Annotated in this window: 109 protein-coding genes, 1 pseudogene and 2 riboswitches; of the genes and pseudogenes, 50 read left to right on the top strand and 60 right to left on the bottom strand. The window is 67.2% G+C overall.

Features of this window, described 5'->3' with window-relative positions; genetic code table 11:
* From RT97_RS01855 to RT97_RS01885, 7 genes and pseudogenes are all read right to left on the bottom strand, one after another.
* Positions 1-251: pseudogene (locus RT97_RS01855) on the bottom strand (alpha/beta hydrolase); the annotation flags it as partial.
* Positions 252-535: 284 nt separating this feature from the next.
* The gene (locus RT97_RS01860; RefSeq protein WP_042577219.1) at positions 536-1,000 is read right to left on the bottom strand and encodes a cytochrome P460 family protein; all 465 of its coding nucleotides are present in this window, start codon (positions 998-1,000) and stop codon (positions 536-538) included.
* Positions 1,001-1,304: 304 nt separating this feature from the next.
* Positions 1,305-2,072, bottom strand: coding sequence for a hypothetical protein (locus RT97_RS01865; RefSeq protein ID WP_042577094.1), 768 nt, complete (start codon positions 2,070-2,072; stop codon positions 1,305-1,307).
* A gap of 107 nt (positions 2,073-2,179) precedes the next feature.
* Positions 2,180-2,725, bottom strand: coding sequence for a Csu type fimbrial protein (locus tag RT97_RS01870; RefSeq protein ID WP_080898137.1), 546 nt, complete (start codon positions 2,723-2,725; stop codon positions 2,180-2,182).
* Positions 2,695-4,992 carry a fimbria/pilus outer membrane usher protein gene (locus RT97_RS01875; RefSeq protein WP_052810525.1) on the bottom strand — a complete coding sequence of 766 codons (2,298 nt, stop codon included), beginning with the start codon at positions 4,990-4,992 and terminating at the stop codon, positions 2,695-2,697. The genes RT97_RS01870 and RT97_RS01875 overlap by 31 nt, the downstream gene beginning before the upstream one ends.
* Before the next feature lie 28 nt (positions 4,993-5,020).
* On the bottom strand, positions 5,021-5,818 hold the full coding sequence (locus RT97_RS31985) for a fimbrial biogenesis chaperone (protein WP_052810526.1): 798 nt from the start codon (positions 5,816-5,818) through the stop codon (positions 5,021-5,023).
* A 19-nt stretch (positions 5,819-5,837) separates the two neighbouring features.
* Positions 5,838-6,380 (bottom strand): Csu type fimbrial protein, encoded by a 543-nt coding sequence (locus RT97_RS01885; RefSeq protein WP_042577095.1) that lies wholly within the window; start codon positions 6,378-6,380, stop codon positions 5,838-5,840.
* A 436-nt stretch (positions 6,381-6,816) separates the two neighbouring features.
* Between RT97_RS01885 and RT97_RS01890 the strand changes: the two genes are divergently transcribed.
* Positions 6,817-8,214, top strand: a complete 1,398-nt coding sequence (locus tag RT97_RS01890; protein ID WP_155403705.1) for an NHL repeat-containing protein — start codon at positions 6,817-6,819, stop codon at positions 8,212-8,214.
* Between the two features lie 156 nt (positions 8,215-8,370).
* Here RT97_RS01890 and RT97_RS01895 read toward each other — a convergent pair whose 3' ends face one another.
* The 3 genes from RT97_RS01895 to RT97_RS01905 all read right to left on the bottom strand — a co-directional run bounded on the left by RT97_RS01895 (position 8,371) and on the right by RT97_RS01905 (position 11,388).
* Positions 8,371-8,694, bottom strand: coding sequence for a hypothetical protein (locus RT97_RS01895; RefSeq protein ID WP_042577096.1), 324 nt, complete (start codon positions 8,692-8,694; stop codon positions 8,371-8,373).
* Positions 8,695-8,797: 103 nt separating this feature from the next.
* Entirely contained in the window at positions 8,798-10,636 is a 1,839-nt protein-coding gene (locus RT97_RS01900) for a sensor histidine kinase (protein ID WP_155403706.1), read from the bottom strand.
* Positions 10,637-10,701: 65 nt separating this feature from the next.
* Entirely contained in the window at positions 10,702-11,388 is a 687-nt protein-coding gene (locus RT97_RS01905; RefSeq protein ID WP_042577098.1) for a response regulator, read from the bottom strand.
* A 263-nt stretch (positions 11,389-11,651) separates the two neighbouring features.
* On the opposite strand from RT97_RS01905, the gene RT97_RS01910 reads away from it, so the two are divergent.
* On the top strand, positions 11,652-13,061 hold the full coding sequence (locus RT97_RS01910; protein ID WP_042577099.1) for a DUF2130 domain-containing protein: 1,410 nt from the start codon (positions 11,652-11,654) through the stop codon (positions 13,059-13,061).
* A 68-nt stretch (positions 13,062-13,129) separates the two neighbouring features.
* Here RT97_RS01910 and RT97_RS01915 read toward each other — a convergent pair whose 3' ends face one another.
* The gene (locus tag RT97_RS01915; protein WP_042577100.1) at positions 13,130-13,489 is read right to left on the bottom strand and encodes a hypothetical protein; all 360 of its coding nucleotides are present in this window, start codon (positions 13,487-13,489) and stop codon (positions 13,130-13,132) included.
* Positions 13,490-13,675: 186 nt separating this feature from the next.
* Here RT97_RS01915 and RT97_RS01920 point away from each other — a divergent pair, with 186 nt between their 5' ends.
* On the top strand, positions 13,676-14,437 hold the full coding sequence (locus tag RT97_RS01920; RefSeq protein WP_042577101.1) for a tRNA-uridine aminocarboxypropyltransferase: 762 nt from the start codon (positions 13,676-13,678) through the stop codon (positions 14,435-14,437).
* Here the strand turns inward: RT97_RS01920 and RT97_RS01925 are convergent.
* From RT97_RS01925 to RT97_RS01950, 6 genes are all read right to left on the bottom strand, one after another.
* Positions 14,415-15,122, bottom strand: a complete 708-nt coding sequence (locus tag RT97_RS01925) for an alpha/beta hydrolase (protein WP_042577102.1) — start codon at positions 15,120-15,122, stop codon at positions 14,415-14,417. The genes RT97_RS01920 and RT97_RS01925 overlap by 23 nt on opposite strands.
* Positions 15,119-16,780, bottom strand: a complete 1,662-nt coding sequence (locus RT97_RS01930) for an ATP-binding protein (RefSeq protein ID WP_042577103.1) — start codon at positions 16,778-16,780, stop codon at positions 15,119-15,121. Before RT97_RS01930 ends, RT97_RS01925 begins: the two co-directional genes overlap by 4 nt.
* A 115-nt stretch (positions 16,781-16,895) precedes the next feature.
* Positions 16,896-17,579: a class I SAM-dependent methyltransferase gene (locus RT97_RS01935; RefSeq protein ID WP_042577104.1), complete on the bottom strand. Its 684-nt coding sequence runs from the start codon at positions 17,577-17,579 to the stop codon at positions 16,896-16,898.
* Between the two features lie 27 nt (positions 17,580-17,606).
* Entirely contained in the window at positions 17,607-18,287 is a 681-nt protein-coding gene (locus tag RT97_RS01940) for a response regulator transcription factor (protein WP_042577105.1), read from the bottom strand.
* 27 nt (positions 18,288-18,314) lie between these two features.
* On the bottom strand, positions 18,315-18,872 hold the full coding sequence (locus tag RT97_RS01945; RefSeq protein WP_042577106.1) for a TetR/AcrR family transcriptional regulator: 558 nt from the start codon (positions 18,870-18,872) through the stop codon (positions 18,315-18,317).
* A 4-nt stretch (positions 18,873-18,876) separates the two neighbouring features.
* The gene (locus RT97_RS01950) at positions 18,877-19,512 is read right to left on the bottom strand and encodes a hypothetical protein (protein ID WP_042577107.1); all 636 of its coding nucleotides are present in this window, start codon (positions 19,510-19,512) and stop codon (positions 18,877-18,879) included.
* A gap of 211 nt (positions 19,513-19,723) precedes the next feature.
* Between RT97_RS01950 and RT97_RS01955 the strand changes: the two genes are divergently transcribed.
* Positions 19,724-20,632 (top strand): LysR family transcriptional regulator, encoded by a 909-nt coding sequence (locus RT97_RS01955; protein WP_042577108.1) that lies wholly within the window; start codon positions 19,724-19,726, stop codon positions 20,630-20,632.
* Here RT97_RS01955 and RT97_RS01960 read toward each other — a convergent pair.
* Complete coding sequence (locus tag RT97_RS01960; protein ID WP_042577109.1) at positions 20,622-21,023, bottom strand: RidA family protein; 402 nt, start codon at positions 21,021-21,023, stop codon at positions 20,622-20,624. The genes RT97_RS01955 and RT97_RS01960 overlap by 11 nt on opposite strands.
* Before the next feature lie 140 nt (positions 21,024-21,163).
* Entirely contained in the window at positions 21,164-21,409 is a 246-nt protein-coding gene (locus tag RT97_RS01965) for a hypothetical protein (protein WP_042577110.1), read from the bottom strand.
* A 174-nt stretch (positions 21,410-21,583) separates the two neighbouring features.
* Here RT97_RS01965 and RT97_RS01970 point away from each other — a divergent pair, with 174 nt between their 5' ends.
* Positions 21,584-21,868, top strand: coding sequence for a hypothetical protein (locus tag RT97_RS01970; protein WP_216595152.1), 285 nt, complete (start codon positions 21,584-21,586; stop codon positions 21,866-21,868).
* Between the two features lie 81 nt (positions 21,869-21,949).
* On the opposite strand, the gene RT97_RS01975 is transcribed toward RT97_RS01970, so the two are convergent.
* Together RT97_RS01975 and RT97_RS01980 are read right to left on the bottom strand one after the other, a co-directional pair.
* Positions 21,950-25,156, bottom strand: a complete 3,207-nt coding sequence (locus tag RT97_RS01975; RefSeq protein WP_042577111.1) for an autotransporter family protein — start codon at positions 25,154-25,156, stop codon at positions 21,950-21,952.
* Between the two features lie 216 nt (positions 25,157-25,372).
* Entirely contained in the window at positions 25,373-28,492 is a 3,120-nt protein-coding gene (locus RT97_RS01980; RefSeq protein ID WP_042577112.1) for an autotransporter family protein, read from the bottom strand.
* Between the two features lie 268 nt (positions 28,493-28,760).
* On the opposite strand from RT97_RS01980, the gene RT97_RS01985 reads away from it, so the two are divergent.
* The 6 genes from RT97_RS01985 to RT97_RS02010 all read left to right on the top strand — a co-directional run bounded on the left by RT97_RS01985 (position 28,761) and on the right by RT97_RS02010 (position 33,779).
* Complete coding sequence (locus RT97_RS01985) at positions 28,761-30,062, top strand: UDP-N-acetylglucosamine 1-carboxyvinyltransferase (RefSeq protein WP_042577113.1); 1,302 nt, start codon at positions 28,761-28,763, stop codon at positions 30,060-30,062.
* Between the two features lie 257 nt (positions 30,063-30,319).
* Complete coding sequence (locus RT97_RS01990) at positions 30,320-30,532, top strand: DUF2945 domain-containing protein (RefSeq protein WP_042577114.1); 213 nt, start codon at positions 30,320-30,322, stop codon at positions 30,530-30,532.
* 115 nt (positions 30,533-30,647) lie between these two features.
* Positions 30,648-31,700 (top strand): NAD(P)H-dependent flavin oxidoreductase, encoded by a 1,053-nt coding sequence (locus tag RT97_RS01995; protein WP_042577115.1) that lies wholly within the window; start codon positions 30,648-30,650, stop codon positions 31,698-31,700.
* A 9-nt stretch (positions 31,701-31,709) separates the two neighbouring features.
* Positions 31,710-32,378 (top strand): alpha/beta hydrolase, encoded by a 669-nt coding sequence (locus tag RT97_RS02000; protein ID WP_042577116.1) that lies wholly within the window; start codon positions 31,710-31,712, stop codon positions 32,376-32,378.
* A gap of 127 nt (positions 32,379-32,505) precedes the next feature.
* Positions 32,506-33,420: a DUF3014 domain-containing protein gene (locus RT97_RS02005; RefSeq protein ID WP_042577117.1), complete on the top strand. Its 915-nt coding sequence runs from the start codon at positions 32,506-32,508 to the stop codon at positions 33,418-33,420.
* A gap of 110 nt (positions 33,421-33,530) precedes the next feature.
* Complete coding sequence (locus RT97_RS02010; protein WP_042577118.1) at positions 33,531-33,779, top strand: hypothetical protein; 249 nt, start codon at positions 33,531-33,533, stop codon at positions 33,777-33,779.
* Between the two features lie 27 nt (positions 33,780-33,806).
* On the opposite strand, the gene gcvP is transcribed toward RT97_RS02010, so the two are convergent.
* The 9 genes from gcvP to RT97_RS02055 all read right to left on the bottom strand — a co-directional run bounded on the left by gcvP (position 33,807) and on the right by RT97_RS02055 (position 44,864).
* Entirely contained in the window at positions 33,807-36,722 is a 2,916-nt protein-coding gene (gcvP, locus tag RT97_RS02015) for an aminomethyl-transferring glycine dehydrogenase (protein WP_042577119.1), read from the bottom strand.
* A 129-nt stretch (positions 36,723-36,851) separates the two neighbouring features.
* Complete coding sequence (gene gcvH, locus RT97_RS02020) at positions 36,852-37,223, bottom strand: glycine cleavage system protein GcvH (RefSeq protein WP_042577120.1); 372 nt, start codon at positions 37,221-37,223, stop codon at positions 36,852-36,854.
* A 53-nt stretch (positions 37,224-37,276) separates the two neighbouring features.
* Positions 37,277-38,458, bottom strand: a complete 1,182-nt coding sequence (gcvT, locus tag RT97_RS02025; RefSeq protein WP_042577121.1) for a glycine cleavage system aminomethyltransferase GcvT — start codon at positions 38,456-38,458, stop codon at positions 37,277-37,279.
* A 47-nt stretch (positions 38,459-38,505) separates the two neighbouring features.
* A riboswitch (glycine riboswitch) is annotated at positions 38,506-38,617 on the bottom strand.
* Between the two features lie 20 nt (positions 38,618-38,637).
* A riboswitch (glycine riboswitch) is annotated at positions 38,638-38,712 on the bottom strand.
* Positions 38,713-38,754: 42 nt separating this feature from the next.
* Complete coding sequence (locus RT97_RS02030; protein WP_042577122.1) at positions 38,755-39,330, bottom strand: hypothetical protein; 576 nt, start codon at positions 39,328-39,330, stop codon at positions 38,755-38,757.
* Between the two features lie 119 nt (positions 39,331-39,449).
* Complete coding sequence (locus RT97_RS32960) at positions 39,450-39,953, bottom strand: L,D-transpeptidase Cds6 family protein (protein ID WP_155403707.1); 504 nt, start codon at positions 39,951-39,953, stop codon at positions 39,450-39,452.
* Positions 39,954-40,034: 81 nt separating this feature from the next.
* Positions 40,035-41,327, bottom strand: a complete 1,293-nt coding sequence (locus RT97_RS02040; protein ID WP_042577123.1) for a TRAP transporter large permease — start codon at positions 41,325-41,327, stop codon at positions 40,035-40,037.
* 11 nt (positions 41,328-41,338) lie between these two features.
* The gene (locus RT97_RS02045; RefSeq protein WP_042577124.1) at positions 41,339-41,851 is read right to left on the bottom strand and encodes a TRAP transporter small permease; all 513 of its coding nucleotides are present in this window, start codon (positions 41,849-41,851) and stop codon (positions 41,339-41,341) included.
* A 121-nt stretch (positions 41,852-41,972) separates the two neighbouring features.
* Positions 41,973-42,947, bottom strand: coding sequence for a TRAP transporter substrate-binding protein (locus RT97_RS02050; protein WP_042577125.1), 975 nt, complete (start codon positions 42,945-42,947; stop codon positions 41,973-41,975).
* A 219-nt stretch (positions 42,948-43,166) separates the two neighbouring features.
* Positions 43,167-44,864, bottom strand: coding sequence for an electron transfer flavoprotein-ubiquinone oxidoreductase (locus tag RT97_RS02055; protein ID WP_042577126.1), 1,698 nt, complete (start codon positions 44,862-44,864; stop codon positions 43,167-43,169).
* Positions 44,865-44,982: 118 nt separating this feature from the next.
* Here RT97_RS02055 and RT97_RS02060 point away from each other — a divergent pair, with 118 nt between their 5' ends.
* From RT97_RS02060 to RT97_RS02070, 3 genes are all read left to right on the top strand, one after another.
* Positions 44,983-45,765, top strand: a complete 783-nt coding sequence (locus RT97_RS02060) for an SDR family oxidoreductase (RefSeq protein ID WP_042577127.1) — start codon at positions 44,983-44,985, stop codon at positions 45,763-45,765.
* Positions 45,766-45,842: 77 nt separating this feature from the next.
* Positions 45,843-46,673: a DMT family transporter gene (locus RT97_RS02065; RefSeq protein ID WP_253278105.1), complete on the top strand. Its 831-nt coding sequence runs from the start codon at positions 45,843-45,845 to the stop codon at positions 46,671-46,673.
* Positions 46,670-47,092 carry an acyl-CoA thioesterase gene (locus RT97_RS02070; protein WP_042577129.1) on the top strand — a complete coding sequence of 141 codons (423 nt, stop codon included), beginning with the start codon at positions 46,670-46,672 and terminating at the stop codon, positions 47,090-47,092. Before RT97_RS02065 ends, RT97_RS02070 begins: the two co-directional genes overlap by 4 nt.
* 27 nt (positions 47,093-47,119) lie before the next feature.
* On the opposite strand, the gene RT97_RS02075 is transcribed toward RT97_RS02070, so the two are convergent.
* The 3 genes from RT97_RS02075 to RT97_RS02085 all read right to left on the bottom strand — a co-directional run bounded on the left by RT97_RS02075 (position 47,120) and on the right by RT97_RS02085 (position 49,996).
* Positions 47,120-47,665, bottom strand: a complete 546-nt coding sequence (locus tag RT97_RS02075) for a GNAT family N-acetyltransferase (RefSeq protein ID WP_042577130.1) — start codon at positions 47,663-47,665, stop codon at positions 47,120-47,122.
* Between the two features lie 295 nt (positions 47,666-47,960).
* Positions 47,961-49,325: a sensor histidine kinase gene (locus RT97_RS02080; RefSeq protein ID WP_042577131.1), complete on the bottom strand. Its 1,365-nt coding sequence runs from the start codon at positions 49,323-49,325 to the stop codon at positions 47,961-47,963.
* Complete coding sequence (locus RT97_RS02085) at positions 49,322-49,996, bottom strand: winged helix-turn-helix domain-containing protein (RefSeq protein WP_042577132.1); 675 nt, start codon at positions 49,994-49,996, stop codon at positions 49,322-49,324. The genes RT97_RS02080 and RT97_RS02085 overlap by 4 nt, the downstream gene beginning before the upstream one ends.
* 180 nt (positions 49,997-50,176) lie before the next feature.
* Between RT97_RS02085 and RT97_RS02090 the strand changes: the two genes are divergently transcribed.
* The 3 genes from RT97_RS02090 to RT97_RS02100 are packed head-to-tail and all read left to right on the top strand — an operon-like array spanning position 50,177 to position 53,210.
* Positions 50,177-50,845 (top strand): phosphatase PAP2 family protein, encoded by a 669-nt coding sequence (locus RT97_RS02090; protein WP_253278106.1) that lies wholly within the window; start codon positions 50,177-50,179, stop codon positions 50,843-50,845.
* Entirely contained in the window at positions 50,832-51,401 is a 570-nt protein-coding gene (locus RT97_RS02095) for a phosphatase PAP2 family protein (RefSeq protein ID WP_042577134.1), read from the top strand. Before RT97_RS02090 ends, RT97_RS02095 begins: the two co-directional genes overlap by 14 nt.
* Before the next feature lie 57 nt (positions 51,402-51,458).
* Positions 51,459-53,210, top strand: a complete 1,752-nt coding sequence (locus RT97_RS02100; protein ID WP_042577135.1) for a phosphoethanolamine transferase — start codon at positions 51,459-51,461, stop codon at positions 53,208-53,210.
* A 123-nt stretch (positions 53,211-53,333) separates the two neighbouring features.
* Here RT97_RS02100 and RT97_RS02105 read toward each other — a convergent pair whose 3' ends face one another.
* Positions 53,334-53,912, bottom strand: a complete 579-nt coding sequence (locus tag RT97_RS02105; protein WP_042577136.1) for a peroxidase-related enzyme — start codon at positions 53,910-53,912, stop codon at positions 53,334-53,336.
* Between the two features lie 64 nt (positions 53,913-53,976).
* On the bottom strand, positions 53,977-54,903 hold the full coding sequence (locus RT97_RS02110; protein ID WP_042577137.1) for a LysR family transcriptional regulator: 927 nt from the start codon (positions 54,901-54,903) through the stop codon (positions 53,977-53,979).
* Positions 54,904-55,043: 140 nt separating this feature from the next.
* Here RT97_RS02110 and RT97_RS02115 point away from each other — a divergent pair, with 140 nt between their 5' ends.
* Complete coding sequence (locus tag RT97_RS02115; RefSeq protein ID WP_042577138.1) at positions 55,044-56,486, top strand: MFS transporter; 1,443 nt, start codon at positions 55,044-55,046, stop codon at positions 56,484-56,486.
* Positions 56,487-56,695: 209 nt separating this feature from the next.
* Positions 56,696-57,241, top strand: a complete 546-nt coding sequence (locus RT97_RS32965; RefSeq protein ID WP_155403708.1) for a hypothetical protein — start codon at positions 56,696-56,698, stop codon at positions 57,239-57,241.
* A 104-nt stretch (positions 57,242-57,345) separates the two neighbouring features.
* On the opposite strand, the gene RT97_RS02125 is transcribed toward RT97_RS32965, so the two are convergent.
* Both RT97_RS02125 and RT97_RS02130 read right to left on the bottom strand, forming a co-directional pair.
* Complete coding sequence (locus RT97_RS02125) at positions 57,346-58,215, bottom strand: NmrA/HSCARG family protein (RefSeq protein WP_042577140.1); 870 nt, start codon at positions 58,213-58,215, stop codon at positions 57,346-57,348.
* 47 nt (positions 58,216-58,262) lie between these two features.
* Entirely contained in the window at positions 58,263-59,198 is a 936-nt protein-coding gene (locus RT97_RS02130; RefSeq protein ID WP_042577141.1) for an NADP-dependent oxidoreductase, read from the bottom strand.
* A 103-nt stretch (positions 59,199-59,301) separates the two neighbouring features.
* Between RT97_RS02130 and RT97_RS02135 the strand changes: the two genes are divergently transcribed.
* Complete coding sequence (locus RT97_RS02135; RefSeq protein WP_042577142.1) at positions 59,302-60,177, top strand: LysR family transcriptional regulator; 876 nt, start codon at positions 59,302-59,304, stop codon at positions 60,175-60,177.
* 53 nt (positions 60,178-60,230) lie between these two features.
* Here the strand turns inward: RT97_RS02135 and RT97_RS02140 are convergent, their stop codons facing one another.
* Positions 60,231-61,856, bottom strand: a complete 1,626-nt coding sequence (locus tag RT97_RS02140; protein ID WP_042577143.1) for an SMI1/KNR4 family protein — start codon at positions 61,854-61,856, stop codon at positions 60,231-60,233.
* Between the two features lie 301 nt (positions 61,857-62,157).
* On the opposite strand from RT97_RS02140, the gene RT97_RS02145 reads away from it, so the two are divergent.
* Complete coding sequence (locus tag RT97_RS02145; protein ID WP_042577144.1) at positions 62,158-62,904, top strand: MHYT domain-containing protein; 747 nt, start codon at positions 62,158-62,160, stop codon at positions 62,902-62,904.
* Positions 62,905-62,929: 25 nt separating this feature from the next.
* Positions 62,930-63,196, top strand: coding sequence for a hypothetical protein (locus RT97_RS02150; RefSeq protein ID WP_253278107.1), 267 nt, complete (start codon positions 62,930-62,932; stop codon positions 63,194-63,196).
* 33 nt (positions 63,197-63,229) lie between these two features.
* Here the strand turns inward: RT97_RS02150 and RT97_RS02155 are convergent, their stop codons facing one another.
* Positions 63,230-63,871 (bottom strand): dihydrofolate reductase family protein, encoded by a 642-nt coding sequence (locus RT97_RS02155; RefSeq protein ID WP_042577145.1) that lies wholly within the window; start codon positions 63,869-63,871, stop codon positions 63,230-63,232.
* A gap of 240 nt (positions 63,872-64,111) precedes the next feature.
* Between RT97_RS02155 and RT97_RS02160 the strand changes: the two genes are divergently transcribed.
* Complete coding sequence (locus RT97_RS02160) at positions 64,112-64,402, top strand: DUF1330 domain-containing protein (protein ID WP_042577146.1); 291 nt, start codon at positions 64,112-64,114, stop codon at positions 64,400-64,402.
* Between the two features lie 85 nt (positions 64,403-64,487).
* On the opposite strand, the gene RT97_RS02165 is transcribed toward RT97_RS02160, so the two are convergent.
* The 3 genes from RT97_RS02165 to RT97_RS02175 form a co-directional block, all read right to left on the bottom strand.
* Positions 64,488-65,186, bottom strand: coding sequence for a phytanoyl-CoA dioxygenase family protein (locus RT97_RS02165; RefSeq protein WP_042577147.1), 699 nt, complete (start codon positions 65,184-65,186; stop codon positions 64,488-64,490).
* Between the two features lie 121 nt (positions 65,187-65,307).
* The gene (locus RT97_RS02170) at positions 65,308-65,661 is read right to left on the bottom strand and encodes a DUF4440 domain-containing protein (RefSeq protein ID WP_042577148.1); all 354 of its coding nucleotides are present in this window, start codon (positions 65,659-65,661) and stop codon (positions 65,308-65,310) included.
* A gap of 92 nt (positions 65,662-65,753) precedes the next feature.
* Positions 65,754-66,341, bottom strand: coding sequence for a lipocalin family protein (locus RT97_RS02175; RefSeq protein ID WP_042577149.1), 588 nt, complete (start codon positions 66,339-66,341; stop codon positions 65,754-65,756).
* 246 nt (positions 66,342-66,587) lie between these two features.
* Between RT97_RS02175 and RT97_RS02180 the strand changes: the two genes are divergently transcribed.
* From RT97_RS02180 to RT97_RS02195, 5 genes are all read left to right on the top strand, one after another.
* Complete coding sequence (locus tag RT97_RS02180; protein WP_155403709.1) at positions 66,588-66,992, top strand: hypothetical protein; 405 nt, start codon at positions 66,588-66,590, stop codon at positions 66,990-66,992.
* Complete coding sequence (locus RT97_RS02185) at positions 66,989-67,402, top strand: shikimate kinase (RefSeq protein WP_052810529.1); 414 nt, start codon at positions 66,989-66,991, stop codon at positions 67,400-67,402. Before RT97_RS02180 ends, RT97_RS02185 begins: the two co-directional genes overlap by 4 nt.
* A 216-nt stretch (positions 67,403-67,618) precedes the next feature.
* Positions 67,619-67,879: a hypothetical protein gene (locus RT97_RS32970; RefSeq protein ID WP_155403710.1), complete on the top strand. Its 261-nt coding sequence runs from the start codon at positions 67,619-67,621 to the stop codon at positions 67,877-67,879.
* A 237-nt stretch (positions 67,880-68,116) separates the two neighbouring features.
* A complete protein-coding gene (locus tag RT97_RS02190) occupies positions 68,117-68,752 on the top strand; it encodes a hypothetical protein (protein ID WP_042577151.1) in 636 nt (211 codons plus the stop codon).
* 77 nt (positions 68,753-68,829) lie between these two features.
* Positions 68,830-69,060 carry a hypothetical protein gene (locus RT97_RS02195; RefSeq protein ID WP_042577152.1) on the top strand — a complete coding sequence of 77 codons (231 nt, stop codon included), beginning with the start codon at positions 68,830-68,832 and terminating at the stop codon, positions 69,058-69,060.
* Positions 69,061-69,151: 91 nt separating this feature from the next.
* On the opposite strand, the gene RT97_RS02200 is transcribed toward RT97_RS02195, so the two are convergent.
* On the bottom strand, positions 69,152-69,538 hold the full coding sequence (locus tag RT97_RS02200) for a VOC family protein (protein ID WP_042577153.1): 387 nt from the start codon (positions 69,536-69,538) through the stop codon (positions 69,152-69,154).
* A 137-nt stretch (positions 69,539-69,675) separates the two neighbouring features.
* A complete protein-coding gene (locus RT97_RS02205; protein ID WP_080898139.1) occupies positions 69,676-70,605 on the bottom strand; it encodes an alpha/beta hydrolase in 930 nt (309 codons plus the stop codon).
* 211 nt (positions 70,606-70,816) lie between these two features.
* On the opposite strand from RT97_RS02205, the gene RT97_RS02210 reads away from it, so the two are divergent.
* Positions 70,817-71,212: a nuclear transport factor 2 family protein gene (locus RT97_RS02210; RefSeq protein ID WP_042577154.1), complete on the top strand. Its 396-nt coding sequence runs from the start codon at positions 70,817-70,819 to the stop codon at positions 71,210-71,212.
* A 16-nt stretch (positions 71,213-71,228) separates the two neighbouring features.
* On the opposite strand, the gene RT97_RS02215 is transcribed toward RT97_RS02210, so the two are convergent.
* Positions 71,229-72,704 (bottom strand): HD domain-containing phosphohydrolase, encoded by a 1,476-nt coding sequence (locus tag RT97_RS02215; RefSeq protein ID WP_042577155.1) that lies wholly within the window; start codon positions 72,702-72,704, stop codon positions 71,229-71,231.
* A 178-nt stretch (positions 72,705-72,882) separates the two neighbouring features.
* Between RT97_RS02215 and RT97_RS02220 the strand changes: the two genes are divergently transcribed.
* Complete coding sequence (locus RT97_RS02220) at positions 72,883-73,473, top strand: DUF308 domain-containing protein (protein WP_042577228.1); 591 nt, start codon at positions 72,883-72,885, stop codon at positions 73,471-73,473.
* A gap of 162 nt (positions 73,474-73,635) precedes the next feature.
* On the opposite strand, the gene RT97_RS02225 is transcribed toward RT97_RS02220, so the two are convergent.
* Complete coding sequence (locus RT97_RS02225) at positions 73,636-73,908, bottom strand: hypothetical protein (protein ID WP_042577156.1); 273 nt, start codon at positions 73,906-73,908, stop codon at positions 73,636-73,638.
* A gap of 501 nt (positions 73,909-74,409) precedes the next feature.
* Between RT97_RS02225 and RT97_RS32975 the strand changes: the two genes are divergently transcribed.
* From RT97_RS32975 to RT97_RS02245, 4 genes are all read left to right on the top strand, one after another.
* Positions 74,410-75,402: a hypothetical protein gene (locus RT97_RS32975; protein ID WP_042577157.1), complete on the top strand. Its 993-nt coding sequence runs from the start codon at positions 74,410-74,412 to the stop codon at positions 75,400-75,402.
* 162 nt (positions 75,403-75,564) lie between these two features.
* Positions 75,565-76,581, top strand: coding sequence for a patatin-like phospholipase family protein (locus tag RT97_RS02235; RefSeq protein WP_042577158.1), 1,017 nt, complete (start codon positions 75,565-75,567; stop codon positions 76,579-76,581).
* A gap of 119 nt (positions 76,582-76,700) precedes the next feature.
* Positions 76,701-77,381, top strand: a complete 681-nt coding sequence (locus RT97_RS02240) for a hypothetical protein (protein WP_042577159.1) — start codon at positions 76,701-76,703, stop codon at positions 77,379-77,381.
* Between the two features lie 16 nt (positions 77,382-77,397).
* Positions 77,398-77,817 carry a VOC family protein gene (locus RT97_RS02245; RefSeq protein WP_042577160.1) on the top strand — a complete coding sequence of 140 codons (420 nt, stop codon included), beginning with the start codon at positions 77,398-77,400 and terminating at the stop codon, positions 77,815-77,817.
* 89 nt (positions 77,818-77,906) lie between these two features.
* On the opposite strand, the gene RT97_RS02250 is transcribed toward RT97_RS02245, so the two are convergent.
* From RT97_RS02250 to RT97_RS02260, 3 genes are read right to left on the bottom strand one after another with little or no spacing between them, the layout of a single operon-like run.
* On the bottom strand, positions 77,907-79,319 hold the full coding sequence (locus RT97_RS02250; protein WP_042577161.1) for a sensor histidine kinase: 1,413 nt from the start codon (positions 79,317-79,319) through the stop codon (positions 77,907-77,909).
* Positions 79,288-79,974, bottom strand: coding sequence for a response regulator transcription factor (locus RT97_RS02255; protein ID WP_042577162.1), 687 nt, complete (start codon positions 79,972-79,974; stop codon positions 79,288-79,290). The genes RT97_RS02250 and RT97_RS02255 overlap by 32 nt, the downstream gene beginning before the upstream one ends.
* Positions 79,975-79,989: 15 nt before the next feature.
* The gene (locus RT97_RS02260; RefSeq protein WP_052810530.1) at positions 79,990-80,823 is read right to left on the bottom strand and encodes a MipA/OmpV family protein; all 834 of its coding nucleotides are present in this window, start codon (positions 80,821-80,823) and stop codon (positions 79,990-79,992) included.
* Between the two features lie 113 nt (positions 80,824-80,936).
* Here RT97_RS02260 and RT97_RS32295 point away from each other — a divergent pair, with 113 nt between their 5' ends.
* From RT97_RS32295 to RT97_RS02275, 3 genes are read left to right on the top strand one after another with little or no spacing between them, the layout of a single operon-like run.
* Complete coding sequence (locus RT97_RS32295; RefSeq protein WP_080898140.1) at positions 80,937-82,463, top strand: efflux transporter outer membrane subunit; 1,527 nt, start codon at positions 80,937-80,939, stop codon at positions 82,461-82,463.
* Entirely contained in the window at positions 82,432-83,607 is a 1,176-nt protein-coding gene (locus tag RT97_RS02270; protein ID WP_042577164.1) for an efflux RND transporter periplasmic adaptor subunit, read from the top strand. The genes RT97_RS32295 and RT97_RS02270 overlap by 32 nt, the downstream gene beginning before the upstream one ends.
* The gene (locus tag RT97_RS02275) at positions 83,604-86,687 is read left to right on the top strand and encodes an efflux RND transporter permease subunit (protein ID WP_042577165.1); all 3,084 of its coding nucleotides are present in this window, start codon (positions 83,604-83,606) and stop codon (positions 86,685-86,687) included. The genes RT97_RS02270 and RT97_RS02275 overlap by 4 nt, the downstream gene beginning before the upstream one ends.
* 53 nt (positions 86,688-86,740) lie before the next feature.
* Here the strand turns inward: RT97_RS02275 and RT97_RS02280 are convergent, their stop codons facing one another.
* Complete coding sequence (locus RT97_RS02280; protein ID WP_042577166.1) at positions 86,741-87,757, bottom strand: tripartite tricarboxylate transporter substrate binding protein; 1,017 nt, start codon at positions 87,755-87,757, stop codon at positions 86,741-86,743.
* 130 nt (positions 87,758-87,887) lie between these two features.
* Between RT97_RS02280 and RT97_RS02285 the strand changes: the two genes are divergently transcribed.
* Together RT97_RS02285 and RT97_RS02290 are read left to right on the top strand one after the other, a co-directional pair.
* A complete protein-coding gene (locus RT97_RS02285) occupies positions 87,888-88,808 on the top strand; it encodes a LysR family transcriptional regulator (RefSeq protein WP_042577167.1) in 921 nt (306 codons plus the stop codon).
* A gap of 69 nt (positions 88,809-88,877) precedes the next feature.
* Positions 88,878-89,333: a DUF5990 family protein gene (locus RT97_RS02290; protein WP_253278109.1), complete on the top strand. Its 456-nt coding sequence runs from the start codon at positions 88,878-88,880 to the stop codon at positions 89,331-89,333.
* A 65-nt stretch (positions 89,334-89,398) separates the two neighbouring features.
* Here the strand turns inward: RT97_RS02290 and RT97_RS02295 are convergent, their stop codons facing one another.
* The gene (locus RT97_RS02295; RefSeq protein ID WP_042577168.1) at positions 89,399-90,286 is read right to left on the bottom strand and encodes a LysR family transcriptional regulator; all 888 of its coding nucleotides are present in this window, start codon (positions 90,284-90,286) and stop codon (positions 89,399-89,401) included.
* 114 nt (positions 90,287-90,400) lie between these two features.
* On the opposite strand from RT97_RS02295, the gene RT97_RS02300 reads away from it, so the two are divergent.
* On the top strand, positions 90,401-91,483 hold the full coding sequence (locus RT97_RS02300) for an alkene reductase (RefSeq protein WP_042577169.1): 1,083 nt from the start codon (positions 90,401-90,403) through the stop codon (positions 91,481-91,483).
* Between the two features lie 183 nt (positions 91,484-91,666).
* Entirely contained in the window at positions 91,667-92,320 is a 654-nt protein-coding gene (locus RT97_RS02305) for a glutathione S-transferase family protein (protein WP_042577170.1), read from the top strand.
* A gap of 13 nt (positions 92,321-92,333) precedes the next feature.
* On the opposite strand, the gene RT97_RS02310 is transcribed toward RT97_RS02305, so the two are convergent.
* Positions 92,334-92,714, bottom strand: coding sequence for a nuclear transport factor 2 family protein (locus tag RT97_RS02310; protein WP_042577171.1), 381 nt, complete (start codon positions 92,712-92,714; stop codon positions 92,334-92,336).
* A gap of 72 nt (positions 92,715-92,786) precedes the next feature.
* Entirely contained in the window at positions 92,787-93,911 is a 1,125-nt protein-coding gene (locus RT97_RS02315; protein ID WP_042577172.1) for a 3-deoxy-7-phosphoheptulonate synthase, read from the bottom strand.
* 136 nt (positions 93,912-94,047) lie between these two features.
* Between RT97_RS02315 and RT97_RS02320 the strand changes: the two genes are divergently transcribed.
* Positions 94,048-95,040, top strand: a complete 993-nt coding sequence (locus RT97_RS02320; RefSeq protein ID WP_042577231.1) for an OmpA family protein — start codon at positions 94,048-94,050, stop codon at positions 95,038-95,040.
* 6 nt (positions 95,041-95,046) lie between these two features.
* Here RT97_RS02320 and RT97_RS02325 read toward each other — a convergent pair whose 3' ends face one another.
* Together RT97_RS02325 and RT97_RS02330 are read right to left on the bottom strand one after the other, a co-directional pair.
* A complete protein-coding gene (locus RT97_RS02325; protein WP_052810532.1) occupies positions 95,047-95,694 on the bottom strand; it encodes a hypothetical protein in 648 nt (215 codons plus the stop codon).
* A 50-nt stretch (positions 95,695-95,744) separates the two neighbouring features.
* A complete protein-coding gene (locus RT97_RS02330) occupies positions 95,745-96,239 on the bottom strand; it encodes an Lrp/AsnC family transcriptional regulator (protein ID WP_216595153.1) in 495 nt (164 codons plus the stop codon).
* A 65-nt stretch (positions 96,240-96,304) separates the two neighbouring features.
* On the opposite strand from RT97_RS02330, the gene ilvB reads away from it, so the two are divergent.
* From ilvB to RT97_RS02345, 3 genes are all read left to right on the top strand, one after another.
* On the top strand, positions 96,305-98,086 hold the full coding sequence (gene ilvB, locus RT97_RS02335) for a biosynthetic-type acetolactate synthase large subunit (RefSeq protein ID WP_042577173.1): 1,782 nt from the start codon (positions 96,305-96,307) through the stop codon (positions 98,084-98,086).
* A gap of 424 nt (positions 98,087-98,510) precedes the next feature.
* Positions 98,511-99,089: a TetR/AcrR family transcriptional regulator gene (locus RT97_RS02340; RefSeq protein WP_042577174.1), complete on the top strand. Its 579-nt coding sequence runs from the start codon at positions 98,511-98,513 to the stop codon at positions 99,087-99,089.
* 93 nt (positions 99,090-99,182) lie between these two features.
* Positions 99,183-99,923, top strand: a complete 741-nt coding sequence (locus RT97_RS02345) for a 3-oxoacyl-ACP reductase family protein (RefSeq protein ID WP_042577175.1) — start codon at positions 99,183-99,185, stop codon at positions 99,921-99,923.
* Between the two features lie 24 nt (positions 99,924-99,947).
* Here the strand turns inward: RT97_RS02345 and RT97_RS02350 are convergent, their stop codons facing one another.
* The 3 genes from RT97_RS02350 to RT97_RS31990 all read right to left on the bottom strand — a co-directional run bounded on the left by RT97_RS02350 (position 99,948) and on the right by RT97_RS31990 (position 102,594).
* Positions 99,948-100,961 carry an alpha/beta fold hydrolase gene (locus RT97_RS02350; RefSeq protein ID WP_080898144.1) on the bottom strand — a complete coding sequence of 338 codons (1,014 nt, stop codon included), beginning with the start codon at positions 100,959-100,961 and terminating at the stop codon, positions 99,948-99,950.
* 116 nt (positions 100,962-101,077) lie between these two features.
* A complete protein-coding gene (locus RT97_RS02355) occupies positions 101,078-101,554 on the bottom strand; it encodes a MarR family winged helix-turn-helix transcriptional regulator (protein WP_155403711.1) in 477 nt (158 codons plus the stop codon).
* Between the two features lie 65 nt (positions 101,555-101,619).
* Positions 101,620-102,594, bottom strand: a complete 975-nt coding sequence (locus RT97_RS31990; protein ID WP_052810533.1) for a helix-turn-helix domain-containing protein — start codon at positions 102,592-102,594, stop codon at positions 101,620-101,622.
* Between the two features lie 127 nt (positions 102,595-102,721).
* Between RT97_RS31990 and RT97_RS02365 the strand changes: the two genes are divergently transcribed.
* From RT97_RS02365 to RT97_RS02375, 3 genes are all read left to right on the top strand, one after another.
* Positions 102,722-103,132, top strand: a complete 411-nt coding sequence (locus RT97_RS02365; RefSeq protein WP_042577178.1) for a PaaI family thioesterase — start codon at positions 102,722-102,724, stop codon at positions 103,130-103,132.
* A gap of 96 nt (positions 103,133-103,228) precedes the next feature.
* Positions 103,229-103,996: an aldolase gene (locus tag RT97_RS02370; protein WP_052810534.1), complete on the top strand. Its 768-nt coding sequence runs from the start codon at positions 103,229-103,231 to the stop codon at positions 103,994-103,996.
* A complete protein-coding gene (locus RT97_RS02375; RefSeq protein ID WP_042577180.1) occupies positions 103,993-105,297 on the top strand; it encodes an MFS transporter in 1,305 nt (434 codons plus the stop codon). Before RT97_RS02370 ends, RT97_RS02375 begins: the two co-directional genes overlap by 4 nt.
* A gap of 36 nt (positions 105,298-105,333) precedes the next feature.
* On the opposite strand, the gene RT97_RS02380 is transcribed toward RT97_RS02375, so the two are convergent.
* On the bottom strand, positions 105,334-107,061 hold the full coding sequence (locus RT97_RS02380; RefSeq protein ID WP_080898146.1) for a hypothetical protein: 1,728 nt from the start codon (positions 107,059-107,061) through the stop codon (positions 105,334-105,336).
* Between the two features lie 13 nt (positions 107,062-107,074).
* A complete protein-coding gene (locus RT97_RS02385) occupies positions 107,075-107,554 on the bottom strand; it encodes a response regulator (protein WP_253278110.1) in 480 nt (159 codons plus the stop codon).
* A gap of 74 nt (positions 107,555-107,628) precedes the next feature.
* On the opposite strand from RT97_RS02385, the gene RT97_RS02390 reads away from it, so the two are divergent.
* Together RT97_RS02390 and dusA are read left to right on the top strand one after the other, a co-directional pair.
* Entirely contained in the window at positions 107,629-107,997 is a 369-nt protein-coding gene (locus RT97_RS02390; RefSeq protein WP_042577183.1) for a response regulator, read from the top strand.
* Positions 107,998-108,097: 100 nt separating this feature from the next.
* On the top strand, positions 108,098-109,108 hold the full coding sequence (dusA, locus tag RT97_RS02395; protein ID WP_437184085.1) for a tRNA dihydrouridine(20/20a) synthase DusA: 1,011 nt from the start codon (positions 108,098-108,100) through the stop codon (positions 109,106-109,108).
* Positions 109,109-109,291 lie beyond the last annotated feature (183 nt).

The following is a 109,291-nucleotide window of genomic DNA, read 5'->3' on the forward strand; positions in this document are numbered from 1 at the left end:
ATGTGGATGTCGTAGGGCCAGCCGTGAAGAAGGATCACCGGCGCGCCGTTGGCCGGGCCGGCTTCGTAGTAGCCCATGCTCAGGCCGTTGACCTCGATGCTCTTGAGCGGCTCCAGACGCCTCGCGCCGCCCGCGGCGGTGCCGGCGGATTGTGCGAAGGCGGGCACGATCGACGTCATCTGGGTGGCGGCCACGCCGAGCGCGGCCTTGGCGAGGAAAGAGCGGCGAAGCAAGAGGGAGCAAGCGGTCATCGGGATCTCCTGGAATCTGAAGGTAGGGGTTGTGGCACTGCGCACGCGGCGGTCGGCCTGGTCGGCGTGCGCCTTGCGGAGTGGTGAAGCGATTGTTGGAAGGCGAAATGCTCGGGCGGGCGGCTTGCGTATGCCTATGTATCCGGGCTGCATTCGCCAACAATAAATTTCAATTGCGGTCAGTCGCCGCGCGGGTCGTGGGCGGGACAGGCGCGTATCGCGCCCCTTGCAGCAGTCGGCCCGTTCAAGCGCACACGCCTTTTTCCTGTGTGCGCTGCGTTCGTTCAGCGTGCGAGCCGCGTGAACACGTAGTCGTGGTTCTTCACCAGCGCCTGGTGGCACGCAAAGCATGTCTGGTGCTGCGCCAGGTCGGCGGGCTTGCCGTTGACGAACCGGCCGAAGCCCCAGCCGCCGGTGGCGGCGTATTTCTTCGAGTCCTTCACCATGATCTGCACCGTGGTGGCCGCGCCCGGAATCGACGCAGGCGCGAACTCCGGCGACTGCACATGCTTCCACGCCAGCTTGGCCAGCACGGTGCCATCGGGGAACGGCAGCGTTCCTTTGTCGTAGGCCTCGATCGCCTTGGTGTTGCCGAGCACGACCCGCAACTCGTTCAGCGGCTCCGCCTCGATGGCCGGAGCGATGAGCTGCCATTGCCGGTAGCCCTTGGGAAGGGTGACGCCATAGATCGGTGATGCGTCCGATGCCTTGGCGAGGGCGCTGGTTTCCTCGGCGATGCTCGGCGCCATCGCGAAGATGCCGGAGGCAGCCGCGAGCGCGAAGAGGCCGAGACCGGCGAGCTTTGCCGCAACGGCCTTGGAGGAACTGAGGAGCGAACAATCCTTTGCGGCGTCCGTGCTGGACGCCTGCTGCGTGTCGAGTCGGTTCATGGGATGGGCGATTCGGATGGAGGAATGAAATGCCGCGGAAGGGAGGGCCCGCGACGCCTGGGCGTGCGGATTCTTCGGCGGCTTTCGCCTCTTTCGGTCTCGGCGCGTATGCGCATGTATCGCGCTGGGCCGGGCAACACACTACGTTGCACCGACCGAAGCCTCAGCGTGGCGCTGGAGGCCTTTTCAATCCCCGTTCGACCACCGAAACCCGCGCGCCAAGCGCCTCGTAGTGGCGCACCAGGTAGTTCTTCGCCTCCACGCTGATGTTGTCGACCAGCAGCGGCAAGGGCAGCTGGTGCTTGAGCTTCAGGAGGCTCGCGCCCGCCAGGTGCTTGTAGTCCCGATGCGCCTTGAGTGCCGTCAGCACCTGCAGCGGCTGCGCGCCCAGGTCCGTCAGATGCGCCGTGTAGAAAAGTGCCGTCGAAGGAGCGTCGTCCGGTGGCTCAGGTGCCTCGACCTCGATGCGCTCCATCAGCATCCGAAGATTCGGGTACAGCGGCTGCGGCGACCAGCGGCCGCTCCCGTGCCAGTCCCAGAGCACCGGCACTTCGGGCTGGCTGATGTCGCCGATCAACGGATCGCCATCTGCGTTTTGCAGCACCACCCAATGCGGCTGCCAGTGGCCCGTGTCCACGGCATCGCTCCACACCAGATGATCTGGCGTACTCGCGGCTTGGTCCAGGATAAAACGGTAGCCTTCCATTTCCGCCAGGAGGCCAGGCACATCGACAGCGCCCGAGCCGGTGAGGCCGCCACGCCAACCTTCGCGCCAGTCCGGCTCGTCCAGCACGAGCGACTGTGTACCCATGCTGCGGCACCAGTCGAACCAGTCCTGGATCGGCGGGGGCAAAGGTGGGAGGGAAAACCGGGCTGCGAGAGAGGCCTGGATGGCTGCGCGGCTGGGCCAGTTGTCGCGTGTCAGTGGCATTGGATTTCAGAGGGTATCTGCAGCGTGCCTGCAGCGTGCTTGCGGTATCGGCGGGATGTTGCCATAGGGGAGCGCCCAGTAACGCCGCATCTCGTTCTGGTCGCACGTCAATAGGTCACCGTCACCGTGATGGTGTTGCTGTAGCTGCCCGGTGCAACGTACTGCCCGACCGGAATGCGCCCATACACGGTGTAGTTGCGCGACACCGAAGTGCCACCGACCGATGCGAGCGCGCTGTAGCTGTCGGTGACCGTTGCGGCGCCCCACACCGCGGTACGCGCGTTCGTGGTGTAGAGGTTGTAGCCCAGCGGCGTGCTGCCCGGGCCTGTCAGCTGCCGGTTGGCGATGCTGCCGCCCGTGCCTGCGCTCAGGCCGATCGAATAGGACAGGGTCACCAGGATCCCCAGTCCGGTGACTGTGCCGACGACGGTGATGGTCGTGGTGTTGTCCTTGGGCGTGAGGCTGGCCGGGTCGTAGTTGCCGAACGCGAGCGGCAGCGGCACGGAGACCGTCGCGCTGCAGCTGAACAGGCCCACGCCCGTGCACGCGGCGCGCGCATCGTGCGCCACCATCAGGCCGGCCAGCCCGAGGGACAGCGCCCACGCGCTGCGTGCGGTGAGCTTCATGGCACCGGCGATGGAACGGGCTGGCATCGGTACGGGCCCAGGGAGGGCAGTGCGCCGGAGCGGTCGATCTCGCCGAGCGTGAAGCGGCAGTGCCCCTTTGTCCAACGGGCCTCGAAGCTTTCGCGGGACTGCGGGTCGTCGATGGAAAGCTGGCCGTTGAAGCCCGAGACCAGCGAGGTGCCCCGCGCCGGTCGCAGCACGTCGATGCCCGCCGGGAGCGGGCTGCCGTCGGGCAAGAGCACGGTCGTGCTCGCGAGCGTCCCGCGCGAGATGTCGAAGCTGGCCGCGGCCACGCCCTTGTAGCGCGGCACCACGCGCATCACGTCGCTGCGCACCTGCGCCTCGATCGGCAGGTCGCCGTTGTCGATGCTGATGTGGTTGGGCTCGTAGGCGCGCAACCCGGAGACGACGGCGCGGCCCTGGCTGTCGGTGGTGGTCCAGGGCAGGTTCTCGCGGTAGACCTTCACGCCCGGGGCGCCGGGCACCGTCACCAGTGCGAACGCGTCGTCGGACTGGCGGGTGGCGAAGGTCATGCCGCCGGCGTAGCCCACGGCACCGCTCGCGCGCACGCGAAGCGCGTTCTGGCCCTGCGCGCGCGCCGCCTCGGCCGAGAGCAGGCCGTAGCGGCCGCGGTAGTTGACGCCGGCTTCGGTGCGCGCGTTGTCTCCATCGGCGGCGCGCAGCCGGTAGCCCCAGCCGGTGTCGCTGGGCGGCTGCTGGCTCAGCTCGGCGACGGCCGAATGCCTGCCGGGGTTTTGCTGCTGCACCGAGAGCGATGCGTTGCGGCCTTCGCCCAGGGCGAAGCTGAGGCTGACACCCACCGATGTCGTCGGTCGCCTGCCGTCCTGTCGCGTGCGGGCCAGGTAGGTTCCGAGCCAGGCGCTGCCGCCCACAGCGATCGACCAGCTCGCCGTGGTCACGGCCACGCGTTCGCCGGTGTTGTAGTGCAGCCGGGTGTGGCTGGCCCCCAGCGTGCCGTAGCGGCCCAGCGAGCGGCCTGCGAACAGCTGGCTCTGGGCGTCGACGTGCACGGGGCTGTCCTGCCAGGCGATCTGCGTGAAGCCGCGGCTCGCCACCTGCCGGCTGGCCGAGAAATTCCATTCGTCGCTGGTGCGCGTGTAGGCGGCGCGCCATAGCCGGCCGCTTGCGCCATCGCGGCTGCGGCTGGCGGCGCCATGCAACGCGAATTCGCCCACCGTGCCCCAGACCCAGGTGAGGCCCGCGCCTGCCGTCTGGCTGCGTGCGCCGGCTTCGCCGCGCACCTCGACGGTGGCGCTGTCGCTCAGGCCGCGTCGCCAGCTGCCGGCCACGAAGGGCGGGCCGTAGTCGAAGCTGCGTTCGCCGTAGCGAAGGCGGGTCCATCCGGCTTCCAACGAGTAGTCGGAGAGCCCCGCGCGCAGCAGGTTCGAACTCACGTAGTAGGGCGTGGTCACGGTGCGTTGCACGCCCAAGGCATCGGTGACCGCAAAGCGCATCTCGCCGGCGCCCGTGAGCACCGGCACGTCGGTGATCGCGAACGGCCCGGCATCGACGCGGCGCTGGTAGCGCAGCGTGTCGTTCACGTACACCTCGACCGCCGAGGGCACGGCCGCACCGCCGCTCAGCGTCGGCATCGGGTAGCTGATGTAGCCCGGCTGCAGGCCGAAGCGCGTGCCGAACTGCACCCCGCCGAAGCGAAAGGGCGTGGACCACGCCGATGCCTGCGTGATCGCATCGCCGACCGTGAGGCGGGTCAGGCGGTCGGGGTCGTCGCGGCGGAAATAGCTCTCCAGCCGCGTGGCACCGTGTCCGCCGAACGCGGAGCGCCCGGCGACGAAGCCCGTGCCGGCGAGCCCCCACTCGCCTGAAGTCGCCGCATCGAAGTACCCCGAGGCGCGCGTGCCGTCGCGGTCGTGCTGCAGCACGAGGTCGTAGTTGAGGAAGGCGCCGAAGGCCGAAGCCGACAACGGCGGCCGGTCGCTGGCGGGCCGCTGTGCCTGCACGGTGCCGGGCGTGAACGCATCGGCAGGCACCGTCAGCGCCACGCTCTGCGCGCTCTCGTCGAACTGCAGCCGTGCGCCCGGCAATGCGCGCAGGTCGTAGTAGTTGGTGTCGCCGCGCCGCAGCGCCGGCGTGTCAGGCCGCACGAGGCGCCAGGCGGCGAGGTCGGCTTCGGCGGCCAGCAGTTGCGCGCCGCGCCGAAGCAGAGGGCGCGGCGCCTGCTGCGCCTGCCCGTTGATGTGCACGTCGAGGATCGCCGGCTGTGCATCGTCGGCGGCCTCGGGCGGCTCGGCCTGTGCGCAGGCAACGCGCATCGCCAGCCAGCCGCAGCACGCCCAGGCGCTAGCGCGACGCGGCAGGCGCACGGGGCACGAGCACGGTGGCGGTGACGTTGGACAAGGGCTCGGGCGCATCGGTTGTGGCCTCGATGTGCAGGCGGGCATCGGCAGGCAGCGCAGGGAGCTCCAGCTCGATCCCGGCCGACTGCCCGGCCAGCGCGTAGTGCGAGAGGCTCTTTCGCAGCAGCTCGCCGCCGCCTTCGCGGCGCACCACCAGCTGCGTGACCTGGATGTGCTCGCTGCCCTGGTTGTCGAGCATGAGCCTGTAGCCGCGCCCGCCCGGGCCGCCCGTGCCGCTCGCCTGCAGGCGCCATTGCAGCGACTGCCGCAACTGCAGCGGCGGCACGAAGATCGGCACGCCGATGCGCAGCAGCGTCTGCAGCTTCGCACCGCCGGTGCCGTCGGTCGCAAGGACCTGGTCGCGCGGCAGCTGGCGCAGGAAGACGCGGTAGCTGCGCTCCCCGGCCTCGGCCGGCACCTGCAGGCCCAGCCGCACGATCTGCCGCCCGCCCGGTGGCAGCCTGAAGATGCCGGGGTTGACCAGCACTTCGCGCGTGGGTCGATAGACATCGCGCCCGTCCTCCTGCGACCAGGCCAGCACCTCGGCCTGCACCGCGACTTCGTGTGCTTCGTCGCTGTTGCCCATGGTGAGCGAGGCGACCGGGCGCTCGGGTGTCAGCACGATGCGCAGCGGCGCCACGCTCAGGCTGGCGGCCGACGCGCCGGTGGGCCACAGCATGCAGGGCAGCAGGGCGGACGACAGCAGGAAGATGCGGCGCATGCCGCGGGTGACTGCGATCAATCTGCGGTGCAATCTGCGGTCAGTACGTCAGCGTGAGCGTGATGGTGTCGGCGTAGTCGGTTGCCGCAGCGGCGGTGTACTGCGCCGTGGGAATCTGTCCGTAGACGGTCTGTGTCTGCGGCAGCCCCGTGCCGGTGTAGCCGGTGGCGGAGGTGCTGTTGTCCCAGTTCGTCGTGTGCGTGCTTTCCTTGAAGAGGCCGTACGAGAGCTTGTTGTTGCCGGCGGCCGCCGTGGGGCTGGTCATGGCGCGCGTGGTCACCGTCGCGCCCGCGCTGGTGCCCGCGTTCAGGCCGAGGGAGTAGGGCGTGCCGAACGTGCAGGTCACGCTGAAGGTGGTGGTGCCGCTCAGCGCGGTGGCGGCTGCGGGGTCGTAGTTTCCGAAGGCCAGCGTGGCGGGCGTCGTCATCAGGCAGGCCTTGAGCACCGTGGCAGTCACCTGGAAGGTGGTGGTCGCGGTGACCGCATGGGCCGGCTGAATGAGTGCCAACGGAGCGAGCAGCGCGCTGGCAGGCAACACGATGCGGCCTGCGGCAAGAAGAAGGGAGCGGAGCGAGTCGTGCATCGGGTTGGACCTTTCATCGGAAGACAGTCCCCTTTCTAACCACTCTTGCGCCGATGCGAAGCAGAAACATCGCGTGCGTCGGCGAGCCGCGACAGTACCTTTGCCCTCATGTGTCCGAGGAAGAATGATTAGGGACTACTCCGATCGCCTGAATCGCCCGCATCGGCTGAATCTCGACCAGCGGTGGGTTCGGCGCAGCTCCTGCATCGGCCCGTGCTTGCGGCCTGGCATGCGGTGCAGTTCCAGCCTGCGCGCTCGATAGCTTGGCTGCTGTCGATTGCTGCTGCCGGGCGTCGGGCAGCGCACCCATACCCAATCTCAGGGATAGGCAAGCAACTTCTGCTTCTATAAATTGCCGACGAGAAACCTCTCGGGCTTTCGTGCCCGGGAGGTTTCTTTTTTTGCGCATCAATAACTTCAACGAGGGCAGAGGATCATGCTGAGACAAATGAATTTCTACGGGCGCCGCGGCGCCGTGGCGGCGGCGATTGCGTTGCTGGCTTCCTGTGGCGGTGGAGGAGGCGGCAATGGGAGCGGCTTCTTCCCGATCACCGGCCCGGCCCCGGCGCCGACGCAACCCGAGGTGACCCCGGTCATCGCCCGGCACACCGTCAGCGGCACGGTGACCGGCCTGGTCGGCAGCCTGGTGTTGCAGAGCAACGCGGGTGACGACCTCACCCTGACGGCGGATGGCAAGTTCACCTTTGCGACCGCGATTGCCGAAGGCTCTGCCTTCGCAGTGAGCGTGCGCACCCAGCCCTTCTGGCAGTTCTGCGTCGTGACCAAGGGCATCGGCACCGTCACCGCCGATGTGGCCGACGTGGCCGTGAGCTGCTCGGCAGCCGTGGCAGAGGTATCGACGCTCGCCGGGTCCGGCGCATTCGGCGCACTCGACGGCAACGGCACCGCGGCGACATTCGCCGACCCCTACGGCATCGTCGTCGACAAGAACGGCGGGCTGATCGTGTCGGACGTCGGCCGCAACCGCGTGCGCAAGATCACGGCCGACGGCAACGTCACGACCTTCGCCGGCAACAACACGACTGCCACGGTCGACGGCAACGGCACGGCCGCCTCGTTCAACAGCCTGACGGCCATCGCCCTTGCGCCCTCGGGCGATCTCTACGCGGCGGAATTCATCGGCAACCGCATCCGCAGGATCACCCCGGCGGCCGACGTGACCACGTTCGTGGGCACCGGCGCGGGCGGGTCGGTCGACGGCAATGCCGCGAGCGCCACGTTCACCGGACCCATCGCGATGACGCTCGACGGTGCGGGCAACATCTACCTGGCCGAACTCAACACCGCGCTCATCCGCAAGATCACGCCGTCAGGCGACGTGACTACGCTGGCAGGCTCCGGTGGGTTCGGCTTTGCCGACGGCACAGGCGCCGCGGCATCGTTCGCGCGGCCCTACGGCATCGCGGCCGACGCCGCGGGCAACCTCTTCGTGGCCGACAGCGACAACAACCGGATCCGCAAGGTGACACCGGCCGGCGTCGTCACGACCTTCGCGGGTTCGGGCGCAGCAGGTGCCGCGGACGGCGCGGCCGCCATCGCGAGCTTCCAGCGCCCGGGCGGCGTCGCCTTCGACACCGCCGGCAACCTCTATGTGGCCGACACCGGCAACAGCATCCTGCGCAAGATCACGCCGCAGGGCGAGGTGTCCACGGTGGCAGGCCAGGCCGGCGCGATGGGCTCGCAGAACGGCATCGGCGCGGCGGCAAGGTTCAGTGAACCATCCGGCGTGGCGGTCGGCACCGACGGCACCATCTACGTGGCCGATACCCTGGGCAACCGCATCCGCAAGGTTGCACCGGTCGGCGCGCCCTGAGCAGCAAGGCCTGCGCCGAAAGCCTGGCTGGAACGCAGCCAGCTGCCGACTTCATCGTCGCGGCGACCTCGTCGCCGATTGCCTTGCGTCGCGCCAGGGGCGCAAGGCTGCCGGGCTGCCCGCGCGTGCGCACGTGCGCACTCGCGGGCGAACCGCTCATCGCCTGACGGCCCGCCATTGCGCGCGCCGGCGGGCGGCGATCGCCGCCACCGCACCGCAGCCGACGAGGTTGACCAGCGAGATGGCCACGAACAGCGCATCGCGCACCACCAGCACCGCATAGACCGTCGCCGTCACGTTCGACAGCACCCAGGAACCCCAGGTCAGCAAAGAGACCGAGACGGCGCCGTCGGTGCAGCGCCAGACCACCACGATCTGTGGGATGTAGGTCAGCACGCGGACCGCGTTGGTCACCAGGTACAGCCAGCCGATCAGGGCCAGCAAGGGCCCGTCGGCGGTGGCAAAAGCGTGAAACTGCATCGACGGCGGCTCCGGGAGTGTTGCGCGTCTCCTCAACGCGTGCGCCGACTCTAGGCAATGCCTGGATTGCGGGGAATGCCGTGTCCACGCTACGCCGAACGGACTACGCCCTAAGCGCTGCGAACGGCACCTGCAGCTGCACGCGCGTGCCCGTGGCCGCGTGGATCACCTGGAGGGAGGCGCCGAGCTGGCGCGCGCGGGCATGCATGTTGGCGATGCCGCGGCTGCTGGCGTCGGGCGGCGACTCGGGCGGCTGCCCGTCGTCGGCGATCTCGAGCTCGAGCAGCTCGTCGCGTTGGCGCAGCTGGACGCGCACGTGGCCGGCGCGCGCATGCTTGAGCACGTTGGTCAGCGCCTCCTGCGCAATGCGCAGGAGCTGCAGCGAAGCCTGGGGAGACAGCGCAGAAACGCTGTCCGGCACATCGATGGTCCATGACGGCTGGATATGGGCCTCCTCCAGTTGCGACTGCCATCGAAAAAGGAAGTTGCCCAGCGCCGTGCGGAAGTCGCCGGCATCGGGCGCCAGCGCATCGAGCGCGATGCGCATGTCGGCGATGCAGTCGCGCAGCACCTGGGCGATCTGCCGCTCGCTCATGTCGCCGCGCTCGACCCGCGACAGCGAGGTGAAAAGACGCGAGCCCAGCCCGTCGTGGATCTCGCGCATGATCGATTGGCGCTCCTGCGACGCGGCATGCTGGCGCTGCAACTGCGCCATGTGCGCGAAGCTCTGCGCGAGATGCCGTTCGCGGTCCGCCACGCGGCTCTCCAGCGTGCGGTTGAGCTCCTCCAGCGAGTCCGTCGTGTGGATGAAGCGGGCGGTCAGCAGGCTGCCCATGCACAGCAGGAGCAGGTTGGCCGCGTGGTGCAGCAGGAAGATCCGCTTGCCGACCCAGTGCGGCAGCAGGTGGGCCAGTGCGCCGTTGTCCCAGGCGATCAGGTAGTCATGGACGCCTGCGAGCACGGCGATCATCAGCGCCATCGGCATCAGCGCGGCTGCCAGCGTGCGCTGTCTCATCACGGTCCTGATCGACACCGCGAGGATCGCGAACCCGATGGGAATCAACCCCGCGCTCCACCACCGGTTGACCAGCGGCTCGCCCTGCGGCCCGGCAAGCAGCAGCCAGACCGGCCCGAGCAGCCAGTAGCCCAGCAGCAGGCGGCGCAGCCAGGGGCGGTCGATGCGCGCCAGTCGCAGCGAGAACAGCGCCAGCACCACCACGAAGCCGCCCGTGGCGCCGAGGTACACCGTGCGCCACAGATGCCAGTATTGCGCCGGCATGCGCTCGATCACGAAGGTCAGCGTGCGCACCCCCCAGAGCGCTGCGGCCAGGCCGAAGAGGCCGTACAGGACCTCGCTGCGGCGCCGCCACCAGATGCACAGCACGATCGCGGCCATCAGCAGGCAGACCACCACCGTGATCTCGGGCAGCGTGCGCACCCAGAACAGCCGGCGATCGTGCACCGGCAGCAGTTCGGCAAACGGCGCCACCGAGACGATCGGGAAACGCAGCGACACGGCCGAGGGCGCGGCGGCCGCGCGAACCGCGAGCACGTTGCCGCCCGCGCGAAGCAGATGGCGGGGCAACGGGATCAGATGGGGCCGCTCCCAACGGACGTGGACGGTGTCGCTGTCTTCCTCCACCTCCGCCACCCGCGTGCCGTTGAGCCAGACCTGGCCGCCTTCGTGGAGATAGGGCAGGTACACCGCCCAATTGCCGTCGCGCTCGCCGAGCGCGGGCGCGTCGAAGCCCGCGCGGTACCAGACGGCGCTGCCGCGCGGCAGGCGGGGCGCGAGCGCCACGTGCCCGGGCAGCGCGACCTCGGTCCAGGCGCTGTCGGCCGCCGGCGGACTCGTCTGGCTCGATGCCAGGGCCTGCATGCGTGTCAGCTCGAGCGCCAGTGCCGGCGGCCCCGGTGCCATCAGCAGGACCGCCACGAGCATCATGGCGAGCCGTGCCACCCAAGGGGCGGCGCATCGCCCGACAGCCCGTGCCCGCGCCCCAGCCTTCACAGCAGGCCCAGCTGGCTGGCTTCGTAGACCGCCTCGCTGCGCGAATGCACCGCCAGCTTGCGATAGATCTTCTTGACGTGAGAGACCACGGTGTGCGGCGAGATCTCCAGCAGCTCGCCGATCGAGTCGAAGGTCAGCCCCTTGGCGGTCAGGCGCAGCAGTTCGGTTTCGCGCGGCGTGAGCGGCGATGCCCGGGCATCCTGCGGCGGTTCGCAGGGGGCTTCCTGCGATGGCTCGGCTGCCGCCGGCTCGGGCCGTGCCACCAGCCGCAGCCGCGTGAGAATGCGCCGCGCGATGCCGGGACTGATCGGCGCGCCGCCGGCCCGGATCTCGTGGATGCTGGCGGCAACGCGTTCGGGCGACGCGTCCTTCAGCAGGTAGCCGGTAGCGCCTGCCTCGATCGACTCGACCACATGGGCGTCGTCGCCGAACATCGTGACCACCAGCACGTCGCAGTTCGGATGGTGTGCGGCGGCATGGCGGATCACCTCCACGCCCTTGATGTCGGGCAGGCCCAGGTCCACCAGAAGCACGTCCGGCGCATGCAGGTCGAGCATCGCCTTGCCCTCCGCGCCGGTGGCAACCGCCGCAACGACGCACAGCGCAGGGTCACGCAGCACCGCATCCGAGAACCGCCGCAGGAATTCGGGCTCGTCCTCGACGATCAGGACACGGGTGGTCATCGCTACTCCTTGTGAGACCGGCTTTGGCAAGAATTCTCGCCCGGGCCCGCGCCGAAGTGCATGCCGCTTAAGCGCTATCGCCAAGCGTGCCAAGGGACGATAGGCGTGCGACCCAGCGGCATCGGCGCGGCAGGCTGCTCCATGTGCCATCCGTGCAGCGTCGTCTAGCATCCAGCCAAGCAGACAGAAAATCCGAAAGCCGCACATGAGCATCCAATCCATTCGCACCAACAGGCCTCTCCCTGCGCAGAAGGCAACCCGCCATGCATGAAATCATCTGCCCCCACTGCAACAAGGCGTTCAAGATCGACGAAGCCGGCTACGCGGACATCCTCAAGCAGGTTCGCGACGGCGATTTCGAGAAGCAGTTGCACGAGCGGCTCGAACTGGCCGAGCGGGACAAGCGCAACGCCGTCGAACTCGCGCAGACCAGAGCCGCGGGCGAATTGCAGAAAGCCGCCGCAGCCAAGGATGGCGAGATCCAGGAACTCAAGGCCAGGCTCGAGGCCGGCGAGGTCGCACGCAGGCTCGCCGTGAGCGAGGCCTTGAGCGCCGTCGAGAAAGAGCGCGATGCGCTCGCCAATGAACTGGAGCAGGCCCGGCATGACAAGCGCGCAGCCACCGAGCTGGCCGAGGCAAGGCACGTGAGCGAACTGCAGAAGGGCGCCGCCGCGAAGGACGTGGAGATCCAGGGCCTGAAGGCCAAGCTCGACGCCATCGAAGTGGCGCAGAAGCTCGCGATCACCGAGGCGGTCAGCGCGGTCGAGAAAGAACGCGACCAGTTGCAGAGCGGCCTCGAACGGGCGGAGCTCGAAAAGCAGCTTGCAGAGAAATCGCTCAAGGACAAATACGAGACGCAGATCAAGGACCGCGACGACGCCATTGAGCGCCTGCGGGACATGAAGGCCCGCCTGTCCACCAAGATGGTCGGCGAGACCCTCGAGCAGCATTGCGAGACCGAGTTCAACCGCATCCGGTCGATGGCGTTTCCCCGTGCCTACTTCGAGAAGGACAACGACGCGCGCACCGGCAGCAAGGGCGACTACATCTTTCGCGACGCGGACGAGGCCGGCACCGAGATCGTCTCGATCATGTTCGAGATGAAGAACGAGAGCGATCGCACCGCCACGAAGAACAGGAACGAAGACTTCCTCAAGGAGCTCGACAAGGACCGCGCGGAGAAGGGCTGCGAGTACGCCGTGCTGGTGTCGCTGCTGGAGCCCGAGAACGAGCTCTACAACAGCGGCATCGTCGACGTGTTCCACCGCTATCCGAAGATGTACGTCGTGCGGCCGCAGTTCTTTCTGCCCATCATCACGCTGCTGCGCAATGCGGCGATGAACTCGCTCAAGTACAAGTCGGAGCTTGCGCTGGTGAAGGCGCAGAACATCGACATCACGAAGTTCGAGACCGAGCTGGAGACCTTCAAGGCCGCGTTCGCAAGGAACTACGACCTCGCTTCGGGGCACTTCCAGAAGGCCATCGCGGAGATCGACAAATCGATCGACCACCTGCAGAAGACGAAGGAGGCGCTGCTGGGCACCGACCGGAACCTGCGGCTTGCCAACGACAAGGCGCAGGACGTGACGATCAAGAAGCTGACGCGCGGCAACCCGACGATGGCCGCCAAGTTCGTCGAGCTGAAGAACCAGGGGCTTTTCGATCCGGAATGAGGCGGCGTGCGAGGAGCGGGGCCGGTGCGGTGCCACCGCGCGCCGCAGCCTGACGCACCGAGGCGCCGCTAGGCCCGAAACCAGATCTTGAACGACACATACAGCGCGTAGGCCAGGCCGAGCACCATCCACGCGAGGAAGAAGATGTTGGCCCAGTAATCGCCGGCATTCGCGGCCAGGGTGTAGACCTGCATCTTGCAACCACCCTTGCCGACGCATGGCACCTCGCCTCGAACCAGCGCGCGCAACAGGGCAAACAAGAGGTAGGAGCCCACGACGGCGGATATGAGGAATCCGACCGGCCCCACGAATCCTTCGGTGCGCTCGCCGTTCTCGTCGTAGTAGCCCTTGCGCAGCAGGTTCTGCCCGAACTTGTACCAGGCGAATCCAAGCAGAAGCATCAGCGTGTAGTAAAGGGCGGAGCGCATGTCGTCGGGTCGTCGTGATGTGAAGGGGTGGCGCGGAGGGTAGGGGCGTTCCGGTCGAGCCTGAAGCCGTCGCCGGGGCCTGAAACACAAAAACGGCAAGAGCCTAACGCAAGATGCTCGCGGGGTAGCTCTGAGCAGTGTTCGAACCGGCTTCCGGGGCTTCGATCGCACGGCGAGAATCGTTGCATGCCTCACGCCGTTTCCCTGCTTCGCGCCGCGCGTCTCGCGCGAAGCGCCAAGCCCTTTCTTGCCCGCGGCGGTTTCAAGCGCGAGCGCTGTGCGGGCTGCCGCCTGTTGCCCAGCCATTGCATGTGCGCCTTGCGCCCGTCGGTGGCCACGCGCGCGGGCGTGTGCCTGCTCATGGCCGACATCGAGCCGCTCAAGCCGACCAACACGGGCTGGCTCATCGCCGACGTGGTGGCCGATACCTTCGCCTTCGGCTGGGCGCGCACCGAAACCGATCCCGCGCTGCTTGCGCTGTTGAGCGATCCGCAATGGGAGCCCTATGTGGTGTTTCCGGGCCAGTACGCGGCGCCCGAACGCGTGGTGCGCACCGTGCCTTCGCCGCTCGAATCGGCCGATGGTGCGCTTGCCAGGCGCCCGCTCTTCATCCTGCTGGACGGAACCTGGGGCGAGGCGCGCAAGATGTTCAGCCGGAGCCCCTACCTCGACGCGCTGCCCGTACTGAGCTTGGCACCTGAACAGATCTCGCAGTACAAGCTGCGCCGCTCCGGCCGCGACGACCACTTCTGCACCAGCGAGGTGGCCGCGCTGTGCATGAGCCTGGCGGGCGAGCATGCCGCCGAGCAAACGCTGGAGGCCTATCTCGCGGTGTTCACGCACCACTACCTGCGTGCGAAGAGCCAGCAGCCCGTCGTGTGGGACGGCGATGCGCACCGGCGTCTGCGCGAGGTGCAGGCCGGTGCTACGGCTCCTGCCGCCCCATGAAGAACTCGACCGCGCGCGCCACCACCCACGGCACGATGACGTGGTCGCCATCGAAGGGCTGCAGCGTCAGGTCGTAGCCGCCCTCCAGCAGCCGCCGTGCATGCGGGTGCGCGCTGGTCTCGATGGGCAACTGGCTGTCCGAGCGCCCGTGCGCGAGAAACACGCGCGGCTTGCCCGCCTGCGTGAATGCGTTCATGAAGCCGGCCGACAACCCGATCACATGGCTGGCCACGTCGCCGTTGGTCACGCCGAGCGACAGGGCGTAGCTGCCCCCGTCGGAGAAGCCGGCGAACGCGAGGTGCGCAGCGTCGATGCGGAAATGCGCCGCCACCCGCGACAGCGCGCCGTCGAGCCGCTCCAGGTCGGGCCCGTGCCCGCCGACCACGATGTCCCACGTCGGGTACATCGACTGCGGCGCCAGCAGCAGAAAGCGCCGCGCCCGCGCATGCGCCACCAGGTGCGGCAGCACCCGGTTGGCTTCGCCGCCCGCGCCGTGGAACATCACCATCAAGGGCAGCGGAGCATCGGCAGGCAAGCCCTCGGGCACCACCAGCACCGCTTCGCGCCCTTCGGCGAACGAGAGGCCATGGCGCCCCGGCGGCAGTGGGGGAGAAACAGGCAGGGCGCCCGGCCGGAAGACGAGGCGGCCGGTGAGCGCGCCGCCGAGCAGGCTGGCGTCGATCATTCGGTTGCCTTCGCTGGTGACGACGCGCACGCGATGCCGCGAAACACCGCGCACTGCGCGAACGACTGGGTCGACAGCGGCAGCTCCTTGCGGCGGCAGTACTTGCTGGTGAGCTTGAGCAGCTCCTTGATGTCGCGGCCGCTCGCGCCGGCGTAGTCCACCACCAGCCGGTCGATCACCGCGCCCGGCAGTTCGACGCCCAGCTGCGCCGACAGCGTGGACCACAGCCTGCGCGCATCGTCGGCGCCCGGCGGCTGGTAGTCGATGACCGCGATGCAGCGCGAGAGGATGGCCTCGTCGATGTCGCCCACGCGGTTGGTCGTCATGAAGAGCAGGCCGCTGAAGTATTCGAGCGTGCGCAGAAACTCCGCCACGATGGCGTTGTGCTGCAGGTCGTTGTCGCGCCGGCGGATGTACACGTCGGCTTCGTCGAGCAGCAGCACGCAGTCCCACCGCGCGGCGCGCTGCAGGATCTTCGTGAGGCTCGCCTCCACCGAATTGGCCGTGACGCCCAGCTGCCCCGAATGCACGCGGTACAGCGGCTTGCCGACCACCTCCGCGTACACCTCGGCGGTGAGCGTCTTGCCCAGGCCCGGCGCGCCCTTGCACAGGATGGTGGTGCCGCCCGACTTGCCGGGCACCACGTCTTCCACCAGGAAGCAGCGGTCGGCCGTGAGGATGTCGATCAGGTCGCGGTGCGCCTGCGGCAGCACCAGCCGCTCGCGCAGGTCGGGCTGGTACCTGTAGTCCTGCACGTGCTGGGCATGGACCCAGACGTTGCGGTGCCAGTCCAGGTGGAACAGGTGCAGGTAGCAGTGCTGCGGAATGCGGTCGAAGCCGGTGGAGATGCCGCTCTCGCGCCAGTAGTGCGGATCGGCGGCCAGGTCGAAGCGGCGCTGCAGCAGCTCTTCGTCGTTCACGCAGCGTGCCACTGCGCCCTCGGGCAGGCGGTGGTAAGCCATGCTCGCGCGCGCGCCTTCGCCGGCCGTCCATGCGCTGCCGCCGATGGTGAGCTGCGCGCCGAACTGCGGCTGCAGCCGCGAGAAGGCGGCCACCTGCTTCTCGTACTCGCGCTTGAACTCGGGGCATTCCTTGTGAAAGCCGTGGTCGGCGAAGAGCCCGGCCAGCGTGCGGCCCGGCAGGTCTTCGGCATGGAAGCTCAGGCCCCAGGTCATGCCCGCGAAACGCAGGCGCGGCTCCGAAGGCGGCTCGCGGTTGGCCGCCTGCAGCGTGTTGGCCAGCAGACCCACGAGCACGTAAGACTCGCCATCCGTGGGCTTTACCAGGCGCACCGTGTGCACCAGCCAGGGCAGCAGCACGCCGTCCTTGCCGCGCTGGTAGAGCCAGCCGTCGATCAGGTCGCGCTGCAGCCACTCGATCAATGCCGGCACCATCAATTCGAGGCTGGCGATGGGCCGCGCCTGCGGCTCGCCGTTGAGGTTGTCCAGCGCGAGCAGCTGGAACACCAGGTCGCGTGCGCCGGTGCCCATGCCCAGCTGGAACAGCAGGTTGAGCGCGTGACCGTCGAAGTGCCGGCTGGAGACGATGCGCACACCGCTGCCGGCGCCCGGCCCGCCCAGCTGAAGGCCAAGCGGCGACTGCGCGCCGACCTCGCCCTGCAATGCGGCGGCCAGCATCTCCGGTATCTCGAGTTCCACGGTGTCTCCTCGTGTTGCCTTCGATGCTAGCCACGGAGGAGGGGAGTGGCGCTTGACCTGGGTCAAGCTTGCGGAAGAACCGCGGCAACCGAAGGCCCTGGAGCGATGCCTCCGCTCAGGCCCGCGCCACCCAGCCTCTGAACGCCATCCCCGCATAGAACAGGCGCACGTTCGCAAAGCCTGCTTCTTCCAGCAGTTGTTCTTCCCGCTCCGGGCCGAGCAGCGGCAGCGTCGAGCCGATCGCGGTTGCCGCCTTGCGCGCGTTCTCCGCATCGACACCTGAAGCCACCGCGAAGGCGACGTAGCGCGAGAGCCACACCTCGCGTTCCTCCGGCCCCTGGGGAAAACTCAGATGCGCCATGACGAACGGCGCGCCGGGTTTGAGGCGGCGATGGATGTCCATCAACGTCGACTTTCTTTCTTCGACGGGCACGAAGTGCATCGTCAAGAGGCAGGTCGCGGCATCGAACGGGCCGGTGGGTGCGGTGTCGGTGTAGCCGTGGTGCAGCTGGACGCGATCGGCCAGCGCACCGAGCGCCGCGGCCGCCAGGTCGAGCATGGGTTGCGACGGATCGACGCCGACGAAGCGCCATTGCGAATTCGCCTCTGCGAGCGCCTTCAACTCCATGCCGCCGCCGGCGCCGATGACCAGCACGTTCGCCGATTCGGGCGCGTGCTCCGCAACGAGCAGTGCGGCCATGGTCTGCAGGTCGTGCAGGCCGGGGACGAGGCGGGCGGTTTTATCGGCGTAGTCGGCCAGGGCCGAGGCGTTGCTGAAAACGGTGTTGGTATCGGGCATGCGAAGCAGTTTAGGGGCCGCTCGGCGTCAGCACGCACGCGCCTCACGCAGCAGATACCCGACACCCCGGATCGCATGGATCTCCACCCCCGCATCCGCGTCGTCGAGCCTCGATCGCAAGCGGGAGAGATTGGCATCGAGCGAGTTGGACTTCGGATCGTTCCCTTCCTCGTACACGCGCGCGAGCAGGGCCGAGCGCAGCACGGTGCATCGCTTGTTGCGCAGCAGCACCTCCAGCGCCAGCAGTTCGCGGCGCGGCAGCGCGAGGGGCGTGTCGTTCACGAAGGCGTGCCGCATGTCGGTGTCGAACCGCAGCCGGCCCAGTTGCAGAGTGCGCGGCTTGCGCGTGCCGGGCCGGCGAACGACGGCGCGCATTCGGGCCAGCAGTTCGTCCAGTGCGAAGGGCTTGGAGAGATAGTCGTCGGCGCCGCGGTCCAGCCCGGCCACGCGATCGGCGATGGCGCCCATGCCGGACAGCATCACGACGGCAGCGCGCGGTTCGGTGTGGCCGAGCATGTCGAGCAGCGCGAGGCCGTCGCCGTCGGGCAGGCCGCGGTCGAGCAGGATCACGTCGTATGCGGCATCGAGCGCGGCGTACTCGGCCGCGCGCAGCGAACCGGCGACGTCCACCACCATGCGATGCCGGCGCAGGGCCGCTGCCAGGGCATCGGCCAGGTCGGGCTCGTCTTCGACCAGGAGTACGCGCATGGGGCGGGTGTCGCAGCGGGCCGCGCTTCAGCGCGTGCCGTGGCCCAGCGCATCCATCGCCGCCTGCACGATGTGGTCGCGCCATTCGCGCTTGAGGTCGATGCGCACCGCCTGCAGCGCAGAGATGCCCAGGCCCGTGAGGGCGCTGGTCACGCGCACGATGCGTTCCATGCTCAGGTCCTTCAGGTCGATGCCCAGGGCCTCGTAGAGGATGAGGCCGATCTCGATCAACTGCGGATCGCCGTCGGGCTCGTTCTCGGCGATGCGGTGCGAGAGCGCGGACACGCCCGGCCAGTCGTAGGTGAACTGCACCGCCGCCTCGACGTTGGCGCGATCGCGCTCCACCCCTACGGGCATGTGCTTCACGCGCTCGCGCAGGGTCACCACGTGCTCGCGCAAGGCGTCGATCGCGGCCGCATAGATCGAGAGCTTGCTCGGAAAGTGATGCAGCAACCCCGCCTTGGAGTAGTTGACCGCATCCGCAATCTGCTGGAGCGAGGTGTGATCGAAGCCATGCCGCGCGAACAGGGCGGCGGCGCTGTCGATGATGTCGGCATCGATTTCCGATTTGGTGGGCTTGGGCATGGGTTCAGCTCCTGAGCAGCAGTGGCATGACGTAGACGGCCTCGATCACCTCGTAGATGGCGCCAACGGCCAGGGCCAGCATCACCAGCGGGTACAGCTTGAGGGTCGACACGGCGCCCGCCATGTAGCCGTCGCGGTGCCGGATGAGCCCATAGCGTTCGGGCCACAGGAACATGCGCGCCTGCACGTAGGCCGCGAAGGCCACCAGCACATAGGCCTGGCCTTCGATCAGCAAGGTGAGCGAATGCGGGACGAGCGTCACCGCCAGCGGGCCGATGGGCGCGAACATCACGCCCCACAGGAAGGCCCGGTACAGCACCACCGGTATCCCGACGAACGGAACCACGAAGGTCGGCAGCGTCGCCATGGCGATCGAAGCCACGACGAGATTGACGAGGAACGTCATGCCAATGGCGACCGGCAGGTCGCGGCTGGCGTAGGCGCCGGCCACCGTGTTGAAGAGGCCCGGCTTTTCGAAGCTCTCGTCGATGGAGGGCTTGAACTGCGCCTGCAGCTCGGGCGCGAACACGGTGGCCAGCATGCTCAGGGCGAAGAGGCCGTAGAAGGCCACGTTCAGGGCGATGAACGCTCGCTGATGCTGTTTGATGATCGAGATCGCGTCTCGCAGGATGGCTGGCATTCGTTGCTTGGGTCTCTGGGTGGCGTGGTCGGCGACGGCGCGATCATAGACCAACTGGGATGGTTTCCAACCATATCGGTTGGTTTTCAGTTTGATTGGTTGGCCTTGCTCGGTACCAAGGCCTGCGATGACTCAAGGCACAAGTCTCGCCAGGACTTTGCATGCCGATGGACAATGGAGCCTTCGCCTTTAATTGAATCAATGGCCATCCATGAACCAACTCCTGGCAATGCGGGCTTTTATACGGGTCGTGGAGACAGGCTCCTTCAGCCGCACCGCCGATCAATTGACGCTGCCGCGTTCCACGGTGAGCAAGCTGATTACCGATCTCGAAAAGCACTTGGGCATCAAATTGATGCAGCGAACGACACGCGCGGTTGCGCCAACCTCGGACGGACTGGAGTATTACGATCACGCAATGCGCTGGATTGCCGACATGGATGCGGTGGAAAGCGCGGTTCGAACTAAAAAACTCAAACCGAGCGGGCATTTGAGAATCGACGCACCTGCATCGTTCGCCAATGGCTTGCTGATTCCAGAGCTGGCGGACTTCCACGGCAAATATCCGGATATCACGATAGCCGTAGGAATCAGCGATCGCCCATTGAATATCGTGGAAGAGGGTGTGGATTGCGTCATCCGGGCGGGCAAGCTCGGCGACATGGCGATGATCGGGCGGAAAATAGCCGAGCTTCAATATGTGACCTGCGCTGCCCCGGGTTATTTGGCGCGAAAAGGAATTCCGTCTTCTCCCGACGATCTGAAGGCGAATCACGCCGCTGCGTGCTATTTCTTTCCCTCGACGGGAAAGCCCGAGTCATTGATTTTCGAACGCGCCGCCGAGCGGATCGAAATCGGCAATTGCGTATTCTCGACCAACGAGGGGGAAGGCCTGAAGGAGATGCTGCTCGCAGGGCTGGGTATTGGGCAGCATTTCAGACGTATTGTTCAGCCTTATATCGATACCGGCGAATTGGCGTCGGTCCTGGATAATTGGACTCGGCCCGCAATGCCTTTTCATGTTCTTTATCCGCCGAATCGGCATCAGAACGCCAGATTGAAGGCATTTGTCGATTGGGTGATCGAGAAATTCGAAGGCGATCTTCCGATTACGGAATAATCGCAGTCACGCGAATTTCGATGCGCATGTCCGGATGCCCGAGCGCTGCGACATCCAGTTCCGTCCAGATCGGCGCATGGTTCGGCATGTATTGGCGATACAGCCGGGCCATTGTTTCGTTGACCTCGGGCGGGAATCCGCCGACGTGGTACGAATTGACGTGAATGACGTGTTCCCAGCTCGCGCCGGCTGTCGCCAGCGTTCGCTCGACATTCTTGAATGCCTGCGCAATTTCGTCTTCGAGCGATTCGGGGAATTGCAGGTCGTCATTCCAGCCGCCCTGGCCTGAAGTTTCGACGCGATTGCCGATTTTGACGGCTTGCGAGTAATGCAGTCTGTCGAGAAACTGCTTCCCATAACCGGGCGTGACAAAGAATTCGGGCTTGTTCAATTTTCTCTCCAATATCAATGGCAAATCAGATGCCAATGATATGGAGGTGAAAGTCCGAGAAACAGCCCGAATTCATGCCATGACTGTCCATGTGCATGGACAGTGAGGCACTCACCACGCCGGTGAGCGTCCGCAGGCGCTCAGCTGCCGTCCGCTTGCGTCGCGGTGCTTTCGCGCGAGCCGGTCGGATCGACATCGGCAAACCATCGGAAGACGCGGGAGCGGTAGCTCGCGGTGGTCCTCACATGCAGGAAGCCCGTCGTTGCGAGTCCCCGGTCATCGACCGGGATGCCCGCGATTCGCAGCGCCGCCAACTCGGTATCCGGATCGGTGTGGAACGGCACTTTCAAGGTTGCCGTCGCTTTGTGAAAGGTAGCCCTGGACATCTGAATTTCCCTCGACGTTTCAGCTGCCAGTAAATCCCAGGCGAATGGCTCGGCGCAATATCGCGTTCGGGCTAAGACCTCGGCAAGAGGCCACGCCTGTTGGGGCTCGCAAATTAGTACATCCGCCTGGAATCTGAGTACCAATGTCGCGAGATGCGGAAATCACACTGCGGCATGCAAAAAACAGAAGTACTAGTTACCGCCATGGGAATGGCGCGCTCAGGGCTCGGTTTCAATCCTGGAGACGCCATCGACCACATCGCAAAGCTCATTGCCGAGCAAGACCCGCAGGACGATCTGTACGCGGTCAATGTCGAAGGCCTGCTTCGCCTCTGCGCCTGCGTCTGGAGCTTGCGGCGCGACGCCGTGACGCCGGCATGCCGGTCCCAGGCGCGGGACTTCAAGAGCGCCGGCAATCTTCCCGAGGCAGTGCAGCGCACCTGCCGCTCGCAGGGATGAGGCGCAGCCCGAGCGCGCGCGCTCGGGCACCCTGCAGGCCAGGCGCCATGCGGCACGCCTTGGCAACCTGGCCGCCTGCACTCACCACTTCACGCGAACGCCCAGCGATCCGTTGATCGAGCTCTTGACCCTGGCGTCGCCGCCCGAAGACCACAGCTTGCCGATTTCGCCGTAGAGGCTGGTCGTCTGGCCGAGCGCCAGCGTGAAGCCGCCGGCCAGCTCGGTGCTGGTGCCACCGGTCGGTGCCTCGATGCCGGTGCGCGTGGCGCCGTTGACGAAGCGCGCGATGTCCGCGCCGCTCGACGTGCGGTAGACGTTGAAGCGGCCGTAGGGCTGCAGCGCACCGATGCCGGTGTCGATCTGGCCCTTCACGCGAACGCCCGCGCGCGCGATCCAGCCGCTGTCGGCATCGGGCTGAACCACTGCGCCGAGGATGGCGGAATCGCTCAGGTCCATGTGCTGGTGGATCAACTGGAGCTGCGGCTCGATGGCCCAGCCGCTTCCACCCAGCGCGAACGACTGGCCCACTTCGATCGAGCCCAAGAGGCTGTTGCCCTTGCCGCCGACGCCGCCACCGAGCATCGGCTCGACGGTGTAGCGATGGCGGCCCGACTGCACCACGACGTCGGCGTAGAGGCCGCTGTCGGCGGTGAAGGTGCTGTAGATGCCCACGTACTGGCTGCGCAGGTCGTTGCGGCCGGTGCGAAGGTTGTTCACGCCGCTGGCGAAGCCGTTGACCGTTGCATCGCCATCGAGCTGGCCGACGTAGAGGCCGGCACGCCAGTTCGGCGTGGCCAGGAGGTCGGTGCCGGCCTGGAAGCCGGTGAGGCGCCCCTTGCTCGTGGGCGACACGGTTCCGCCTTGCTGGATGTCGATATCGGTGGAGAGCACGCGGGCCCACGCACGGCGGTCCGAGCCGGTCGGCGTGGTGGCGGTGCCCTTCACGTCGTCGTCGCCCACGCGCTTGCGCAGGTCGGCCAGCATCGCGAGGTTGCCTTGGCGCAACTGGCTCGGCAGCGCCGCGTAGAGCGAGGCTTCCGCGCGATAGGTCGGGATCACGATGGGCGCGATGGGCGACACCGGCGTGGTGGGCGTGCCGGGCGAGCCCGGGTTGCCCGGGTCCACCGGCGGAGTGACGGTGATCGACGAGCGCAGGTACCAGTTCTCGCCCGCGCCGCTCGCGTCTGCCGCGTGCAGGCGGTACTCGTAGGCGCCCGCGTCGACGTGGCCGCCGGCCAGCGCGAAGGCGCTCTTGCCGGTCTGCGCGGTGGTGGTGGCGCCGTTGATCGCGCTGATCACCTCGATGCCATTGCCGGTGGTGAGCGCGCCCAGGCCGGTGAGGTTGGTGACCTGCACATTCGTCGTGCCGCTCGCGACGGCCGTGGCGCCGCTCAGGACGAGGCGGTCGCTCGCGCTCGCGCTGCCGCCCAGCGCCGTGCCCAGGCGCAGGGTGCCGCCGTTGCCCACCCACGGGCCGGTAACGGTGAGCGTGGTGCCGGGCGCGGCGCCCATCAGCGAGACGGTGCCGCCGTTGGTCACCGAGGCGATGGTCTGGCTGTTGCCGGCCAGGTCGAGCGTGGCGCCTGCGGCGACGTTGAACGCGCTCGCGCCGCTGAGCACGTTCGCCGCGCTGGCGCGCAGGGTGCCACCGGCCACGGTGGTGGCACCGCTGTACTTGCTGCCGCCCGAGAGCGTGAGGGCGCCGGCGCCATCCTTGACGAGGCCGCCCGTGCCGGTGATGGCGCCGGCGTAGGTGCTGTCGCCGGCCTGGTTGGCAGTGAAGGTCCGGGCGTTCAGCGCCACGGTGCCGCCGGTGCCCGAGAGGCTGGATGCCGCGAGGTCCCAGTTGCCAAGGTCCAGCGTGCCGCCGTTGACGGTGTAGGCGGTGTTCTGCGCGAAGGCGCCCGCGCTGCCGGCCGCGAGGCGGCCGGCCTCGACGGTGGTGCCGCCGGTGTAGGTGCTGGTCCCGACCAGCGTCGTGGTGCCGGTGCCCAGTTGCTGCACGGTGCCGGCGCCGCTGATGTTGACCGCGAGGGTGAAGGCATCCTTGCGATTGACGACCAGCGCGGCGTTGTTGGTGACGTTGCCGAAGAACGAGCCGGTGGTGCCGCCATTGCCCACCTGCAGGGTGCCCGCGGCGATGTTGGTGCCGCCGCCGTAGGTGCTGTTGCCCGTGAGCACCGTCGTGCCGCTGCCGACCTGGTTGACCGCGGTCGATCCGGTGATCGGCACCGCGAACTCGTAGGCGCTGGCATCGTGGTTGAAGTTCAGCGTCGCCTTGCCGGCGCCGCCGTTGACGTTCAGCGCGTTCACGATGCCTGGAGCGGCGGGTGCGTCGCCCGCCGCTGCCCCGATGTTCAGCGTTGCGGTGCTGCCCGGCTGGCTGGCCAGGACGAGCATGGAGCCGCCATTGTTCGACTTGATGATCGCCCCGTCGCCCACGGTCACGTTCGCCGTGCCGTAGCCGCCCAGCGTGAGGATGCCGGACCGGGTTCCGACGACGGTGCCCGCGCCCGTCACCACGCCCGTGAACACATCGCCCACGCTCAGGCCCAGCTGCATCACGTTGGCCTCGACCTTGGCGCCGCCGGAGGCCTGGAGCGAGCCGTCGTGCTGGTAGTAGCCCGTGCCGATGTTCAGCGTGGAGCCGTTGCCGCTCACCACGATGTTCGTGACGCCCTTGTTGGATGCCGCGTTGTTGCCGCCCAGCTCCGCGTTGCCGGCGGTGACGACGCTCGCCCCGTCGAGCACCCGGATGGTGGCCAGCCCGGGCCCGGTCTGCAGCACGGATGCCGCGACGGAAGCGCCGCTGCCCTGGGCGACGAGGGTGCCGCTCGTGGCGGCCACGTTGCCCACGCGTATCGCGGCGGTGCTCTGGTAGCTCGCGCCGGCCTGGACGTCCAGCGACGCGCCGGCGGCCGAGCCGATGGTGGTGGCAATGGCAGCGCTATTGACCGTCACATTCGCCTTGATCTGCGGGAGCGGCGTCGTGACCGTGAAGGCCTTGGTGACGGTGATGACCGAGGTCGGGTCCGCACTGGCGTTGGCGGCATCGATGGCCGCGATCAACTGGGCCTCGTTGGCGACGCTGAAGGTCGCAGCCTGTGCTGCGCCGCCGACGGCCACTGCGACGAGTGCCAGGGCCGCGCTGGCGGTGGCGGTGCGCCGCGAACCACGTGCACCACGTGCACCGCGCGCGCCACCGCTTCGCGGCGCCCTCGCGTTTTCGGCCGCCGCCACGCCGGCGCCCAAGCCCTCGCTCCACACCGTTCTGTAATACAGATTCATCCTGTCGTTCCTCATCAAAAAATACAGATTGCCCAATGAGGAACGAACGAAATACGTACCTCGTCATGAGCTCGTGTCAGGACCTTGGCAAGAGATATCCACCGCTCGCGCGAGGTCCGGGACCTGGTCGCCTCTGCGCGCACCTGGCGCTCGAGGCGTGACGCTTTGCAGGTCCGGCGTCATGCGGCACGCCTTGGCGATGCAAACCGCCTGCGCTCACCACTTCACGCGAACGCCCAGCGAGCCGTTGATCGAGCTCTTGACCCTGGCGTCGCCGCCCGAAGACCACAACTTGCCGATTTCGCCGTAGAGGCTGGTCGTCTGGCCGAGCGCCAGCGTGAAGCCGCCGGCCAGTTCGGTGCTCGTGCCACCGGTCGGTGCCTCGATGCCCGTGCGCGTCGCACCGTTGACGAAGCGCGCGATGTCCGTGCCGCTCGACGTGCGGTAGACGTTGAAGCGGCCGTAGGGCTGCAGCGCACCGATGCCGGTGTCGATCTGGCCCTTCACGCGAACCCCTGCGCGCGCGATCCAGCCGCTGTCGGCTTCGGGCTGAACCACCGCGCCGAGGATGGCGGAATCGCTCAGGTCCATGTGCTGGTGAATCAGCTGCAGCTGCGGCTCGATGGCCCAGCCGCTTCCGCCCAGCGCGAACGACTGGCCCACTTCGATCGAGCCCAACAGGCTGTTGCCCTTGCCGCCGATGCCGCCACCGAGCATTGGCTCGACGGTGTAGCGATGGCGGCCCGACTGCACCACGACGTCGGCGTACAGGCCGCTGTCGGCGGTGAAGGTGCCGTAGACACCCACGTACTGGCTGCGCAGGTCGTTGCGGCCGGTGCGCAGGTTGTTCACGCCGCTGGCGAAGCCGTTGACCGTTGCATCGCCGTCGAGCTGGCCGACGTAGAGGCCGGCGCGCACGTTGGGCGTGGCCAGCAGGTCGGTGCCGGCCTGGAAGCCCGTGAGGCGCCCCTTGCTCGTGGGCGACACGGTTCCGCCTTGCTGGATGTCGATATCGGTGGAGAGCACGCGGGCCCACGCGCGACGGTCCGAGCCGGTCGGCGTGGTGGCGGTGCCTTGCACGTCGTCGTCGCCCACGCGCTTGCGCAGGTCGGCCAGCATCGCGAGGTTGCCCTGGCGCAGCTGGCTCGGCAGCGCCGCGTAGAGCGAGGCCTCCGCGCGGTAGGCGATCACCGGCACCACGGGGGCGCCGGGCGTCGCCGGCGGCGTGACGGGGATGGCGGTCGAGCGCAGGAACCAGTTCTCGCCCGCGCCGGCCGCATCGGCCGCGTACAGGCGGTATTCATAAGCGCCGGCATCCACGTGGCCGCCGGCCAGCGAGAAGGCGTCTTTGGTGGTCTGCGCGGTGGTGGTCGCGCCGTTCTGCGCGGTGATCACCTCGATGCCGTTGCCGCTCGTGAGCGCGCCCAGGCCGCCGAGGTTGGTGACCTGCAAGCTGGTCCTGCCGGTGGCGGTGCCGCCGTCGATCACGAGGCGGTCCGACGGGCCGGCGGCATTCAGTGCCGTGCCCAGCTTCAGCACGCCGTTGTTGCCGACGTAGTTGCCGTTGACCGTGAGCGTCGTGCCCGCCGCGGCGCCCACGAGCGAGACGGTGCCGCTGTTGGCCAGCGACGCGACGGCCTGGTTGAAGCCCGCGAGGTCGAGCGTTGCGCCGGTCGCCACGTTGTGCGCCGAAGCGGCGTTGAAAGTGCCCGCGGCGCCCGCGCGCAGCGTGCCTTGGGCGATATTCGTGGAACCGCCATAGGTGTTTGTGCCGGAAAGCGTCAGCACGCCGGCGCCGGTCTTGGTGAGGCTGCCCGCGCCCGTGATGCCGCTGGACACCGCGAGGTTGGCATCGGTCTGGAAGGTGCCGCCGCCGGCGCCGAGCACGACGGTGCGCGCCGTCGAGAAATCGGCCGAGGTGCGCAGTGTGCCGCCGTCGAAATCGAGCGCGCCGGCCGCATCGCCGAGGTTGGCGTCCTTCGCCACCGACAGCACGCCGCCGTTGAGGAAGGTGCCGCCCGTGTAGCTGTTGGTGCCGCCGAGCACGAGGGTGCCGCCGTTCACGGTCACGGAGCTGGCGTCGGCGATGGTGCCGTCCAGCTGCACGGTGCCCGAGTTCATGACGACGGCGCTCATGCCGGTGATGCCGAAGGCCGCGCCGTGGGTGAACGTGCCTCCGCCGACGTTGAAGGCGAGCGTGTCGACGCCGTCGCCGGCGATGTTGCCGTTGATCGTGCCGCCGGTCACGTTGAGCGTGTCGGTGCCCCCGCCCAGGAGCACGGCGCCGTTGAGGGTGCCCGCGGTGTTGATGATTGAGTTGCCGCCGATTTCGTCGACGCCGTCGCGGTTGGCATCGCCATCGCGAATCGAGACGCCGGAGGCGCTGCCGTCGATGACCGCGCCCGCGCCGATGCTGACCGTGCCGCCGGCCGCCGCCGACATGTGGATCGCCGCGCCGCGAAGGCCCCCGCCGGTGACGGTGCCGCCCGTCACGTCCACCGCGAACGTGCCGGCTTTGCTGGAAGCGAAGATGCCGTCGCCGTTGGCGCCGGTGGCAGCGACGGTGCCACCGGTCACCTGCACCTGCGCGAGGCCCTTGCCGGCGGTCGTCGCCGCCAGCCCGTTCGCTGCCGAGGACAGCACGGAGCCGCCGCTCATGCTGACGCTCGACGTGCCGGTGTGGTTCGGTCCCGAGATGACCGACGCGGCGGCCGTGCCGGACGTCTGCACGGTGCCGCCGATGATCGCGACGGCGGCGTTGCCGGTTCCCGCAACGCCGGCTGTCGATGCCAGGAGCCCGCCCCCGGTGCCGGTGTTGAAGACCTGGCCCCCAGTGAGCGTGACCTCGGCATCGGCACCCGCGCCGCCGCCGTTCGCCGACACCGTGGCCACGTTGCCGGTGGTGGTGAGCGCTCCGGTGTGGACGTTGACCAGGGCGAGCCCTCCGGCCGCCGAGGTGGCAACCGAGACGGCCGAGCCGGCAGAGGTGATCGAGTCGACGTTGTTCACATTGACGGTGAGCCGGGGGGCGATCGGGCCGACGAGCGTCGAGAGCGACACGCTGCCCGTGACGACCATGCCTGCCTGGTTCAGGTTGAGCGTCAATCCGTTGGAGTTGGCGTACGTGATCCCGGTGGGGTAGCTCGGGTCCGAGCAGGTGAGGGCGTCCTGCCCTGCGCCGTCCGGTCCGCACTCGTTCGCGGCACTTGCAATCTGCGGCGCCGCGGCGAGCAGGGCGACTGCAAGCGCAGTGGCCGACGAAGCAAACAGGGGGCGGGCGGTAGGGCGTGGCTGCGCGGAGCGCGCAGTGCGCCCGTTTTCTTCGAACGTGGGCATCGCGGTGGTTTTAAGTTGTGACAAGAGATACGAAATCGTACAACTTGCTACATGTCCAGGCGATGAGACATTCCTCCGAATTTGTTGCTGTTGGACGGGCGAGACAGCGCCGATTGCTCCGTTGCAGCCAAAGTTCTTACAACTATTCGGAGCGAGATCGCCGTCGGCGGAAGCTAAAGTCCCGTCACCGGTTGCGGACGGTCCGCGATCCTTTCCCGCCTGCCAGGGCTCCCTGCCTTTTTTCGTTTTTCCGCACCTCCGCACCTTCATGTCCAACCTCATCGTGCACGGCGGCACGCCGCTCCGCGGCCGCATCACCCCCTCCGCCAACAAGAACGCCGTGCTGCCGGTGCTCTGCGCCACCTTGCTCACCAACGAGCCGCTGCGGTTGCTCGGCGTGCCCGACATCACCGACGTGCGCAAGATCCTGGACATCTTCCGCACCCTCGGCAGCGACGTGAACATGGACCACGCCACCGGCACGCTCGAGCTGCACCACCGCGAGACCGCGTTCGACGCCGCGCTGCATCGGCTGCCCGAAGAGATGCGCTCGTCGATCATGCTGGTACCGCCGCTGCTCGCGCGCTTCGGCGTTGCGCGGCTGGAGGACAACGTCAAGGGCTGCACGCTGGGCGTGCGCGAGATCGATCCGCACGTGGAGGTGTTCCAGCGCTTCGGCGGCCAGGTGGAACGCACCGAGGGGTCGCTGCTCGTGCGCAGCGCCGGGCGCCTGACGCCCACCGACCACTGGCTCGACTACGCCTCGGTCACGACCACCGAGAACTTCGTGCTGTGCGCGGCCGCGGCCGACGGCACATCGACGCTCACCAACGCCGCCTCGGAGCCGCACGTGCAGGAGTTCTGCCGCTTCATGGCGATGATCGGCGTGCGCATCGAGGGCATTGGCACCTCGCGCGTGACGGTGCACGGCGGCGGCGCGCTCACGGGCGGCGAGTTCCGCTTCGACGAGGACTTTCACGAGATCACGACCTTCCTCGCGCTCGGCGCCATCACCGACGGCGACGTGATCGTGCGCAACAGCGCGCCCGCGAACTTTCCGCTGCTGGACCGCACCTTCGCCAAATTCGGCGTGCGCATCGAGCACTCGGACGGCTGGTCGCGCGCCATCCGCACCGGCCCGCTGAAGGTGCAGACGCCGTTCACGAGCAACGTGCTTACCAAGGTCGAGGCGGCGCCATGGCCTTACTTTCCGGTCGACCTGCTGCCCATCTTCATCGCGCTGGGCGTGCGCGCGCAGGGCAACGCGATGTTCTGGAACAAGGTGTACGACGGCGCGCTGGGCTGGACCGGCGAGCTCTCCAAGTTCGGCGCGCACGTGTTCTCGTCCGACCCGCACCGGCTCATCACCTTCGGCGGCAATCCGCTGACGCCGGCGGTGGTGGAGAGCCCGTACATCATCCGCGTGGCGATCGCGCTCTTCATGGTGGCCGCGAGCATCGAGGGGCGCTCTGAGATCCGCAACGCAACACCGATCCGCCGCGCGCATCCGCGCTTCGTGGAGAACCTGCGCAGCCTGGGCGTGCAGGTGGAGTGGACTAGCGAAGAATAAAAAGACGGCAGAGGGCAAGGCAGTGCGCGCCATCACCGCGCATCTCACCCTCGACGGCGTGCGCTCACAGCACGTCGGTCCGCACCTGCTGCTCAAGACGCGCGGCGAACGCTGCGCGGCGCCGATCGCAGTTTCGGGGCGCGGACCTGGATCTCGCTGACGGCACCGTCCTACGCCTTTCGTCGGCCGTCGCGACGCCGTCCTCGCGCCTGCATGCCGAGACTGTTCTGATCGCAGGCATTCACGAGGCAACGCACATGAAGACTGAGCCGAAGGCGGGCGACAAGGTCGCCTGGAACACCTCCCAAGGAAAGACGACCGGCGTGGTGACGCGCAAGGTGACGGGTACCGCGCACGTGAAGGGGCACACGGCGAAGGCGACGAAAGACGATCCGGAGTTCGAAGTGCGCAGCAGCAAGTCCGGCAAGAAGGCGATCCACAAGGCCGGGGCGCTCCACAAGAACGGTTAGCGCCTGCGCCAGCGGCACCTGGCGCACCGGAAGCGCGCGCCGATGACCCCGCGGGTGCCGCGCTTGCGGCGTTGGCGAGACAATCGCCGGCTCCCGACATGCAAGGACCTCGCCCATGACCACGCTGCAGCAACTCCTCGGCACCGAACTCCCCCTTATCCAGGCGCCGATGGCCGGCATCCAGGTCAGCGCCATGGCCATCGCGGTCAGCAACGCCGGCGGGCTCGGCTCGCTGCCCTGCGCCATGCTGGGCCCCGATGTGATGCGCAGCGAACTCGCGGCGATCCGTGCCGGAACGGACAAGCCCTACAACGTCAACTTCTTCTGCCACACGCCGCCCGTGCCGAGCACCGAGCGCGAAGCCACCTGGCGTGCTGCGCTCGCGCCTTACTACACCGAGCATGGCATCGATGCGGCAAGCATCCCGACCGGCCCGGGTCGCAACCCCTTCAGCGCCGACGTGGCCGACTTGCTGGCCGAGTTCGAGCCGCCGGTGGTGAGCTTCCATTTCGGGCTGCCACCTGAGGAGCTGCTCGCCCGCGTGCGCGGCTGGGGCGCGAAGGTGTTGGCCTCGGCCACCACGGTCGAAGAAGCGCTGTGGCTCGAGGCGCACGGCGCCGACGCGGTCATCGCGCAGGGCCTCGAAGCGGGTGGGCACCGCGGCCACTTCCTCTCGCACGACCTCACCAGGCAGCTCGGCACCTTCGCGCTGCTGCCGCAGCTGGTGCGCGCGGTGAAGGTGCCGGTGATCGCGGCCGGCGGCATTGCCGATGCGCATGGCGTGGCTGCGGCCATGGCGCTCGGCGCCGCCGGTGTGCAGGTCGGCACCGCCTACATGCTGACGCCCGAGGCCACGACCAGCGCGATCCATCGCGCGGCGCTCAAGAGCGAGGCGGCACGGCACACCGCGCTCACCAACCTCTTCACCGGCCGGCCCGCGCGCGGCATCGTCAATCGCGTGATGCGCGAGCTGGGGCCCATCGGCGCGGCGGCGCCCGAGTTTCCGCTCGCCACCTCGGGCATCGCGCCGTTGCGCGCCAAGGCCGAGGCGAAGGGCAGCGGCGACTTCTCGCCGCTCTGGTCGGGGCAGAACGCCACCGGCTGCCGCGAGTTGCCGGCCGCCGAAGTGACGCGCGCGCTCGCCCAAGGTTTTCACGCATCCCTCTGAACGCATCGCATGACCCAACTTCACCTGCCCCTCAAGTTTCTCGAACACAGCGCACAGGCCAACGTGCGCGAGCCCTGGTTGCTGGTGCTGATGCACGGCGTGGGCAGCAACGAGCAGGACCTGTTCGGCCTCGCACGACTGATGCCGCCGCAGTTCCATGTGCTGAGCCTGCGTGCGCCGTACGTGCTGTCGCCCGATGCCTATGCGTGGTTCGAATTCGGCGTGCTGCCCAACGGCGAGCGGCAGATCGACGAAGCGCAGGAGCGCGAGAGCCGCTTCCTCGTCGGCGAGATGATCGAGTCGGCCGCGCAGCAGCTGGGCGTGCCGCCCGAGCGCATCGTGGTGGGCGGCTTCAGCCAGGGCGGGATCATGGCGCTGTCGCTGCTGCTCACGCAGCCTGCCAAGCTGCGGGCCGCGATGGTGTGGCACAGCCGGCTGCTCTCGCAGGTGGTGCCGCACATCGCGCCGCCCGAGGCCTTCGAGGGCAAGGCGCTGTGGGTGAGCCACGGCAGCGCCGACAACGTGATTCCGCCGGGCGCGGCGCAGGTCACGCGCGAGCTGGCACGCACGCTGCCGCTGGCGCTGTCGGGCTCGGACTTTCCGGGCGCGCACGAGATCCGCCCGGCCGAGCTGCAGGGCTCGATCGCGTGGCTGCAGGCACTCAGCGCGCCGGCCTGAACCTTCGCGCAGGCGGCGCCTTGCGTCACAAGGCGTTACGAGCTTGTGGCGTGATGGCGTGGCGATTGATGCAACATCGACCGATCCGTTGCATCACACAGCCTTCAGCAAAAAGGAACGTGCCGCCATGACCGACAACGAATCTCCCGGTTCCAGGGACGCCCCCGAATTCCGGCCCCGCCGCGAGACGCCGATCGGCACGATCGTCGTCATCGGCCTGGTGGTGCTGGCAGCCGCCTTCTTCGGCTGGCGCTGGTACCAGCAGCAACAGCAGAAGGCGCCCGAGCCCACCCCGGTGGCCGCGGCGCCGGACGACAGGCCCGCCACGCCGCCCGCGGCCGCCGAGCCCACGGGCCCGCAGAACCCCGTCGATGCACTGGCACCGCCCGATGCCGCACTGCCCGCGCTCGCGGAATCCGATTCGCGCGTGATGAAGGCCTTGAGCGAGCTGATCGGCGGCAAGAACGCCTCGGCTTACCTGCGCTCGGACGGCATCGTGCGCCGCTTCGTGGCCACGGTCGACAACCTCGCGCGCGAGCAGGCGCCCGCCAGCGCATGGCCGGTGCAGCCCACGGGGCAGCGCTTCATCACCGAAGGTCCGCAGGGCGGCACGCAGACCATCGCCGCAAACAACGCGGCGCGCTACAACGGTGTCGTGCTGATGGCCGAGACGGTCGATCCGGCCAAGGCGGCGACGGTGTACGCCAAGCTCTATCCGCTGTTCCAGGAGGCGTACGAGGAGCTGGGCTTTCCGGGCCGCTACTTCAACGACCGGCTCATCGCGGTGATCGACAACCTGCTGCAGGCGCCCGAGCCCAGCGGCCCGGTGCAGGTGCGGCTGGTCGAGGTGAAGGGCGACGTGCCCTCGCAGCGCCCCTGGGTGCGCTACGAGTACGTCGATCCGAAGCTGGAGTCGATGTCCTCGGGCCAGAAGATCATGGTGCGCATGGGACCGGAGAACGAGCGCAAGGTGAAGGCCAGCCTGCGGGGCTTCCGCCAGCAGATCGCCACCGGCGAACTCGCGAAGAAGAAGCAGCCCTGAATCGCCGAGTCGGGTTGCGAGGCCGCGCGCCATGTAGGCGCAGGCCGATTGCGGGCGGCGGGAAGGCCGCAGATGATGGATCGACCTTCAAAAATTTCGAGGACACCCGTATGAGCCTGCTGAGCGTCGACCTCTACCAGAGTGCTACCGATCCCGAGAAATTCCTGGCGCTGCCCGTGGGCGTGAACCCCGCGGAGCTCATGGGTCCGATGACCTTCGACCGCGACTATGCGCAGGTCAAGCGCTACCAGGAGGCGTTCGAATTCGACACCACCGAAACCTACGCAGGCGTCAACGCGGCCAAGATCGCCGCGGACATCCTCACCGTGAAGTGGGCGATGTACCGCCGCGAAGGCTGATCGGGCAGGGGCCGCAGCGCCCCGCCTTCAGGCCCGGGCCGCTTCCGTTTCTTCGTATTCGCCCACCGGCACGCAGCTGCAGAACAGGTTGCGGTCGCCGTAGACGTTGTCCACGCGGCCGATCGGCGGCCAGTACTTGGCCAGCTTGAGTTCGGCCAGCGGGAACGCGCCGAGCTCGCGCGAGTAGGGGTGCGCCCATTCGGTGCCCAGCAGGCTGGCCGCGGTGTGCGGTGCGTGCTTGAGCGGGTTGTCTTCCTTCGGCCACACGCCTTCTTCGATGCGGCGGATCTCGCCGCGGATGGCGATCATCGCGTCGATGAAGCGGTCGAGCTCGACCAGCGGCTCGCTCTCGGTCGGCTCCACCATCAGCGTGCCGGGCACGGGAAAGCTCAGCGTAGGCGCGTGGAAGCCGTAGTCGATGAGGCGCTTGGCCACGTCTTCGGCGGTGACGCCACTCGTGTCCTTCAGCGGGCGCAGGTCCAGGATGCACTCGTGCGCCACATGCCCGTTGGGGCTCGCGTACAGCGTGGGGTAGTGGTCCTTCAGGCGCGCGCTGATGTAGTTGGCGCTCAGGATGGCCGTTTCGGTCGCGGCCTGCAGGCCCTTGGCGCCCATCATGCGGCAGTACATCCAGCTGATCGGCAGCACGGCCGCGTTGCCCAGCGGCGCAGCGGAAACAGCACCGACGCCGTTCGATGCGACGCCGGCAGTCGCATGGCCCGGCAGGTACGGCACGAGGTCTTCGACCACGCAGACGGGCCCCACGCCCGGGCCGCCGCCGCCGTGCGGGATGCAGAAGGTCTTGTGCAGGTTCAGGTGGCTCACGTCGCCGCCGAATTCGCCCGGCGCGGCCACGCCGACCAGCGCATTCATGTTGGCGCCATCGACGTACACGCGGCCGCCGTGTTCGTGCACGAGCTCGCAGAGCTCCTTCACGCGCGTCTCGAACACGCCGTGCGTGCTGGGGTAGGTGATCATCACCGCGGCCAGGTTGGCGCTGTGCTTCTCGCAGGCGCGCTTGAGGTCGTCCATGTCGACGTTGCCCTGCGCGTCGCAGGCCGTCACCACCACCTGCAGGCCCACCATCTGCGCGCTCGCGGGGTTGGTGCCGTGCGCCGACGAGGGAATCAGGCAGATGTTGCGGTGGCCCTGGCCCTTGGCTTCGTGGAACGAGCGGATGGCCAGGAGGCCCGCGTACTCGCCCTGCGAGCCCGCGTTGGGCTGCAGGCTGATGCCCGCGTAGCCGGTTGCTTCGCACAGCCATGCGCGCAGTTGCGCGTCGAGCTGCGCATAGCCCAGCTGCTGCTCGGCGGGTGCGAAGGGGTGGATGTTCGCGAACTCGGGCCAGGTGATCGGGATCATCTCGCTGGTCGCGTTGAGCTTCATCGTGCAGCTGCCCAGCGGGATCATGCTGCGGTCGAGCGCGAGGTCCTTGTCCGAGAGGCTGCGGATGTAGCGCAGCATCGCGGTCTCGCTCTTGTGCGTGTTGAACACCGGGTGCGTGAGGAAGGCGCTGGCGCGGCGCAGGTCTTCGGGAATCAGCGGCGTGGTGTTCGCGGCCAGGTCGTCGAAGCGCGGCATCGCGGTGCCGGCGGGCACGAACAGGGCCCACAGGGTTTCGACGTCGGCGCGCGTGGTGGTCTCGTCCAGCGAGATGCCCAGGTGCTGCTGCAGCCGCTGGCGCAGGTTGACGCTGGCGGCCTGCGCGCGCTCGATGATCGCGGCCGTGTCGTCGCCGGTGCGGATCGTGAGCGAGTCGAACGCGGTGGTGTTGACCGGCTCGCGGCCCATCTGCGACAGGCCCTTCGAGAGGATGGCGGTGAGCGCCGCCACGCGCTGCGCGATGCGCGTGAGCCCATCGGGTCCGTGGTACACGGCGTACATGCTGGCCACGACGGCCGGCAGCACCTGCGCGGTACAGATGTTGGAGGTGGCCTTCTCGCGGCGGATGTGCTGCTCGCGCGTCTGCAGCGCGAGGCGGTAGGCGGGCTGGCCGTGCGAATCGACGCTCACGCCGACCAGGCGGCCCGGCAGCGACCGCTTGAACGAATCGCGGCAGGCCAGGTAGGCGGCGTGCGGGCCGCCGTTGCACAGCGGCATGCCGAAGCGCTGGGTGGTGCCGCAGACGATGTCGGCATCCCATTCGCCGGGCGGCGCGAGCAGCGTCAGCGCCAGCAGGTCGGCGGCCACGCAGAACGCGGCATCGCATTGATGGGCGTGGCCCGCGAGCGGACGCAGGTCGTGCACGTGGCCGGTGGTGGCGGGGTACTGCGCGAGCACGCCGAAGAATTCGCCGCTCACCATGAGGTGCGGAAGCGTCTCGGAAGCGGTGCTCACCTTGACCTCGATGCCCAGCGGCGCGGCGCGCGTCTTGATGACCTCGATGGTCTGCGGATGGCAGTCGCCCGACACCAGGAACACGTTGCTCTTGCTCTTGACGCTGCGCTTGGCCAGCGTCATCGCCTCGGCCGCAGCCGTGGCTTCGTCGAGCATCGATGCGTTGGCGATGGCCATGCCCGTGAGGTCGCACACCATCGTCTGGAAGTTGAGGAGCGCCTCCATGCGGCCCTGCGAAATCTCGGCCTGGTAGGGCGTGTACGCGGTGTACCAGGCGGGGTTCTCCAGCACGTTGCGCAAGATGACGCCCGGCGTGTGCGTGCCGTAGTAGCCCTGGCCGATGAAGCTCTTGAACACCTTGTTCTTGGACGCCATCGCCTTCAGCTCGGCCAGCGCCTCGGCCTCGGTCACCGGGGCCGGCAGGCGCATCGGCTTCGCGCGGCGGATGGCCGCGGGCACGATGCCGTCGATGAGCTCCGCCCGCGTTTCCGAGCCGATCACCGGCAGCATGCGCGCCTCGTCCGCCGCATCGATGCCGATGTGGCGGGCGAGAAATTCTTCGGCGTTCTCTAGTTCTTGCAAAGAGGGAAGGGCGGGAATCGGCATGGCGTGATGGATCAGCGTGGAAAAGAAGAAGGACTCAGCGGTCGCCGCCGGGCCGCCCCAAGGCGGGCCGCGCCTTCCCCAGGGGGAAGGGCGAAGCACACGAAGTGGCAAGCCGAGGGGCAAGCATTTTCAGGATTCGGCGGCGAACTTGTCGTAGGTGGCCGCGTCGAGGAGCGCGTCGAGCTGTGCGGGCTCGCTCAGCTTGACCTTGAAGAACCAGCCGCTGGCCAGCGGGTCGCTGTTGGCGAGCGAAGGGTCGGCGCGCAGCGCTTCGTTCACCTCGGTGATTTCGCCCGAGACGGGCATGAACACATCGGCCGCGGCCTTTACCGATTCGACGACGCCGGCCACTTCGCCTTGCGCAAAAGTCTTGCCGACTTCGGGCAGGTCGACGAACACGACGTCGCCCAGCGCGTCCTGCGCATGCACGGTGATGCCGACGGTTGCGGCGTCGCCTTCGGCCGAGACCCACTCATGGTCCTTGGTGTACTTGATGCTCATGGGAAAACTCCTCGTGGAAAAAATGATGATCGGGGGCCAGAGCCTAGCCGCGCTCAGCCCCGGTAGTAGCGGGTCGGCACGAAGGGCATGGTCGAGACCTCCATCGGCACCGGCTTGCCGCGCACGATGGCCTGCACGCGCGTGCCGGGCTCGGAGAACGCGATGGCCACGTAGCCCATCGCGACGCAGCGGTCGGCGCTCGGGCCGAGCAGGCCGCTGGTGACGATGCCGATGTCCTGGCCTTCGAACGATTGCAGCACCGTGCCGTCGCGCACCGGAATGCGTTCCAGCGCAACGAGGCCGACGCGCTTGCGCTTCAAGGTGTCGTGGTCGGTGTGGCCGGCGGCGCCTGCCGTCGTGGCGGCGAGTTGGGCGAGGATCTTTGCCGCGCCCGGGAAGCCGCCTTCGCGCGCACCGCCGGTTCGGCGCACCTTCTGGATCGCCCAGTTGAGCGAGGCCTCGACCGGCGTGGTGGTGGTGTCGATGTCGTTGCCGTAGAGGCACAGGCCTGCTTCGAGGCGCAGCGAATTGCGCGCGCCCAGGCCGATGGGCTTGACCTCGGGCTGGGCCAGCAGCAGGCGGGCGAGGGCGTCGGCGTCCTTGGCGGCCACGGAGATCTCGAAGCCGTCTTCACCCGTGTAGCCGCTGCGCGTGACGAAGGCCGCGATGCCGCCGATCTGCACCGCACCGCCCGTCATGAACACGAAGCGCTCGATGCCGGGCGAGAGGCGTGCCAATGTGGCCGCGGCCTGCGGGCCCTGCAGCGCGAGCAGTGCATGGTCGGGCAGGGGCTGCACCTCGCAGCGCGCGCCGATCTTCTGCTGGATGTGCGCGATGTCGGCCACCTTGCAGGCGCCGTTCACGATCACGAAGATCGAACCGTGGCCCTCGTTGAAGAACATCAGGTCATCGAGGATGCCGCCGTCGTCGTTCAGCAGGAGTCCGTAGCGCTGCTTGCCGGCGGGCAGGTCGATCACGTCGACGGGCATCAGCGTTTCGAAGGCGGCGGCGGCGTCAGGGCCGACGAGGCGCAGCTGGCCCATGTGCGAGATGTCGAAAAGGCCCGCCGCATCGCGCGTGTGCTTGTGCTCGGCCATGAGGCCCGCGGGGTACTGCACGGGCATGGAATAGCCGGCGAACGGCACCAGGCGGGCGCCGAGCTCCACGTGGAGGTCGTACAGCGGCGTCTTGAGAAGTGGGGTACCTGGGGTATCGGAAGCGGAAGAAGCAGCCACGGGGCACTCCAAAGGGGCAGTCGAAATCCATGGCTGCAACGCCACGGGCCACCCCTGCTGTCCGCTTTACCTGAGAGATTCGCCCCACGATCGGGGTTTGCTCCTTCGGTGGGCCGGTGCAATGCATGCCTGCAACGGCCTCTCTCCAGCAAGGAAACGCCGGTGTGAACCGGCGCCTTGTCAGTCCTTTTGCCTGAGCGTTCGGGAATCCCCTGCGCCTTCGGCGGCCCCGTCGCGCGGGGCTCTCTCCTGACCCCGCCGAGTGTAGTGGATCGCAAAGACCCGGGGCCGCGCCGTCAATGCACCACTTCGGCCGGCGGCAGCAGCCGCTCGATGCGCTCGCGCAGCGATTCGGCTCGCTCCGCACCGGCCGACTTCTCGATTTCGCTCAGCATCAGCGCGGCGATGGTCAGCATCGCTTCACGGTCGCGCGCCTCGCGCAGGGCGTCGCGCATCTGCAGGGCGAACTTGGGGTCGCGCCGCACGAACATGCGCTCGCACATGTCGAACAGGAACATCCGCGTGGTGGCCAGCGAGCGCTTGCCGTCGAAGTTGTCGGCTGTGGTCGTGAGCTGGATCGGGTTGGCCGCAGGCACCGGTTCGGGCGGGGTGGCCGAGGCAGGCGGCTGTGCAGCCTGGGTTGGAGAACGCGCCGCGGCAGGGGCGGCCGGGCGCGCGTCCTGCAGGTACCCCTTGCTCATCAGCGCCTGGATCGCCTGCTCCGCTTCGATGCGGTTCGCGAACAGCGGGCTGAAATCGGTCAGCGAGCGCCGGCCGTCGGCCATCAGCAGCAGGGCGCGTTCACGCTGGCTGAGCGTGCGCTGCCCGGCCTGGAGTTCGTCGCGTGCCTTGTCGGTCTTGGTGGGAAACATGGCGGCCACAGCTTTCGGAGATCGAAGGCTGCAGCATCGTTGCAGGTGGTGACATCTTCATGAACCTGTTTGACTTACAGGGGAATTCACCACCGCCACCTTGGCAAACGCTCGAATCTTCAGGCGCCGGTGCTTTCCTTGCGGATCAGCCACTTGTCGCCCACGCGCTGCAATTCCAGGGTCTTGCGGTCGGTGCTCTTGAGCTTGTCGGCGCTGTAGACCTGCTTGAAGCGCGCGCTGGCGGTCTGGCCGCTGACGCTGATGACGAGGTCTTCGACCGCGACGCTGATCGCCGACTTGTTGGCGATGCGCGTGCGCCGCTCGGCCTCCCAGCGCTTCCTGTCCTGCTTCCTGGCGGGCGTGAAGTCGGGGGCGTAGGCCGCGAGGTAGCGATCCACGTCGCGGGCCGACCAGGCGGCAGCCCAGGCGCGCACCGCGGTTTCGACTTCGGCGATGCCGGTGGACGGGGCCGCTGCAGGAGCGGCCGCAGGCGCCGGGGCAGGTGCTGGCGTTGCAGCGGCAGCCGAGGCGGCGGGCGCGGGTGCCGTCGCTGAGGGCGGGGCCGCCAATGCGGCTGTGGAGAGCAGCCCTGCGGCGAGCAGGCAGGCGACGAGTCGGTTCATGGTGCGGTTCCCTCGGATGTCTGTTGTTGGCGTGGCGCCGATTCTGGCAGCGAACCCGAGGCAAGAGCGGCAGGGGCGCCGCTACTTGAACCCGAGCGCCCGCGGCAGCCAGGTGCTCAGCGCCGGCACGAAGGTGAGGATCATCAGCACCGCGCCATGCGCCCAGAGGAACGGCACCAGCTCCTTCACCAGCGCCGACATCGGCACCTTCGACACGTTGCAGGTCACGAACAGCAGGCCGCCCACCGGCGGCGTGATCATCCCGAGCGTGAGGTTGAAGATCACGATCATCGCGAAGTGCACCGGGTCCACGCCCAGCTTGATCGCCACCGGCGCGAGGATCGGCGCCAGCACCATCACGCCCGGCAGCGGCTCGATAAAGATGCCGAAGAGCAGCAGGAAGACGTTGACGATGATGAGGAACATCCACGGCGAGAGGTTCATGCCGATGAGCCATTCGGCCATCTGCTGTGGAATGCCCTCGATGGTCAGCACCCATGCGAACGAGGCCGACAGGCCGATGATGATCAGCACCGAGGCCGACAGCAGGGCCGAGCGCGAGAGGATGTCGGGCAGCATCTTCCACTCGAGCGTGCGGTAGACGAACTTGCCGCACACCAGCGCGTAGAACACCGCCACCACCGAGGCTTCGGTGGGCGTGAACCAGCCGGCGCGCATGCCGCCCAGGATGACCACCGGCAACAGGATCGCGGGAATCGCCTTCCAGGTCGTGATGAGGATCTCGCGCAGCGGCGGCGTCTGCCCGTCGCCCTTGTAGTTGCGCTTTTTCGAGACGTAGAAGTTCACCACGCACATCGCCACCGCGATCAGGATGCCCGGCAGGATGCCGGCTGCGAACAGCGTGCCCACCGACACGCTCTCGTCCTGCAGCGCATAGATGATCATGATGATCGAGGGCGGAATGATCGGCCCCACGATCGCGGTGGAGGCCGTGAGCGCCGCCGCGTACGAGCGGTCGTAGCCGGCCTTGTCCATCATCTTGATGAGCATCGACCCCGGTCCCGCCGCATCGGCGAGCGCCGAGCCCGAGATGCCCGAGAAGAAGGTGAGCGACACCACGTTGGTGTAGCCCAGGCCCCCGCGCCGGTGGCCGACGAACTGGCCCGCGAAGCGCAGCAGCACCTCGGTGAGCGAGCCGCCGCTCATGAGCTCGGCCGCCAGGATGAAGAAGGGCACGGCCATCAGCGGAAAGCTGTCGATGCCGGTGAAGGTTTCCTTCAGCAGCACCATCAGCGGATAGTTCTCCGCAAGGATGAGCGTGGTGACGGTGGAGAGCCCGAGCGCAAAGGCCACGGGCACGCCGATGGCCAGGAAAATGCAGGCCGAGACGATGAGAACGATGCTGGCATCCATGGTCGTTCTCCTTACAGCGACGCCGAGGCGTTGGCGTCGAAGTGGTCGTCGGACGCGAACTCGCGCCGCAGCACGTAGCCCCGCACCACCAGGAGCCAGTGCACGATCAGGAGCACGCCGCCGAACAGCATGGCGCTGTAGATGTAGGCGAACGGAATCTGCGTGACGGCGGTGAGCTGGAACATCGTGCGCTGCATGTAGAGCCACCCGTACCAGACCATGAAGCCGAAGAAGGCGAAGAGCAGCGCGGCGACGAAGGCGCGCACCGCGATCGCGCCCGCGCGCGGCAGGGCGTCCTGCAGGTTCTCCACCGCGATGTGGCCGCCGTAGCGCAGCACCGGCCCGGCGCCGAGGAAGGTGAGCCAGATCATCATGTGGCGCGAGACCTCTTCGGCCCATTCGAGCGAATTGCTCGTGGTGTAGCGCATGACGACGTTGGTGAAGATGATGACCGACATGGCGGCCAGCAGAAGAATCAGCGCCCAGCGGTTGGCGGCGAGAAAGTAGCGCTCGAAGGCTTGCACGTTGTTGTTCTCGGTTCTAGCAGGAAGCAAAGCAAAAAAACCGTTCGGGCTGAGCTTGTCGAAGCCTTGCGTGGCGCTTCGACAGGCTCAGCGTGAACGGTTGGGATCTGGCGCGCGAGGCTTACTGGACGTCCGTGATCTTCTTGATGTTGTCCGCGCCGAACTCCTTGGCGTAGCCCGCATAGGCCGGCTTCAGGGCTTCGCGGAAGGCCGCGCCGTCGACGGTCTTGGTGACCTTCATGCCGTCCTTCTCGAGCTGCGCGATGCCGTTGTTCTCGTCGTCGTTGACCTTCTTGCGCTGGGCCACGGCGGCCTTCTTGGCGGCATCGACGAAGACCTTCTTGTCGGCATCCGAGAGCTTGTTCCACACCTTCGGCGAGAGCAGCAGCAGGGCGGGCGAGTACACGTGTCCCGTGAGCGAGAGGTGCTTCTGCACCTGCGAGAACTTGGACGCCAGGATCACCGGAATCGGGTTCTCCTGCCCGTCGACCGTGCCCTGCTGCAGCGCGCCGAAGAGTTCGGGGAAGGCCATCGGCGTCGGCAGGATGCCGAAGGTGCGGTAGCCGTCCATGTGCACCTTGTTCTCCATGGTGCGCATCTTCAGGCCGGCGGCATCGCCGGGCTTGACGATGTCGCGCTTGCTGTTCGTCATGTGGCGGAAGCCGTTCTCCGTCCAGGCGAGCGCGATGATGCCCTTGCTCGGGAACTTCGTGAGGATGTCCTGGCCGATCGGGCCGTCCATCACCTTGCGCGCGTGGTCGTAGTCGCGAAAGAGGAAGGGGATGTCGACGATCTTGACCTCGGGCACGAAGTTGCCCACGGGGCCGGTCGAGGTGTTCACCAGGTCCTGCGTGCCCAGCTGGATCGCCTCGATCTGCTCGCGTTCGCCGCCCAGGGCCGAGTTGGCGAAGTGCTGGCACTTGAAGCGGCCTTGCGTGCCTTTCTCGACCTCGTCGCAGAACACCGTGGAGCCCACGCCGTAGTGCGACTCCTTGGAGGTCGCGTAGCCGATCTTCAGCACCGTCGGTTGTTGGGCGAGGGCAGAGCTGCCCAGGGCGAGCGAAAGGCAGGCGGCGGCGATGTGGCCGAGTTTCATGGTGTCTCCGGGGGGAATGTGGTCGGGGTCAGGAATGCGTCAGGCGCATTCGACTATGCCGCAACCGGGCGCTTCGCCGTGTCGGGAGTTTCACGGACGCCACCCGAGAAAACGCCCGCACGCACGCCACGAATCCAGCCTGGGCGCTTCGCCGCATGCGTGGCTGCACCAACGAAAAAGCCCTCCGGAGAGGGCTTGCAGAAACGGTGCGCGGGCGCCTTACATGCCCACGTAGTTCGGACCGCCGCCGCCTTCAGGCGTCACCCACACGATGTTCTGCGTCGGATCCTTGATGTCGCAGGTCTTGCAGTGCACGCAGTTCTGCGCGTTGATCTGCAGGCGCTGCTTGCCGTCTTCGGTGCCCACGAACTCGTAGACGCCGGCCGGGCAGTAGCGGCTCTCGGGGCCGGCGAACTTCTCGAGGTTGATGTTGACCGGCACCGTCGCATCCTTGAGCGTCAGGTGGGCCGGTTGCTGCTCTTCGTGGTTGGTGTTGCTGATGAACACGCTGGAGAGCCGGTCGAAGGTGAGCTTGCCGTCCGGCTTCGGGTAGACGATGGGCTTGCACTCGGCCGCGGGCTTGAGGTACAGGTGGTCGGGCTTGGTGCGGCGCAGGGTCCAGGGGATGTTGCCCTTCAGGAGCCACTGCTCGATGCCGTTCATGAGGGTGGCGACGCCCAGGCCCTTCTTGAACCACGCCTTGAAGTTGCGCGACTTCTTCAGCTCGGCGTGCAGCCAGCTCTTCTCGAACGCGGCCGGGTAGGCCGTGAGCTCGTCGTGCTGGCGGCCGGCCTGCACCGCATCGAAGGCGGCTTCGGCGGCCAGCATACCGGTCTTGATGGCGGCATGGCTGCCCTTGATGCGGCTCACGTTCAGGTAGCCGGCCTCGCAGCCGACCAGCGCGCCGCCCGGGAACACCGTCTTGGGCAGCGACAGCAGGCCGCCCGCCGTGATGGCGCGCGCACCGTAGCCGATGCGCTTGGCCGGCTTGATGCCCTTGGCTTCGTCGCCTTCGAGGTACCAGCGGATGTTGGGGTGCAGCTTCCAGCGCTGCATTTCCTCGAAGGGGCTGAGGTACGGGTTGCTGTAGTCCAGCCCGGTGATGAAGCCCATCGTGACCTTGTTGTCCTCCATGTGATAGAGGAACGCGCCGCCGTAGGTGTCGCTCTTCATCGGCCAGCCGGCGGTGTGCAGCACGAAGCCGGGCTGGTGGCGCTTGGGGTCGATTTCCCACACTTCCTTCACGCCCAGGCCGTAGGTCTGCGGGTCGCGGCCTTCGTCGAGCTTGAACCTGGCGATGAGCTGGCGGCCCAGGTGGCCGCGTGCGCCTTCGGCAAACACCGTGTACTTGCCCAGCAGTTCCATGCCGAGCTGGAAGTTCTCGGTCGGTTCGCCGTCCTTGCCGACACCCATGTTGCCGGTGGCCACGCCGCGCACCGAGCCGTTCTCGTTGTAGAGCACTTCGGCGGCCGGGAAGCCCGGGAAGATCTCGACGCCCAGGTTCTCGGCCTGCTGCGCCAGCCACTTGGTGAAGGCGCCCAGGCTGATGATGTAGTTGCCGTGGTTCTGGAAGCACGCCGGCAGGAATGCGTTGGGCGTGCGCAAGCCGGACTTCTCGCCGAGGAACACCATCGCGTCGTCGGTGACCGGCTGGTTGAGCGGGGCGCCCAGGTCCTTCCAGTCGGGCAGCAGTTCGTTCAGCGCGCGCGGGTCCATGATGGCGCCCGAGAGGATGTGCGCGCCGGGCTCGGAGCCCTTCTCGAGCACAACGACCGAGATCTCCTTTTCGTGCTGGGCCGCCAGCTGCTTCAGGCGGATCGCGGTCGAGAGGCCCGCCGGGCCGCCGCCGACCACGACCACGTCGTATTCCATGGCTTCGCGAGGGCCGAACTGGGCAAGGATTTCGTCGTGGGTCATGTGGGGTCTGGTCGATAATGTTTTGAGGCTCGGACGCTACGAGGGCGCGAAACATTTTAGGGGGAGCGCAGCACGTCACCTGCGCGACTCTCCAGGACCCACCCAGGAACGTTCTCCCATGGCTTACAGCATCGATCTTTCGGGCCGCGTGGCCTTCGTCACCGGCGCCTCCAGCGGCCTCGGGGCCCAGTTCGCGAAAACGCTGGCGCGCGCCGGTGCCGCGGTGGTCCTGGCCAGCCGCCGGGTCGAAAAACTCAAGGAGCTGCGCGCCCGCATCGAGGGCGAGGGGGGCGACGCCCACGTGGTCGAGCTCGACGTGACCGACCACGGCAGCATCAAGGCCGCCGTGGCACGCGCCGAGACCGAGGTCGGCCCGATCGACGTCCTGGTCAACAACTCGGGCGTCAACATCCGCAACAAGCTGCAGGACGTGACGCCCGACGACTACGACTTCATCTTCGACACCAACCTCAAGGGCGCCTTCTTCGTTGCGCAGGAAGTGGGCAAGCGCATGCTGGCGCGCGCCAACGGTTCGGCGCCGGGCACCTACATCGGCGGGCGCATCATCAACATCGCCTCGGTGGCCGCGCTCAAGGCGGTATCCAACATCGGCGCCTACGGCATGAGCAAGGCCGCGGTGGTGCAGATGACCAAGGCCATGGCGCTCGAGTGGGGCCGCTTCGGCATCAACGTGAATGCGCTGTGCCCGGGCTACATCGCCACCGAGCTCAACGAAGAACTCTGGACCACCGAGGCCGGCGCCAGGCTGGTGAGCATCCTGCCGCGCAAGCGCGTGGGCAAGGCCGAAGACCTGGACGGCCTGATCGTGCTGCTGGCCAGCGGCCAGAGCCATTTCGTGAATGGTGCCGTCATCGCGGCCGACGACGGGTTCGCGGTCTGACTCCGCGCGCCTGGATCGGCATCGCAGCCGGCCTGGGCGCGGGCGCGCTCTGGGGCCTGGTGTTCGTGGCGCCGCGCATGGTCGGCCACTTCGGCATGGTCGACATCACGGCCGCTCGCTTCGCGGTGTTCGGCGCGATCTCGGGACTCGCGGTGTTCGCGCGGCCTGCCGCCGTGCGCTGGCCCAACGGCCGGCAGGCGCTCGCGGCGCTCGGGCTCAGCGTGCTGGGCTTCAGCGGCTACTACCTGCTGCTGGCCTTCGGCATCGCGGCGGCCGGCACCGAGGTGCCCAGCCTCATCATCGGCACGATTCCCGTCTGGATGATGCTGCTCGGCCGGCCCGCGGGCCTGCAGATGCGCGCGCTGCTGCCGGGGCTCCTGCTCACGGGCGCGGGCATCGCGCTGATGATCTGGGGCGCATGGTCGACGCAGCATGGCGCGGGCGGCAACGGCGCGCGATTCGGCTGGGGCATCGCGCTCGCGCTGTGCTCGATGGTGAGCTGGACGATCTACGGCCTGCTCAACGCGAAATGGCTGCAGCGCCATGCCGAACTCAACGCGACCGACTGGGCCAACTGGCTCGGCATCGCGACCGGCCTGGGCGCTCTCCTGCTGTGGGTCGCGGCGGGGAGCGACATGGCCACGCTGCGGTCGCGCCCCGACGGCACGCTCTTCGTCTGGATCGCGCTGGCGGGCGGCTTCGGCTCGTCGTGGCTCGCGACCATCCTCTGGAACATCGCCAGCCAGCGCCTCTCGGCGAGCCTGTGCGGCCAACTGATCGTGAGCGAGACGCTGTTCGCCTTGCTCTATTCCTTCGTCTGGGACGGCCGCTGGCCGCAAGCCACCGAATGGCTGGCGGCGCTGCTGTTCGTGCTGGGCATCCTCGCATCCATCAAGGCGCACCGATGAAATTCGAAATCCCCGAAAAGAAGAAGCTCGTGTACGAAATGTCGATCCCCGTCCGCTGGGGCGACATGGACGCCATGGGCCACCTGAACAACGGCACCTACTTTCGCTACCTGGAAACCGCCCGCATCGACTGGATGCGTTCCATCGGCTTCAAGCCCGAGCCGGGCGGCGAGGGCATGGTGATCGTCAATGCCTTCTGCAATTTCTACCGGCAGATCGAATACCCGGGCAACGTGCTGTTGAAGATGTACGTGAGCGACCCGAAGCGCGCCACCTTCGAGACCTGGGGCACGATGGCGCGCGAAGAGGCGCCCGATGTGATCTGCGCAGCGGGCGGCGCGACGACCATCTGGGTGGATTTTCCGAAGCAGAAGGCGTTGACGTTGCCCGACTGGCTGCGTGCGCTGGTCAGCGAGTAGGCCGGGATCGCGGCATGAGACGAACGATCAGACGATCCTTGCGTAGATCCTCTGGTCCAGATACTCGTTGCCGATCTTTTCCGCCTGCTCGAGCGTTCCTTCGAATTTGAATCCCAGACGCTCGGCAACGGCGCGGCTCGGTCGATTCCGGGAAGCGCATTTGATGACGAAGCGCCGGATTAGCCGGCTTCCGGCATATGCCCCGATAAGCGCTTCGACCGCGTTCGAAACGATGCCTTTTTTCTCGTGATTGCCGGCGAGCCAATATCCTATGTCGCCAATGCCGTTGGCGAAATCAAGATTATTGAAAGATATGACTCCGGCAAGCTCGCCGTTGAATTCGGCGATATAGATGGCATTGGAGTTTCCGAAGGATTTTTCGGAAGTTGCGCAAAACCTGATCGTGTCGTCGAGGCTGTTTATGTACCTCGGCCAGTGCAGGAATTCTGAAAGACGCTCTTTCTCCCTGATGATCACGTCGTGAAGCCTTGGCGCGACATCTTGGGAGATTGATTTCAAATTGATTGATGGCCCTACGGCAATTGCCTGCAAATTTTCAATATTCTTCGTCATCTAATTGCTTCAACTTTTTTGATAAAAACATTCGCAAACGCGAACGGCCCAGACTAATACGTCGCCGGGAGGGCGCTAAGGCAATTTTTCACAAAGAGTTCAGATGGCGTCGCGCAATCCCGCAGATCAGCCCTGCTGAATTGTTATTTAAATTCTTCAACTGCTAATAAGTGGGAGCGGTATTTCATAAGGCAAAAGACCGGGCATCCAATGCGGTACCGGCGCCACCACCTCGTTGCGCAGGGTTTGCAGAAACTTCAGGCCAGATGAAATGCTGGCGGTGCCGAGCGACCGTTCAGGCCGGCCGCAACACGATCCGCGCCTCGAACCCCTGCGCCGCCCCTGCCGGCGGCGACGCGAGTTCAAGCTTCGCGTTGTGCTTCTCGACGATCGTGCCGACGATCGAAAGCCCGAGTCCGTAGCCTGCCCGGTCCGAGCTGTGTCGAACGTGGCGCTGCTGCAGCGTCTGCAACTGCGCTGCGCTGACGCCGGCACCGAAGTCCCGCACCACCAGCGTGCAGGGCGTCGTCACCTCGATCACCACGCGCCCGCCACCGCCGTAGCGCAATGAGTTCTCAACAAGGTTGCGCAGCGCGATCGCCAGCGCGTCGACATCGCCGAACGCCACCGGCGCCACGCTGTCCGGCACCTTGAGCTTCAGGCGTTCGCTGTTCAGCGGGTCTTGCCAGAACTCCTGCGCCACGGTGCCCGCCAGCTGCACGAGGTCGACCCGTGCGCGCGTGAGCGATGCGCCAGATTCCGCGCGCGACAGCTGCAGCAGCTTCTCGGTGCGATGGCTCAGCATCTGCAGTGCCTGCAGCGCGCCCTGCACGTCGTCGCGCTTCAGGTCATGGTCGAGCGCGGTCTGCAGACGCAGGCGCGCGGCGGCCAGCGGCGTGCGCAGCTCGTGCGCCGCGTTGGCCGCGAGCGCGCGTTCCACGTCGAGCGATTGCGCGAGCCGCTCCAGCAGGCTGTTGACGTGGTCGCCCACGGAGCGCAGCTCCTGCGGCAGGCCCGGCAGGGTGATCGGGCGCAGATCGGTGCCGCTGCGCTTTTCGATCTCGCCCGCGAGCTGCTGCAGCACGCGCAGCTCGGTGCGCGCCACGTTGCGCAGCACCAGCGCGAGGAGAGGCAGCACCGCGCCGAGCGGAATGATCAGGCCGAACAAGGTGCGGTTCAGCGCGCGGCGGCGCTCGTCGAGCGGGTCGGCCACCTGGAAGTACAGGCCGAGCGTCGGATGCCGCACGGTGTAGATGCGCCATGTCTGGTTGTTCGCGAAGCCCGCGGCCAGCGGCACGTCGAAGGCATCGATCGGCGCTTCGGCCGAACGCAGCAGCACGTGCTCGTGGATGTCGACCACCTGGTACATCACCGCGTCTTCGGAGAAGAGCTGCTTGGGTGCCACCAGCGGCGTGCTCGGAACGGCTGCGCCCTTGTGCTGCAGCTTGTCGAGCTCCTGCACGGCCATGTCGAACATGCGGTGCGACACCTCGACCAGTTCGTTGTCGAAGTTGTGGTTGATCTCGCGGTCCACATACCAGACGACGGCGAACACGCACAGGAGCCACACGCCGCCGACCCACAGGATGAGGGTGCGCGTCAGGCGCCCGGCGAGCGAGTCGCGACCACGGCCGGAACTCGCCGATTGCAGGGCGCTCATTCCTCGTCGTCCGCCGAGAACGACAGCCGGTAGCCCAGGCCGCGCAGCGTCTGGATGTGGCTCTTGCCGAGCTTGCGGCGCAAGCGGCTGATGAAGACCTCCAGCGTGTTGCTGTCGGCCTCGTCGCCGAAGCCGTAGAGCGCATCGGCCAGGTTCTCGCGCGTGTGGATGCGCTCGGGCCGCGTGGCCATCACGCGCAGCAGCGCCCATTCCTTCTGGGTGAGCACGACGGGGCTGCCGTCCTTGCGCACCCGGTCGTGGGCGAGGTCGATTTCCAGCGTGCCGAACTGCAGCACGGGCGAGGTGTTGGCGCTGCGCCGGCGCTCCACCGCGCGCAGCCGTGCGAGCAGTTCGGCGGGGTCGTAGGGCTTGATGAGGTAGTCGTCGGCGCCGGCGTCCAGGCCGCGGATGCGGTCGGTGACCTGGTCGCGCGCCGTGAGCACGATGACGATGGGAGGCTCGCGCAGCGCACGCACCTGCGGCAGCAGCGACAGGCCGTCGCCGTCGCCCAGGTGCAGGTCGAGAAGCACCGCCGCGTATTGCACCGAGAGCAGGGCACCGCGCGCATCGGCAAGGCTGGGCGCCACATCGACGACGAATGCCTTGGCGACCAGATAGCTGCACACGGCATCTGCCAAGGAACTGTCATCTTCGACAAGCAATATGCGCACGCGGTGTGTCTCTCGAAAAACACGAAGTCTAGCGCCCGCGGGGTGGCCGGAGGGCCGCGTCAGGATTCGTTCAGGTCGCTTCAGACTGGGTTCATTTCGCGAACGTAGGCTCGCGCCAGTTTTGTCGAAGCCTGGTTTTTTATGACACGCACCGCGAATCTCCGTCCCGGAGTCCTGACTTTGCTTGCATTGGTCGCACTGATGATCTGGGACGCCACCCGCGGCGACCTACTGCTGGCGCGCCTGGCCGGCACGCCGATGGGTTTTCCGTGGCGCGAGAACCCCTTCCTCGTCCATGTGATGCACGCGGGTGCCCGCGACCTCAGCTGGTTGCTGGTGATCGGCCTGTTCGTGGCCATTCGCTGGCCGGTCGGCGTGCTGCGCAAGCTCGCGACGCGGGAGCGGGTGCAGCTGGCTGCGACCGTGCTGGCCTCGGTCGTGGCCGTGAGCCTCATCAAGCATTTCAGCGACACCAGCTGTCCTTGGGACCTGAAGGAGTTCGGCGGCGTGGCGCGCTACGTCTCGCACTGGTCGTGGGGCGTGAGCGACGGCGGGGCGGGCGGGTGTTTTCCGGCCGGGCATGCCTCGGCCGCATTCGCCTACGTCGGCGGGTATTTCGTGCTGCGCCGGGTGTCCACCCGCGCGGCGTTCATCTGGCTGGGCGTGGCGGTGGTCGCCGGCCTGGCGCTGGGGTTGTCGCAGCAATTGCGTGGCGCCCACTACATGAGCCACACGCTCTGGACCGCGTGGGTCTGCTGGGCCGTGGGGTTCGCCACCGACGTCGCTGTGACGCGCCCGAACCACCGGAAGCTGCCCGAGTCTGCAGCGCCCCTTCATGCAAGCACTTGATTTCGCCCTGTTCGGATGGCTCAACGCGGACGCTTCGGCGGCGCTGTGGCTCATCGAGTTCGCCCGTTTCGCCTCCGAGGTGCTGCCAGCCCTGCTGGCCCTGACGATCGTTGCGGGCGCGATGGTCGACAAGCGCTGGCGCTACGCGCTCTTCACCGCGCTGGTGAGCGTGCTCGCCACGTGGGTCATCGTGAACGTGTTCCGCTCGGCGCTGCCGTTCCCCAGGCCCGCGGCCTACGGCCTGGGCATCCAGTGGGCGCCACAGGGCGCGCGGCCGGGCTTTCCGAGCCTGCATACGGCCACGACCTTTGCTGCCGCTTTCTCGCTGTGGTGCCTGCCGCAGCGCGCACCCATGCTGGCTGCGCTCGTCGTGGCGGCAGTGGTGGGGTGGAGCCGCCTTTATCTGGGGCTGCACTTCCCCTCGGACGTGGCCGCCGCCGTGCTCCTGGGCGCGCTGGTGTCGATCATGGTCGAGCGCGGCGTGAGCCGTCCGTTGGGCCTGGCCATGGCCAGGATGCCGGCCCGCCGCAGGCGCGCACGCGCTCGGCGAGCCTGAACACGGCCTGAACGGCGAGTTCAGGCTCCTTTCAGGCAGCGTCCCTACAGTCGCTGCATGTCCTTTTCGCGTATCGAGCCCGCACCTGCGCATCGCGCCGCTTTTGCCGAGGCATCGGCACCACACTTTTCCTTGGCCGGCGCGCTGTGGATGCGCCTGGACCAATGGCTCGCACGCCCGCGCTCCGCCGGGCTGGTCGTGCTCGGCATCGGCCTGTACCTGGTGCTGGCCACCAACTGGCCGCTGTGGAACGAACTGGCCCGCATCGGCGGGGCGCCCAGCACTTATCTGCCGACGGTCATTGCCATGAGCCTGCTCACGCTGTGCGGCACGGTGGCCATGCTCTCGCTCACGGCCTGGTCGCGCTGGCTCAAGCCGCTGTGGTTCGCGGTGGTGCTGCTGTCCGCCGTGGCGCAGCACTACATGCTGGAGTACCGCGTCGTCATGGACCCGACCATGATCGCCAACGCATTGCAGACCGATCCGAACGAAGCGCGCGACCTGCTGAGCTGGCGCATGGCCTTCAACGTGCTGCTCGTCGCATTGCCCGCGGGCCTGCTGATCTGGCGCGTGCGCATCGCGCCGATGCGCTTTCTCTCCAAGCTCTGGCGCAACGCGGCCTTGCTGCTGCTGGCGGTGGTGGTGGCGCTGGGCACCGGCGTGGCGATGAACCGGCAGCTCGCGCCGCTCATGCGCAACAACGTTCACCTGCGCTACATGATGAATCCGATCGCGAGCCTCTACTCGACGGGCGCCGTGTTCATCAAGCCGCTCTTCAAGCGCAGCGGCAAGCTGATTCCCATCACCGCCGGCACCTCGCTCGGCGCGAGCTACGCGGCCCAGGTGCGCCCGCCGATGTTCGTGGTCGTGGTGGGCGAAACGGCGCGGGCCGATCACTTCGCCCTCAACGGCTATGCACGCGACACCACGCCCGAGCTGGCCAAGCGCGGGGTGCTGAGCTATCGCGACGTGCATTCGTGCGGCACCAACACGCTGGCCTCGGTGCCGTGCATGTTCTCGCCGCTGGGCAAGCAGGGCTACGAATCGCGCAAGGACGACTACGAGAACCTGGTCGACGTGCTGCAGGCATCGGGCCTGGCCGTGCTCTGGCTCGACAACCAGGCCGGCTGCAAGGACGTGTGCACCCGCATCCCCAACGCATCGGCCTTCGACGGGCTCGACGCGGCCACCAGGAAGGCGCTGTGCGACGGCGACGAGTGCCTGGACGAGGTGATGCTCAAGAACCTGGACGCGCGCATCGCGGCGCTGCCGGCCGAACGCCGCGCCAAGGGCGTGGTGCTGGTGATGCACCAGATGGGCAGCCACGGCCCGGCCTACTACAAGCGCTCGGCGCCCGACGTGAAGCGCTTCTCGCCCGAGTGCAGGACCAATGCGCTGGCCGAGTGCGGGCACAACGAGCTGATGAACGTCTACGACAACTCCATCGTGCAGACCGACCGCTTTCTCGCCGACACCATCGACTGGCTCAAGACGCAGTCGAAGCAATACGACCCGGCGATGCTCTACGTGAGCGACCACGGCGAATCGCTGGGCGAATACGGCCTTTTCCTGCACGGCGTGCCGTACAGCTTCGCGCCCGAGGCGCAGAAGCACGTGCCGATGGTCACCTGGTTCAGCGAAGGCATGAGCGAGCGCCGCAAGCTCTCGCGCTCTTGCATGGAAGCGGGGCTCGATGCGCCGCTCACGCACGACAACCTCTATCACACGGTGCTGGGCATGATGGACGTGAACACTCCCACCTACAAGCCCGCGCTGGACGCGCTGGCGTCGTGCCGCGCGAAGGCCTGATGTCGAACCGTTCGGGCTGACCTTGTCGAAGCCTCGCGCGGCGCTTCGACGAGCTCGGCGTGAACGGATTTCTCTTCGGCGAGAGCCGAGCACGCCGACTCGCGCCTCGCCGGACGCAGGCCTTTACTTCTTCTCGCGCGGCAGCCGTCCCATCAGGAAGAACTCGTTGTTCGGCTGCATGCCGCTGAAGCTCGCGAGCCGGTTGCTCAGCCCGAAGAACGCGGTGATGGCCGCGATGTCCCAGATGTCCTCGTCGTCGAAGCCGTGGGCATGCAACGGCGGAAAGTCGCTGTCGTCGATCTCGTGCGAGCGGTCGCAGACCTTCATTGCAAAGTCGAGCATCGCGCGCTGGCGCGGCGTGATGTCGGCCTTGCGGTAGTTCACCGCCACCTGGTCCGCGACCAGCGGCTTCTTCTCGTAGATGCGCAGCAGCGCGCCGTGCGCCACCACGCAGTAGAGGCACTGGTTGGCCGCGCTGGTGGTGGTCACGATCATTTCGCGGTCGCCCTTGGTGAGCGAGCCTTCTTCCTTGAGCATCAGCGCGTCGTGGTACGCGAAGAAGGCGCGCCACTCGGCAGGGCGGCGCGCGAGGCCGAGAAACACGTTGGGCACGAAGCCCGCCTTCTCCTGCACGGCGAGGATCGCGGTGCGGATGTCTTCAGGCAGGTCCTTGAGTTCGGCGAGGGGGTAGCGGGCGGCCATGGTTTGTCTCCTGGTGTTCGATGCCGGGATCATAGGCAGATGCCCACCGAGGCCGGGTATGCGGTTACGGCGCCCCGGCCTGCTCGCTCCGCGGCCGGCACACCTCCAGCACCAGGCCCCGCAGCCACCGGTGCGCAGGGTCCCGGTCCAGGCGCGGGTGCCACATCTGCGACACGGTGATCTGCGCCGTGGGCATCGGCAGCGGAATCGCGCACAGCGTGCCCTTCGCCCGCAGGTGCTCGAAATACGAGGACGGTATCAACGCCACCAGGTCGGTCGCGGCCGCGATCGACAACGCGGTGCCGAAGCTGGGCACCACGACCGCGGTGTTGCGCACCAGGGCCATCGCTGCGAGCGCGTCGTCCACCGGCCCCACGGTCCGGCCGTGGCGTGAAGTGACCACGTGGTCGCAGGCGGCGTAGCGCTCGGCAGTGACTTCGGGTTCCGCGAGCAGGGGATGGCCCTGCCGCACCACCGCGATGAAGTGGTCGCGATACAGCGCCTGCACGCGCACCTCCGGGCCCGACTCGCCGAGAACGCCGACATCCAGGTCGAGCAGCCCCTCGCGCAGGGGCCGGACGTCCTTGTCGGGCTTGGGCGCGAAGCGCAGGCGAACGCCGGGCGCCTCGTGCGCGGCGCGAGCCACCAGCTGATGCGCGAAGGCCTCGATGAAACCATCGTTGGCCCGTATGGTGAAGCGGTGCCGGAGCGTGCGCGGGTCCATGCTCGCGCCGGCGGGTTGGAGCACCGCGCGCGACTCCTGCACGAGGTCTCTCACGCGATCGCGCAGTGCCTCCGCATGCGGCGTGAGCACCATGGCGCGGCCTGCGCGCACGAGCAACTGGTCGCCGGTCGATTCGCGCAACCGTGCGAGCGCACGGCTCATGGCCGACTCGCTCAGGCCCAGGCGCTCGGCAGCTTTCGCGACGCTGCCCTCGGAAAGAAGTGCGTTGAGCGCAAACAGCAGGTTCAGGTCGGCATCTGTCGGCATGCCCGAACCTAGCACGGCAGCGCCGATTCCAGCAGGCGCCGCATGCAGGAACAAGCTGCGCGCCGCGCGCTGTGCAAGCCGCGCACGCAGTCCTAAGCTGACCTGACGCGATAGAGCGTGCCTCCACCAGTCGTCCAATCATGCTGACCTCCACCCTTCGATCGAACGCTTCCCTCGCCATTGCCCGCACCGTCGAAACCCAGGCGGTGAACGACGCCGACGGCCTGCCTCTGCCGCGGCGCTTCGCGGCCGTCGCCGCGATCCTGGGCGCGGGCGTGCTGGTCGTGCTCGATGGCGCCATCGCCAACATCGCGCTGCCGGGCATTGCCGAGCAACTGCAGGCGACACCCGCCGATGCCGTCTGGATCATCACCGCCTACCAGCTGGCCGTGGTCATGTTCCTCTTGCCGGCTTCTGCCGTCGGGGAGCGGTTCGGGTACCGGCGCGTGTTCGCGGGCGGCGTCGCGCTGTTCACCGCGGCGTCGGTGTTGTGCGCGCTGGCCCCCTCGATGCCATGGCTCGTGGCCGCGAGGTGCCTCCAGGGCCTGGGCAGTGCGGCGGTCATGCCCCTTGGGTTGGCGCTGCTGCGCTTCACTTACCCGCGTCGATTGCTGGCGCGCTCGATCGGCTGGAACGCGCTCGCCGTCGCGGCCGCTTCAGCGGCCGGGCCCACCCTTGGCGCTTTCATACTTTCCGCGGCGAGCTGGCCGTGGCTCTTCGCGGTGAACCTGCCGATCGGCCTGCTTGTGCTGGCCGCCTGCGCAGGGTTGCCGGGTCCGGCGCTTGCGCCCCGCTCGGAGCGCCCCATCGACGCGTGGAGCATCGCGCTGAATGCGGTCATGTTCGCCTCTTTCGTGCTCGGGAGCGACCGGCTCGTGATGCACCCGTTGCACGGCGGCGCGCTGCTCGTGTTGTCGGCCGTCTGCATGGTGCTGCTGGTGCGGCGCGAGATGCCGAAGGCCGCGCCGTTGATCCCGCTCGACCTGCTGCGCGTGCATTCCTTCCGGGTCTCGATCGTCGCCTCCGTGTGCTGCTTCACCGGACAGATGGCGAGCCTTGTCGCGCTGCCGTTCTACATCCAGCACGAACTCGGCCAGAGCGCGGTGACCGCCGGCCTCTTGATGACCCCCTGGCCGCTGGCCGTGATGCTGGCCGCACCGCTGTCCGCACGCCTGGCCCGGCGCGTGCCGAGCGCCTGGCTCTGCGCAGCCGGCAGCGCGTGCTTCGCAACCGGCCTGGCCCTCTGCGCTGTGTGGCCGCTGCACGGCCACCCGGCCTTGCCGATCGCGGTGTTCACCAGCCTCGCGGGCCTGGGCTTCGGCTTTTTCCAGACACCCAACAACCAGAACATGCTGCTCTCGGCGCCCAAGGAACGCAGTGGCGCGGCCGGTGGCGCGCAGGGCACTGCGCGGCTCACCGGGCTGACGCTCGGGAGCCTGTTGATGAGTTTGATGTTCGGGCTCCTGCCGTCGCACAGCGCCGTGCACTGGGGCCTGGGGGTGGCGGCTTTGGCCGCGCTGGGCGGGAGTGTGGTGAGCTTGCTCAGGAGCCCTGCGAGGACGTTCTCGGGAGCGCACGCTTAGGGTTCCGCCGGCTGCGCCTGGTTGACGGGCGCCAGCCCTTGAGCCTTGCATTCAAGTAGATTCCGCTCGCAGAACTGCTGCTGTGTGTCGCAGGGAGAGCATGGCGGGCGCATCTCGCATCGAAGGTCGAGCTCGCTCCTGGCCCAACCTGTTCCACAAGACATGCAAGGTTCGATCGTTTGACAGTCGCTTGCTGAGGCTCATTTGCCATGAAGTATTCACGCCGCCTTCTTGCTCTTTTCGCCGCACTCGCTTGCACCCACATTGGCGCTCAAACAACGGACGCGGCATCGCAAAGATCCGTTGCCGAATCCAATGCCGCCGTTTTCAAAGCTTGCGCCGTCGCTCCCACAGCGAATGGAGCGTGCCCGCTCGATGCGGTCTTTGGGCTCTTCAAGCTCGCGCCCAACAACGACGTGCTGGACTTCAAGGTTTCGACAACCGTCCCACGGACGATCAACCAGAACTACGGGTGGATCCTGAGACTCAACCAGCAATCCGGCAAGGTCCGCGTTCTCGAACGCGTGACATTGCCAGAGACCCCGAAGACGTGGGGCAGCGGTGGCCAGCCTCACGGCACGTCGGCGGATCGCAAGACCATTTCGCTGGACGTGACCCTGACGATCTACAACGGCACCATCTCGAAGTCTTGGGACGTGGCCGATGGCGATCCTGCCGGCCACTACCTCATCAGCGCCTACGTCGAAAACTCCGCTCCGGTGCAGTTCGAGTTCGATGTCATCGATCCAAAATGACGAACTGCCGCAGACCAGGGGTTGAACTCGTCGCGGCTGCCTGCCTCAGTTTCGAACGTCGGCCGCGAGGGACCGCTTCTTGCCGATAGTACGAAGCGCTTCGCCTACGGCGCGGCAGTGGCCTCCTTGACGAAGTCGGTGTACGTGCGCAGCGGACGGCCAAGAATGGCCTCCAGGCGATCGGCTGCGCCGTCCGCGCCGTGCATGCCGAACTTCTGAATCCCGGCCATCATCAGGCGCATGTCGTAGGCAAGCCAGGATGGCGCCGATGTGGCCATCTGTGCTTCGAAGGCTGCCACGTCATCTCCACCGTAAATCACTTCGCGACCGAGCGCGGCACTCCAGATCCTGGCCGCCGACTCGCCAGTCAACAGCTCGGGCCCGACCAGCTCCAACATCGTGCGCGGTGAAGGCGCGGGCGCGCGATCGCGGCGCAGCAGTTCGGTGACGGCGGCATCCGCGATGTCGCGCGCATCGATCATCGCGACGCCCGCCGAGCCAATCGGCATCGGGTAGACGCCGTAGCCCTGGATCACCTGCTGGACCGTGCGTTCGTTCTGCATGAAGTAGGCCGGCCGGAGGATGGTCGCCGGAATGTCGAGGCTCTCGATCATTCGCTCGACCGTGTGCTTGCCGGTGAAGTGCGGCACATCGGTGAACTTGTCCGCATGGATGACCGACAGGTAGACGATGCGCTCGATTCCAGCCTCGCGTGCCAGGTTCAGCGCGACGAGGGCTTGGGTCACCTCGTCGGGCGTGACGGCGTTGATCAGAAACAGCGTGCGCACCGATGAGAGCGCCGCGCGCATCGAGGGCACGTCGGTCAGGTCGCCGACGACCTCCTTGACGCCGGCTGGAAGCCGTTGCTTTCCGGGTGTGCGAACGAAGGCGCTCACTTGGGCGCCGGCGCTGGCCAGCCCTTGAACGACGAGGGAGCCGATGGTGCCGGTGGCACCTGTGACGAGGATGCTCATGGAAATCTCCAGGGTTGAGGGGGAAACGGTCAGAGGGGAAGGAGCGATCAAAGCGAGAAGTCCGCGACGACCTTGCCGATGCGAGGGGCTGTGCGATTGCGTTCGATGGCCGCGGGGAGGTCGTTGAAGCCCACGACTTCGTCGAGCTTCGAGACCAGCGTGCCTTGGGCGATCTCCGCCGCCAGCCGTTCCAGGAGCGCCGCGTCCGGTTTGTTCATGAACCACAGTCCGCGACGGCCGGCAGGCGTGCGGGCAAGGATGTCGGGCGATGACGTGCCGACGATCGCGCCGTCCTTCGCCAGCACCTGCCACGAGCGATCCAACACTTCGCCGCCGACGTAGTCGAGCACCAGGTCGATGTCACTGGCGACCGATTCGAAGCGTTCGGTCCGGTAGTCGATGACGTGGTCTGCGCCCAGGCTGCGAACGTACGCGACGTGCGCAGTCGACGCTGTTGCGAAGACCACGGCGCCCGCCCGCTTGGCGTACTGCACGGCATAGCCACCCAGGCCTCCCGCTGCGCCGTGGATCAGGATTCGCTGACCTGCGGCGATCGGACCCGCGTGATGCAAGCTCTGCCAGGCGGCCACGGCCGCCACGGGGACGCCGGCCGCATGGGCGTCGTCCAGCCCTTGCGGCGTGCGCACCAGGTTGGCCTCGTCGACGGCCACGAAATCGGCATAGGCACCCAGCCCGCCAAGCGGGCCCATGACGCGATCGCCCACGTGAAAGCGTGAGCTCCCGGGCCCGACCGCCTTGACAACGCCTGCGAGTTCGATACCCAGCACGGCGGGCAGTTGAAGCGGGAAAGCGTCCCGGACGAATCCTTCACGAACTTTCCAGTCGATGCCGTTCACGCCGGCGGCCCGAACGCGGACCAGGACCTGGCCCTGTCCGGCGGTGGGCCTTGCGATCTCGGCGATCTCGGCGGCGGCAGCACCCCCATAAGCCCGGATCAGGACTGCGCGTTGTGTGGTGGTCATTTCAATTTCCTCATGTCGAAGTTGCGATGGGGAGAAGATAGGCCGTTGCATCGATAAAACGAAGATGCGAAGATGAAGACACCTCGTTTCAAATTCGGAACACATGGACCTGAACGCATTGACCGATTTCGCCCTCGTCGCAGCGAATGGAGGCCTCGGAAAGGCAAGCCGCGCGAGCGGCAGATCGAAGGCGACCTTGTCCCGGCGCATCGCCGATCTGGAAGAGCAGCTCGGCGTGCGGCTCATCGAGCGCAGCGCCCGCGGGCTCAAGCTCACGGAAGCCGGGCAGGTGCTGATGGACCGCACCGAAGGGCCGATGCACGAGGTGACCGACGCCATGACGTCCGCTCGCGAAGGCTTGTCGGTACCGCGCGGGCGCCTGCGTGTCGCTTCGCCGGTGCTGTTCTCCCAGCTTGCAATGGGGCGCATCTCCGCCGAGTTCTGCGCGGCTTATCCCGATGTCGCATGCGAGGTGGTGGCGGACGATCGCCTGGTCGACCTCGTCGAGGAGCAGTTCGACGCCGCGATCCGGATCAATCCAAGCCCGGACAGCAGCCTTGTGGGCCGGTGCTTTGCCAAGGACCGATTGGTGGTCGTGGCGGCGCCCTCTGTGCCCGTGCCAACCCCCGGCAAGGTCAGCCCGGTTCCGAGCATCGTGTCCACAAGCTTTCAACCGACGAACTGGACACTCGACGACGGACGCCTTGTCCTGGAGCCGGTCCCCAAGCTCAGGCTTTCTTCATTCCTGATGATTCGCGACGCTGCGGTTGCCGGCGCCGGCGCCGCCCTGATGCCGCAGTCGATCGCATGGAACCAGCTGACGCGCGGAGAACTGGTTCAGTGGGGCATGGTTTCAGGGGTGGAGGTCGCGCTCTGGGTCCTGCATACGTCGAGGCGACTCCCTGCACCGAAGGTTCGGGCGTTTGTCGATTTCATGTGCGAGCAATATCCGCAGGGGTCTCTCGTACTGAATGGCTAGAAGACCGGTCGCTCGCCCTGGCGAATGGTCGGCAGTTCGCGGCTAAGCAGCGCCTAGCTTGCGCTGGACGCCGACCGCTCGAACTTGCGCAGCCTCGCAATGAGCACGCGGATGTCTTCGAAGGTGCGTGCGTTGCCGATGCCGGCGTCTCCAAAATCTTCGACCACCAGGAGCGACGCATCGCCTTCCCGGCGGTAGTCCAGCAGCACCAGTTCATCGCGCCTGGCGTTCAGCACCACGAGCTTGTCTGCACCGGCGATCGACGCATGCCAGGGCGTTTCTCCAGGCGCGAAGTCGATGCGCCTCGAAAGCTCGGCGAGCGTTGCGACGTATTCCAGCGGCGCCAATTCCTCGAAAGGCTCGAACTCTCCGGGGCCGTCTTCCAGGAACCGGTACGCGACATTGCCGCCATTCCTCGCACGCCACAACTGCCGGATCGCTTCGGGCAGCGGCACGCCGAGCCGCGCTTCGGTCTCGTCGATCAATGCGTCGTCAGCCGCGGCCTTCGGTTGCCAGCCGTCGTCTCTTCCCTTGGCCATGTTGACGAAAGGATGGACGCCTTCGCCCCAGAACGCGGTCGCGCGATCTTCCTTCGACAGGTCGCCCAGCGGCTTGCTGCGAAACAGCGTCCGGTCGAAAGGGCGGGGCGCTTCTTCTTTGGGCCGCCGCAGTGCCTGGAAGAAGGCATCGAAGCTCTCGAACGTGATGTCGGGGAGATCGCCATGCCTGGCGAAGTCGACGATCGAAACCCGTGGTTCGCCCGGCTGGCCGTAGTCGAGCAGCGTCATGTCGCCATAGCGCGCCTGCAGCACCAGCAGCGTGTCCGCCTGGGCGGGCATGTCGTCCGGATCGTCGGTGAAGTCTTCGTAATGAGCGCGGACCGTGCGAAGGTCTTTCAACGGATACAGGCTGGAGTAGTCGATGCTGAAGGCGCCGCGCCAATCGTCGAAGACGGGGCCGGCATCGCGCTTGAGCGGCACGTAGAGCGCGCCTACGTAGCCGCCATCCAACGTCCGGTAGAGCGCGCGCAGGCTTTCGGGCAGCCGGAAGCCCGTCCGTTCTTCTGCAGCGGCGATCTGCGCATCGCTGGCCGCGAGCGGCGGCTTGGCGACACGCTTGCCGCGACCTTCCAGCGCCTCGCGCAACGGGTCGGGGCGCCAGTAGCCGGGTGACTTGAAGAAGGTATCCGGCGTGAGCGGTCTCGGGTCGATGTCGAGCTCCACCTCTTCGGTCGGGGCCGCGGTGCGGTCGACGGCTGTCGGGGTGTGGGCATCCTCACGGTCCGAGGCGTTCGCTTCCAGCTTGATGATGGCGAAGGAGCATGCGAGGCCGATCAGAAACACGAAGCCGACGCCCAGCAGGTCGCTCGCGCCGAACGCAAGGACGGGTGCCGGTGCGACCAGGCTCCCGAGGCCGCGCCCGATCAAGTAGAAGACGTACCCGAGGACCAACTGGACGGGCAATGCCACCAGCAGGGCCAGACAGACGGACCTCACGCCCCCGGCGCGCCAGGCCATCTGCCACTGGCGAAACTTGCCCAGGGCATAGAGCACGGTCAACGCCGGCGTCGCCAGCACCACGATCCAGGGCGAGCGGGCAAGCCAACCCGCTGCGATCAACGACACCACCACCGTCATTGCCGCGGCGATGCGCATTGCGCCGGCGACCTTGCTGCTCATTCGCGCTCCCTTTTTTCACCCTTGGATCGAACGATCCTAAACGTGCGGCCCCTGCCGCGAGGTCGGAGCGAGGCGCGCACCGGACCGCAGGGGACGGCGGCATACGGCAACCGACCGATCGCGAGGACGTTGCTCTTGACCGATCCGACCGTCTGTGGCTGCCATGGGCTGATTCATGCCAACTAGATCACGCTTGTTTACAAGCATTTGCCGGTTTACACATTGTTCCTTTTGATAACAAAAGTACGCACGTACATTTCGCCCGTTTCCACCTTTCGCCGGACGTTGTCTGCGACGCATCATGAACATCACCATCGTTCCCGAATATGACGTGCCCCTCGTGGCCCTGTCGTATGCGATTGCGGTCATCGGGTCACTGGTCGCGCTGTCCGCAGCCCGGACGATCGTCGGCTCCGACGGCCGCATCAATTTCTACAGCGCGATCTCTGCCGGTGTCGCGCTCGGGGGCATCGGCGTGTGGTCGATGCACTTCGTGGGCATGCTCGCGATCGACCTCAAGATGGGGGTCGGCTACTCCATGTACGAAACGGTGATCTCGTTGGTGGCCGCGGTGGTCGCGACCTCGGCGGCGCTCTCCTATGTGGCCAAGGGCCGCAAGGACCCTCGGCGCATCGCGGTGGCTGGAACCCTTCTGGGCGGCGGGGTGGCCGTGATGCACTACCTGGGCATGCACGGCATGCGCTTCGGCGGCTTTGTCGATTGGTCGACACCTGTCGTCTTGTTGTCTGTCGTGATCGCTATCGCCGCGGCTTCGGCTGCGCTGTGGCTCGCGTTCAACACGAACACCTGGCGCTCGCGAATCCTTGGCGCACTCGTGATGGGCGTGGCCGTGTGCGCAATGCACTACACGGGCATGGCGGCTGCGGACTTCATCTGCACCACGGCCAACCCCCGCGCGATTCCGTCGGGCCTTGCAGTGGTCAGCGCACTGCAGATGCCCGTGTGGGTCATCTTGTTGGCCATCGGCGGTGCGTTCTTGCTTGCGACGGACCAGATCCTGCGCGCCACTGCGCTGCCGTCTCGCTGAACCCTATCGGCAAGGAGATCGACAAATGCAAAAGACTGACGTGTTGATGACGTCGATGGACCTGGCCCGCGCGGGGTTGGGCTTCACGCCGGCGGCTGCAATCGACCATATCGCCGAACTCATCGCGGCCGAAGATGCAACCGGCGAGTTTTACGACCGCAATGTCGATGGCCTGCTGCGCCTTGCCGCCTGCATCTGGAGCCTGAGACGCGACGCCGTCGCACCAGGTCCCTCTGCAAAGCCTTCCGGACACCAGCCGCCGGGGCGGAAGGAACAGACAGGAATTTGCTAGACAGGAGCGGGGGTAGCTTTCTTGCGCGCCGGTCTACTTCCTTGCGAATTTCAGGTGCACCACGTTCGGCGTCGCGACCGTCTTCACCAGGGCGAGGTCGCCCAGCGCATTGACGTCGTCGAACAGGCGTTCGCCGCCGCCTAGCAGCGTCGGCACCAGATGAAGCTGCGCTTCATCGACCAGCCCGGCCTTCAGGTACTGCTGCGCAGCACGGGCGCCGCCTGCCAGCGCGACGTCCTTTCCGCCTGCCGCGCGACGCGCCTGGTCGAGCGCGCTCTCGATCGCGTCGGTGACGAAGGTGAAGGTCGTGCCGCCCTGCATGACCAACGGGACGCGTGCGTGATGCGTCAGCACGAACACCGGGTGGCTGAACGGCGGCGTGTCGCCCCACCAGCCGTTCCAGGGATCGGCCGTGTTCCATGGCCCCGGGCCGCCACCGAACATGTTGCGGCCCATGATGGTCGCCCCGATGTTGGCGAGTTCTTCCTCCATCACCGGCGTGCTTTCGTTCGCGATGCCGCCCTCCATGCCATGCGGCCGCCGCCAGGCCTCCAGCGGAAAGACCCATTCGTGCAAGCGCTCGCCGCCCACGCCGAGCGGTTCCTGCAAAGTCTGGTTCGGGCCGGCGACGAATCCGTCCAGAGACATCGAGATCCTGAATCGAAGCTTTGACATGCGGTTTGCTCCTTGATGCAAGGCATTCATCAACAAGAAGGGTGCCCGACTTGTTCGACATGGTGGATTGAGCGGCGAGTCTAGGAGCTGCGCATTTGCACGGCAATGACAACAAAGCCTGGGTTCCTGCCAAAAGACCTTGGCATTCGGTCGGAGCCGCCGAAGCGATTGAGCCGGACATTGCGAGCGGCTACAGTCGGCCGGCTATTTTTTCCATTCAGCTACGAGAGAGAAATCACCATGGCAAAAGCCTATTGGGTCAGTGCATACCGTGCCGTCAAGGACGCCGACAAACTCGCGGCCTACGCGAAACTCGCCGGCCCGGCAATCGCAGCCGGCGGCGGCCGCTTCCTGGCGCGCGGCCTGCCCGCCAAGGTCTACGAGCACGGCTTGTCCGAACGCACCGTGCTGATCGAGTTCGACAGCGTCGAGCAAGCGACGGCCGCGCATGACAGCCCCGACTACAAGGCCGCGCTCGTTGCACTGGGCGACGGCGCCGAACGGGACCTGCGGATCATCGAAGGGGTCTGAGAGGGGGAGCGGGGCGCGCGTGCACCTGCTTGCTGCTTGCGCCCCTGCCTCCGTCGGCTCGCGCTGCCATGCGGCGGCGCTGCGCTCAGGCGTCGAAGAAGCAGCGCGCCGTCGCCATCATCCGCACGTTCTTCGTCGCGTTCACCGATGGCGTGTGCAAGAGACGCAGGTCCATGAGGAACACATCGCCTGCGCGCCCCGACATCTCGACGATGTCGATGTCCAGTTGCTGCAGACTCTGCTCGATGCTTGCGGATGTCTTCAGCGTTTCGCGCAGGCGCGACGCCGAGGGACGCCCCGGCGTGTCGACGCGATGCGAGCCGGCCAACGCCAGCGTCGCGCCGCCACCGGGCGCCACGTCGTCGATCAGGAAGAAGGCCTGGACACCCGGCAACGGGCCCTGCGGCTTCGCGGAGATATCGACATGCCAGTTCAGCCCCTCGAGCGTCGAGGCGCCTTGCTGGGGTGGTGACAGCAGCAGTTGCGTGTCCTGGACGGCCGGGGTGCGGCCGCCCAACCGGGTCACGTACTCGATGAGCCCCGGCGTCACCAGCGTCGCATGCAGGCCCGGCACCTTCACGAGCGCTGAGAGCTTTCCGATCTGCTGGAAGACAGGCAGCCGCTGCAGCGAACCCAACGGGCTCTTTCCGCCGGGCAACGCCTTCATCCGCTTGAGTTCGTCGAGCAGTTTCTGCCGGACGCCCGCGACATGCTTCTTCGGATGGAAGCCCTCCAGCCGCAGGTACCCTTTATCGATGAAGAGGTCGGTTTGAGGTGAGTTCATTCACTTCTCGAAGCTGGAGCGGTTCGTCAACACGTCGAGCCGCGTGGCGACGAAGTTTGGCATTTCACTCTTGCACGGTGCCGAAGACATCGGCCCTGATCGGCCCTGCATGGACGTCCGGTCAGGGCGATGTCGAAGTCGCCGTGGTGGCTTGGGTCATGACGGTGGCCCATGCACCGTCGATGCGCCTCCAGACCTCCATCACCCACAACCCGCCGCTGAAGAAACGGGTCACCACGAGGTCGCCATGCTGCTCGTGCTGCTCGCGTTCGCGCGGTACGTAGGGCCGCTGCTTCTGCGTCTGGAGGTTGCCGATCCGATCGGCCCGGGTCATGAACTGGCCGTTCTGCTGGACAGTCGTGAAGTCGCTCGCGGTGTATTTGCCCCAACGCGCCGGATCGACAGCATAGAAGGCTTCGTCGCGCGCACGCATGGCGGCCTGGAGGTCTGGAGGGAGCGTGTGGGTGCCAGTCATATGCGCGCACTTTAGCGGCTGTGCCGGGGCCTGGCGTGAGCTTCGCGCCGCCGGGAGTTCGTCCGCTACAGTTTCCCGGCCGTGCCCGAATGCTACGGCTTCGCACCCGCCGCGGGCGCCTCGGGCCAGCGCTGCGGCACACGGCGGAGGCCGTCCACCGAATAGCCCAGCTCCTTCAGGCGCGCCACCGCCGTCTGGTACGAGGCCTCGGAGATCTGCGGCGTGCGCGCCATGATCCACGCGTAGTCGCGATCGCTGCGGCCGATGATGGTCAGCTGGTAATCGCGGTCGATGTCGACGATCACGTATTCGGCCTTGATCGGCCAGACGAACTGCATGCCCCAGACCGCGTTGTTGGTGCCGGGCACGACCGTGCCGACCGGGTTCATCGTCTTCAGTTCGCCGTCGAACGCTCCTTCGCGATAACGGAACCGGGTGGCGATCCTGCCGTCGGGCTGCAGCGTGTACGACTCGACCGCGTTGAAGGCGTTGCGCTCGGGCCGCGTGGGGATGTTGCCGATGACATACCAGTCGCCAGCGAATCGCTGCAGGTCGACCTGCGGCACCGGCCGGATCGTGACATTCGGCGACACCGCGCAGCCGGCGACAAAGAGCGCCGTGACCAAGGCCGCGGCAAGCAGGACGGTGGGCTTGGCGAGATGTGAGGACGGGCGTTTCATGGTGGCAATTCCGGGAGTTCGCTGGCAAGGTACCGGCCGTTGGGCGCGGGAGGCGTCGGACGGGGCCCTGCGGCTTTGCAGGCCGCTCGGCGCGTTGGCACAGGTCGCTCTATTTACCCGGGGGCGGATCCGCCTTCTTCACCGCCCTGGCCGTGCTGGACGGGAGGGCGCGACCGGCTACAGTCGGCGACCATCGGACATTTACCGACACCATCAAGCCAGCGCGTTGCCAGGTTCAAGCTGACCTTGATCAAGAATCACGTGTTTATTCGAACTGCAGTTCTCTTCCTGACAGCGTGCCTCGGCTTATCGGCCCTCGCCGACCCAAAGCCCAGCCTTGCCTACGATGACGGGTTCGTTTGGTGCTTGTCCGGTCGTCTCGCGGCCGACCTCATCCGACGCCAGGCCACCGCGCGTGCCCAGCCACAACCGGAGGGAGATGCGGCGGCTCAACGCGCCGATCTTGAGGTCCTCTATCACCGCTATCTCATCGACTGCAAAGACCCGCTTCCAGAACTAGCCAAGGTGCTTGGCGTATCCGAACTGGAAAAGTCGGCGGCAGAATCCGTTGGCGATACCGTCAACAAGATGACGTCTAAAGTCGGGCGTGACCAAACCGTCAGCTTGACGCATTACTTTATTTACGAGTGACCACGGTTCTTCATCTCGTCGGTCCGGGCGGCGCCGGAAAGACCTCTGTCGGTCCCATCCTGGCCGAGCGACTCGGTTGGGAGTTCGCCGACCTTGACGAGCACTTTATGTCACGCGAAGGGAGCATTGCCGCTTGCATTGACGCATACGGCTATGCGGACTATTCGAGGCGAAACATTGCTGTTTATCGGAAGGTTAGGAGGTCGTTCGCGTCCTCCACCGTTTTGGCTCTCTCGTCCGGCTTTATGACGTATCCCGAGGACGTCGACCCGGAATATAAAACGCTGCGCTGTGCAATAGAGGTCGATGCCCTCACCTCGTTGCTGCTGCCATCGTTCGAACTCGAAACATGCGTTCAGATCATCGTGCAGCGACAGCTTTCGAGACCCTATTTGCCCGGCAACAGGTGAAGCGAGGAGCGACGGATACGAGAGCGGTTCCCTAAGTTCATGGCGCTACAGTGCGCCCGGTTTCGGAGCGATGCTGCTCTCGACGAGACTGCGTCGCAAATCGAACGGTTCGCTCGTGGGCGTATCAGCATCCTTGAGCAGGCGCGGTAGGCAAAGGCAGAATGCAGCCAGAAGCGGACTTTGAAGATGCCCTCATATCGTGTCACCGTAAGCTGCATGGGATTGACGGAAGCTCGGCTCGTTGATGCGGTGCCTGACCTGCTGTCGGAGTTCGCCGAGCGCCCTTGGCAGAAAGATGTCAGATGTGAAGCAAAAGATGGTGTGCTGCGCCTGTCTGCGCTGAATGACTTCGACAGCAATGGACAGGCGCTGCTTGACGAGCTCTGGGATGCCGTCATCGCCTATGTTCATTTCGATGACAAGGTGAGCTTCGAGGTCGAAGGAGTATCGGTGCAGAGCAGCCTCGCTGGCGATTAGGCAGAGCACCGCTAGAACCGGACCTTCACCACGCTGGCCCAGTCCCCAACCATCGCAAACTGGCAAACGACATGACGGCGGCAAAAGCATGCGCAGCAAATTGCGATGATGATCTTACCCGCAAGGCCGCCAAAATCGAGAGCTCACATGAATTTCCGTAGCGTTTCCGTACGCGTATTGCTGCCCTTTGCCGCCTTGCTTCTGACATCAGGCGCATGCACTGCCGGAGGCGATGACATGTCCTCCAAGCCGCGCAATGCCGGCAAGACGATCGCAGTCTGCGGTGTCGCGTTCGAGCTGCCTGCGGCCTACCGAGTCACACGGCCGTCGCGCAGCAAGAATGAAGGTGGCGAGGACGAGTGCCAATTCAGCATTCAGATGGCAAAGCCAAGGGACAAGGACCTCTACGAGTGCCACGAAGAAGGCTACGCATCTCAGCCGCCATACGATGTCTGCGACTGGTACCTAGCCTCGGGTCCTTTGCCGGTGGGCACGGTGGCATCTGTCGTGGTTGCGAACGGCCGCTTGGATGCCGGCAAGCAAATTACGGTCGGCGACTTCAGTTTCGACGGCAGTGCATGGCACTTGCCAACTCGCCTGGGTGAAGCGCCCGATGCATTGAAAGCCGTAACATTTTTCGGGAAGCAGGCGCGCGAGGGTCTGTGGGAATACAAGGGTCAATTTCGTCGTGCGCGGACTGAGAACTACGAGACGGAATACGGCGGCGCGGATGGTGAATTGGGTGGGCTTGTGCAGCTTGCCCCAAATCTGCTCGTCGGCATCTTGGGCGATGCGCATCGATCTCGCAATTGGGCTGCGACCCTGAGCGAAAGCCTGCGCGTGGCCGCACCCGAAGACCTGAAACGTCACTAGAGGCGCCGTCTAGAGCTGCTAACTGCTAGGCCTGCCGAATGCCCGCCGTAGGAGCACATCCTGCCAAGACCATAAGCATGAAGCAGACGCACCTGGCCTGGATTGTGAGAATGGGATATGTCGCAATGGCTCTAGGCAGTCTTCTGCTATTGCTTGGCGATCTTCTGCCAGTCCATCTGTTCGGCGGTATGCATCATTACTACCGCGTGATCCCAACTGAGCACAGCTGGCTCATGGAGGCAGTGTTGGTTGGGCTCGGCCTGCTGTTGGTGCTGGTTGGCCGAGCGTTGCGCAACAAAGGTCAATGATGGCTATCGGCCAACTCCCGGCCGCCACGCCGACCGTGCGGCCGAAGCGCTTGAAGAAGGTCGAGCCCGAGCGCGACGCACCGCGCGCTCGCTAACCCTCTGCCATGTCCTCGTGAATGCAGAGGTAGTTTCCCTCCGTGTCCTTGAACCACGCGGCCTTCTCCGAGCCGAGCACGCACACGTGGTCGACGGTCTTCAGCTCGGGGTAGTCGTAGTCCTCGAACACCACGCCCGCGCGCTTGAGGTTCGCAACGCTCGCGGCGATGTCGTCGACCTGGAAGCTGATCGCCGTGTGGTCGGCCTTGGTGCCTTCCGGTTTGGGAAACAGCGACAGCGTGCTGCCGCCCACCGAGTAGACGAATTTGCCGTCGGGCTTGAGGCCGCCGGGCTTCAGGCCCAGGCAGCCTTCGTAGAAGGCGCGGGCGCGGTCCATGTCCTTGACGGGGAGCATGGTGGTGACAGGCGAATCGGACAGCATGGGAGGTCCTTTCGAAAAAGCCCGCACAGCGGCTTCGCGCAGCAAGTGCCGCCCGGCATTTCGCTGGCTCACCTTGGCTGGCCGGCAGAAAAACCAGCTTACGCCGACAGCCGGCGCAATGCCATCCCGCGCCGTGGCTAGGGAAACAGCCGGGCCGCGACGTCTTCGAAAGACACGGTGTCGGTCCCCGTGTGCGTCTGCGGGTAGGTGGATTCGGTCATCACGAACTGCGGATAGGCGCGCGACTGCAGGCGCTTGCGCATGTCGTCGACGTTGCCGAAGTTGCAGTCCTTGGGGCTGTCGCAGCGCGTGAGCACCAGCGTTGCGGGCAAGGGCTTGCCGCTGCCCCAGGCGTCGAACATCCGCTGCTCCAGCGCGTTGTTCTGAGGCGTTTGCGAATCGAACGAGGCTTCGAACGCAAGAAAGTGCGAGAACGTGAGCATGCCGCTCGCCCCCTCCATGAAGAGCGCCAGGCCCGCCATGCTCCCGCTGAGCGACAGGCCGGTGAGCATGCGCTTGCGCGGGTCGGCGCGGTACTTCGCCTCGATGAAGGGCACCAGCTCCTGCGTGAGGAAGTCGTGGTACGCGTGCGCGCCGGGCAGCATGTAGTCGAGCTCGCGGCGCGACGTGCCGCCGATGCCGACAAGAATCGCCTGCGCCCGCCGCTTGTCGAGGATGTCCTTGAAGTTCGCGAAGCGTGTGCCCGGCGGATTGAAGACCGCGTCGCCATCCATCGCGTAGACGACCGGGTACGCCGCCACCGAGCCGCCGTCGTACGAGGCCGGCAGGTAGATCTGCAGGGGGTAGGCGGCGCCCGTCCTGGCCGACGTGATGCTGTCGGAGACCACGCGGCTCGCAGCCGCGAGCACGAACTCCGATGGCGAAGGGTCGGCGGCGCCCGGCTGCGGCCTGGCACCGGTCGAGAACACCGGTGCGACCGGCACGAGGGCCGCGAGGCTGTTGCCGGCCCCGGTGCCACCGCCTCCGCCTATGTACGCGGCGCCCGCGAGCAAGACCACCCACCCCACGGTGGAGAGGAATCGGCACACCGATCGTCCGGACGGCATTGCAACTTCCAGGTTGTGAAGGGCAGGGGGAGGACCCCTTCCCGAAAGGGTGCCACGCGAGCCCCGCAGAGTCTGCGAAAGCAGGGTAGTTGGCAAGTGAAATATTCGTTTCAATGCCTAGACTCCGGTGCGGCCAGCCGCCCGCGACCGGCCACGCACTTCTCGCGGCGCATCGAGGCCGCAAGCCACTGAACCCGCACGGAGATCGACGATGCAAGCGCAACAGAACATCCGGTTGGCACTCGATCGGCACTGGCTCGCCTCCGCCGTGGGCGACCAGGCCGCCGAGCACGACATCTATCACGACGATGCCGTGTGCGCGTACCCGCAGTCGGGCGAGGTCATCCACGGGCGCATCAACCTGCAGGCGCTTCGCAGCCATCACCCCGGCAGGCCATCGGGCTTCGAGGTGCGGCGCATCACGGGGGAGGGCGACGTGTGGGTCACCGAATACCGGATCGACTACGCGGGCAAGAGCGCCTTCACCGTGAGCATCATGGAGTTTCGCGATGGCAAGGTGGCGCGCGAAACGCAGTACTTTGCCGACCCGTTCGATGCGCCCGCCTGGCGCGCCCAGTGGGTCGAGCCGACGCCGCGGCCGGCATAGCGCCTGGAGCCGCTCTTCAGATCCAACCCCGGGTGGACGCCTTCAAGGTCGCGGCCGCACGCGTCGAACATTCGAGCTTGAGGAACAGCCGCTCCACGTGCGTTCGCACCGTGCGCGGGCTGATGCCCAGCGCGCGGGCCACTTCCTTGGTGCTCTCGCCCTTGCTGATGCAGCGCAGCACCTCCAGCTCGCGCTCCGACAGCGGCTGCTCGCCGCCCTTCGCCGCCGCAGGCTTGGCGGGCGCATGCGACATCGCGGTGGCGAGCAGCGCATCGACAACGTGCGGATCGAACCGGCCCGCCTCCGCGTCCTGCCTCATGCGCTCGGCCGCTTCCGCCTCGCTGAACTCCGCCCGCCACGGACGGCGCGTGCGCAGCGAAACCCACCGCTCCGCCGCCGCGACGAATTGCCCCTCCACCGGCATCGCCGTACCCGAGCGCCCGCGGAAATAACCCGAGCCATCGCGCCGCTCGAAGGCGAACGACGCAATGTCCGCTTCGAGCGCGAGCCCGTCGATCTGCCCGGCGGCGCGCGACGTCCAGTACGGCACGAGCCGCATGCGTTCGAGCGACGAGGCCGGCAGCGGCTCCGGCGCGTTCCAGATCGCATTGGGCACCGACGCCCGCCCGATGCCGTGGATCAACCCGGCCTTGTACGTGCGGTGGCACAGGGCCGCATCGAGGCCTGCGCGCGCGCTGCCGTCGCGCGCGAGCTGCGCCACGCGGCGCGAATAACCCGTCATCCAGGGCAGCTTCAAGTCGATCACGTCGCCCACCAGCTCCAGGCCCACGCGGTTGAGCATCGAGGCGGGCTGGTCGGCCACCTCGGTCCACGGCGGGGTAGGGGCGTCGAGCGTGGCCATCCACGTCGAGACCCACGGCTCGCTGGCTTCGACCAGCGTGGCGGGGTACACGCTGTTCGCGCGGCCGCGCGCCAGCGCGAGCGCCTCGTCCTGCCCATAGAGGCGGCTGAAGATCTCCAGGTCGCTCGCCAGCGCCACCACATACGTGGCGAGCGGCACCTCGTTGCCCTGCAGCAGGCCGGGCACGCCGCCGCCGTCGTAGGTCTCGAAGATGGCGCGCAGCGCCGCTTCGGTGTCGGCGCCCAGGCCCAGCGTGTTCGCGATGTCGCCGGCAATTTCGCAATGGATGTTGGCCATCGCGAGCATCGCGTTGGGAACGGGCGCGGTGCGCGGCTGCTGCTGCCTGGCGCGCGGCTTCTGCGATGCAAGCAGCGCCTGCCGGCCCTGCACGTCGTCGTCCAGAAAGTCCGCGAACTCCTGCGCATTGGCCGTGCAGCCCGACCAGCGCAGCAGCGCGACGTGCCGGGCGGCCTCCACCTGCGATGCGTCGCAGCGCGCCTGGGTCGCGATCATTCCCGCGAGCCACGCGGTGCGCAGCGAATGGTCGGTCGGCTGGCCCATGCTCAGGTCGCCGATGAAGGCGAGCGCGCGGACAGCGTCGAAAACCGCAATGGTCGAGTCGTCGGACATGAGGAGGGGGCCTGGGGGCAAAAGCCCAGCATCGCACAGTCTTCGGGCCTTGTCGGTCATTCGACCGATACCGCGTCTGGGGCTGCCCCAACAGAATTGTCTGCACCCGCCTCGCTCGAGGGGCGACGGTCTTTCTTCCTTCTTGTTTTCTCTATATGCGGCCTTTGCCGCCATTGACATGCCTGACACCAACCCATCCCAACTCCAGCGAGCCGCTTGGCTTCGCAAGCTTTACTTCACCCGCGCTGCGTTTTCCTTCGTGTGGGTCGCGCTCGCCTTCACCGTGGCCAAGGGGTCGCCCATCGTCGCGACCGCGCTGCTCGTCGTCTACCCCGCGTGGGACGCGCTGGCGAACCTGTGGGACGCCCGGATGACCGGGGGCGCGAAGGCCAACCCCACGCAGGTGCTGAACGCCTGGATGAGCGCGCTGGTCACCGTGGCCGTGGTGGTTTCGCTCGGGCTCCACCTGCAGGTCATTCTGTTGATCTTCGGCACCTGGGCGATCGTGGCGGGGCTGCTTCAGCTGGCGACGGCCATTCGCCGACGCAAGGCCGATCGGGGGCAGTGGGTGATGATGCTGAGCGGCGCGCAGTCTGCGCTGGCCGGCGGGTTCTTCGTGGCGCAGCAGGGGAGTGCTGCACCTGTGGTGCAGACGTTTGCGGGGTATGCGGGGGTGGGGGCGGTCTACTTCCTGATTTCGGGGCTGGTGATCTTGTTTCGGCAAGCCAAGAGCCGGCCCCAGAACTTCGCTCGCAAGGATGTTGGTTGAGCATCACGTCAACGCTGGGCGCGTTGTGAAAACCTGCGCGTAGCCGGGATCTGCGAAATCTGTCGTGCGAACACGGTGACTCGGAGTTGGCAGGCGCGATGCCTCTGCCTGCGCCCACTCCGGTTCCCTCTGCTCATGCCCCGCCGCCGGGGCATGGCCGCATCAGCTTCGTGCCGCCCGTTCGCTCTCGCACCGTTGATGGAGTTCCCCCGCCTCATCCACCAAATCAGCAATCAGCCAGAACACGTTGTCCAGGTGCTTCGACCCCGCGCCATCGAACCAGTCGATGCCATCGCCGTAGCAGCACCACAGCAGCGACTTCAACTGCGTGAGCCTGTTTTCAAGAAGATCCGCCGCGCTGGGCCCTTCCGGGGGAGTGGTCGAGTTGCCGCGGGATGTGGGCGTGGGACGCCCGGCCATAATTCGATCAGCCATTTGTTGTGCTCTTTCCAAGAGGGTTGCACGTCATGTGGTCAGACGGCTGGGGTGCTGACACACCCCGGCCGTCGCCTTTTGTGCCCCGCGTTTTCCATCGAGTGCGCATCGCACCGATGGCCCGCCGCGAGGCGAAGCGGTCGTTCATCCAGGCGTGTTGTGTGTGATGCCTTCCTTGCCCACTGTGTGGGTCGTCGAGTGACAGGGGCATCCACTTTAGAGAGAGGCAGCGCGGGCGGGGAAACTGAATGCGCTAGTAATTCTCGGAACGCGAAGGTTTCGCTTCGTCGCTGCAAATTGCCGATGCGTGGGAGGTGAGGGCGCGCAGATTTCGGCGTCACCTGGCGCGGGCAGAATCACCCGGTTTTTTTCTGCGAGTGTTCGGGTTCGATGCGCGGCATCTGTACAGAGCGCCCTCAGTGCAGGCTGCAATTGCCGCATCGCTCGACCGCAAGCGCAGCGAATCGAATCGACCGCAAACACAACCCGGGAGCCAGCAACGTGCGACACCACTTCGGCGACTTTCTCGATCGCGATGGAAGCTACTGGACGATCGTTCCCAACAGGGAGCGCTACGCCCATCGCATCGACGACGTGCCCGAGGGCAGCGCAGACATCACGATCACGACGATCGGAAAGGAAGACGAGAACTGGGCCCGCGCGCTCTCGTTTCCGAACCTGGTCGAGCTCACGCTGCACGAGCCCACGGCGGAGCAACTGACCGCGATCGGCGCGATGCCATCGATCAAGCGCCTGCGCATCACGCATGCGAGGCCGCAGACGCTCGACTTCATCCGCACGATGCGTGGGGTGGAGGAGCTCGTGCTGGAGTACGTCTCCGGCTTCAGCGACCTGTCGCCGCTGGGCGAGTTGCCGAATCTTCGGGCGCTGCACATGGAGAACCTGCGCCGGGTGTCGAGCTTCGGCGGCCTGGCGGGCGCGGCAAGCCTCAGGTACCTGGCGATCTACGGCACGACCGATTGGGAGCAGCCGATCGAGGACTTCGAGTTTCTTCGCGGGCTCTCGCAGCTGGAGGTGTTCGCGCTGTGGCAGGCCAAATGCCGCGCGCCGTATCCGGCCATGCGCCCTGCGATTCACCTGCGCCAGCTGAAGAAGCTGCGCATCCACCGGAGCTATCTCGCGACGGACGAGTTCGCGTTGCTGGAGGAGGCGCTCGGCGGCGTCGAGGGTACAGCCTGGGGGCCGTTCGAAACGGTGGCGCGTTCGCAGATTCCGCTGCCCGCCGACGATGCGCGCGCCCGTCTTTCGGACGACGTGATCCGCGCGAGCCATCCGGAGGTTTCGTTGCATTACAACGGCCAGCGCTTCATCGACGACCCCACGTCGCGATGGTTCGAGTTCACGGGGCGCGCTGCCGGAAGGGTGAAGTGCAGCAGCGCTTCTGCGGAGGCGAAGTGCCTGGAGAAATCGCAGCTCTACGAGGGCATGAGGCAGCGGGCGCGGGCGCTTGTCGAGCAGGAGCGCGCCGCGTAGCTGCTGCGTTGCTTGATGGAGGAGAAGGTGCAGGCGACGCCACGGCAACGCGCCTGTAATGACGTGAAATGGATCGGCGGACGAAGAGGCGCCACAGTGCGCCTCGTCGATCCATCCGCTCATTCACTCACTCATTGACTCACTCAAGCAAGGAGCACTGCCATGTCTTTCAAGATTCTCTGCTGCGACGGCGGCGGTATTCGCGGCGTGATCACTGCGCTGCTGATCCAGGACCTGGACCGCAGCTTCGGCATCGTCAAGAACGCAAACGGCTTTGCCGGCACCTCCACCGGCGGCCTGATCTCGCTGGGCCTGGTAAGCGACGTGGGCATCGACGCGATCGTCAATCTCTACGAGAACGAAGGCGACAAGATCTTCGAGCCCAACGGCTGGCTGCTGAACGCGCAGCTCAAGCAGCAAGACCGGGCGCCGGCGCAGTCGGCAGCAGAGCTGCTGGGCAGCGGCCCGGGCATCTTCAGATGCCAGTACGTCAACACGGGCTTGAAGACGGTCGCCCAGCAGCTGGTGGGCACCGGCGCGATGTCTTCGGCGAGCCGCTTCGTGGCGGTCAATTCCGCGCGGCTGTGGGACTCGGGTGACGGCAGCTGGTCGCCTTGCACCATCTCCAACGGGCCCAGGAACACCTATCGAGGCATCAGCATGGTGGACGCGGCGCTCGCCACCTCGGCCGCGCCGACGTACTTTCCGCCGTACCAGGTGGGCGACTTCGGCTACTTCGCCGACGGCGGCACCTTCGCCAACAACCCCTCGATGACGGCGATCGTGGAAGCGATCTACCAGGGCTACGCGCCCGCCACGTCGGACATCGTGATGTTGTCGCTGGGCACCGGCGCGAACCCGGTGGGCGTGCCGCCGAGCTCGGTGCCAGATCCGCTGGCCTGGGGCGTCACTCACTGGCTCTGGCCGTTCAGCAACGGCCCGGTGCCGGCGACCGCGCTGCTCAACCTCACCATGGACGCCACCGCGGACCTGGCGGCGATTCAGGCACAGCAACTGCTCGGCAACAACTACATGCGCGGCAACGTGCCGCTGAGCCAGCCGTTCGCCCTGGACGACTACAAGAACGTGGGCGAGCTGGTGAGCGCAACGCAGAGCTACATCGCGCACTCGCCCGAGTGGGCGGCGGTTCGCAGCTGGGTGGAGCAGAACTGGACGTGAGCGGCGCGGCTCCCGCCGGGGCAGGTCAGGGCAAGGTGGGCAGGGGTGGGTGAGACTGGGTTGTCGCTTGCACAGCGGTGCGGTAGCCTCCCGGCTCCATCACTGCCAGGAGTCTCCCGATGTCCGGTCGCTTGCTTCTTTCCACTGGCGCTGCCGTCGCAGCCGCCGCACTGATCATCGGTTGCGGTGCCATGGGTTCATCGGGCGGCAAGCCGATGAGCTTCTTCATCACCAGCACCAACCCCGGCAAGGGCGGCGACCTCGGCGGCCTGGCCGGCGCCGACCGCTTCTGCCAGTCGCTGGCCACGAGCGCGGGGGCGGGCAACAAGAACTGGCGCGCCTACCTGAGCACCACGGCCGCGGGCGGGCAACCGGCCGTCAACGCGCGCGACCGGATCGGCGCCGGCCCATGGACCAACGCCAAGGGCGTGGTCGTCGCCACCAGCGTGGCCGACCTGCACAGCGCCAACGCCAAGGTCGGCAAGGACACATCGCTCACCGAGAAGGGCGAGGTCGTCTCCGGCTTCGGCGATCCGGTCAACCGCCACGACATCCTCACCGGCTCGCGGCCCGACGGCACCCTGGCCTTGCCCGAGGCCGGCAAGGACACCACGTGCGGCAACTGGACCCGGAGCGACGGCGGCTCCGCCATCGTGGGCCACCACGACCACAAGGGCACCAACCCCGATCCGGTCGCCAATGCCTCGTGGAACTCCTCGCACGGCACGCGCGGCTGCAGCGTCGACCAGCTCAAGATGAGCGGCAGCGCCGGGCTGATGTACTGCTTCGCGACGAACTGACGTTCCGGGGAAGTCCATGGCAAAGATGATCTTCGTCAGCCTCCCCGTTGCTGACCTCCGGGCCTCGATCGCCTTCTACGAGGCGCTCGGCTTCCGGCAGAACCCGAAGTTCAGCGACGACGCTTCGGCGTGCATGGTGTGGAGCGATGCCATCCACGCGATGCTGCTGACGCACGACAAATGGCGCACCTTCACCGAGCGACCGCTGCCGGCGCCCGGAACTGCGGGGGTGATGCTGTCGCTGTCGCTGGAGAGCCGCGAGGCCGTGGACGCGATGAACCTTGCCGCAACAGGCAACGGCGGGAAGGCGGATGTCAATCCGGTGCAGGACCTGGGGTTCATGTACGCCCGGGATCTCGCCGACCCCGACGACCACCTGTGGGGAGCTTTCTGGATGGACCCGGAGGCGGCTGGAGCTTCCGAGCCCAAGGGCTGAACAGGCGCCCCCGGTCGGTTGCGGTTCTTCGCGTTCCGCGAATTGGAGCGGGCGCCCTAACGCAACGCATTCCCCGCTGACCGCCCCGTTTAGCGAGGCACCTCGGCCAGCTCCGCGCCCGGCGGCTGCGGCCCCAGCGCAATCACGAACTCGGTCCCCGGCGATGCCGCGTGTGCGGTCAATCGCCAGCCGTGCGCCAGCGCGATCTCCTGGCATATCGCCAGGCCCAGTCCCGCCCCTTCGTCGCGCCGCCCGGCACCGCGCCAGAAGCGGCCGAAGATCTTCGGCAGGTCGGCGGCCGGAATGCCCGCGCCTTCGTCGCGAACCGAAATGCGATGTGCGTCTGCGGTGAGCCACACCGTGCCATGCGGCGGCGAATGCTGGATCGCGTTTTCCAGCAGGTTCTTCAGCAGCGTGAAGAGCGCGCCGCGGTCGGCTTGCCATGCGAGCGAATCCGGTGTCACGCGCAGCGCCAGGCGCACCTCGCGGCGCCCGGCGAGCCGACCGAGGTAATCGCCGACCTCGTCCACCAGCGCAGCCGCTCCGACGAGGCCGATTTCGTAGTTGCACAACTCCGTGGCCTCGGCCAGGTGCAGGAGTTGATTGACGTGCCGGGCCATCTGGTCGACGTCGCCGATCAGGTTCTCGCGGTCCAGCGTGGCATCGCCGCCGACGCCCAGTTCGATCTGCGCGCGTATCAGCGAGAGCGGTGTCTTGAGTTCGTGCGCCGCCGCCGCCAGAAAGTCCTGCTGCGCGCCGTAGCCGCTTTCCAGCCGGTCCAGCGCGCGGTTGAAGGCTTCGATGAGCGGCAGCATCTCGGACGGCAGGCCCTCCACGCTCAGGCGCGCATCGAGCGTGCGCGGCGTGATGCGCGCTGCGCTTTCCGACGCCGCGCGCAGCGGCCTGAGCATGCGGCCCAGCGTGAAGTACATGGCCGCGGCGAACACCAGCACCGAGGCGAGGCAGGCGAGCAAAATGCCCTGCCCGAGCGCCGGCAGCCCGACGCTGCGGTCCATGAGCTCCAGCAGGCGCTGGCTCACCGCCACCTGCACGTACCACCGCTGCCCCGCGTGATCCACGCCGTGCGTCACCACGCGCACCGGCAGTCCGTTCGATACCGAATCGAAGCCGTGGTCCAGCTCACCGAGAGCCGAGCCGCCCTCGGCCAACAGCGCGTGGGCGCCTTGCCCCGCCGGCAGCACCACGGCGCCGGCCGCATCGAGCACGCGGACCGAGATTTCCTGGCCCATGCCCGTGTAGAGCCAGGTCGGCAGCTTCGCGTCGTTGAAGCCGCTGGGGCGGCCCGTCGCATCGAACCGAAGCTCGCGCCCGAGGAGGCGGGCGTGCGTGCTGATGCCCTCGTTCAGCGTATTGCCCTGCAGCAGCACCGTCGCGGCGCTTGCGGCCACGATGAGAACGATGCACACCAGGATGCCGGCAACGTAGGTGGCCAGCAGCCGCGTGCCCAGGCTACGCGGCCAGCGGAGCTTCGCGAAGCGCATAGCCGTGTCCTCTCACGTTGGCGATCTGCAGCGCCGAGCCGACCGCCTGCAGCTTCCTGCGAAGGCGGTGCAGCGCCACGTCGAGCGCATTGGGCGTCACGGCCTCCGACAGCCCCCACGCGGCCGCTTCGAGCGCCGCGCGGCGCACGGTCTGGCCGCCGCTGCGCACCAGGCACAGCATGATCTGGAGTTCGGCCGGTGCGAGCGTGATCGCGTCGTTCTCGCACGTGAGGGTGCCGCTCTCGGGGTGCACGCGGATGTCGGCATACGCGGGCGAGAGGCTCTGGAGCTGGGCCGGGCGGCGCAGCAGCGCGCGCACGCGCGCGACCAGCTCTTCCATCGGAAACGGCTTGGCCAGGTAGTCGTCGGCGCCCGACTCGAGGCCCTCGACGCGGTCGTGCAGTGCGTCGCGCGCGGTGAGCATGAGGCAGGGCAGGCGCATGCCGGCTTCACGCAGGCGGCGCACCAGGGCGAGGCCGTCGCCGTCCGGCAGGCCGCGGTCGACCACGAGGGCCGCGTAGGGCGTCTCGGTCAGGGCATGCCAGGCCAGATCGATGCGCCCGAACACATCGGCCTCGATGCCCGCACCGGCAAGGGCCTTGCACACCAGGGCGGCCATGCGGTCGTGGTCCTCGATCAGCGCGATGCGGTTCATACGGCCGAGGATGCATCAAAAACGGTAGAGATAACCGGCGGAAAACGACGTCAGGCTGGAGCGGTTGACGAGCGGGCTGTGCTTGATTTCCTTGCCCAGCTGCGTGGCGCTGACATCGACGAACACCGACTGGCGCGCGTCGATGGCGTAGCCGACGCGCAGGCCGACTTCGGTGTTGAGGGTCGATGCTCCGAGGTAGGCCGGCCGTCCGGCGCGGGCCTCTTCGGCAAGCACGCCGTAGTAATAGTTGACGTACTTCTTGTCGAGCCAGGTGGCTTCCAGGCGCGGCGTGAAGGTGAAGTTTCCGGTGCGGAAATCGCGCTGCACGCCCAGGCGCAGGTGCTGGCCCTTGCTCTTGCCCGAGGCGTCGCCGAGCCACTCGGCGGAGATGTCGGCGATCTCGTTGCGCCAGGTGACGCCGGCGCCGAGCCAGAGGCTGCCCTTGCGCTCCGCCATGCCCTCCAGGATCGGGGCGTCGCTGGGCTTGTAGCCGCCCAGGCCGTACTTGGCGCGCAGGCCGAAGGTCAGCGACGAGCGCGTGCCCAGGTCCCATTTGGGGAGTTTGAGTTCAGCCCCGGTGCCGAACACGCGCGCGTAGCGGTTCTCGAAATAGATGAGCGGAAGGCCCTGCGTCTTGTTGCCCGCACCGGTGTACGGCTGCTGCTTGACGCCGGCCGCGATGCCCAGGCCCCAGCGCGAGACGTCGGCCGGCGAGTCGGCCAAGGTGAGCGATTGGTCGAGGCTGGTGTCCTGCGCCCATGCCGAGGGCATGGCGAGCAGGGCCGACGACAGGGCGGCAAGACGGAAAGAAAAACCGGCGAAGGAGCGGATCGAGGAAGCACGCGGCATGGCTGGGCCAATCGGGGTTGTGAGGGAAGCCCGCATCCTCGGGGCGGCCGTCTTACTGCCTTCTTACTGGGCGCGATGGGCCCGCGATTCGCCATCGCCATGGGCCGGTAAGCATGCAGAAAGACAGGGGGGCTGACGATCCGGGCAGTTGTTCAACCGGAGCCTGCGTGCCTTCTTTCCTTCCCATCCTGGTCGCTTGTTTCGTTGTGGCTGGGTGCACGACGCAGCCTGGCTACATGACGCCCGACTTCCGGACGCCTTCGACCTGGTCCACGTCTTCCGTGCCAGCGTCGTCGCCGCCGGCCGAGATCGGCGATGCGTGGTGGAAGGCCCTGGCCGACCCCGCCATCGATGCGATGGTGCCGTCCGCGCTGGCCGACAGCCCCACGCTCGCGCAAGCCGTCGCACACATGGACGAAGCGCGCGCCGTGGTCGGCGCGAGCGCCGCACAGCGCCTGCCCGCGCTGGGCTTGACCGCTGCCGCAGGCCGCGGGCGCAGCCTCGAGAGCGGCCCGGACGGCGGCACCTCGACCGGCAGCACGGCCAGCGCGGGCCTTACTTTGAGCTGGGAGCTGGACCTCTTCGGGCGCGTGCGCGAGACCGTCACGACGGCGCGCGAGCGGCTGGCCGCTCGCACGGCAGATGCGCGCGGTGTCCGGCTCGCGCTGGCCGCCGAAGTCGCCGACGGGGTGTTGGCATTGCGCGGCTGCGCGCACTCGCTGCAGGTGCAGACGGCGGACATCGCCTCGCGCGCCCGGACCCTGGCGATGACGCGCGACCGGTTGGCCGCCGGTTTCGTCGCCGCGGTGGACGAAGCGCGCGCGGCGAGCGGCCTTGCGAACGCGCGCACCGAGCTGGCCTTGCGGCAGGCCAGGTGCGAGCGCCAGGTGCATGCGCTTGTCGCGCTCACCGGGTTGCAGGGTGCGGACGTGCGCGAGCGCGTGCTCGGAGCACCCGGCGCCGCTGCGGTCTCGTTCATGCCGGAGCCGCCGCTTCTCACGCTCGCCGAGCCCGCCGCCGTGCTCGCTGCGCATCCGAAGGTCATGGCGGCCGACCGGGAGGCCGCCGCGGCCTGGGCCGACATCGGCGTGGCCCGCGCGGCGCGGCTGCCTCGCATCGACCTCGGTGCGCTGCTGACCGGCAACTGGATGCGCGCAGCCGGCTCGACGCTGCACGCCACCACCTGGTCGTTTGCCGCGAACCTGGCTGCGCCGCTCTTCGACGGCGGCGCGGGTGCGGCGGGCGTGGACGCGGCCGAGGCGCGCTACCGCGCAAGCGCGGCCTTGCTCGTGCAGGCCGTGCGGCACGCCGCGCAGGAGATCGAAGTCGCGCTGACCGATGCCGCTTCGGCAGCCCGACGCATGGACACCACGCGCGAGGCCGTCGCGGCCGCACGCACGACCTTGTCGGCGACCGAGGCGCGATGGCTCGCCGGCGCGACCAGCCTGTTCGAACTCGAAGACGCGCGCCGCCAGTTCGCGGGCGCCGAGGACAGCGCGATTGCAGCGCGGCGCGACCGCGCGCAGGCGTGGGTCGCGCTCATCAGGGCTTCGGGCAATTCGGCCGAACCCGCCAGTTTCAACCTTGTTTCCCAGCCGGATGTTCTCCATGCAAACGCTCTCCCCAGCAATCCGCAGTGACCTGCCGCCGCCTCGCCCCTCCCGCAGGCTCTTGATGTTCGCTGTGGCGGGTACCGCGCTCGCATTGCTCGCCTCGGCCGCGGTGCTGGGCCTCGGCGGCCCGCGCAAGAAGGCCGCCCCTCCGGCCGCAGCGGCCATTGCCGCGCTGACGGTGGAAAGCGCGACCGCCCGCGAGGTGACCTGGCCCGCAACGCTCGATGCGACGGGCTCCATCGCGCCGTGGCAGGAAACGGTGGTCGGCACGCAGGTCGCGGGCCAGCGGCTGCTCGAACTGCGGGCCAACGTGGGCGACACGGTGCGGCGCGGCCAACTGCTCGCGCGCTTCGACGCCGACACGCTGCGCGCCGATTGCGACCAGCTGCAGGCTGCGCTCGACCAGGCGGTGGCGCAGGCCGCGCAGGCGACGACCAACCGCGACCGCGCACTGAAGCTCCAGGGCAGCGGCGGCATCAGCGAGCAGGAGGTGCTGCAGCACGTGACACAGGCCGACAGCGCGCGGGCCCAGGTGGTTGCGGCCCGTGCGCAACTGGCCTCGCGGCGGCTCCAGCTGCGCCATGCCGAAGTGCTTGCGCCCGACGACGGCGTGATCAGTGCGCGCAACGCGACATTGGGCACGGTCGGCACCGTGGGGCAGGAGCTGTTCCGGCTGATCCGCCAGGGCCGGCTCGAATGGCGGGGCGAGCTCACCGCCACGCAGTTCTCGCAGGCCGAGCGCGGGCAGCAGGTCTTGCTCGCGCTGCCGGATGGCCGGAGCGCCGAGGCACGGATTCGCCAGCTCGCGCCCACGCTGGACGGGCAGACGCGCCTGGGCCTGGTCTACGCCGACCTCGCCGCCGGCAGCCCGGCACGCGCCGGCATGTACGCCGGCGGCCGCATCCAGCTGGCGCAGCGCCCGGCGCTGGTGGTGCCGGCAGCCAGCCTGTTGCTGCGCGATGGGCGAACCCATGTGCTGAAGCTGACCGGCACCGACCGGATGCAGCGCGTCGTGCTGCAGACGGTGGTGGCAGGCCGCCGCCGCGACGACGAAGCCGAGATCGTGCAGGGGCTGGCGGCAGGCGAGCGCGTGGTGGCGCGGGGAGCGGGCTTCCTGAACGACGGCGATACGGTGCGCCTTGCCGACGCGCGCGGGAGCCACACGCCGTGAACCTTGCCACCTGGTCGATCCGCAACCCCATTCCTTGCGTCCTGCTGTTCCTGCTGCTGGCGCTCGCCGGTGCATGGGGCTTTCGCAGCCTGCCGGTGCAGGACCTGCCGGACATCGAGCGGCCCTCGGTGAACATCAGCCTGTCGCAGCCCGGCGCCGCGCCCGCGCAACTGGAGACCGAGGTCGCCCGCAAGGTCGAGGACTCGCTCGCCTCGCTGGACGGCCTCAAGCACATTCGCACCGCCATCGGCGACGGCACGGTCGCCATCCGCGTGGAGTTCGAGCTGGGCAAGAAGCTGTCGGACGCCCTGATCGAGACCAAGGATGCGGTCGACCGCACGCGCTCGGACCTGCCGGCCGACCTGCTGCAGCCGACGCTCCAGGCGCTGCGCTCGGGCGGCGATGCGATCCTCACGTACGCCGTGTCGCTGCAGGGCGCGAACGAAGAGGCGCTCTCGTGGTTCGTGGACGACACGCTGGCCAGGGCCCTGCTCGGCGTGCCCGGCGTCGGCCGCTTCGAGCGCCTGGGCGGCCTCACGCGCGAGGTGCGCGTGGCGCTCGATCCGACGCGCCTTGCGGCGCAGGGCGCGACGGTGGGCGAGGTCTCGCGCGCGCTGCGCAGCGTGCAGCAGCAAAGCTCGGGCGGACGCGCGCGCCTGGGCATGGAGGAGCAGTCGGTTCGCACCATCGCCACCGTGCAGATGGCCAGCGAGCTCGCGGCGCTGCCGATCGCGCTCGGCAGCGGTCGGTCGCTGCGGCTGGACCAGCTTGCCGAGGTGAGCGACACCACCGCCGAGCGCACGCAGATCGCACGGCTCGACGGGCAGCAGGTGGTGGGCTTTCGCGTCTATCCAGCCAAGGGCAAGGATGTGACGCTGATCGCCGAAGGTGCACGGCTGGCGCTCGCGCGGCTGCAGGCCCGATATCCGGGGCTCGCGACTACGCAGGTGGCGACCAGCGTCGACTACACGAAGGAGCAGTTCGCCGGCTCGCTGCACATGCTGTACGAAGGCGCGGCGCTCGCGGTGCTCGTGGTGTGGCTCTTCCTGCGCGACTGGCGCGCGATGCTCGTCGCGGCCTCGGCGCTGCCGTTGTCGATATTGCCGACCTTCGCGGCAATGGCGTGGTTCGGCTTCTCGCTCAACACCGTGAGCCTGCTGGCGCTCGCGGTGACGGTCGGCATCCTGGTGGACGACGCCATCGTCGAGATCGAGAACATCGAGCGCCACGCGCGCATGGGAAAGCCGATGCGCGAAGCCGCGGGCGATGCGGTGAACGAGATCGCACTCGCGGTCATGGCGACCACGATGGCGCTCGTGGTGGTGTTCCTGCCGACCGCGCTGATGCCCGGCGTGGCGGGGCTGTTCTTCCGGGAGTTCGGCTGGACCGCGGTGGTGGCGGTGCTGGCCTCGCTGCTGGTCGCACGGCTCCTGACGCCGGTCATGGCCGCCTGGCTCATCAAGCCGCACCCGCCCGCCGGCGGCGGCGCGCATGCCGGGCCCGCGGACGGTCGCCCGATGCGCATCTACCTGCGCGCGGTTCGCTGGTGCCTCGCGCACCGCAAGACGACGCTCGCGCTCGCGGGCGTTTTCCTGGCCGCCTCACTGGCGCTGGTGCCGCTGCTGCCGACCGGATTGATGCCGGCATCCGACCGCGGATACACGACCGTGGGTGTCGAGCTGCCGCCGGGCAGCGCGCTCGGCGACACCTTGGCGGTGGCGGAGGCCGCGCGCCTGCGCATCGCGTCCGTGGCCGGCGTGCAGCGCGTGCTGGCTGTGGCCGGCGCGGGCGACGGCAGCGGCTCCGGCGCCGCCTCGGGCGATGCGCGCAAGGGGTCGCTCATCCTCATGCTGAGTCCACGCGACCGGCGCGGCAGCCAGGTCGAGGTGGAGCACGCATTGCGCCTGGCGCTCGCGTCGGTGCCGGGTGCGCGCTTCACGGTCGGCAGCGGCGCGGTGGGCGAGCGCCTGTCGCTCGTGCTTGCGGGCGACGACGTGCCGGCGCTCGCCAACAGCGCGCGGCTGCTCGAGCGCGAGCTGCGCGGCGTGCCGGGGCTTTTCAACGTGAGCTCGACCGCGAGCCTGGAGCGGCCCGAGATCATCGTGCGGCCCGACGGGGCGCGCGCTGCAGAGCAGGGCGTCAGCACCGCGGCCATCGGCGAGACGGTGCGCATCGCCACCGCCGGCGACAGCGACGCGCAGCTGGCCCGGCTGAACCTGGACAACCGGCAGGTCTTCATCCGTGTGCGCCTGCCCGAAGGCGTGCAGCAGGACATGGCGGCGCTGGCCAACCTGCGGGTGCGCGGGCGCGATGGGCTCGTGCCGCTCGCGAGCGTGGCGCGGCTCGACGTGGAAAGCGGCCCGGCCCGGATCGAACGCTTCGACCGGCGCCGCTACGTGACCCTGGGCGCGGAGCTCGGCGGCATGCCGCTGGGCGACGCGCTTGCGGCGGCCCATGCGTTGCCGTCCGCGCGTGCGCTGCCGGCCAGCGTGAGCGTCATCCGCACGGGGGACGCCGAGATCATGGGCGAACTGCGCCGGGGCTTCGGCATGGCGATCGTGGTCGGCGTGCTGTGCGTCTACTGCGTGCTGGTGCTGCTGTTCAAGGACTTCGTGCAGCCGGTGACGATCCTGTCGGCCATTCCACTGTCGCTCGGCGGTGCCTTCGTCGGCCTCTTGCTGGGCGGCAGCGAGATCGATATCCCGGCGCTCATCGGCCTCGTGATGCTCATGGGCATCGTGACCAAGAACTCGATCCTGCTCGTCGAATACGCCATCGTGGCGCGGCGAGAGCGCGGCCTCGCGCTGCACGAGGCGCTCGTGGACGCCTGCCGCCAGCGGGCGCGCCCGATCCTGATGACGAGCATCGCGATGGCGGCGGGCATGCTGCCGATCGCGCTCGGCCTGGGTGCCGACGCCAGCTTTCGCCAGCCGATGGCGCTTGCGGTGATCGGGGGGCTCGTGACTTCCACCGCGCTCAGCCTGCTGGTGGTGCCGGTGGTTTTCGTGTGCGTGGACGCGGCCGGGCGCTTGTTCGGCCCGCGCGACCGGTGCGATCGCCTCGAACGCGCGGCAGGGTGAGCATGCGCCGCAGCGAAAGGCCGCTTGCCCGGCTCGTGTGCGTGGCTAGCGGCTCACTGCGGCGTGAGCTTGATGGAGGCCGCCATCTTCTTGAACTTGACCGTCTCGTCGTTGTAGAACCTGGCCGATGCGGCCAGCGACTGCGGCGGCGTCGGCACCGTGCCGGACGATGCCAGCACCTTGGCAAGCTCGGGCGATGCAATGGCCAGCTGCACGGCGTCGAGCAAGGTCTTCATGCGCTCGGCCGGCACGCCCGCGCGCACCATCACGCTGGCCCAGATGGAGCCCATGAGCTCCTTCTTCTGTGCAATGGAGCTCTCCGAGATCGCCTGCACGCCGGGAAGGCCCGCGATGCGCTGCGCGTCCAGCACGTTGATGGCCTTGACCTTGCCGGTCTCGATGAGCTGCGCCGAGACACCCACGTTCGGCGCGATGGTGAGGTCGATCTGCTGGCCCGCCAGGTCTTGCATCAGCGGCGTGGCGCCCTTGTAGGGCACCTGCATGACCTTTGCGCCCGTGGTCTGCGCGAAGTACTCGGACAGGATGTGATACATCGAACCGTGGCCCGGATTGCCGAAGCTCAGCTCCTGGGCGCCGGGCTTCCTGGCCGCAGCGACGATGTCGTCGAGCGAGTTGAAGGGCAGGTCCTTTCGCGCCATCACCACCAGCGGGATGTTGGAGATGGGCGCCAGCATGACCAGGTCCTCGGCCTTGAAATGCGCGGCCGCAATCGCCAGCGGCGCGAGGATGGCTTCGTTCGGCGAACCGATGATCAGCGTGTAGCCGTCCGCGGGTTTCTGGATCAGGCGCTGCATGGCCAGGGCGCCGCCCGCACCCGGCAGGTTCTCGATGATGAGCGGCTGCTTGAGCGCCTTCGCCATCGTCGGCTGCAGTGCGCGCGCAAGCACGTCGGCCGGCCCGCCCGCCGGGAAGCACACCAGCAGGGTGATGGGCCTGGAGGGAAAGGTCTCCGATTCCTGCGCACTCGCATGGAGCGATGCCAGCAGGCTGAAAGGTGCGAGCACCGAGGCGAGGAACAAAGATGCCGAGCGGCGGCCGAAGATGAGCATGCGAAGCCTTTGCGAGTGAACGGAAGGATCAGGGAACGATGACGACCGCACGGATTGTTGGGCGTAGCATCGCCCCGGCCAACAGCAACTTTTCGACCGCACCGTTCGGTTGCGGGCAACGGGGATCGCCATGAAAGAGGTGAATCACAGCCGTCTCAGGTACTTTCATGAAGTGCTTGCGCACGGCACCATCCGAGGCGCCGCGGACGCGCTGAACACGGTGCCGTCGGTCATCACGCGGCAGATCGCGCTGCTGGAAGAGGAGCTGGGGTTTCCGCTGTTCGAGCGGCATGCGCGCGGCATGCTGCCGACCGCGGGTGCGATTCATCTGCTGGACTACTGGAAGGCGTGCCGCGCCCACCACGAACGCCTGGTCGAGAAGCTCGACCAGGAGAAGTCGCTGGAGTCTGGAAGCGTTTCGCTGGCCGTGGGCGAGGGCGTGATCGACAGCCTCACGACCCAGGTGCTCGCGCCTTTCTCCAGGAAGCATCCCGGCATTTCCTTCGAGCTGAATGCGCTGCCGATGAGCGAGCTGCTGGACGCCATCCTCCAGGACAAGGCGCACATCGCCATTGCCTACAACCCGCCGGCCGAGCCAGACCTGCAGTTCGTCGCCAGCGCGCTCGCGCCCGCCAAGCTGCTCGTGCGCTCGCAACATCCCCTGGCGCTGCTTGCGCAGCCACTCGGCCTGCGCGACATCGTGCAGTTTCCGCTGGCGCTGATGCCGCCGACCTACGGCCTTGGACGGTTGGTGGAGTCGCTCGAGTACGCCGAGCACATGAGGCTCGAGCCCGTGCTGCGCAGCAACTCGATCGCGGCGTGCAGGCAGTTCGTCAGGTCGACCGATGCAGTGAGCTTCGTCGGCACCGGGCTTGCGTCACCCGGAGGGGAGCGCGACGGCGGCCTGGTCGAGTGCGACATCGACCACCCGCTGTGCCGTGACGCGCAACTGAGGTTGGTGGTGCGCAAGGGCAGGGTGCTGCCGCATGCGGCGGCCCGGATGCTGGAGGAAATCAACGGCGGGTTCCCGATGTTCCGGGGCGCGGCTTGAGCTGCGTTGTCGCTGCGCCAGCTCGATCAAATCGAGCCGAATGGAGAGGCTGCCCCTAAACTGCCGCCCATGCAAACCGACCCAGCGAGACAGCTTCAGATCATCCTCACCCTGCAGTCGCCGCCGCCCGGCGTGGCCTTCGCCGTGCAACGCGGCCGCGATGAACTGGTGAAACCCTTCGTCGTGACGGCAGACCTCGTGTCGTTCGCAATCACACTGGCGCTCGGACCTTCGCTCGCAGACGGCTCTCCCAACTTCCGGGGCCCTTTTGCGCAAGGCGCGCCCGCAGACCGGTTCGTGTACGTGAACTCCGGCTTCTACGCAGGCCAGATGGGAACGCCGTGGGAACGAAGGGCGAAGATCAAGCTGGCGGATATTCCGGTCGCGCTTGTCGAAAGCGCTGCGGGCAATCCGGATGCCGCGATCGAGGCGCGCATTCACGGAACCATGAAGGATGGAGGGCCGGTGTGTGCGAGTGTCCGGCCTCCGCAGATTTGGTGGCAGCTGGTGAGGCGGCCAGCCTGAGCCGCTGAGCAGCCGTCGGTATCGGCCACCTTGGTCGATGGCGCGATGCGTGGCCGGCTCGGCCGCTACGGCTCCTTCAATTGCTTGGCAATGAAATCGGCAAACGCCCGAGCGGATGCCTTCGCTGCACGCCCTGCAGGAAGAATGACGCTGACGTCTGCGGTTCCCATGTCCCAATCGGGCAGCAGTTGAGCAAGCGCGCCCGATTGCAGTTCGCTGTCGACGCTGGTGTGGCCTGTCGAGCAGATCCCCAGGCCGGCGACCGTCGCCGCTGTTGCTGCATCCGTTGAATCGATCAGGAAGCGCGGCTGCACCCGAAGCGACACCTCGTCTGCATTCCTGCGAAATGTCCACGCCTGAGAACCCCGGCCGGGAGGGCCGGCAACAAGTGCGTGCTTGTGAAGATCGGCCGGGGCTGTCGGCACCCCCGCCTTCGACAGGTAGGCGGGCGAGGCCACCAGGACACGGCGTACGGTTGCGATGCTTCGCACGAGAACATTGGCGTCGCCGGCAAAACCGATGCGCACCGCGACATCGACCGAATCGCCGATGAGGTCGCTTCGCGCGTCGTCGAGTACGAACTCGATCCGAAGCTTCGGGTGTCGATCGGAGAAGCCTCCCAGCCGAGGCATCAAGGTGCGGCTGGCAAACACCGGGGACGTTGCGATGCGCAACGTGCCGCGCAGTTCTTCCGTGCCGCGAACGGCCTGGTCCGCCTCCTCGAGCGCCGCCAGGATCATTTCGGATCGAGCCAGATACTCCGTTCCCGCTTCGGTCAAGGTCACATGCCTGGTGCTGCGCGTCAACAGCGCCACGCCAATCTGCTGCTCGAGCGCCGTCATCGTGCGAGACATCGTCGGCTGGGTCATTCCCAGCTCTCGCGCCGCGGCCGAGAGGCTGCCGGTGCGGGCGACGCGCACGAAGATTCGCATCGACGTGAAGCGGTCATTCATACGTTTTCTGGAAGTCAGCTATTTGTTTTTCAAGACTACCGCGAATTTTCGTATGGGCATAGATTTGCGTCACACGACGCCGCGCTCCCGCTGGGGTCGAGAAAGAAAGCATTCATGAATCTCTTTGCCCCCTTCCGCCTTGGTTCGATCGAACTGCGCAACCGGATCGCGATGGCGTCGATGACCCGAGGCAGGACCACGGGTCCGGGCCATGTCCCCAACGAACTGCAGGTCAGCTACTACCGCCAACGCGCGAGCGCCGGCCTGGTCTTCACCGAGGGCACCTGGGTCAGCAAGGAGGCGGTCGGCTTCATCAACGTGCCTGGACTGTTCACTTCCGAACAGGCTGACGGTTGGCGCGCGGTAACCGAAGCGGTGCATCACGAGGGCGGGGTGATCTTTGCCCAGCTGGCGCATTCGGGGGCCGTCTCGCACCCCGATTTCTTCGACGGAGCGCTGCCGCTGGCGCCCTCGGCGGTCAACCCCGGCCTTCGTGCTTTCACCCCAACCGGCTTCAAGGATACGGTGACACCTCGCGAGATGACTCTGGAAGAGATCCGGCAAACCATCGCCGACTACGGCTCGGCGGCTCGCTACGCCAGGCTCGCCGGATTCGATGGCGTCGAGCTGCACTGTGCAACGACCTACTTGCTGCCCCAGTTTCTCAACAGCGAACTCAACCTCCGCTCGGACGGCTACGGTGGCTCCGTCGACCACCGCTGCCGCATCGTGCTGGAGATTGTTGAAGCCCTCATCGACGTGTGGGGGCCGGGGCGAGTCGGCGTCAAGATCAGCCCAGGCGTCGATCAGGGCGGCTTCCGGATCACCAGCGAGACAACACGCACATACGAGCATCTGGTCAGCGCACTGGACCGGATGCCGCTGTCGCATTTGCAGGTCGTTCGTTCGGCAGCCGAGAGCGATGCCACGCGGGTGCCCAGCCCGGACGACACGATTGCCAAGGTCCGTAAAAGCTTCAAGGGCACGCTGATTGCGAACCTTGGCTACGACAAGTCTTCCGCGTCGAAGCTGATTGAAAGCGGCGGCGCGGATCTGGTCTCTTTCGCGAAACCCTTCATCGCCAATCCCGACCTGGTCCGTCGCTTTGCGCGCGATCTGCCGCTAGCCGCAGGTCATGTCGAGACCTTCTATCAAGGAGGCTCCCACGGATACACCGACTACGCTCCGGCGCCCTGAGCGCTGTCGGCGATCGTGAATCCTCGGCGCGTAGCATCCGTCGGCTGATGAAGCGTTCGCTTTGCGTCACCCGGTGCGCCGACCGGCAGCGGACTACAACCGGACCCGGCGCAAACCTGTCGCAGGTGCCCGACGACCCGAGCCACGCTACCCGCACCACCGCACGTGGAAAGGACCAGCACGATGACCATCACCATCACCGCCTTCGAACGTTCGCCCGACGGCGGCAAGGGCCTGGCGCGCGACACGCGCGTGCGCTGGGCGCTGGAGGAGGCGGGCCTTCCCTACGAGGTGCGCCTCGTGTCCTTCCGCGCGATGAAGGAGGCCGCGCACCTGGCGGTGCATCCCTTCGGCCAGATCCCTACCTACGAAGAGGGCGAGCTCACGCTATTCGAGACCGGCGCCATCGTGATGCACATCGCCGAGCGTTGCCCGGCCCTGCTGCCGGTCGACGGCGACGCAAGGGCGCGGGCCATCACGTGGATGTTCGCGGCCCTCAATACGGTCGAGCCTCCCATCCTCGAACTGGTCATCGTCAAATTCGTGGAAGGCGACAAGCCCTGGAAAGACGAGCGCCTGCCCCTTGTCGAAGGCCGGATACGCGCCCGGTTGACCCAGCTTGCCGCCCGCCTGGGCGACGCCGACTGGCTGGACGGCGACTTCAGCGCGGGAGACCTGCTGATGGTGTCGGTGCTGCTGCGGGCAAGGCCGTCGGGCCTCTTGAACGAGTTTCCTAGCCTCGCCGCCTATGTCGCTCGCGGCGAGGCACGGCCGGCCTATCAGCGGGCGTTCGCCGCGCAGCTCGCGGTCAACACCGCCCCCTTGCCGGCGGCATGAGCGAGGGAGGCAGTCAGCGCTTTTGCGCGGCCGCCCCGCCCTCCAAGGGCCCCTCGATCACGAAGGCGTGCAGCCCGGCCATCCTGCCCTCGCGAAAGCGCCAGACGTCGCAGTACGCGTGACGCGTGTCCTTGCCCGCTTCGTCCTTGAGCGTGATTTCGCCGAGGGCCGTGACGATGTCGTCCTCGGCGACGAGGCGATGGACCTCGAACCGGGGAGGCTCGATGTACGCGGTCGCCATCCATTGGCGAACGGCGTCCTTGCCGCTGAGCGTGCGGTCGCCGACGAAGGTCCATTCGGTGTCCTCGGTGCAGAACGCGAGGAACCCTTCGTAGTCGCCTTCGACGATGGCCGCGTTGGCCTTCTCCAGAATCGCTTTGTTCGTGGCTGGCATCCGGAACTCTCCTGTGTGCGGCCCGCTGACCCGATGCAGCGGCGCCCTCGGTGGAGTAAGCGTCCGCAGGCCCTAGGCCTTTGTCAGTCGCCGCCGCGTCTTGACCGCAGAAGCCAGTCCCTCGAGCACAGGCACGGTCTGTGCGAAGCCGATGCAGGCATCGGTGATCGAGACGCCGTGCTTGAGCGCCACGCCGGGCTTGAGGTCTTGCCGGCCCTCTTCGAGATGGCTCTCGATCATGAGGCCGGTGATGCGCCGCTCGCCGGCCGCGATCTGCGCCGCCACGTCTTGCGCCACCACGATCTGCCGCTGGTGCTGCTTGCTGCTGTTGCCGTGCGAGACGTCGATCATCACCTGCGGCCGCAGGCCGTTCGCCAGCAGGGCCTGGCAGCTGGATTCGACATCCGCCGCCGAGTAGTTGGGCGCCTTGCCGCCGCGCAGGATCACGTGGCAGTCGTCGTTGCCGCGGGTCTCGAAGATCGCGGCCATGCCCATCTTGGTCATGCCCATGAAGGCGTGCGGCGCGCGGGCCGCGAGGATGGCGTCGGCCGCCACCTTGACGCTGCCGTCCGTGCCGTTCTTGAAACCGACCGGGCAGCTCAGGCCCGAGGCGAGCTGCCGGTGGCTCTGGCTCTCGGTGGTGCGCGCGCCGATGGCGCCCCAGGCGATGAGGTCGGCAATGAACTGCGGGCTCAAGAGGTCGAGAAACTCGGTGCCGGTCGGCAGGCCCAGCGTGGTGAGTTCGAGCAGCAGGCGCCGCGCGCGCTCCAGCCCTTCGTTGATCGCGAAGCTGCCGTCCAGGTGCGGGTCGTTGATGTAGCCCTTCCAGCCGACGGTGGTGCGCGGCTTCTCGAAGTAGGCACGCATCACGATCAAAAGGTCGTCCTGCAGCGAATCGGCGACCTTCTTCAGGCGCTGCGCGTACTCGATGGCCTGGTCGTGGTCGTGGATGGAGCAGGGGCCGACAACGACCACGAGGCGATCGTCGCGATCGTGCAGCACGTCGGCAATCGCCGCGCGGCTGCCTTCGACGAGCGCGAGCGTGTTGTCGCGCACCGGCACGCGTTCCTGCAGCAGCGCGGGGGTGATCAGCGGGCGGACCGCGCCGATGCGCACGTCGTCGATCCGGGTGGTGTCGAGCGTGCTGTCGCGGGAGCCGATTTCGGCGTCGTGGAGGGGGTCGTCGAGGCGGGGCATGGTCGTGGCTTTGATTTCGTGTTCGGGTTCGGATGGCGCTGGCGCAATTGTCCACGGCATAGGCCATCCGTCGAATGCACAACGGCCGGGGGGCGTCCTAGCATCCCAGGCGTTGCCGCTCTTCCCGACGCCCTTGATGAAAAAGCTCGCCTTCTTCGCCGCCACGGCCACCCTCGGCCTGGCCGCCTTTGCCGCCGCGCCGCCCGAGAAAGACCACCCCCTCGTCGGCCGCTACGAAGGCGCGGTGCTCGACGGCACCAAGGTCATGGCCTACGACGAGGTCGGGCTCATCAAGGAGCCGTTCCAGAACTGGGGCGACGGCAAGCCCGAGCTGCTCAAGCTCGAAGGCAAGATCTCGCTCTATCACTACAAGCTGCCCGATGGCCGCTCGACCCTGGAGGTGCAGCGCAACTACGAGTCGAGCCTGAAGGCCAAGGGCTTCGAGGTGCTCTTCACCTGCGGCACGGCCAATGCCTCCTGCTACAAGAAGCGGCCCAACAGCGTGGACACGAACACGCCCTACGACTTTGCGCTGGCCTTCGACGATCCCGAGTGGCCGCGCCTGGGCAAGAGCGGCGATTACGTGCGCAACTACTTTTCGGTGAGCGGCCGCTACCTGCTCGCGAAGAAAACGGGGCCCACCGGCACCGTGTACGCGAGCATCGCGCTGGCCGAGCACAACGCCGACGTGGGCAACCACGCCTTCGTGCGCGTGGTGGAAGCCAAGGCGATGGAGGGCGACAAGATCGTGTTCGTCGATGCTTCGGCCATGCAGAAGAGCCTGGCCGAGACGGGGCGCATCAACCTCTACGGCATCCTGTTCGACCTGGACAAGGACGTGATCCGCCCGGAGTCGCAGCCCACGCTGGACGAGATGACCAAGCTCATGCGCAACAACCCGCCGCTGAAGCTCTCGGTGGTGGGGCACACCGATGCGCAGGGCGATGCGAAGCACAACGACGATCTCTCCAAGCGCCGCGCGGTCGCGGTGATCGGCGTGCTGGTGAAGGCGGGCGTGGACCCGCGCCGCTTCACCACGCGCGGCGCCGGCGCGGCCGAGCCGGTGGCGCCGAACGACAACGAAGCGGGGCGCGCGAAGAACCGGCGGGTGGAGCTGATCCGGCTTTGAGCCGGCTCAGCCCTTCAAGACAGCGAAGAGCGTCGACCAGTTGCCGGGCGCGGTATCGACCAGCGCGTTCAGGTGCGCTTGCAGCCGGCCTGCGATTCCGGCGAGCGTCGTGCCTTCGGCCAGCGGCTCGTTGCCGGCGATGACGTCGATCCATTCGTCGGCGTCTTCGGCGCCGGCTTCTTCAGGCACTTCCCATCCGCCCGCCGCGCCGAGCAGGTAGCGCAGGTGGTATTCGATGGTGAAGCCCGGCTCCACGGTGCCTTCGCGGCGCACCCGCGCAAGGCGCTCGATGGCTGCGGCCAGCGACGCGGTGCTGAACGTGCGGCTCTCCGCGTCGGAGGCCAGTTCGGAGCCTTCAACCGCGTAGCCCGCGAGCTCCCGCCAGTAGGCCTCGTCGTGCATGCCGTCGCGCTGCGCCATGTGCCGGCTCGCAAAGCGCGCGGCAAGGTCGATGTCGGCGATCAGGGGCGAGAGCACCAGGTCGCTGCCGAAGTCGAAGCCGAAGAAATACATCGTGCCGTCGAGCGTGATCGCCTCGATGGCGCCGACGTGGCCCTCGCGGCTGGCAAGGGGGAGGGGAACGGAGGGGCCGCTGTTCGCCATCGTGACGGGCGCGGGGGCCGGCGGCTTTTTCTTCTTGAGGAAATCGAACATCCGAAGATCCTTTGAGAGGGAGCGGTCAGTAGAGGGCGATGGTCGCACCTTCAGATGACGGGCACGCTGGTCTCCTTGAGCACCCGCAGCACGAAGTGCGATTTGCTGTGACGGATGCCGGGGATCTTGTAGAGCTTCTCGCGCAGGAGCCGCTCGTAGTCGCGCGTGTCGCGCACCGCGATGCGGATGTAGTAGTCGTAGTCGCCCGAGACGAGGTAGGCCTCCTGGATCTCGGGAATGGTCGCGAGCACGCGGCCGAAGTCGTAGAGGGTCTCGTCGGTGTGGCTCTCCAGCGTGACCTGCACGATCACCGAATCGTGATAGCCGAGCTTGGCCGGATCGACGTCGACGGTGTAGCGCTTGATGACGCCTTGGGTCTCCAGCTTCTTGATGCGTGTCCAGCAGCTGGTGGGGGAGAGGCCGACCTCGTTGCCGATTTCCTGCAAGGTCTTGCGCGAGTCGAGCAACAGCACGCGGAGGATGGCCATGTCGATCTTGTCGAAAGATCCTTCTTCGGAAGTGGCTGTTTTCCGATTGGTTTTCATAAATTGAATCTAAAGAGCCAAAAGAAAGATGCAAATTCTGCCTCAACAGCGGAAGAATTGACGGCATGAGATTGCTCGACATACCCCTCACGTCTTCCTTGTCCCTTCATCCCGAGGCCGCGGCGCGCGTGCGCAACGGGGCGGAGGCCCTGCTCGATACGCTGGTCGAGTGCGGCGTCGACACGATCTTCGGCTACCCGGGCGGCGCGGCGCTGCCGCTGTACGACGCGCTGCACGGCGAGCCGCGGCTGCGCCATGTGCTGGTGCGTCACGAGCAGGCCGCGGTGCATGCGGCCGAGGGTTATGCGCGCAGCACGGGGCGCGTGGGCGTGGTGCTGGTCACCTCGGGGCCGGGGGTGGGCAACACGATCACGGGGCTCTTGGATGCGATGAGCGATTCGGTGCCGGTGCTGTGCATCAGCGGGCAGGTGGCCACGGCGGTGATCGGCACGCAGGCCTTCCAGGAGAGCGATGCACTGGGCATGTCGCGCTCGGTGACCAAGTGGAACCAGCAGGTGCGTGCGGCCGACGACGTGCCGGCGCTGGTGCGGCGCGCGCTCGAAATCGCATCGACGGGCCGGCCGGGGCCGGTGCTGCTCGACGTGCCGAAGGACATCCAGCTCATGCGCCTGGGCGGCGCACCTGCACCCCTGCGCCCGCTGCGCACGAGCAGGGCGGCGCTGCCGCCCAAGGCGATGCTGCAGCGCGCGGCCGACCTGCTTTCGACCGCGCGGCGCCCGGTGCTCTATGGCGGCGGCGGGCTCATCAACTCCGGGCCCGCGGCCTGCGAGGCCTTCACGCAGCTGGTGAACCGCCTGCACGCGCCCTGCACGCTGACGCTGATGGGGCTCGGTGCCTTCCCAGCGTCCGACCCGAAGTTCATCGGCATGCTCGGCATGCACGGCAACCTGGAAGCGAACCTCGCGATGCACGAGGCCGACCTGGTGGTGTGCGTCGGCGCGCGCTTCGACGACCGCGTGACCGGCAAGCTCGACGAGTTCTGCCCGCATGCGCGAAAGATCCATATCGACATCGACCCGACGAGCATCAACAAGGTCGTGCAGGTCGATGTGCCGATGGTGGGCGACTGCGCGGCGATCCTCGATGCGGTGCTGTCGCTGCTGCCCGCCGAGGGCTTTGCGCCCGAGCGGCTCGCGCCCTGGTGGGAGCGCATCGAGCGCTGGCGTGCGGCGGAATGCCTCAAGTTCGAGCCGCGCGCGGATGCGATCCTGCCGCAGCAGTTGATGACCTCGCTGCAGCGAACCATCGGCGGCAGCGGGCGCGATGCGATCGTCTCCACCGATGTGGGCCAGCACCAGATGTGGGCCGCGCAGTACCTGCGCTTCGACAGCCCTCGCCATTGGCTCACATCGGGCGGCGCGGGCACGATGGGCTACGGCTTGCCCGCGGCCATCGGCGCGCAGGTCGGCCACCCCGATGCGCTGTGCGTGTGCGTGAGCGGCGATGCGTCGGTGCTTATGAACATCCAGGAGCTGTCGACCGCGGTGCAGCACCGCACGGCGGTGAAGCTCGTGCTCTGCAACAACGGCTACATGGGCATGGTGCGGCAGTGGCAGGAGCTGAACCACGGCAACCGCCTGAGCCACAGCTGGAACGAGGCGCTGCCGGATTTCGTGGCGCTCGCCAAGGCCTTCGGGTGGGGGGCGCGCCGCGTGTCGGACCCGGCCGAGCTCGAAGCCGCGCTGGCCGAGTGCATGGCGAGCGAAGGGCCGTTCTTTCTGGACGTGCAGGTCGCGGCGCAGGAGAACTGCTTTCCGATGATGCCCTCGGGGCATGGACATCACCGGGTGATGCTGGCGAAGGACCGGTGGTACGAGGGGGCGTGATACCCGGCTTTTCTCCCTCCCCTTCCGGGGGAGGGCATGGGTGGGGGCAAGCGGCGTTCGATGGGGCGCTGCGATGAATTGAGCGCCGTCGTGCCCCCATCCCAACCTTCCCCCGGAAGGGGAAGGAGCAAGAAGGGGGCGCGAGCTGTACACGCTCTGCAGCCGCACGTCGTTAGCCCGAATGGCATCGCGCTCCGCCCAATCGATCTCCTCTTCAACTCGCGGTACGTCGTCCTCGATCTGCCCGCGCTCGCGCGGCGCATCGATCGCGCGGATCGCGGTCGCACACGGCATCGGCCTCGCCCGGGTTCCGCCTCGATTGCGCGAAGCGCCGCGCCCAACATGGCGATGCAAGAGCTGACTGTCGGAAGGGATATCGGTAGTTCAGGACAGATAAGTACAGAATGATCTATACTCCGCGACCATGGCCCGACCCAAAGCATTCGACCGCGAAACCGCCCTGCAGGGGGCGATCCCCGTGTTCTCCGACCTCGGTTACGACGGCACCTCCACCGAGGTTTTGCTCAAGGCCATGGGCATCAGCCGCCAGAGCATGTACGACACCTTCGGCGACAAGCGAAAGCTCTACCTCGAAGCGCTGCAGTACTACGTGGCGGGCAGCGTGGCCGAGCAGATCCGCACGCTCAACGGCCCCGCCTCGGCGCTGAAGGGACTGGAGGCCATGCTGATGGCCATGGCCTGCAAGGCGAGCACAGAAGCCGAGCCCGGTTGCCTGGGCATCGGGGCGGTTTGCGAGTTCGGCCGTTCGGATGCGGAGGTTTCGCTGCTCACCGATACGGCGGGCCGGACGCTGCTGTCAGCAATCGAGCGCCGCATCGCCGAGGCGAAGTCGGCGGGCGAGATCGACAAGGGCGTGGACATGCGGGATGCCGCGCAGTTCATGGCGGCCACGCTCTCAGCGCTCAAGATTTCGGCACGCGGTGGAGCGCCCGTCGAGACGCTGCGCGGTGTGGCACGGATGGCGCTGCGAAGCCTGGCCTAGCGGGTTCGTGGAAGTAAACAGGCGCGCCCTTGCGGGCGCATTTTTTGGCTCTATTCTGGATCGATCGATCCGTTAAAAAGGAAGATTTTCATCATGTCCAAAACACTCGAAGGCAAGGTCGCATTGGTCACGGGCGGCTCGCGCGGCATCGGCGCGGCCATCGTGCGCCGGCTTGCGAACGACGGCGCGGCCGTCGCGTTCACCTACGCCGCCTCGGACGAAAAGGCCAAGGCGCGTGCGGGCGAGATCGAAGCGCAAGGCGGCAAGGCGCTGGCCATCAAGGCCGACAGCGCCGACGCGGCGGCCGTGCAGCAGGCGGTGGCGCAAGCGGCCGAGGCGTTCGGGCGGCTCGACATCCTTGTCAACAGCGCCGGCATCCTGATTGCAGGCATGGTCGATGCGTATGACCTCGCCGATTTCGACCGCATGGTGGCCGTCAATGTGCGCGCGGTGTTCGTCGCCACGCAGGCTGCCGTGCCGCACATGCGCGAGGGCGGGCGCGTCATCACCATCGGCAGCGTGACGGCGGATCGCAGTGGGTTCGCGGGTTCGTCGGTCTACAGCATGACCAAGGGGGCGGTGGCTTCGCTCTCGCGAGGCCTGGCCCGCGACCTCGGCCCGCGCGGCATCACGGTGAACGTGGTGCAGCCCGGACCGACGGCGACCGACATGTCGCCCGAGGAGGTGATCGGCGAACGCATGGGCGCGCTGATGGCGCTCGGGCGCATGGGAAAAGACGGCGAGATCGCAAGCGTGGTGGGATTTCTCGCCGGGCCCGATGCGAAGTTCGTGACGGGCGCGGCACTCACCGCGGACGGTGGGTACCTCGCCTGAAGCCGCATCGGGCGATCGAGCCGATCAGGACTTGATGAACGCCAGCAGGTCGGCGTTGAACTTGTCCTTGTGCGTGTCGGTCAGGCCATGCGGCGCGCCGGGGTAGACGATGAGCTTGTTGTTCTTCACCAGCTTGGCCGAGGCCAGGCCCGCGGCGCCGATCGGCACGATCTGGTCGTCGTCGCCGTGGACGATGAGCGTGGGCACGTCGAACTTCTTCAGGTCTTCGGTGAAGTCGGTTTCCGAGAACGCCTTGATCGAGTCGTAGGTGTTCTTGTGGCCGCCGATCATGCCCTGCGCCCACCACGAATCGATGAGGCCCTGCGACACCTTGGCGCCCGGACGGTTGAAGCCGAAGAAGGGGCCAGAGGGCACGTCCTTGTAGAACTGCGAACGGTTCGCCAGTTGCGCGGCGCGCAGGCCGTCGAACACTTCGATCGGCAGGCCGCCGGGGTTGGCCGCGGTCTTGAGCATGAGCGGCGGCACGGCCGAGATGAGGGCCGCCTTGGCCACGCGCTTGGTGCCGTGACGGCCGATGTAGCGCGCCACTTCGCCGCCGCCGGTGGAGAAGCCGACCAGCACGACGTTCTTCAGGTCCAGCGTCTCGATGACGGTGGCCAGGTCGTCGGCGTAGGTGTCCATGTCGTTGCCGTTCCAGGGCTGGCTGGAGCGGCCGTGGCCGCGGCGGTCGTGCGCGACGGTGCGATAGCCCAGCGAAGCCAGGAACAGCATCTGCGATTCCCAGCTGTCGGAATTGAGCGGCCAGCCGTGGCTGAACACGATGGGCTGGCCGGTGCTGGGACCCCAGTCCTTGAAGTAGAGCTGGGTGCCGTCCTTGGTGACGATGGTGTTGCTCATGACTTGCTTTCCTTTTGAAGAGGCGTGGACCGCGCCGTGCTTCGGCGCGGCGGTGGAAGCGGCGGATGCCGCGGTGGAGAAGCCGGTGCCCGCGAGGGCGCCGGCTGCGATGGAGGCGCTGCCGAGCAGAAGGCTGCGGCGTGTTGGCGTAGCGGTCAAGTGATTTGCGTGTGCAGGCATGGTGCGTTCTTTCGATGACGGGGTGGAGATGGCAGAAAGGAATTCGTATCGCATGGACTAATATCGCATGCGATATAAAAGGCATGAAAAAACAGGAAGGCGGATGCAACGGGCCATCACGCGTACCTGTCGAGGTTCGAGCGCAGGGCGAGCAGTTCGTCGCGCAGCTTGCCGATTTCGCCGGGCTCCAGTGCCATCGCTTCGGCCACGCAGGCGGGCAGGGCGCGCGCCTTCTTGTGCAGCGCGCGGCCCTCGGTGGTGAGGGACACGATCACCTGGCGCTCGTCGGATGCGGAGCGCACGCGCTGGATGAGGCCGCGTGTCTCGAGCCGCTTGAGCAAGGGGGTGAGGGTGGTGGTTTCGAGCGAGAGACGGCCGCAGATCTCGGAGACGTTGATGCCGTCCTTCTCCCACAGCACCAGCATGACGAGGTATTGCAGGTAGGTGAGGTCCAGGTCGTGCAGCAGGCCGCGGTACACCTTGTTGAGGCTGAGCATCGTCGAGTAGACCGCGAAGCACAGCTGCTCGTCGAGCGCCAGCGGATTGGTCCTGGCGGCTTCGACGGGTGGGGCGGCGGGGCGCTTGGAAGGCATGGGCCGGATATTAGATCGCATGCGATCTAGTTGCAAGCGATATTTACCGATGCCACGCAGGCTGCTCAACCCGGCGATCTGCGGTAAGCGCCCGGCGGCGTGCCGAAATGGCTCCTGAAGCAACGGCTGAAGTGGCTCGCATCGCCGAAGCCGTTGCGGTAGGCGATTTCCGAAACGCTCAGGTGATCGAGCCTTCGGTTCGAGAGTTCTTCCTTCGCCCGTTCGAGCCGGCGGTTCTTCAGGTAGGTGCCGTACTGCGTGCGCTGCATCTCGAAGAGCCGGTGCGTGAGCCGCTTCGAAATGCCGAGCTCCTTCGCGATTGCATCGACCGACAGTTCTGCATCACCAAGGTGCGCCTCGATGCAGGCCACGAGCCTTTGCCAACGGTCGCGCTCGAGGCGCTTGCCTTCGGCGGTTTCGTCGTCGACCGACTCGCAATACGTCGCCGCCAGCAGCGAGACGAAGGACTGTTCCGAGAAATACGCGAGCGCCGGCGAGCCCTGCACCGGGCCGGGGAACACATGGCCCATGTGCGTGCGCGCGGCTGCGGCCAGTTGCGAATCGGCATGCGAAATGGAAGGCACGAAGCGCTCGTGCAGGTCCGCATGGATGCCGAAGAAGCGCGCGGCCGGCACGCGCAGCACTACCAGCTTGCCGGGTGCGGTGAGCGTGCAGACGGAAGGCAACCGCGTGGTGCGGAAAGTGATGTCGCCCTGGCGGAACGGAATCCGCCGGCCGCCCTGGTCGATGGTGCCTTCGCCCTCGAGGGCGATCATGGCCAGCACGTCGCCCGAGCCGCTGGGCGAAGCGAGCGCGGTGTCGTGGCGCACCGCGAGCGGCGTCGAAGTGAAGCTGATCGCCAGGCCACCGCCCACGAGGCGGCAGGCTTCCAGGCTCATGCGCGGGTTGCTGTCCTGCACGCTGAGCTCGCCGGGGTAGACCAGCGAATCGAGCGCGCTGGAGTAGCCCTGCACGTCGCCCGGATAGAACGGGCGGAAGCGGGGCGCAAAGCTCAGTTCGGATGCGGTGTCGTGGTGCATGGTGGGGCTCCTGCGGTTGGCCCGCACGCTTCGTGCCAAGCGACCGCAGTCTAGGTCTCGGCCCGGCTCGCAACGATCGAGACTTTCCACTAGGCTGTGGCACCCAGGCAGATACGAGGAGGCACCGATGGCTGAAATTGCCGACATCCAGAAGCTGTTCGCCGGAATCTTTCCCGGCCTCATGGGCATCCGCATCACGGTGCTGGAGCCCGACCGCGTGGTGGCGGAAATGGAGGTGCGGCAAGACCTCTGCACGGCCGGCGGCATCCTGCACGGCGGTGCCTCGATGGCGTTTGCCGATACGCTGGGCGCGGTCGGCACGCTCGTGAACCTCTCGGGCGGCAAGCGCACCACGACCACCGATTCGAGCACCAAGTTCATCGCCGGTGCGCGCCTGGGCAGCACGGTGACGGGCACCTGCGTGGCGCTGCACCGCGGGCGCACCACGATGGTCTGGCAGACCGCGATCACGAACGCGGAGGGCAAGCTCTGCAGCGTCGTCACGCAGACGCAGCTGGTGCTCGATCCGGCGCCATAGCTCTCTTCTGTTCTGGTTGGCACGCCGGGTCAATCCGCGTGCGCTCACGCGCAAGAGCAAAACGCGCCTTGCTTCTTACATTGACCGCCACCGTCAATGCACAGGAGCCACCGCGTGAGCGATACGAGCACAACAACCCACGACGCACCGTCTTTCGACGGACTCAGCTACGGCAATTGGAGCGAGGCCGAGAAGCTCGCGCTCAGCTGCCGCATCCTTGCGAAGGAAGGGCATTCCGAAACGCTGGCCGGGCAGGTCACCGTGCGGCAGGCCGACGGCACCTTTCTCACGACGCCGCTCGCGCATGCCTTCGGCGAGATCCTCCCGCAATCGGTGATGCGCATCGACGATTCGCTGCGCGTGCTCGAAGGCCGTGGCGTGCCCAACCCGGCGGTGCGCTTTCACCTCTGGGTCTACAGGCGAAGGCCCGACGTGAACTGCGTGATGCACACGCATCCGCCGTATGTGTCAGCCCTGTCGATGACGGGCGAGCCGCTGCAGATCGCGCACATGGACGCCACGCCGTTCTTCGACGACTGCGCCTTCCTCGCGGAATGGCCCGGTCTGCCGATTGCCGACGTGGAGGGCGAGATCATCTCCGCCGCGCTGGGCCAGAAACGCTGCGTGCTGCTCGCCAACCACGGCTTTCTGGCGGCGACGCAGAGCATCGAGGAATCTCTCTACATGTCGGTGCTCATCGAGCGTGCGGCGCGCAACCAGCTGATCGCTCAGTCGGCCTATGGGCGGCTCAAGCTGGTGGACCCGGCGCTCGCGAAGGAGTCGCACGACTTCCTGCTGCAGCGAAGCATCGTCAACGCGAGCTTCGCGATGTTCGCGCGGCAGATCACGGGGGAACAGCCATGAGCAGCATTGCGTCTCCGTTGCAGGGCGCTGCCGCCGGGACAAAGCGCCAGAGCATCTGGAAGATCGGTGCCGCCACCATGGTCGGCACGGCCATCGAGGCCTTCGACTTCCTGGCCTACGGCACCGCCGCGGCGCTGGTGTTCAACAAGCTCTTCTTCCCCAACTTCGATCCGACCGTCGGCACGCTGGCCGCCTTCGGCACCTTCGCGAGCGGCATGCTGGCGCGGCCGTTGGGAGGCATCGTCTTCGGGCACTTCGGCGACCGGCTGGGCAGGAAGTCGATGCTGACGCTGAGCCTGCTGATGATGGGCATCTGCACCGTGCTCATCGGCTTGCTGCCGACCTACGAATCGATCGGCCTCTGGGCTGCCGTGCTGCTGGTGCTGCTGCGCATAGGGCAGGGGCTTTCGTTCGGCGGCGAACTCGGCGGCGCGATGCTGATGGCCGTGGAGCATGCGCCGCCCAAGTGGCGCTCGCTGGTGGGCAGCATGCCGCAGATGGGCGCACCCATCGGCGTGTTGCTGTCCTCGGGCGCCTTCGCGCTGGTGACGCAACTGCCCGAGGCGAGCTTCCTGAGCTGGGGCTGGCGGCTGCCGTTTCTTGCGAGCGCGGTGCTGATCGTGCTGGGCGTGTTCATCCGCATGAAGGTGGAGGAGTCGCCCGAGTTCATGCAGGTGAAGGTGCGCCAGAAGACCGCGGTGCTGCCGGCACGCGAAGTGGTCGTGGCGCACTGGAGGCCCTTGCTGCTGAGCATCGGCGGCAAGCTGGCCGAGGTGACGCTGATCTACACGATCCTGGTGTTCTCGATCTCGTATGCGACGAGCCGCCTCGGGTTCTCGCGGGCCGATGCGCTGCACGCGTTGATCGCCGGCTCGGTGGTCATGGTCTTCACCATTCCTGCCAGCGGATGGCTCGCCGACAAGGTGGGCGCGCGGCGGCTCTATGTGTTCGGCGGGCTGCTGCTGGCGGTGATGGCGGTGCCGCTGTTCCAGGCAATCGGCAGCGGGTCGCTCACGGCGTACACGGTGGCGATGGTGGTGGCGCTGTCGATCAACTACGCACTGATGTTCGCGCCGCAGTCGAACCTGTATGCGGCGCAGTTCCCGCCGGAGCTGCGCTACTCGGGCATCTCCATCGGCATCCAGTTCGCGGCGGCCATCGGCGGCGGGCTGGCGCCGATCATCGCGGCGACGCTGGTGGCGAAGTATTCGAGCATCGTGCCGGTGGGCATCTATGTGGCCGTGCTCGGCGTGGTCGCCGCGGTGTGCGCGTACCTGATGCGGCCGACATCGAACGAATGAACGAACGAGTGAATCGAACGGACGGACGGGCGATCGTCAGGAGTGCCCGTCCACCCGCATCTGGAAGAGGAAGTAGGGCGGGATGCAGGCGCCGCGCCCTTCGGGCTGGCCTTCGGCTTGCGCGCAGATGAAGTCGTCGCGGCAGGGCTGCTGCGCCGAGCAACTGCGCAGGTTGCCGGGCCGCGTGTGTTTGCCCAGGCATTCGCCGAAAGGCCGGTTCGCGGCCAGGCACTGGTTGAAGTCGCTGAGGATGGCGATGCCGCCGCAGGTGCCGTTCTCGTCGAGCGGATCGCAAGGGCCCGAGCACATGCCGCCCGGGAACCCGACCGAGGTTTTCTCGCACACCGAGAACACGCCCTCGCAGGCGATGCGCGGCAGCTTCTCGGCGCGGTCCAGCCACGGGTTTGCGGACTGCGTGATGCGCGTGGGCTCGCAGCTTGCGCCGACCGTGGCTTTCTCGGGCGTGGCGCTTGTGGTGCCCGGCTCGGCGAGTGGCCGGAACGGGTCGGGCTGCGGCGTCGAAGGCGCTGCGCGCACATAGGTGCTGCGGCGCGCGAGTTCGTCCTGCAGGTGCGGCGAGTGCGGCAGCGCGAGCGCATTGCCGGTCGTGAAAGTGCGCGATGCGCCGCGCCGGTCGATGCCCAGCAGATGAAAGCCCGCGACCGCGCGGCTCTGGTGACAGCCTGCGCAACTGAGGTCGTCGAGGCGGCGCAGCACGGCTTGCGGCGACTGCAGCGTGCGGCTGCCGGGAACGGCTTGCCAGTCGCTGGGTGCGTAGACCTGCGCGAACGGCCGGTTCGCAAGCCGCGCAAGTCCGTGCGGTGCGACGGAGATCGATTCGGTCGCGAGGAATTTCTCGGGAATCTGCACCGAGGCCTCGTCCAGCGCGCGCAGGTTGGCCGGTTGTTGCAGCCACTGCTGCAGTTCCTTGCGCAGCGGCGCACTGGCCTTCAGGCGCGCGACGTCGGGCGTGTTCTCGAGCGGTGCCACGTCGAAGCGCTTCGTGCCGGGGTTCCAGCGGAAGGCGCGCAGCATGTATTCGGCATGGCCACCAAGATCGGGCCGCACCGCGGAGGGCCAGCGCACGCTCTGCAGGTTGGTGGTGACCTGCGCGATGCGCGCGGGGGCAAGGCGCTGCGGCGCGAGCGGGCCGTCGGGCGACACCAGCCAGCGGCCGAGCGCCTCGTCGGGCATCGCAGCCTGCGGCGGCTGCCAGCGTCGCGCGGCGTCGGCGCAGCTGCCGTTGGCATCGGGCGCATCGCCGCGCAGTTCGACGTTGACGGTCATCGGCAAGCGCGACTGCATCGCAGCGGTGCGGTACGCGAGCCGGTACACGAGCCGCGTCTCGCCGCAGGCGCCGCCCTGGAAAGGGCGGCGGTCCATGCGGTTGGCCACGCCGACCAGTTCGAAGAAGGCGTCGCGGCTTGCAAGCCAGCGCGCGTCGAACAGCCGGTGCGGATAGCGCGAGATGCCGACACCGGCCTGTTTGTCAGTGCGCTGGATGCGCGCAAGGCTGTCTCCGAGTGGCGCGGCGATGGACTGCCATGCCGGCGAACGCATCAACGACTGGTTGGTCGCGATGCCGTCGGATGCAGGGGGAGCACCGCCGATCCAATGGGCGAAAACGGCGCCGGATCTTTCGGCGGCCTGCAGTGCAGCCGGCGAGGTGACGAGCAGCAGTGGCTCTGCCGCGTGTGTGAAAGCCGGTGCGAGCGACAGTGCGAACGCGAGCGCGAAGGGCAGGCTGTGTTTGAAGGTCGGCACGCGGCCGATTGTGTCAGCGCCGGGGCGTGATGTTCAGTGCCGCGCAGAAGTCGTAGAACGCCTCTAGCTGAAGGGATTTGTCGAAGACCGCATCGACGCCCGCGGAGAGCGCGCCCTCGCGCACCTCGGAGGTTGCGTAGTTCATCAGCACCACGGTGCGTTGCGCGGGGGACTTGTGGTCCTTCAAATACTGCGCCACGGTGAGCCCGTTGCCCTCGGCAAGGAACACGTCGATGACCGCTGCATCCCATTCGCCGGGGTTGGCCTTGAGCCAGTCGATCGCTTCGGTGGAAGTGGTTGCGGTGCCGATGACATCGCATTCGGAAAATTCTTGCAGCCCATCGGTCAGCGTCGTCGCGATCAAAGGGTTGTCTTCTATGAGGTAGATGCGGGTCATCGTTGTTGGCGAGAGGGTACGGTCCATCGGCTTGTCTCGGCCGAGGAAGCAATTGTCGGGGCGGAGGCCCGCGGCCGAGTAAGACAACGCCGCCATCTGTCGTACATCCCTGTAGGGTGGTGGCTCGCAAGTGATGCAACACGGCGGGTTGTCTGGAAAAATGCAACGCAATGACCACTGACTCGCAACCCAAGCTTCGCGTGCTGCTCGTGGAGGATGACGTCGACACCCTCGCCACCACCCTGAAACTGCTCGAGGCCCTGGGGCACTGGGCCACCGGCGTCAAGAGCGCGGAGGCCGCGATCGCGCGCTTCTTCCACGGGGCCTTCGATGTGGTGATGGTGGACATCGGCCTGCCCGCGCTGTCGGGGCATGACTTCGCCGAGCGATTGCTGCGCGATCACCACGTGCCCGTGATCTTCGTGACGGGGCAGGCACAACCGGCCGAGCCGATGGCAGGAACCACCTGGCTGCGCAAGCCCTACACCGTCGAGCAGCTGACCGAGGCGCTGGAGCGCGCGGTGGTGTCGCCCTCGTAGCCAGGCAACGGGCCGTTCCGGTGCGACGCCGGGCTACTGCATGGCCGGCCGCCAGCGGGTGGAAGAGCCCGCGTGAGAAAATCGCCGCCTTCTGCGCCCGATGTCCGGGCCGATGCCGACAACAGGATCCCGCGTTTTGGAAGAGAAGGTCATCTCCGTTGCACCCATGATGGACTGGACGGACCGTCATTGCCGGTACTTCCACCGCCTGATGTCGCGTCACGCGCTGCTCTACACCGAGATGGTGACGACCGGCGCCCTGGTTCACGGCGACGTGCCCCGGCACCTTCGCTTCAATGCCGAAGAACACCCCGTGGCGCTGCAACTCGGGGGCAGCGAGCCGGCCGACCTCGCGCATTGCGCGAAGCTCGGCCAGGAATGGGGCTACGACGAGATCAACCTCAATTGCGGCTGCCCGAGCGAGCGCGTGCAGCGCGGCGCGTTCGGGGCCTGCCTCATGAACGAGCCCCAGCTGGTCGCCGACTGCGTGAAGGCGATGGTCGATGTGGTCGACGTGCCGGTCACGGTCAAGCACCGCATCGGCATCGACAAGATCGAAAGCTACGAGTTCGTGCGCGACTTCGTGGGCCAGGTGAGCGAAGCGGGGTGCGGCACGTTCATCGTGCATGCGCGCAATGCCTGGCTGCAGGGCCTGAGCCCGAAACAGAACCGCGAGATCCCGCCCCTGCGCTACGCGCTGGTGCATCGCCTGAAGCACGACTTTCCGGCGCTGAAGTTTTCCATCAACGGCGGCATCTCCGTCAATGAGCAGGTGCACGAGCATCTGCGGTTGCTCGATGGCGTGATGGTCGGGCGCGAGGCGTATCACAACCCCTGGTGGCTCGCCGAGTGGGATGCCGAGTTCTTCGGCGCCGCGCCGCAGCCGCTCACGCGCGAAGACGTGGAATCGCTCATGTGCAACTACATGGTTCGCGAGGCCGCCGAGCACGGCACGCAGTGGTCGTCGATCGCACGTCACATGCTGGGCCTGCGCAACGGCTTGCCCGGCGCGCGGCGCTGGCGCCAAGTCTGGAGCGACCACCGCCTGAAGACGCGCCCGCCGCACGAGGTGATGGCGCTCGCGCACGAACCGGTCGCGCAGGCCGCCTGAGCCGCCTGAGCGGCCGGCCAGCGGGCCAGCGGGCCAGCGGGCCGCTTTTTCGCTTCCCCGCTCATTCGTCACATCGTCGAATTCGGTGATTTCGTGCGTTAGTTCGCTCGAATGAGCTCTTTTTAATCGCCGAATCGAGGCGTTTTACCTTCTTTTAACGGAACATGGTTCCGAAACAATGCG

The organism is Variovorax paradoxus (assembly GCF_000834655.1).
Taxonomy (GTDB): domain Bacteria; phylum Pseudomonadota; class Gammaproteobacteria; order Burkholderiales; family Burkholderiaceae_C; genus Variovorax; species Variovorax paradoxus_F.

What these genes read in the sequence shown, in the direction of transcription:
- RT97_RS02205 (WP_080898139.1), bottom strand. Translation starts at nt 70,605, where the DNA reads ATGCCGTCCGGACGATCGGTGTGCCGATTCCTCTCCACCGTGGGGTGG.
- RT97_RS32295 (WP_080898140.1), top strand. Translation starts at nt 80,937, where the DNA reads ATGCAGAAAGACAGGGGGGCTGACGATCCGGGCAGTTGTTCAACCGGA.
- gcvH (WP_042577120.1), bottom strand. Translation starts at nt 37,223, where the DNA reads ATGAGCATCAAGTACACCAAGGACCATGAGTGGGTCTCGGCCGAAGGC.
- RT97_RS02050 (WP_042577125.1), bottom strand. Translation starts at nt 42,947, where the DNA reads ATGAAACTCGGCCACATCGCCGCCGCCTGCCTTTCGCTCGCCCTGGGC.
- ilvB (WP_042577173.1), top strand. Translation starts at nt 96,305, where the DNA reads ATGAGATTGCTCGACATACCCCTCACGTCTTCCTTGTCCCTTCATCCC.
- RT97_RS02160 (WP_042577146.1), top strand. Translation starts at nt 64,112, where the DNA reads ATGGCAAAAGCCTATTGGGTCAGTGCATACCGTGCCGTCAAGGACGCC.
- RT97_RS02215 (WP_042577155.1), bottom strand. Translation starts at nt 72,704, where the DNA reads ATGTCCGACGACTCGACCATTGCGGTTTTCGACGCTGTCCGCGCGCTC.
- RT97_RS02000 (WP_042577116.1), top strand. Translation starts at nt 31,710, where the DNA reads ATGACCCAACTTCACCTGCCCCTCAAGTTTCTCGAACACAGCGCACAG.
- RT97_RS01895 (WP_042577096.1), bottom strand. Translation starts at nt 8,694, where the DNA reads ATGCAGTTTCACGCTTTTGCCACCGCCGACGGGCCCTTGCTGGCCCTG.
- RT97_RS01980 (WP_042577112.1), bottom strand. Translation starts at nt 28,492, where the DNA reads ATGCCCACGTTCGAAGAAAACGGGCGCACTGCGCGCTCCGCGCAGCCA.
- RT97_RS02010 (WP_042577118.1), top strand. Translation starts at nt 33,531, where the DNA reads ATGAGCCTGCTGAGCGTCGACCTCTACCAGAGTGCTACCGATCCCGAG.
- RT97_RS01905 (WP_042577098.1), bottom strand. Translation starts at nt 11,388, where the DNA reads ATGACCACCCGTGTCCTGATCGTCGAGGACGAGCCCGAATTCCTGCGG.
- gcvP (WP_042577119.1), bottom strand. Translation starts at nt 36,722, where the DNA reads ATGCCGATTCCCGCCCTTCCCTCTTTGCAAGAACTAGAGAACGCCGAA.
- RT97_RS02140 (WP_042577143.1), bottom strand. Translation starts at nt 61,856, where the DNA reads ATGAGCAGCAAGGTCGCCGGCGCAATGCGCATCGCCGCGGCAATGACG.
- RT97_RS01875 (WP_052810525.1), bottom strand. Translation starts at nt 4,992, where the DNA reads ATGCGCGTTGCCTGCGCACAGGCCGAGCCGCCCGAGGCCGCCGACGAT.
- RT97_RS02355 (WP_155403711.1), bottom strand. Translation starts at nt 101,554, where the DNA reads ATGCCTTCCAAGCGCCCCGCCGCCCCACCCGTCGAAGCCGCCAGGACC.
- RT97_RS02145 (WP_042577144.1), top strand. Translation starts at nt 62,158, where the DNA reads ATGAACATCACCATCGTTCCCGAATATGACGTGCCCCTCGTGGCCCTG.
- RT97_RS02225 (WP_042577156.1), bottom strand. Translation starts at nt 73,908, where the DNA reads ATGGCTGATCGAATTATGGCCGGGCGTCCCACGCCCACATCCCGCGGC.
- RT97_RS02135 (WP_042577142.1), top strand. Translation starts at nt 59,302, where the DNA reads ATGGACCTGAACGCATTGACCGATTTCGCCCTCGTCGCAGCGAATGGA.
- RT97_RS02130 (WP_042577141.1), bottom strand. Translation starts at nt 59,198, where the DNA reads ATGACCACCACACAACGCGCAGTCCTGATCCGGGCTTATGGGGGTGCT.
- RT97_RS01900 (WP_155403706.1), bottom strand. Translation starts at nt 10,636, where the DNA reads ATGCTCGTGGCGGTCCTGCTGATGGCACCGGGGCCGCCGGCACTGGCG.
- RT97_RS01865 (WP_042577094.1), bottom strand. Translation starts at nt 2,072, where the DNA reads ATGCCACTGACACGCGACAACTGGCCCAGCCGCGCAGCCATCCAGGCC.
- RT97_RS02150 (WP_253278107.1), top strand. Translation starts at nt 62,930, where the DNA reads ATGCAAAAGACTGACGTGTTGATGACGTCGATGGACCTGGCCCGCGCG.
- RT97_RS02110 (WP_042577137.1), bottom strand. Translation starts at nt 54,903, where the DNA reads ATGCCGACAGATGCCGACCTGAACCTGCTGTTTGCGCTCAACGCACTT.
- RT97_RS02115 (WP_042577138.1), top strand. Translation starts at nt 55,044, where the DNA reads ATGCTGACCTCCACCCTTCGATCGAACGCTTCCCTCGCCATTGCCCGC.
- RT97_RS02155 (WP_042577145.1), bottom strand. Translation starts at nt 63,871, where the DNA reads ATGTCAAAGCTTCGATTCAGGATCTCGATGTCTCTGGACGGATTCGTC.
- RT97_RS01975 (WP_042577111.1), bottom strand. Translation starts at nt 25,156, where the DNA reads ATGAATCTGTATTACAGAACGGTGTGGAGCGAGGGCTTGGGCGCCGGC.
- RT97_RS02350 (WP_080898144.1), bottom strand. Translation starts at nt 100,961, where the DNA reads ATGCCTGCACACGCAAATCACTTGACCGCTACGCCAACACGCCGCAGC.
- RT97_RS01915 (WP_042577100.1), bottom strand. Translation starts at nt 13,489, where the DNA reads ATGCGCTCCGCCCTTTACTACACGCTGATGCTTCTGCTTGGATTCGCC.
- RT97_RS02295 (WP_042577168.1), bottom strand. Translation starts at nt 90,286, where the DNA reads ATGAATGACCGCTTCACGTCGATGCGAATCTTCGTGCGCGTCGCCCGC.
- RT97_RS01990 (WP_042577114.1), top strand. Translation starts at nt 30,320, where the DNA reads ATGAAGACTGAGCCGAAGGCGGGCGACAAGGTCGCCTGGAACACCTCC.
- RT97_RS32970 (WP_155403710.1), top strand. Translation starts at nt 67,619, where the DNA reads ATGGGATTGACGGAAGCTCGGCTCGTTGATGCGGTGCCTGACCTGCTG.
- RT97_RS02285 (WP_042577167.1), top strand. Translation starts at nt 87,888, where the DNA reads ATGAAAGAGGTGAATCACAGCCGTCTCAGGTACTTTCATGAAGTGCTT.
- RT97_RS02065 (WP_253278105.1), top strand. Translation starts at nt 45,843, where the DNA reads ATGGTCGGCCACTTCGGCATGGTCGACATCACGGCCGCTCGCTTCGCG.
- RT97_RS01870 (WP_080898137.1), bottom strand. Translation starts at nt 2,725, where the DNA reads ATGCCAGCCCGTTCCATCGCCGGTGCCATGAAGCTCACCGCACGCAGC.
- RT97_RS01965 (WP_042577110.1), bottom strand. Translation starts at nt 21,409, where the DNA reads ATGTCCAGGGCTACCTTTCACAAAGCGACGGCAACCTTGAAAGTGCCG.
- RT97_RS32965 (WP_155403708.1), top strand. Translation starts at nt 56,696, where the DNA reads ATGAAGTATTCACGCCGCCTTCTTGCTCTTTTCGCCGCACTCGCTTGC.
- RT97_RS01890 (WP_155403705.1), top strand. Translation starts at nt 6,817, where the DNA reads ATGCTGAGACAAATGAATTTCTACGGGCGCCGCGGCGCCGTGGCGGCG.
- RT97_RS02305 (WP_042577170.1), top strand. Translation starts at nt 91,667, where the DNA reads ATGACCATCACCATCACCGCCTTCGAACGTTCGCCCGACGGCGGCAAG.
- RT97_RS02235 (WP_042577158.1), top strand. Translation starts at nt 75,565, where the DNA reads ATGTCTTTCAAGATTCTCTGCTGCGACGGCGGCGGTATTCGCGGCGTG.
- RT97_RS01935 (WP_042577104.1), bottom strand. Translation starts at nt 17,579, where the DNA reads ATGCCCGATACCAACACCGTTTTCAGCAACGCCTCGGCCCTGGCCGAC.
- RT97_RS32960 (WP_155403707.1), bottom strand. Translation starts at nt 39,953, where the DNA reads ATGAACCGACTCGTCGCCTGCCTGCTCGCCGCAGGGCTGCTCTCCACA.
- RT97_RS01945 (WP_042577106.1), bottom strand. Translation starts at nt 18,872, where the DNA reads ATGCCCAAGCCCACCAAATCGGAAATCGATGCCGACATCATCGACAGC.
- RT97_RS02375 (WP_042577180.1), top strand. Translation starts at nt 103,993, where the DNA reads ATGAGCAGCATTGCGTCTCCGTTGCAGGGCGCTGCCGCCGGGACAAAG.
- RT97_RS02325 (WP_052810532.1), bottom strand. Translation starts at nt 95,694, where the DNA reads ATGTTCGATTTCCTCAAGAAGAAAAAGCCGCCGGCCCCCGCGCCCGTC.
- RT97_RS02340 (WP_042577174.1), top strand. Translation starts at nt 98,511, where the DNA reads ATGGCCCGACCCAAAGCATTCGACCGCGAAACCGCCCTGCAGGGGGCG.
- RT97_RS01910 (WP_042577099.1), top strand. Translation starts at nt 11,652, where the DNA reads ATGCATGAAATCATCTGCCCCCACTGCAACAAGGCGTTCAAGATCGAC.
- RT97_RS02260 (WP_052810530.1), bottom strand. Translation starts at nt 80,823, where the DNA reads ATGCCGCGTGCTTCCTCGATCCGCTCCTTCGCCGGTTTTTCTTTCCGT.
- RT97_RS02170 (WP_042577148.1), bottom strand. Translation starts at nt 65,661, where the DNA reads ATGACTGGCACCCACACGCTCCCTCCAGACCTCCAGGCCGCCATGCGT.
- RT97_RS02060 (WP_042577127.1), top strand. Translation starts at nt 44,983, where the DNA reads ATGGCTTACAGCATCGATCTTTCGGGCCGCGTGGCCTTCGTCACCGGC.
- RT97_RS01955 (WP_042577108.1), top strand. Translation starts at nt 19,724, where the DNA reads ATGAACCAACTCCTGGCAATGCGGGCTTTTATACGGGTCGTGGAGACA.
- RT97_RS02300 (WP_042577169.1), top strand. Translation starts at nt 90,401, where the DNA reads ATGAATCTCTTTGCCCCCTTCCGCCTTGGTTCGATCGAACTGCGCAAC.
- RT97_RS02105 (WP_042577136.1), bottom strand. Translation starts at nt 53,912, where the DNA reads ATGGCCGCCCGCTACCCCCTCGCCGAACTCAAGGACCTGCCTGAAGAC.
- RT97_RS02100 (WP_042577135.1), top strand. Translation starts at nt 51,459, where the DNA reads ATGTCCTTTTCGCGTATCGAGCCCGCACCTGCGCATCGCGCCGCTTTT.
- RT97_RS02320 (WP_042577231.1), top strand. Translation starts at nt 94,048, where the DNA reads ATGAAAAAGCTCGCCTTCTTCGCCGCCACGGCCACCCTCGGCCTGGCC.
- RT97_RS02250 (WP_042577161.1), bottom strand. Translation starts at nt 79,319, where the DNA reads ATGCGCTTCGCGAAGCTCCGCTGGCCGCGTAGCCTGGGCACGCGGCTG.
- RT97_RS01920 (WP_042577101.1), top strand. Translation starts at nt 13,676, where the DNA reads ATGCCTCACGCCGTTTCCCTGCTTCGCGCCGCGCGTCTCGCGCGAAGC.
- RT97_RS01995 (WP_042577115.1), top strand. Translation starts at nt 30,648, where the DNA reads ATGACCACGCTGCAGCAACTCCTCGGCACCGAACTCCCCCTTATCCAG.
- RT97_RS02055 (WP_042577126.1), bottom strand. Translation starts at nt 44,864, where the DNA reads ATGACCCACGACGAAATCCTTGCCCAGTTCGGCCCTCGCGAAGCCATG.
- RT97_RS01940 (WP_042577105.1), bottom strand. Translation starts at nt 18,287, where the DNA reads ATGCGCGTACTCCTGGTCGAAGACGAGCCCGACCTGGCCGATGCCCTG.
- dusA (WP_437184085.1), top strand. Translation starts at nt 108,098, where the DNA reads ATGTCCGGGCCGATGCCGACAACAGGATCCCGCGTTTTGGAAGAGAAG.
- RT97_RS01860 (WP_042577219.1), bottom strand. Translation starts at nt 1,000, where the DNA reads ATGGCGCCGAGCATCGCCGAGGAAACCAGCGCCCTCGCCAAGGCATCG.
- RT97_RS02220 (WP_042577228.1), top strand. Translation starts at nt 72,883, where the DNA reads ATGCCTGACACCAACCCATCCCAACTCCAGCGAGCCGCTTGGCTTCGC.
- RT97_RS02240 (WP_042577159.1), top strand. Translation starts at nt 76,701, where the DNA reads ATGTCCGGTCGCTTGCTTCTTTCCACTGGCGCTGCCGTCGCAGCCGCC.
- RT97_RS02195 (WP_042577152.1), top strand. Translation starts at nt 68,830, where the DNA reads ATGAAGCAGACGCACCTGGCCTGGATTGTGAGAATGGGATATGTCGCA.
- RT97_RS02370 (WP_052810534.1), top strand. Translation starts at nt 103,229, where the DNA reads ATGCACAGGAGCCACCGCGTGAGCGATACGAGCACAACAACCCACGAC.
- RT97_RS02255 (WP_042577162.1), bottom strand. Translation starts at nt 79,974, where the DNA reads ATGAACCGCATCGCGCTGATCGAGGACCACGACCGCATGGCCGCCCTG.
- RT97_RS31990 (WP_052810533.1), bottom strand. Translation starts at nt 102,594, where the DNA reads ATGCACCACGACACCGCATCCGAACTGAGCTTTGCGCCCCGCTTCCGC.
- RT97_RS02280 (WP_042577166.1), bottom strand. Translation starts at nt 87,757, where the DNA reads ATGCTCATCTTCGGCCGCCGCTCGGCATCTTTGTTCCTCGCCTCGGTG.
- RT97_RS01925 (WP_042577102.1), bottom strand. Translation starts at nt 15,122, where the DNA reads ATGATCGACGCCAGCCTGCTCGGCGGCGCGCTCACCGGCCGCCTCGTC.
- RT97_RS02190 (WP_042577151.1), top strand. Translation starts at nt 68,117, where the DNA reads ATGTCCTCCAAGCCGCGCAATGCCGGCAAGACGATCGCAGTCTGCGGT.
- RT97_RS02075 (WP_042577130.1), bottom strand. Translation starts at nt 47,665, where the DNA reads ATGACGAAGAATATTGAAAATTTGCAGGCAATTGCCGTAGGGCCATCA.
- RT97_RS02345 (WP_042577175.1), top strand. Translation starts at nt 99,183, where the DNA reads ATGTCCAAAACACTCGAAGGCAAGGTCGCATTGGTCACGGGCGGCTCG.
- RT97_RS02315 (WP_042577172.1), bottom strand. Translation starts at nt 93,911, where the DNA reads ATGCCCCGCCTCGACGACCCCCTCCACGACGCCGAAATCGGCTCCCGC.
- RT97_RS02070 (WP_042577129.1), top strand. Translation starts at nt 46,670, where the DNA reads ATGAAATTCGAAATCCCCGAAAAGAAGAAGCTCGTGTACGAAATGTCG.
- RT97_RS02310 (WP_042577171.1), bottom strand. Translation starts at nt 92,714, where the DNA reads ATGCCAGCCACGAACAAAGCGATTCTGGAGAAGGCCAACGCGGCCATC.
- RT97_RS02040 (WP_042577123.1), bottom strand. Translation starts at nt 41,327, where the DNA reads ATGGATGCCAGCATCGTTCTCATCGTCTCGGCCTGCATTTTCCTGGCC.
- RT97_RS01950 (WP_042577107.1), bottom strand. Translation starts at nt 19,512, where the DNA reads ATGCCAGCCATCCTGCGAGACGCGATCTCGATCATCAAACAGCATCAG.
- RT97_RS02030 (WP_042577122.1), bottom strand. Translation starts at nt 39,330, where the DNA reads ATGTTTCCCACCAAGACCGACAAGGCACGCGACGAACTCCAGGCCGGG.
- RT97_RS02175 (WP_042577149.1), bottom strand. Translation starts at nt 66,341, where the DNA reads ATGAAACGCCCGTCCTCACATCTCGCCAAGCCCACCGTCCTGCTTGCC.
- RT97_RS01985 (WP_042577113.1), top strand. Translation starts at nt 28,761, where the DNA reads ATGTCCAACCTCATCGTGCACGGCGGCACGCCGCTCCGCGGCCGCATC.
- RT97_RS01885 (WP_042577095.1), bottom strand. Translation starts at nt 6,380, where the DNA reads ATGCACGACTCGCTCCGCTCCCTTCTTCTTGCCGCAGGCCGCATCGTG.
- RT97_RS02245 (WP_042577160.1), top strand. Translation starts at nt 77,398, where the DNA reads ATGGCAAAGATGATCTTCGTCAGCCTCCCCGTTGCTGACCTCCGGGCC.
- RT97_RS02290 (WP_253278109.1), top strand. Translation starts at nt 88,878, where the DNA reads ATGCAAACCGACCCAGCGAGACAGCTTCAGATCATCCTCACCCTGCAG.
- RT97_RS02365 (WP_042577178.1), top strand. Translation starts at nt 102,722, where the DNA reads ATGGCTGAAATTGCCGACATCCAGAAGCTGTTCGCCGGAATCTTTCCC.
- RT97_RS02270 (WP_042577164.1), top strand. Translation starts at nt 82,432, where the DNA reads ATGCAAACGCTCTCCCCAGCAATCCGCAGTGACCTGCCGCCGCCTCGC.
- RT97_RS02095 (WP_042577134.1), top strand. Translation starts at nt 50,832, where the DNA reads ATGCAAGCACTTGATTTCGCCCTGTTCGGATGGCTCAACGCGGACGCT.
- RT97_RS02210 (WP_042577154.1), top strand. Translation starts at nt 70,817, where the DNA reads ATGCAAGCGCAACAGAACATCCGGTTGGCACTCGATCGGCACTGGCTC.
- RT97_RS02390 (WP_042577183.1), top strand. Translation starts at nt 107,629, where the DNA reads ATGACCACTGACTCGCAACCCAAGCTTCGCGTGCTGCTCGTGGAGGAT.
- RT97_RS02385 (WP_253278110.1), bottom strand. Translation starts at nt 107,554, where the DNA reads ATGGCGGCGTTGTCTTACTCGGCCGCGGGCCTCCGCCCCGACAATTGC.
- RT97_RS02200 (WP_042577153.1), bottom strand. Translation starts at nt 69,538, where the DNA reads ATGCTGTCCGATTCGCCTGTCACCACCATGCTCCCCGTCAAGGACATG.
- RT97_RS02005 (WP_042577117.1), top strand. Translation starts at nt 32,506, where the DNA reads ATGACCGACAACGAATCTCCCGGTTCCAGGGACGCCCCCGAATTCCGG.
- RT97_RS02125 (WP_042577140.1), bottom strand. Translation starts at nt 58,215, where the DNA reads ATGAGCATCCTCGTCACAGGTGCCACCGGCACCATCGGCTCCCTCGTC.
- RT97_RS01970 (WP_216595152.1), top strand. Translation starts at nt 21,584, where the DNA reads ATGCAAAAAACAGAAGTACTAGTTACCGCCATGGGAATGGCGCGCTCA.
- RT97_RS02080 (WP_042577131.1), bottom strand. Translation starts at nt 49,325, where the DNA reads ATGAGCGCCCTGCAATCGGCGAGTTCCGGCCGTGGTCGCGACTCGCTC.
- RT97_RS02165 (WP_042577147.1), bottom strand. Translation starts at nt 65,186, where the DNA reads ATGAACTCACCTCAAACCGACCTCTTCATCGATAAAGGGTACCTGCGG.
- RT97_RS02330 (WP_216595153.1), bottom strand. Translation starts at nt 96,239, where the DNA reads ATGAAAACCAATCGGAAAACAGCCACTTCCGAAGAAGGATCTTTCGAC.